109 protein-coding genes, 1 tRNA gene and 4 pseudogenes (1 of these 114 cut by a window edge) are annotated in these 111596 nt (G+C 70.5%); 62 read left to right on the top strand and 52 right to left on the bottom strand.

The window, feature by feature from the left end; genetic code table 11:
• The 3 genes from CGL27_RS29985 to CGL27_RS29975 form a co-directional block, all read left to right on the top strand.
• On the top strand, positions 1-127 hold the final stretch of the coding sequence (locus CGL27_RS29985) for a MarR family transcriptional regulator (protein ID WP_203348515.1). It extends 374 nt beyond the left edge of the window; only the last 127 of its 501 coding nucleotides appear in the window; the start codon falls outside the window, past its left edge; its stop codon occupies positions 125-127.
• 105 nt (positions 128-232) lie between these two features.
• Complete coding sequence (locus CGL27_RS29980) at positions 233-859, top strand: sigma factor-like helix-turn-helix DNA-binding protein (protein ID WP_240450687.1); 627 nt, start codon at positions 233-235, stop codon at positions 857-859.
• The gene (locus CGL27_RS29975; RefSeq protein WP_119991230.1) at positions 856-1110 is read left to right on the top strand and encodes a hypothetical protein; all 255 of its coding nucleotides are present in this window, start codon (positions 856-858) and stop codon (positions 1108-1110) included. The genes CGL27_RS29980 and CGL27_RS29975 overlap by 4 nt, the downstream gene beginning before the upstream one ends.
• A gap of 125 nt (positions 1111-1235) precedes the next feature.
• Here the strand turns inward: CGL27_RS29975 and CGL27_RS29970 are convergent, their stop codons facing one another.
• Positions 1236-2399, bottom strand: a complete 1164-nt coding sequence (locus CGL27_RS29970) for a cystathionine gamma-synthase (protein ID WP_078643219.1) — start codon at positions 2397-2399, stop codon at positions 1236-1238.
• Positions 2400-2536: 137 nt separating this feature from the next.
• On the opposite strand from CGL27_RS29970, the gene CGL27_RS29965 reads away from it, so the two are divergent.
• Positions 2537-3634: a hypothetical protein gene (locus tag CGL27_RS29965; RefSeq protein WP_119991228.1), complete on the top strand. Its 1098-nt coding sequence runs from the start codon at positions 2537-2539 to the stop codon at positions 3632-3634.
• Between the two features lie 101 nt (positions 3635-3735).
• Positions 3736-4443, top strand: coding sequence for a peptide-methionine (S)-S-oxide reductase MsrA (msrA, locus tag CGL27_RS29960; RefSeq protein ID WP_119991226.1), 708 nt, complete (start codon positions 3736-3738; stop codon positions 4441-4443).
• 133 nt (positions 4444-4576) lie between these two features.
• On the opposite strand, the gene CGL27_RS29955 is transcribed toward msrA, so the two are convergent.
• Entirely contained in the window at positions 4577-5113 is a 537-nt protein-coding gene (locus CGL27_RS29955; protein WP_119991224.1) for a DUF2231 domain-containing protein, read from the bottom strand.
• An 841-nt stretch (positions 5114-5954) separates the two neighbouring features.
• Complete coding sequence (locus tag CGL27_RS29945; protein ID WP_119991220.1) at positions 5955-7304, bottom strand: transcriptional regulator; 1350 nt, start codon at positions 7302-7304, stop codon at positions 5955-5957.
• A gap of 237 nt (positions 7305-7541) precedes the next feature.
• On the opposite strand from CGL27_RS29945, the gene CGL27_RS29940 reads away from it, so the two are divergent.
• Positions 7542-7826: a hypothetical protein gene (locus CGL27_RS29940; RefSeq protein ID WP_119991218.1), complete on the top strand. Its 285-nt coding sequence runs from the start codon at positions 7542-7544 to the stop codon at positions 7824-7826.
• Positions 7827-8624: 798 nt separating this feature from the next.
• Here the strand turns inward: CGL27_RS29940 and CGL27_RS29935 are convergent.
• Together CGL27_RS29935 and CGL27_RS29930 are read right to left on the bottom strand one after the other, a co-directional pair.
• Positions 8625-10052: a recombinase family protein gene (locus CGL27_RS29935; protein ID WP_119991217.1), complete on the bottom strand. Its 1428-nt coding sequence runs from the start codon at positions 10050-10052 to the stop codon at positions 8625-8627.
• Positions 10053-10180: 128 nt separating this feature from the next.
• Positions 10181-10744, bottom strand: coding sequence for a flavoprotein (locus CGL27_RS29930; protein ID WP_119991215.1), 564 nt, complete (start codon positions 10742-10744; stop codon positions 10181-10183).
• A gap of 133 nt (positions 10745-10877) precedes the next feature.
• On the opposite strand from CGL27_RS29930, the gene CGL27_RS29925 reads away from it, so the two are divergent.
• The 3 genes and pseudogenes from CGL27_RS29925 to CGL27_RS29910 all read left to right on the top strand — a co-directional run.
• A complete protein-coding gene (locus CGL27_RS29925; protein ID WP_119991213.1) occupies positions 10878-12062 on the top strand; it encodes a helix-turn-helix transcriptional regulator in 1185 nt (394 codons plus the stop codon).
• Positions 12063-12493: 431 nt separating this feature from the next.
• The gene (locus tag CGL27_RS29920) at positions 12494-12826 is read left to right on the top strand and encodes a hypothetical protein (protein WP_119991211.1); all 333 of its coding nucleotides are present in this window, start codon (positions 12494-12496) and stop codon (positions 12824-12826) included.
• 444 nt (positions 12827-13270) lie between these two features.
• Positions 13271-13644, top strand: a pseudogene (locus tag CGL27_RS29910) (IS5/IS1182 family transposase); the annotation flags it as partial.
• 134 nt (positions 13645-13778) lie between these two features.
• On the opposite strand, the gene CGL27_RS29905 reads toward CGL27_RS29910, so the two are convergent.
• On the bottom strand, positions 13779-14162 hold the full coding sequence (locus CGL27_RS29905) for a MerR family transcriptional regulator (protein WP_119991207.1): 384 nt from the start codon (positions 14160-14162) through the stop codon (positions 13779-13781).
• Positions 14163-14308: 146 nt separating this feature from the next.
• Between CGL27_RS29905 and CGL27_RS29900 the strand changes: the two genes are divergently transcribed.
• The 5 genes from CGL27_RS29900 to CGL27_RS29880 all read left to right on the top strand — a co-directional run bounded on the left by CGL27_RS29900 (position 14309) and on the right by CGL27_RS29880 (position 18558).
• On the top strand, positions 14309-14644 hold the full coding sequence (locus tag CGL27_RS29900) for an EthD domain-containing protein (protein ID WP_078643214.1): 336 nt from the start codon (positions 14309-14311) through the stop codon (positions 14642-14644).
• Between the two features lie 11 nt (positions 14645-14655).
• The gene (locus tag CGL27_RS29895; protein ID WP_119991205.1) at positions 14656-14862 is read left to right on the top strand and encodes a hypothetical protein; all 207 of its coding nucleotides are present in this window, start codon (positions 14656-14658) and stop codon (positions 14860-14862) included.
• A 383-nt stretch (positions 14863-15245) separates the two neighbouring features.
• A complete protein-coding gene (locus CGL27_RS29890) occupies positions 15246-16910 on the top strand; it encodes a PP2C family protein-serine/threonine phosphatase (protein ID WP_119991203.1) in 1665 nt (554 codons plus the stop codon).
• Complete coding sequence (locus CGL27_RS29885) at positions 16907-17980, top strand: cobalamin B12-binding domain-containing protein (RefSeq protein ID WP_119991201.1); 1074 nt, start codon at positions 16907-16909, stop codon at positions 17978-17980. The genes CGL27_RS29890 and CGL27_RS29885 overlap by 4 nt, the downstream gene beginning before the upstream one ends.
• A gap of 86 nt (positions 17981-18066) precedes the next feature.
• Positions 18067-18558 carry a GNAT family N-acetyltransferase gene (locus CGL27_RS29880; RefSeq protein WP_119991200.1) on the top strand — a complete coding sequence of 164 codons (492 nt, stop codon included), beginning with the start codon at positions 18067-18069 and terminating at the stop codon, positions 18556-18558.
• A 28-nt stretch (positions 18559-18586) separates the two neighbouring features.
• Here CGL27_RS29880 and CGL27_RS29875 read toward each other — a convergent pair whose 3' ends face one another.
• Entirely contained in the window at positions 18587-19369 is a 783-nt protein-coding gene (locus tag CGL27_RS29875; RefSeq protein WP_119991198.1) for a class I SAM-dependent methyltransferase, read from the bottom strand.
• Positions 19370-19488: 119 nt separating this feature from the next.
• Between CGL27_RS29875 and CGL27_RS29870 the strand changes: the two genes are divergently transcribed.
• Positions 19489-20088, top strand: coding sequence for a TetR/AcrR family transcriptional regulator (locus CGL27_RS29870; RefSeq protein ID WP_119991196.1), 600 nt, complete (start codon positions 19489-19491; stop codon positions 20086-20088).
• Between the two features lie 186 nt (positions 20089-20274).
• Entirely contained in the window at positions 20275-20673 is a 399-nt protein-coding gene (locus CGL27_RS29865; protein ID WP_119991193.1) for a nuclear transport factor 2 family protein, read from the top strand.
• Between the two features lie 47 nt (positions 20674-20720).
• Here CGL27_RS29865 and CGL27_RS29860 read toward each other — a convergent pair whose 3' ends face one another.
• A complete protein-coding gene (locus CGL27_RS29860) occupies positions 20721-21239 on the bottom strand; it encodes an NUDIX hydrolase (protein ID WP_119991191.1) in 519 nt (172 codons plus the stop codon).
• Positions 21236-22540, bottom strand: coding sequence for an XRE family transcriptional regulator (locus tag CGL27_RS29855; protein ID WP_162953101.1), 1305 nt, complete (start codon positions 22538-22540; stop codon positions 21236-21238). The genes CGL27_RS29860 and CGL27_RS29855 overlap by 4 nt, the downstream gene beginning before the upstream one ends.
• 166 nt (positions 22541-22706) lie before the next feature.
• On the opposite strand from CGL27_RS29855, the gene CGL27_RS29850 reads away from it, so the two are divergent.
• The 4 genes from CGL27_RS29850 (at position 22707) to CGL27_RS29840 (ending at position 26134) form a co-directional block, all read left to right on the top strand.
• The gene (locus tag CGL27_RS29850; RefSeq protein WP_119991187.1) at positions 22707-23456 is read left to right on the top strand and encodes a VWA domain-containing protein; all 750 of its coding nucleotides are present in this window, start codon (positions 22707-22709) and stop codon (positions 23454-23456) included.
• A 583-nt stretch (positions 23457-24039) separates the two neighbouring features.
• Complete coding sequence (locus CGL27_RS53615; RefSeq protein WP_346345749.1) at positions 24040-24264, top strand: hypothetical protein; 225 nt, start codon at positions 24040-24042, stop codon at positions 24262-24264.
• A gap of 89 nt (positions 24265-24353) precedes the next feature.
• Positions 24354-24536, top strand: coding sequence for a hypothetical protein (locus CGL27_RS50265; RefSeq protein ID WP_162952801.1), 183 nt, complete (start codon positions 24354-24356; stop codon positions 24534-24536).
• Positions 24537-24664: 128 nt separating this feature from the next.
• A complete protein-coding gene (locus CGL27_RS29840) occupies positions 24665-26134 on the top strand; it encodes a membrane-associated oxidoreductase (protein WP_119991182.1) in 1470 nt (489 codons plus the stop codon).
• Positions 26135-26145: 11 nt separating this feature from the next.
• On the opposite strand, the gene CGL27_RS29835 is transcribed toward CGL27_RS29840, so the two are convergent.
• Together CGL27_RS29835 and CGL27_RS29830 are read right to left on the bottom strand one after the other, a co-directional pair.
• Positions 26146-27153, bottom strand: a complete 1008-nt coding sequence (locus CGL27_RS29835) for a BtrH N-terminal domain-containing protein (RefSeq protein WP_119991181.1) — start codon at positions 27151-27153, stop codon at positions 26146-26148.
• Positions 27150-27956: a MerR family transcriptional regulator gene (locus tag CGL27_RS29830; RefSeq protein WP_119991179.1), complete on the bottom strand. Its 807-nt coding sequence runs from the start codon at positions 27954-27956 to the stop codon at positions 27150-27152. The genes CGL27_RS29835 and CGL27_RS29830 overlap by 4 nt, the downstream gene beginning before the upstream one ends.
• Positions 27957-28184: 228 nt before the next feature.
• Between CGL27_RS29830 and CGL27_RS52355 the strand changes: the two genes are divergently transcribed.
• Both CGL27_RS52355 and CGL27_RS29820 read left to right on the top strand, forming a co-directional pair.
• Positions 28185-28364: a hypothetical protein gene (locus CGL27_RS52355; protein WP_237299168.1), complete on the top strand. Its 180-nt coding sequence runs from the start codon at positions 28185-28187 to the stop codon at positions 28362-28364.
• Positions 28365-28417: 53 nt separating this feature from the next.
• Positions 28418-29349, top strand: a protein-coding gene (locus CGL27_RS29820; RefSeq protein WP_240451007.1) for an IS5 family transposase whose coding sequence is annotated in 2 segments (ribosomal slippage) — positions 28418-28834 and positions 28837-29349 — 930 coding nt in all. Because the reading frame shifts where the segments join, the coding sequence is not laid out codon by codon here.
• Positions 29350-29364: 15 nt separating this feature from the next.
• Here CGL27_RS29820 and CGL27_RS29815 read toward each other — a convergent pair.
• Positions 29365-29673, bottom strand: coding sequence for a WYL domain-containing protein (locus CGL27_RS29815; RefSeq protein ID WP_240450686.1), 309 nt, complete (start codon positions 29671-29673; stop codon positions 29365-29367).
• An 84-nt stretch (positions 29674-29757) separates the two neighbouring features.
• Here CGL27_RS29815 and CGL27_RS29810 point away from each other — a divergent pair, with 84 nt between their 5' ends.
• Positions 29758-30300: a hypothetical protein gene (locus CGL27_RS29810; RefSeq protein ID WP_162953099.1), complete on the top strand. Its 543-nt coding sequence runs from the start codon at positions 29758-29760 to the stop codon at positions 30298-30300.
• Between the two features lie 133 nt (positions 30301-30433).
• On the opposite strand, the gene CGL27_RS29805 is transcribed toward CGL27_RS29810, so the two are convergent.
• From CGL27_RS29805 to CGL27_RS29740, 17 genes and pseudogenes are all read right to left on the bottom strand, one after another.
• Complete coding sequence (locus CGL27_RS29805) at positions 30434-30664, bottom strand: recombinase (RefSeq protein ID WP_119991176.1); 231 nt, start codon at positions 30662-30664, stop codon at positions 30434-30436.
• Between the two features lie 706 nt (positions 30665-31370).
• Complete coding sequence (locus CGL27_RS29800; protein ID WP_119991174.1) at positions 31371-33842, bottom strand: site-specific integrase; 2472 nt, start codon at positions 33840-33842, stop codon at positions 31371-31373.
• Positions 33839-34141 (bottom strand): tyrosine-type recombinase/integrase, encoded by a 303-nt coding sequence (locus CGL27_RS52350; protein ID WP_240451016.1) that lies wholly within the window; start codon positions 34139-34141, stop codon positions 33839-33841. The genes CGL27_RS29800 and CGL27_RS52350 overlap by 4 nt, the downstream gene beginning before the upstream one ends.
• 20 nt (positions 34142-34161) lie before the next feature.
• Complete coding sequence (locus CGL27_RS52345) at positions 34162-35079, bottom strand: site-specific integrase (RefSeq protein ID WP_240450685.1); 918 nt, start codon at positions 35077-35079, stop codon at positions 34162-34164.
• 322 nt (positions 35080-35401) lie between these two features.
• A pseudogene (locus tag CGL27_RS52340) lies at positions 35402-36085 on the bottom strand (site-specific integrase); the annotation flags it as partial.
• Positions 36086-36426: 341 nt separating this feature from the next.
• Positions 36427-37389, bottom strand: coding sequence for a hypothetical protein (locus tag CGL27_RS52335; RefSeq protein ID WP_240450684.1), 963 nt, complete (start codon positions 37387-37389; stop codon positions 36427-36429).
• Complete coding sequence (locus CGL27_RS53610) at positions 37379-37945, bottom strand: site-specific integrase (RefSeq protein ID WP_346345748.1); 567 nt, start codon at positions 37943-37945, stop codon at positions 37379-37381. Before CGL27_RS53610 ends, CGL27_RS52335 begins: the two co-directional genes overlap by 11 nt.
• Complete coding sequence (locus CGL27_RS53605; protein WP_346345747.1) at positions 37942-38598, bottom strand: site-specific integrase; 657 nt, start codon at positions 38596-38598, stop codon at positions 37942-37944. Before CGL27_RS53605 ends, CGL27_RS53610 begins: the two co-directional genes overlap by 4 nt.
• 57 nt (positions 38599-38655) lie before the next feature.
• Positions 38656-39123: an HTH domain-containing protein gene (locus CGL27_RS29780; RefSeq protein WP_240450683.1), complete on the bottom strand. Its 468-nt coding sequence runs from the start codon at positions 39121-39123 to the stop codon at positions 38656-38658.
• Positions 39124-39139: 16 nt separating this feature from the next.
• The gene (locus CGL27_RS29775) at positions 39140-40072 is read right to left on the bottom strand and encodes an alpha/beta hydrolase (protein ID WP_119991172.1); all 933 of its coding nucleotides are present in this window, start codon (positions 40070-40072) and stop codon (positions 39140-39142) included.
• Positions 40073-40154: 82 nt separating this feature from the next.
• Entirely contained in the window at positions 40155-41057 is a 903-nt protein-coding gene (locus CGL27_RS29770; RefSeq protein WP_346345746.1) for a cytochrome P450, read from the bottom strand.
• Between the two features lie 9 nt (positions 41058-41066).
• The gene (locus tag CGL27_RS53600; protein ID WP_346345745.1) at positions 41067-41384 is read right to left on the bottom strand and encodes a hypothetical protein; all 318 of its coding nucleotides are present in this window, start codon (positions 41382-41384) and stop codon (positions 41067-41069) included.
• Between the two features lie 70 nt (positions 41385-41454).
• A complete protein-coding gene (locus tag CGL27_RS53595; RefSeq protein WP_346345744.1) occupies positions 41455-41607 on the bottom strand; it encodes a hypothetical protein in 153 nt (50 codons plus the stop codon).
• A 304-nt stretch (positions 41608-41911) separates the two neighbouring features.
• Positions 41912-42523, bottom strand: a complete 612-nt coding sequence (locus tag CGL27_RS29755) for an ATP/GTP-binding protein (RefSeq protein WP_119991170.1) — start codon at positions 42521-42523, stop codon at positions 41912-41914.
• Positions 42471-42851: a DUF742 domain-containing protein gene (locus CGL27_RS29750; RefSeq protein WP_240451015.1), complete on the bottom strand. Its 381-nt coding sequence runs from the start codon at positions 42849-42851 to the stop codon at positions 42471-42473. The genes CGL27_RS29755 and CGL27_RS29750 overlap by 53 nt, the downstream gene beginning before the upstream one ends.
• A gap of 209 nt (positions 42852-43060) precedes the next feature.
• Complete coding sequence (locus CGL27_RS29745) at positions 43061-43531, bottom strand: roadblock/LC7 domain-containing protein (protein ID WP_078643202.1); 471 nt, start codon at positions 43529-43531, stop codon at positions 43061-43063.
• On the bottom strand, positions 43512-46139 hold the full coding sequence (locus tag CGL27_RS29740; RefSeq protein WP_119991166.1) for an ATP-binding protein: 2628 nt from the start codon (positions 46137-46139) through the stop codon (positions 43512-43514). The genes CGL27_RS29745 and CGL27_RS29740 overlap by 20 nt, the downstream gene beginning before the upstream one ends.
• A gap of 493 nt (positions 46140-46632) precedes the next feature.
• On the opposite strand from CGL27_RS29740, the gene CGL27_RS29735 reads away from it, so the two are divergent.
• A complete protein-coding gene (locus tag CGL27_RS29735) occupies positions 46633-47772 on the top strand; it encodes a substrate-binding domain-containing protein (RefSeq protein ID WP_119991164.1) in 1140 nt (379 codons plus the stop codon).
• A 139-nt stretch (positions 47773-47911) separates the two neighbouring features.
• Here the strand turns inward: CGL27_RS29735 and CGL27_RS29730 are convergent, their stop codons facing one another.
• Together CGL27_RS29730 and CGL27_RS29725 are read right to left on the bottom strand one after the other, a co-directional pair.
• A complete protein-coding gene (locus CGL27_RS29730) occupies positions 47912-48739 on the bottom strand; it encodes a calcium-binding protein (protein ID WP_346345743.1) in 828 nt (275 codons plus the stop codon).
• 268 nt (positions 48740-49007) lie between these two features.
• Entirely contained in the window at positions 49008-49922 is a 915-nt protein-coding gene (locus tag CGL27_RS29725) for a LysR family transcriptional regulator (protein ID WP_119991160.1), read from the bottom strand.
• Between the two features lie 167 nt (positions 49923-50089).
• Between CGL27_RS29725 and CGL27_RS29720 the strand changes: the two genes are divergently transcribed.
• Positions 50090-50842 (top strand): SDR family oxidoreductase, encoded by a 753-nt coding sequence (locus CGL27_RS29720; RefSeq protein WP_119991159.1) that lies wholly within the window; start codon positions 50090-50092, stop codon positions 50840-50842.
• A gap of 80 nt (positions 50843-50922) precedes the next feature.
• On the opposite strand, the gene CGL27_RS29715 is transcribed toward CGL27_RS29720, so the two are convergent.
• Positions 50923-51933, bottom strand: a complete 1011-nt coding sequence (locus tag CGL27_RS29715; RefSeq protein WP_119991157.1) for an MBL fold metallo-hydrolase — start codon at positions 51931-51933, stop codon at positions 50923-50925.
• Between the two features lie 83 nt (positions 51934-52016).
• Positions 52017-52898 (bottom strand): serine hydrolase, encoded by an 882-nt coding sequence (locus tag CGL27_RS29710; protein ID WP_119994612.1) that lies wholly within the window; start codon positions 52896-52898, stop codon positions 52017-52019.
• Between the two features lie 102 nt (positions 52899-53000).
• Here CGL27_RS29710 and CGL27_RS29705 point away from each other — a divergent pair, with 102 nt between their 5' ends.
• Positions 53001-53987 carry a LysR family transcriptional regulator gene (locus CGL27_RS29705; protein WP_119991155.1) on the top strand — a complete coding sequence of 329 codons (987 nt, stop codon included), beginning with the start codon at positions 53001-53003 and terminating at the stop codon, positions 53985-53987.
• A 169-nt stretch (positions 53988-54156) separates the two neighbouring features.
• The gene (locus tag CGL27_RS29700) at positions 54157-54750 is read left to right on the top strand and encodes a hypothetical protein (RefSeq protein ID WP_162953098.1); all 594 of its coding nucleotides are present in this window, start codon (positions 54157-54159) and stop codon (positions 54748-54750) included.
• A 325-nt stretch (positions 54751-55075) separates the two neighbouring features.
• Here CGL27_RS29700 and CGL27_RS29695 read toward each other — a convergent pair whose 3' ends face one another.
• The gene (locus tag CGL27_RS29695; RefSeq protein ID WP_119991151.1) at positions 55076-55834 is read right to left on the bottom strand and encodes a FadR/GntR family transcriptional regulator; all 759 of its coding nucleotides are present in this window, start codon (positions 55832-55834) and stop codon (positions 55076-55078) included.
• A 370-nt stretch (positions 55835-56204) separates the two neighbouring features.
• Here CGL27_RS29695 and CGL27_RS29690 point away from each other — a divergent pair, with 370 nt between their 5' ends.
• The 6 genes from CGL27_RS29690 to CGL27_RS29665 all read left to right on the top strand — a co-directional run bounded on the left by CGL27_RS29690 (position 56205) and on the right by CGL27_RS29665 (position 63914).
• Complete coding sequence (locus CGL27_RS29690) at positions 56205-57872, top strand: ABC transporter substrate-binding protein (protein ID WP_119991149.1); 1668 nt, start codon at positions 56205-56207, stop codon at positions 57870-57872.
• A complete protein-coding gene (locus CGL27_RS29685) occupies positions 57872-58822 on the top strand; it encodes an ABC transporter permease (RefSeq protein ID WP_078643193.1) in 951 nt (316 codons plus the stop codon). The genes CGL27_RS29690 and CGL27_RS29685 overlap by 1 nt, the downstream gene beginning before the upstream one ends.
• 49 nt (positions 58823-58871) lie before the next feature.
• Positions 58872-59765 carry an ABC transporter permease gene (locus CGL27_RS29680; protein WP_119991148.1) on the top strand — a complete coding sequence of 298 codons (894 nt, stop codon included), beginning with the start codon at positions 58872-58874 and terminating at the stop codon, positions 59763-59765.
• A 43-nt stretch (positions 59766-59808) separates the two neighbouring features.
• Positions 59809-60879 (top strand): ABC transporter ATP-binding protein, encoded by a 1071-nt coding sequence (locus CGL27_RS29675; RefSeq protein WP_119991146.1) that lies wholly within the window; start codon positions 59809-59811, stop codon positions 60877-60879.
• Complete coding sequence (locus CGL27_RS29670; RefSeq protein ID WP_119991144.1) at positions 60876-61904, top strand: ABC transporter ATP-binding protein; 1029 nt, start codon at positions 60876-60878, stop codon at positions 61902-61904. Before CGL27_RS29675 ends, CGL27_RS29670 begins: the two co-directional genes overlap by 4 nt.
• Positions 61905-62033: 129 nt before the next feature.
• On the top strand, positions 62034-63914 hold the full coding sequence (locus CGL27_RS29665) for a gamma-glutamyltransferase (protein WP_119991142.1): 1881 nt from the start codon (positions 62034-62036) through the stop codon (positions 63912-63914).
• Between the two features lie 172 nt (positions 63915-64086).
• Here CGL27_RS29665 and CGL27_RS29660 read toward each other — a convergent pair whose 3' ends face one another.
• Positions 64087-64449 carry a DUF1330 domain-containing protein gene (locus CGL27_RS29660; protein ID WP_078643188.1) on the bottom strand — a complete coding sequence of 121 codons (363 nt, stop codon included), beginning with the start codon at positions 64447-64449 and terminating at the stop codon, positions 64087-64089.
• Between the two features lie 195 nt (positions 64450-64644).
• Positions 64645-65157, bottom strand: coding sequence for a hypothetical protein (locus tag CGL27_RS29655; RefSeq protein WP_078643187.1), 513 nt, complete (start codon positions 65155-65157; stop codon positions 64645-64647).
• Between the two features lie 102 nt (positions 65158-65259).
• Between CGL27_RS29655 and CGL27_RS29650 the strand changes: the two genes are divergently transcribed.
• The 3 genes from CGL27_RS29650 (at position 65260) to CGL27_RS29640 (ending at position 67827) form a co-directional block, all read left to right on the top strand.
• On the top strand, positions 65260-66789 hold the full coding sequence (locus tag CGL27_RS29650) for a helix-turn-helix domain-containing protein (protein ID WP_119991139.1): 1530 nt from the start codon (positions 65260-65262) through the stop codon (positions 66787-66789).
• A gap of 355 nt (positions 66790-67144) precedes the next feature.
• The gene (locus tag CGL27_RS29645) at positions 67145-67486 is read left to right on the top strand and encodes a type II toxin-antitoxin system RelE/ParE family toxin (protein ID WP_119994611.1); all 342 of its coding nucleotides are present in this window, start codon (positions 67145-67147) and stop codon (positions 67484-67486) included.
• The gene (locus CGL27_RS29640; protein WP_014054465.1) at positions 67483-67827 is read left to right on the top strand and encodes a helix-turn-helix transcriptional regulator; all 345 of its coding nucleotides are present in this window, start codon (positions 67483-67485) and stop codon (positions 67825-67827) included. The genes CGL27_RS29645 and CGL27_RS29640 overlap by 4 nt, the downstream gene beginning before the upstream one ends.
• Positions 67828-67938: 111 nt before the next feature.
• On the opposite strand, the gene mfd is transcribed toward CGL27_RS29640, so the two are convergent.
• Positions 67939-71493, bottom strand: a complete 3555-nt coding sequence (mfd, locus tag CGL27_RS29635; RefSeq protein WP_119991135.1) for a transcription-repair coupling factor — start codon at positions 71491-71493, stop codon at positions 67939-67941.
• Positions 71494-71775: 282 nt separating this feature from the next.
• Here mfd and CGL27_RS29630 point away from each other — a divergent pair, with 282 nt between their 5' ends.
• From CGL27_RS29630 to CGL27_RS29595, 8 genes are read left to right on the top strand one after another with little or no spacing between them, the layout of a single operon-like run.
• Positions 71776-72087: a gas vesicle protein gene (locus CGL27_RS29630; RefSeq protein ID WP_078647616.1), complete on the top strand. Its 312-nt coding sequence runs from the start codon at positions 71776-71778 to the stop codon at positions 72085-72087.
• Between the two features lie 50 nt (positions 72088-72137).
• A complete protein-coding gene (gene gvpJ / locus CGL27_RS29625) occupies positions 72138-72626 on the top strand; it encodes a gas vesicle protein GvpJ (RefSeq protein ID WP_119991133.1) in 489 nt (162 codons plus the stop codon).
• Positions 72627-72629: 3 nt separating this feature from the next.
• Positions 72630-73358 carry a GvpL/GvpF family gas vesicle protein gene (locus CGL27_RS29620; RefSeq protein WP_119991131.1) on the top strand — a complete coding sequence of 243 codons (729 nt, stop codon included), beginning with the start codon at positions 72630-72632 and terminating at the stop codon, positions 73356-73358.
• 1 nt (position 73359) lies between these two features.
• Complete coding sequence (locus tag CGL27_RS29615; RefSeq protein WP_119991129.1) at positions 73360-73629, top strand: gas vesicle protein GvpG; 270 nt, start codon at positions 73360-73362, stop codon at positions 73627-73629.
• Positions 73622-73996 carry a gas vesicle protein gene (locus CGL27_RS29610; protein WP_078643181.1) on the top strand — a complete coding sequence of 125 codons (375 nt, stop codon included), beginning with the start codon at positions 73622-73624 and terminating at the stop codon, positions 73994-73996. Before CGL27_RS29615 ends, CGL27_RS29610 begins: the two co-directional genes overlap by 8 nt.
• Positions 73993-74832, top strand: coding sequence for a GvpL/GvpF family gas vesicle protein (locus CGL27_RS29605; RefSeq protein ID WP_119991127.1), 840 nt, complete (start codon positions 73993-73995; stop codon positions 74830-74832). Before CGL27_RS29610 ends, CGL27_RS29605 begins: the two co-directional genes overlap by 4 nt.
• A gap of 59 nt (positions 74833-74891) precedes the next feature.
• Complete coding sequence (locus CGL27_RS29600) at positions 74892-75125, top strand: gas vesicle protein (protein WP_078647615.1); 234 nt, start codon at positions 74892-74894, stop codon at positions 75123-75125.
• Entirely contained in the window at positions 75122-75436 is a 315-nt protein-coding gene (locus CGL27_RS29595) for a gas vesicle protein K (protein WP_119991126.1), read from the top strand. Before CGL27_RS29600 ends, CGL27_RS29595 begins: the two co-directional genes overlap by 4 nt.
• A 6-nt stretch (positions 75437-75442) precedes the next feature.
• Here the strand turns inward: CGL27_RS29595 and CGL27_RS29590 are convergent, their stop codons facing one another.
• Complete coding sequence (locus CGL27_RS29590) at positions 75443-75904, bottom strand: MarR family transcriptional regulator (RefSeq protein ID WP_119991124.1); 462 nt, start codon at positions 75902-75904, stop codon at positions 75443-75445.
• Between the two features lie 82 nt (positions 75905-75986).
• On the opposite strand from CGL27_RS29590, the gene CGL27_RS29585 reads away from it, so the two are divergent.
• Both CGL27_RS29585 and CGL27_RS29580 read left to right on the top strand, forming a co-directional pair.
• A complete protein-coding gene (locus CGL27_RS29585; RefSeq protein WP_119991122.1) occupies positions 75987-76358 on the top strand; it encodes a VOC family protein in 372 nt (123 codons plus the stop codon).
• Positions 76359-76360: 2 nt separating this feature from the next.
• Positions 76361-77359: a DNA-3-methyladenine glycosylase gene (locus CGL27_RS29580; protein WP_119991120.1), complete on the top strand. Its 999-nt coding sequence runs from the start codon at positions 76361-76363 to the stop codon at positions 77357-77359.
• A 113-nt stretch (positions 77360-77472) separates the two neighbouring features.
• Here the strand turns inward: CGL27_RS29580 and CGL27_RS29575 are convergent, their stop codons facing one another.
• Positions 77473-77679 carry a hypothetical protein gene (locus tag CGL27_RS29575; protein ID WP_240450682.1) on the bottom strand — a complete coding sequence of 69 codons (207 nt, stop codon included), beginning with the start codon at positions 77677-77679 and terminating at the stop codon, positions 77473-77475.
• A 108-nt stretch (positions 77680-77787) separates the two neighbouring features.
• On the opposite strand from CGL27_RS29575, the gene CGL27_RS29570 reads away from it, so the two are divergent.
• Entirely contained in the window at positions 77788-78960 is a 1173-nt protein-coding gene (locus tag CGL27_RS29570; RefSeq protein WP_162953327.1) for a PP2C family protein-serine/threonine phosphatase, read from the top strand.
• Between the two features lie 69 nt (positions 78961-79029).
• Here the strand turns inward: CGL27_RS29570 and CGL27_RS29565 are convergent, their stop codons facing one another.
• The 3 genes from CGL27_RS29565 to CGL27_RS29555 form a co-directional block, all read right to left on the bottom strand.
• Complete coding sequence (locus tag CGL27_RS29565; RefSeq protein WP_119991116.1) at positions 79030-80016, bottom strand: aldo/keto reductase; 987 nt, start codon at positions 80014-80016, stop codon at positions 79030-79032.
• A gap of 766 nt (positions 80017-80782) precedes the next feature.
• Entirely contained in the window at positions 80783-83353 is a 2571-nt protein-coding gene (locus CGL27_RS29560; protein ID WP_119991114.1) for an FtsX-like permease family protein, read from the bottom strand.
• Entirely contained in the window at positions 83350-84138 is a 789-nt protein-coding gene (locus tag CGL27_RS29555) for an ABC transporter ATP-binding protein (protein ID WP_078643171.1), read from the bottom strand. The genes CGL27_RS29560 and CGL27_RS29555 overlap by 4 nt, the downstream gene beginning before the upstream one ends.
• A gap of 468 nt (positions 84139-84606) precedes the next feature.
• Between CGL27_RS29555 and CGL27_RS29550 the strand changes: the two genes are divergently transcribed.
• Positions 84607-86169, top strand: coding sequence for an MDR family MFS transporter (locus tag CGL27_RS29550; RefSeq protein ID WP_240451013.1), 1563 nt, complete (start codon positions 84607-84609; stop codon positions 86167-86169).
• A gap of 126 nt (positions 86170-86295) precedes the next feature.
• Here CGL27_RS29550 and CGL27_RS50260 read toward each other — a convergent pair whose 3' ends face one another.
• From CGL27_RS50260 to CGL27_RS29530, 3 genes are all read right to left on the bottom strand, one after another.
• Positions 86296-87216, bottom strand: coding sequence for a cellulose-binding protein (locus CGL27_RS50260; protein WP_162953096.1), 921 nt, complete (start codon positions 87214-87216; stop codon positions 86296-86298).
• 211 nt (positions 87217-87427) lie between these two features.
• Complete coding sequence (locus CGL27_RS29535; RefSeq protein ID WP_119991109.1) at positions 87428-90634, bottom strand: SUKH-4 family immunity protein; 3207 nt, start codon at positions 90632-90634, stop codon at positions 87428-87430.
• A 5-nt stretch (positions 90635-90639) separates the two neighbouring features.
• On the bottom strand, positions 90640-91617 hold the full coding sequence (locus CGL27_RS29530; RefSeq protein ID WP_078643167.1) for an HNH endonuclease: 978 nt from the start codon (positions 91615-91617) through the stop codon (positions 90640-90642).
• A 196-nt stretch (positions 91618-91813) separates the two neighbouring features.
• Here CGL27_RS29530 and CGL27_RS29525 point away from each other — a divergent pair, with 196 nt between their 5' ends.
• Both CGL27_RS29525 and CGL27_RS29520 read left to right on the top strand, forming a co-directional pair.
• Positions 91814-92335 carry a YwqJ-related putative deaminase gene (locus tag CGL27_RS29525; protein WP_078643166.1) on the top strand — a complete coding sequence of 174 codons (522 nt, stop codon included), beginning with the start codon at positions 91814-91816 and terminating at the stop codon, positions 92333-92335.
• Positions 92332-92904 carry an SUKH-3 domain-containing protein gene (locus CGL27_RS29520; protein WP_237299163.1) on the top strand — a complete coding sequence of 191 codons (573 nt, stop codon included), beginning with the start codon at positions 92332-92334 and terminating at the stop codon, positions 92902-92904. Before CGL27_RS29525 ends, CGL27_RS29520 begins: the two co-directional genes overlap by 4 nt.
• 36 nt (positions 92905-92940) lie before the next feature.
• Here CGL27_RS29520 and CGL27_RS29515 read toward each other — a convergent pair.
• Positions 92941-94523 (bottom strand): annotated as a pseudogene (locus tag CGL27_RS29515) (histidine kinase).
• A 189-nt stretch (positions 94524-94712) separates the two neighbouring features.
• On the opposite strand from CGL27_RS29515, the pseudogene CGL27_RS29510 reads away from it, so the two are divergent.
• From CGL27_RS29510 to CGL27_RS29480, 7 genes and pseudogenes are all read left to right on the top strand, one after another.
• Positions 94713-95057 (top strand): annotated as a pseudogene (locus tag CGL27_RS29510) (hypothetical protein); the annotation flags it as partial.
• Positions 95058-95195: 138 nt separating this feature from the next.
• Positions 95196-95267 (top strand) — tRNA-Gln (locus CGL27_RS29505).
• Positions 95268-95374: 107 nt separating this feature from the next.
• Positions 95375-96832, top strand: coding sequence for a bifunctional UDP-N-acetylglucosamine diphosphorylase/glucosamine-1-phosphate N-acetyltransferase GlmU (glmU, locus tag CGL27_RS29500; protein ID WP_119991107.1), 1458 nt, complete (start codon positions 95375-95377; stop codon positions 96830-96832).
• 71 nt (positions 96833-96903) lie between these two features.
• Positions 96904-97881, top strand: coding sequence for a ribose-phosphate diphosphokinase (locus CGL27_RS29495; RefSeq protein WP_078643163.1), 978 nt, complete (start codon positions 96904-96906; stop codon positions 97879-97881).
• A gap of 200 nt (positions 97882-98081) precedes the next feature.
• Positions 98082-98681, top strand: coding sequence for a 50S ribosomal protein L25/general stress protein Ctc (locus CGL27_RS29490; protein ID WP_078643162.1), 600 nt, complete (start codon positions 98082-98084; stop codon positions 98679-98681).
• 84 nt (positions 98682-98765) lie between these two features.
• Entirely contained in the window at positions 98766-99356 is a 591-nt protein-coding gene (pth, locus tag CGL27_RS29485) for an aminoacyl-tRNA hydrolase (RefSeq protein WP_119991105.1), read from the top strand.
• Between the two features lie 70 nt (positions 99357-99426).
• Positions 99427-99945 carry a hypothetical protein gene (locus tag CGL27_RS29480; protein ID WP_119991103.1) on the top strand — a complete coding sequence of 173 codons (519 nt, stop codon included), beginning with the start codon at positions 99427-99429 and terminating at the stop codon, positions 99943-99945.
• Positions 99946-100457: 512 nt separating this feature from the next.
• Here the strand turns inward: CGL27_RS29480 and ppc are convergent.
• Positions 100458-103178, bottom strand: a complete 2721-nt coding sequence (gene ppc, locus CGL27_RS29475) for a phosphoenolpyruvate carboxylase (RefSeq protein ID WP_078643161.1) — start codon at positions 103176-103178, stop codon at positions 100458-100460.
• Positions 103179-103423: 245 nt separating this feature from the next.
• Between ppc and CGL27_RS29470 the strand changes: the two genes are divergently transcribed.
• The 3 genes from CGL27_RS29470 (at position 103424) to CGL27_RS29460 (ending at position 105640) form a co-directional block, all read left to right on the top strand.
• Entirely contained in the window at positions 103424-104404 is a 981-nt protein-coding gene (locus CGL27_RS29470; protein WP_078643160.1) for a fatty acid desaturase, read from the top strand.
• The gene (locus CGL27_RS29465) at positions 104401-105111 is read left to right on the top strand and encodes a TetR/AcrR family transcriptional regulator (RefSeq protein ID WP_078643159.1); all 711 of its coding nucleotides are present in this window, start codon (positions 104401-104403) and stop codon (positions 105109-105111) included. Before CGL27_RS29470 ends, CGL27_RS29465 begins: the two co-directional genes overlap by 4 nt.
• A 70-nt stretch (positions 105112-105181) precedes the next feature.
• Complete coding sequence (locus tag CGL27_RS29460) at positions 105182-105640, top strand: hypothetical protein (RefSeq protein WP_240450681.1); 459 nt, start codon at positions 105182-105184, stop codon at positions 105638-105640.
• 4 nt (positions 105641-105644) lie between these two features.
• Here the strand turns inward: CGL27_RS29460 and CGL27_RS29455 are convergent, their stop codons facing one another.
• Entirely contained in the window at positions 105645-106487 is an 843-nt protein-coding gene (locus tag CGL27_RS29455) for a hypothetical protein (protein ID WP_119991101.1), read from the bottom strand.
• 243 nt (positions 106488-106730) lie between these two features.
• On the opposite strand from CGL27_RS29455, the gene CGL27_RS29450 reads away from it, so the two are divergent.
• Positions 106731-107864 (top strand): Gfo/Idh/MocA family oxidoreductase, encoded by a 1134-nt coding sequence (locus tag CGL27_RS29450; protein ID WP_119991099.1) that lies wholly within the window; start codon positions 106731-106733, stop codon positions 107862-107864.
• Here CGL27_RS29450 and CGL27_RS29445 read toward each other — a convergent pair.
• From CGL27_RS29445 to CGL27_RS29435, 3 genes are all read right to left on the bottom strand, one after another.
• Complete coding sequence (locus CGL27_RS29445; protein ID WP_119991097.1) at positions 107854-108498, bottom strand: Uma2 family endonuclease; 645 nt, start codon at positions 108496-108498, stop codon at positions 107854-107856. The two genes, CGL27_RS29450 and CGL27_RS29445, sit on opposite strands and share 11 nt — an antisense overlap.
• Before the next feature lie 124 nt (positions 108499-108622).
• The gene (locus tag CGL27_RS29440; RefSeq protein ID WP_078643155.1) at positions 108623-108985 is read right to left on the bottom strand and encodes a VOC family protein; all 363 of its coding nucleotides are present in this window, start codon (positions 108983-108985) and stop codon (positions 108623-108625) included.
• Complete coding sequence (locus CGL27_RS29435) at positions 108982-109824, bottom strand: trans-aconitate 2-methyltransferase (RefSeq protein WP_119991095.1); 843 nt, start codon at positions 109822-109824, stop codon at positions 108982-108984. The genes CGL27_RS29440 and CGL27_RS29435 overlap by 4 nt, the downstream gene beginning before the upstream one ends.
• Positions 109825-109960: 136 nt before the next feature.
• Between CGL27_RS29435 and CGL27_RS29430 the strand changes: the two genes are divergently transcribed.
• Complete coding sequence (locus tag CGL27_RS29430; protein ID WP_014054422.1) at positions 109961-110458, top strand: MarR family transcriptional regulator; 498 nt, start codon at positions 109961-109963, stop codon at positions 110456-110458.
• Here the strand turns inward: CGL27_RS29430 and CGL27_RS29425 are convergent.
• Entirely contained in the window at positions 110417-111271 is an 855-nt protein-coding gene (locus CGL27_RS29425) for a response regulator transcription factor (RefSeq protein ID WP_078647612.1), read from the bottom strand. The genes CGL27_RS29430 and CGL27_RS29425 overlap by 42 nt on opposite strands.
• Positions 111272-111596: the final 325 nt, after the last annotated feature.

Below are 111596 nucleotides of genomic sequence, written 5' to 3'. Positions count from 1 at the left end.
GATGGCCCGCGTGACCGACGACTGGACAGCGGAGGAGCGCGATCTCTTCTGCGATCTGCTGACCCGGTTCAACGTCGCCCTCTCCGCCGCACACAGCACGGTGCCCCAGGCGACGCCCGCCACCTGACCCCGGCGCGACCTCGCAGACCTCGCGACTTCGCAGAACTCGCAGACCTCTTGACCGGGTGCCCGCGCCTGCCGTGTCCTAAGGGAACGGGAGGCGGAGGACGTGGTGCGAGAGCGGCGGGCAGCACGAGATGGCCGCCGGGCCCGGGAGTTCGAGGTATTCGTCGCGGGCGCGGGTGGCCGCCTGCTGCATGCGGCCGCGCTGCTCACGGGGGAGCCGACGGGGGACACCGAAGCCGCCGAGCGCCTGCTGACCGCCGCGCTCGCGCGCACGTACGCCCGCTGGGACCGGCTGCGCGGCGAAGATCCGTACGACCACACCCGCCGGACGCTGGCCGCCCTCTTCGCCCACCGAGGCCACCGCTACCGCCACCCGCGCGGCGGCCTCCTGGCCCGGCTCACCCCGCAGGAGCGGCTGGTGCTGGTGCTGCGGCTGTACGAGGGGGTCGCGGAGGAGCAGACGGCGGCGGCGCTCGGCCTCCCGGTCGAGCGAGTCCGGGCGATCTGCACCCGTGCGGTCACGGCGATGCGCAGCGCGGCGCCGCGGCGCGGTACGTACGGAACACCCCCGTCCGCCGGAACACCCGCGTCCCCCGGAACGCCCGCGCCCGCCGGACAGCCTCCGTCCACCGGAACGCCCCCGTCCACCGGTCGCCGGACGGCCACCGGCGCGGCCGGAGCCGGGACGGGAGCCGGAGCCGGGGCTGGAACCGGGACCGGGGTGGCGCCATGAGCTTTCCGGACCGCAAGGAGACCGAGGTCCGCCGGATGCTGGAGGGCCCGCATCCGGCGCTACCGCCGGATCTGGCGGGCCGGGCGACCGAACGGGGGCGGCGGATGCTCCGCCGCCACCAGGTCGTACGCACCATCGGCTGGCTGCTGCTGCTCGCCGCGGTCGTGGCCTTCGCCATCTGGGCGGCCATCGTCGAACCGTGGACCGCACCGCAGCCCACCGACACCACCCCACCCCTCGAAGGATGGTGACCGCCGGAGGAGGACAGTGACCGCCGAACGACGGTGACCGCCCTCAAAGATCCGCAGCCAGACGGCCAGACGTCAGGCGCCAGACGGCCAGGCATCAGGCATCAGGCGTCCAGACAACTCAGCCGTCAGCCCAGAGCCTGGCTCAGGTCCATGAGCAGATCGTCGACCGACTCGATGCCCACCGACAGCCGTACGAGATCGGCCGGTACCTCGAGCGCCGAGCCCGCCGCCGAGGCGTGTGTCATCCGCCCCGGGTGCTCGATCAGCGACTCGACGCCGCCGAGCGACTCCCCGAGCGTGAACAGCCGCGCCCGGTCGCACACCTCGACCGCCGCCTCCTCGCCGCCCGCGACCTGGAACGACACCATGCCGCCGAAGGCCCGCATCTGCTTGGCCGCGATCTCGTGCCCCGCGTGCTCCGGCAGCCCCGGGTAGTAGACCCGGGTCACCTTGGGGTGCGCGACGAGCATCTCCGCGATCCGCGTGGCGTTGGCGCTGTGCCGGTCCATGCGGACGGCGAGGGTCTTGATGCCGCGCATCACCAGCCAGGCGTCGAAGGGCCCGGCGATGGCGCCCATCGCGTTCTGGTGGAAGGCGAGTTCGTCCCCGAGGCCGGTGTCGGAGACGACCAGCGCACCGCCGACGACATCCGAGTGCCCGCCCATGTACTTGGTGGTGGAGTGCACCACGACATCCGCGCCGAGCGCGAGCGGCTGCTGGAGGTAGGGGCTGGCGAAGGTGTTGTCCACCACCAGCCGAGCCCCCGCGGTGCGGGCGATGTCGGCGACGGCGGCGATGTCGGTGATGCCGAGCAGCGGGTTGCTCGGGGTCTCGACCCAGATCACCTTCGTACGGGGGCGGAGCGCGGCCTGTACGGCCGCCGGGTCGGAGGTGTCGGCGACCGACCACTCCACCCCCCAGCGCTCCACGACCTTGGCGAACAGGCGGAACGTACCGCCGTAGGCGTCGTCCGGGATGACGACATGGTCGCCCGGCACCAGAAGCGTGCGCAGCAGGCAGTCCTCGGCGGCGAGACCGGACGCGAAGGCGAGGCCGCGGCGGCCACCCTCCAGGGCCGCCAGGTTCTCCTCCAGCGCGCTGCGGGTGGGGTTGGCGGAACGGCTGTACTCATAGCCGCCCCGCAGACCGCCCACCCCGTCCTGCTTGTAGGTGGAGACCTGGTAGATCGGGGGGACGACGGCGCCGGTGAGCGAGTCGGCCTCCTGACCCGCGTGGATGGCGAGCGTCTCGAAACTCTGAGGATGCCCCTGGGGGTGCTGGTGGCTCATGGGCCCGAGCGTAACGCCCGACGCGCCCGTGCTGGATTCAACGACCGCCGAGGCGCATAGGCTGGACCACAAGCCGTTCTGGGCCACCAGCCGTTCTGGACCACCAGCTGTTACGGAACTTCACACGGGGACACCTCATGGAGCTTCTGATCTTCCTCATCGCCATCGTCATGATCGGCGGGCTGATCGTCATGCCGGCCCTGCGGCGGCGGCGCGGGGGCCGCGAGGCCGTGCGGGGGATGATGCGCGCCTCGGATCCGCAGGAGTACGGCTTCGTACCGCGCGAGCGGCTGGACGTACGGCTGCCCGGCCCGGACCGGCAGCTGATCGACGCCCTGGAGGAGGTCCAGGCCCGGCAGGACTGGCAGCCGGCCGCCCGCCTGCTCGCACTCACCGAGGCCACCTCGGAGCTGCGCTGGCAGCGGGTGCAGACGCTGGCCGGAGCGGCGGCCTTCGAGCTCGCCCAGGCCCCCGGCCAGGGCGGGATGTGGCTGCGCACCTGGCGGGTGGCGGCCCCCGAGGACCCGGGCGCGGCGGCGGTGCAGGCGGAGTTCCTGGTCCGCCAGGCGCTGCTCGACCCGTCCTCGGTCGACTTCCGGATGATCCTGGAGGAGGCCCGGGACGTCTGCCACGAGGCGGCCCGGCTGGCCCCAAACGACCCGGTGCCGCACATCATCGAGCTCGGCGTCGCCCGCGGTATGGCCTACCGGCAGGCCGACTTCGAGGAGCTGTGGTCCAAGGTCACCAAGCTCGCCCCGCACCACATGGGCGCCCACCTGGCCGCCCTCCACTACTGGTGCGAGAAATGGCACGGCTCCCAGGACCGCGCCGACGCCTTCACCCACGCGGCCGCCGCCTCGGCCCCCGAGAAGAGCCTCCTCCCCGCGCTGCCCCTCTTCGGCGTCTTCGAGCACCTGCCGGAGGCGAACCTCGTCCGCACGCTGTACCGCAGCGAGGTGATCGTGAAGGCGATCGAGGGCGCGCTCTTCGCCGTCCGTCACGCGCCCGCCGACCACCCGGTGCTGCCGCACGTCCGCCACCTGCTGGTCTTCTTCCTGGTCCGGGCGGAGCGGTACGCGGAGGCCCTGGAGCAGCTACGCCACGTGGACGGCCATGTGGGCGCGGTCCCGTGGTCGTACGGGGCGGATCCGGCGGCCGAGTACACGGTCTACCGGGCGCTCGCGGTCGCGGGCTGGGAGGGCGGGGGCGGCTCTCCGGCGACGCTGCCGCGGTGAGGGGGGCGGAATTCCCCCCGTCCCGTATCCGTTGTAGAGGGAGCGCCGCGCACCCGTATCCGAGCGCCGGAGCCGCCGTACCCGTCACGCGAGGAGCCTTCATGCTGTTCAGCCGCCACAAGAACCACCTCCCCACCCCCGAGGAGGCGCTGAAGGGCCGCCCCGAACCGGGTTTCGCCGTCCCCGACCGCCACACCGTCCTCGGCAACCCGCTGGCCGGCCCGTACCCGGAGGGCCTGGTCGTCGCCGATTTCGGCCTGGGCTGCTTCTGGGGGGCGGAGCGGAAGTTCTGGCAGGCCCCGGGCGTCTGGACCACCCTCGTCGGCTACCAGGGCGGCCACACCGAGAACCCCACCTACGAGGAGGTCTGCAGCGGCCTCACCGGCCACACCGAGGCCGTCCGCGTCGTCTTCGACCCGACGATCACCTCCTACGCAGCCCTCCTGAAGCTCTTCTGGGAGTCCCACGACCCCACCCAGGGCTTCCGCCAGGGCAACGACGTCGGCACCCAGTACCGCTCGGCGATCTACGCCCACTCCCCCGAGCAGCAGTCCGAGGCCGAGTCCTCCCGCGCCGCCTACCAGTCCGTCCTGACGGGCTCCGGCTACGGCGAGATCACCACCGAGATCCTCCCGGCGGGCCCGTTCTACGCCGCCGAGGCATATCACCAGCAGTACTTGGACAAGAACCCGGCCGGCTACTGCGGCATCGGCGGCACGGGCGTCAAGCTGGGTGACCCGTTCGAGACGAACTGGGGATCCTCTTGCCCGACAGGCGTGGCACCCGCCCCGGAAGTCACAGACAAGTAGAACGCCTCAGCTTGGCGACGCGTCGCCCACAGCGAGGGCGACCCGCCGACGTGGGACGCATGCCCTGTAGCGGGTCCGGGTCGCTTCGGCAGCAGCCCCGACCCGTCACCCACCGGCAACCGAGCCGAGGGGGTCAGTCCTTGCCACCACGTTCGCCATGGGCAGTCCTGGAGAAGGCGTCGTGCCAGGCGGCCTTCGCTCCGGAGTCGCCGATCCGGTACACGTCCACGACGGCACCCACGGCCACCCCGACGGAGAGCACCACTGCCACGACGCGGACAACCAGCGCGGACCGGGACGTGGCTGCCCGGGTTCGCTCCCTGGGGGCCGCCTCCGCCGACGTCGACCTGCGGGTCGTCCACCAGACCGCCGTCGCCAGCACGAACAGGCCCGCAGTCCAGGGAAGCAATCCATCGCCGAGTTCGGCGTGCCTGCGCACCAGGGCGTTGCTGTCGACATGCTCCTCCAGCCACTCGCCGGCCCCCGTGGCCACGGGCACGCTCGCCAGCGTCACCAGGGCCAGCAGTGGAAGCACAGCCCCCATCCGCCGGGCGGCACTCGGCCATACCGCGCCGACCACGACCGCCAGGGCACTCAGGGGAACGAACACGACGACGAAGTGCACAACCAGGACGTGTGCGGGCAGGCCGTTGACAACGGTGAGGCTCATCAGGTGTTCCCCCAGAAGTGCCCATGAGAAGGCCGCGCGCACGGGCGCCCCGTGCGGCAAGGCCCGTGAGGCGCGCCAGACTGTCACAGGAAGCTCTGAACTTCCTCTGAACCCGCCCTTCCAGAGGCCCGCGTCGGCCGGCTCGCCCTTCCTTGCCGAACAGCAGCCGCGGCTGCACGTTACTCTGCGCCTAGCCGTGCTCGATGACGACGGAGTGTTGACGTGGCCAAGCTGATCTACTCCGCTATCGCATCCCTCGACGAATGCGTCGAGGACAAACACGGCAATATCGAGTAGGCGGCCCCGACGACGAGGGGCCGCGTTCGTCAACGACCTCGGTCAGCAAAACCAATAGCTGATCTGGACGCGTACTACCCGTCACCGGGTACAGTCGAACGCTGGTGGGGTGTACTGACCGCAGCGTTACTGATTGCAGCATGGTCAACTCCGCTGCGGGACCGGCAATCGTGATCGCGTTGTCCCTTGCGACCGCCATCTGGTGCGCTTTTCAGGCTCCCGTGCCCTGTGGGGCGCCTGTACGCGAACACGACGACGGTTGTCGGAACAACGCATACGGGCTGCTCATGGGCTGCTGGCATCGGCAACACCGGTGGCAAAAGTTGAAGATGGCCATCTTCCGTCGCCAGTTCCGAGAGTTCTGCTCGGGACTCTTCTCAGACGCTGAGCACACCATCATCGCCTTGGCAGGCATCGGGAGTCTGCTGTCGGGGCTCGTCGCCCTCATCCCAGGACTCGCTCTTTGACCGCAGGGGACGCTGCGGAACGCCTCGAAGCCCCTCGGTCAAGATGATCAAGGGGCTTCGAGGATGTTCGACAGTTCTCAGGCGGCAGTCAGCTCGCGTGCCCGCTCGTTGAAGTCGGCAACCAGCCGGTGCCTGCCGAACGGCTTCATGCGCATCTGCAAGTCCTGGACGGCCTCGACAGCACGCGATGACTTGACCTGCCGCGTCAGAGAGATCGTCCGCACTCCTGCCGCATGCGCTGCCTCCAGGTCATTGCGCTGGATGTGCGAGGCGGCCAGTGCCGCATGCGACATGGCGCCACGGCGGGCGCGCTTCTGCTTGCGTGCATGTTCGATGGACCTCCGGGCGTGTTCCCTGGCAGGGCCCGCCTCGCCAAGATCGCGGAAGGTGTTGGCATGCTCCCCGTGCAGATAAGCCGGGTCAATGAACGCAGCCCACTCCTGTTCCTCATCGGGGCGCACGCTCTCGTATGAGGTCTCCGACTTCGCCACCGCCGACACGGCAGCACGCTTGTCGCCGAGCTTCGCGCAAGCTCGGGCCTCCAGCGCCCAGAGATCGGCGAGACAGGCGGGAGACGTCGCCCTGTTGAGCCCAGCGCGGCCTGACTGGGCCAGCCTGCGGCCTTCCTCCGGATGCCCGAGGAGCGTTGCCTGATCCGCCATCCCGGCCAGCACGTGAGCGCCAAGAGCGGGGTTGTGCGATTCCTCGGCGAGTCGGAGCGACTGGATCAGGTAGCGCTGCGCCGCACCGTGCTCCCCGTTGTCGTAAGCCATCCATCCAAGCAGATACGTCTGCTCGGCGGCTGCCTCACACAGGGCACGCCGAACCTGCTCGGTATGGGTACGGCGCAGCAGAGGGAACACATGGGCGTTCATGTAGGCGGCCAGGGTCAGACGGCCCGATCCACCACCCTGGAAGATGTCCATCTGCTGGAACACGCCGAACATGTTCCGAACGGCGCTCACGTCCTCCAGCCTCACCCTGGGGCCCGGCTTGGGCTGCTGGTCGAGCGTGCTAAGCAGCCAGTCGCGACTGGGTCCGATGCCCGCTACGGCGGCGAATGGTGCTGAGGCCAAGAACTTACGACGGTCCACGTCGGCCCTCCCCAGATCGGCAACGGCTTCCACGGTAGCCACGTAGGAAGTGCTGTACACAAGCCCTCTGTCCGCCGTCGTACTGTCGCCGAACCCCAGGTCGTACGTCGTGACGCGGTAGCCCATGGCCGCCGAGAACACATCGGCCAGGATGTCAGGAACAGGGGGTCGAGGGTGTTCTCCGGTCAGCCAGCGTCGAACGCTGGTCGCGTCGGGGGCAATATGCGGCTGGCCCCATTGCTTTGCTTGAACTCTTGTTCGTCGGGCTAACTCGCCTTGGCTCATTCCTGAGCGGTCCAGCCAACTGGAAAGTTTCTCGTTTGGCGTTTTCATGATTCACGGCCTTCGATCACGAGCGACTGCGGAACCAACACCTTTCAACACCCCTCCAGGCGCTACCCGCTGGCGTACCGCCGGAGTTGCCTAGGTGTACCCCCGCGACCGGGCGAACGGTCCGGGGGCGTGGTCAACGCTGACAAGGAGCGCCAACGTGAGAGAGCGTATCGTCCGAGTGGTCGAGCAGTCGCCGTTGTGCGCACATCGCTCCAACCGTGCGGAGGTGGCAGCTCGATGAGCGCACGTCCCCGACTGCTGCCCTGGTCCGACCCGAACGGGAAGCCCTGCTACCTCGTTACGGATCACCAGGGTTACGTCTCGCAGGTAGCGGATGAGATGGAGAACGTACAGCTCCGCACCGGCAACGAACTCCTCTCCATCGGTCGAGAGATGCTGAACAACAACAAGGTGAGCAACAGGGAATTACGGTTCCTCGGCAACCGCCTGTGTGAGGCCCTGCGCGACGCGCTGCGGGTGGCCGAGAGCAGGGGCGAGCGGCTTCCCGAACCGGAGGAGTGAGGCGCGGTGCCCGGGTGGTGCGCTGTGGGCACGCCGTCGGCGTCTGAGGCTTTGGGCGGGAGCTGCCACGGGGCGAGAGAACAGGGGGCCTTACGCTGGCCCGGCGAATCGGGCGGGCTGTTGCCCTGCCCGCGTTTGCGACCGATTGGCCCCCTGTTCTTCGAGGCTCGCCCCGTGGTGGCTGCCTAAAGCCTCGGAGGCCGTCGGCCCAAGCCACGCAAGCCCTGACCTCAGCGAGCGAACAATCGCGGTGGATCAAGGGCAGGACTCGGAGCGGGCGGTGGGCGTCCGGCCGGGACCGGCGGCCACGCCGCAGCCCGGCCGGGGCGGCCTGACCGCCCGGCGCGCCGCAGGCGCGCCCTTGAGCAAGTAAAGAAGAATTAGACGCAGATGCTGAGGGAGCCGGACGAACGGGGCTCAGGCCGGAGCCGACTCCGGACACTCACAGCCCGCCACCTCTGACGGGACTAATCCATAGATCCCGGGGGCCGTATCTGCCAAACTTGACTGCATACACGACGCATTGACCAGCAGGGGCACGCGTCCATCGACATTTCCGAGGAGCTTCAGGTGATCGCCCGCGACCAACGCTGTCGTGCCTCGGAGTCGCCTCATGTTCCGCGCAACAGCTCACGATCAAGGGGCTGCTCTTGGCCCCTGAAGAGCTTCGCAATCGCGTTGCCAAGTCCCGTGCCCGCCAAGGACTTCCACCGGTCATAGAGGATCTGGCGGTAATCGAACGCGCCGTGCGGGTGTTCTCGCTCGTCGAACGGGACACCCGCACAACACACCATCGTTCTAAGCGATCCAGTCGATGACGAAACGGTCCGGGTCCCACCTCTTACGAGGGTTCGCGGGTACGACACGAATGGCCCGGACCGCCGAGGAGACCACTGCACGCCGCTGGGAGTCGTTCATCTTCTTCCAGCGGCTCAGCATGTCCTCATAGCTGCCAACGAACCCCAGCAAGACGGCTTTCCGCGACACCTTTGCAAGCCGGGCCCGGTTGCTCTCCAACCTCTCCTGGATCGGTGCCCGGGCCACCATCCACTCCTTTCGGCTGATCACCTGGTTGCCGTAGTCCTGGGCCAGCCCCTCCAGCTCCTCCTCATCGGCCCGGACCTTCTCGTACAGCTCGTCGCCGTCCTCGTCCGGCTCGCGAAGACGCTTCATGAAGGCTGGCGACTCGAACGCCGCCAACACCATGTCCCGAACATGATCGTCTGTCCGCTCGGCATTCGTCGCCGTCCCACCGCATGCATCCGTGCCTGGCGTATTGGGGCAGACGTAGCGCGGTACACCGGACCGGGGCCGACCGACCATGCCCCATCCGCAAGCCTTGTCGGGCTCATCAGTCGGCTTGCCGCAACGAAGGATGCCGGACAGGAGATAACTCCGGCTGTCGCCACCGTTGCTCGGGCGCCGGTCCGGATCGCTGAGCAGCGCGCGCAGTCGGTCGGAGTCCTCGTGACTGATGATGCCGAGCCACATCGCGTCGCTCACGATCTCCCCTAGGAGGGGACGAGTGCTCTCCCATGAACTTCGTGGGGTGTGCTCCCTGCGCCCGCTAATCCTGGCGGACGCGAGCACGCGGCGGAGTCCGCTCGGCTTCCACGGGATGCCAGCCGCCGTGACAATCTTGCGGCTCTTCCAGTCTCGGCAGATGCTTGCCAGGCTCTCCCCCGCCAGTGCACGACGGGCGCCCTCTCGGATGATCTCGGCCTCGTCCTCACGCACGGTGATCCGGTCGTCCTCGTACCCGAAAGATCGCTTACCGCCTCCGGCGACCTTGCCCGCCTCGGCAGCCTGCCTCCGCTGCCGCTGCTGGCGCTCGGCCTTGTGCTCCGCCTCGTGCCGTGCGGCAGCTCCCAGCATCCGGGCGATCATGCGGCCGGTGGGGGTCGCAAGATCAATCTCACCGCTGACGGTGGCCAGCTCCAGACCATGCCGGTCGGCAAGATCGATCACGTCTTCGAGCTCTCGCGGGGAGCGGGTGAGGCGGTCCACATGCCAGCAGACGACAGCGTTGACCATGCCCTCGTTGATGTCCTCCAGGAGCTCCTGCCACTTCGGCCGGGGCGCTCCGGAGTATGTGCTGACGTCGTTGTCCGGGTAGACATCGACGACGTCCCACCCCCTGCGGGCGCACAGGGCGCGGCAGTCTTCTTCCTGGCGCGCGATGCCCAGACCCGCGCCGCCCCGGTCCTGACTGATCCTGACGTAGATCGCTGCTCGTCCCCATGGGTCACATAGCTACACCCTCGTAGGCACGGGCGTCTCCTGCCCGATCGGCGTGGCACCCGCCGAAGGCTGATCAGGTAGCAGAAGGTCCTGCGTCTGTACGGCGGGACGGCTCATGCCCCACCGGGATCGCGCCCACTGACGGCTGACGCGGCCGCTTCCAGGGCCAGGTGCCACGGATAGTTCTCCGGTCGGCCCTGGCCCGGTTTGTTGGGTACGAAGCCGCCTTCCCCGTACAGCACACGCACCCCCATCGCCCGCAGCGTGGCAACGCTGGCGTCGAACTGCGTGTGCTGGACGTAGGCGGCGTTGACGCACGGCATGGCCACGGTCGGGATGCCCTTGCCGATGGCCTCGGCGACGAATCCGACGATGAACTTCTCGGTGATCCCCAGGGCCCACTGGTTGATCGTGTTGAAGGTGGCGGGTGCCACGACGGCGACATCCGCGGGAGGCCAGACGTCCGGCTCCCAGGGCTGCTTGTACTGGCTGCGCACAGGGTGCCCGGTCAGCTCTTCCAACGCCGGCAGCTCGTCGTCAAGCCAGCGTGCGGCCGTGGGGGTCAACCCGAGGCAGACATCCCAGTCGGCCGCCTGCGCCCGTTCGATCACGCCGGCGATGTTCAGTACCGGCGGGGCGGCACTTCCGAACAGGTAGAGGACACGGTTCGCGGTCATGCGGGCAGTCCACAGTGCGGCACCCGCCATCCGCAAACCATGCCCGCCCAGGGTTCAGATCGCCGTTCACCGTCTTCGGCGGTCGCCGGGCGGGTAGCGTTTCCGTTGAGTCAGTCACGAAAGGGAGGCGTGCATGCCGCTCCCCGACGACGAGCACACGGGCGCTCGGATCGCACACCACCGGAAGCGCGCTGGGCTGACTCAACGAGGGCTGGCTCAGAGAGTGCCCTATTCGTACAGCCTCCTCACCCAAGTTGAGTCCGGGCACAAGCCAGCCAGCCCCGATCTGGTGGCCGCGGTGGCGAAAGCGCTGTGCATCGACGTCACGGCGCTGACCGGCCAGCCCTACGTCACCGAGCTGCAGCAGGACCGGTTGGCCGCACTGGTCCGTCCGATCCGTGAAGCCCTCGACCTCTACGACCTGGGCGCCGATCCGGCGATCACACCGCGTCCCACTTCTCAGCTCATCGCCGCTGCTCAGGCACTGTGCCAGCAGGTCCGGGCCACGAAGCTCCATGACGCTGCTCTTGATCTCCCAGGAACAATGGCGGAGATCACTACAGCCGCGTATCGGACGCCGTCGACCGAGCTGTGGGCTGCCCTGTCGAGTACCTACCGCACTGCGCACGACCTGGCCGTGAAGCTGGGCTACTACGACTTGTCCACGGTGGCGCTGGACCGTATGGACTGGGCTGCCTCGCGAGCATCCGATCCGTTGCTCTCCGCAGTGCGCCAGTACATGCGTGCACTCGTCTACTTCCGAGAGGGCGAGTACACCATCGGTCAGCGGCTCGTAGGGTCCGGGCAGGGGCTGCTGGAGCAGTCTCCGCAGACGCGAGAGCGGCATGCCGTCGCCGGGCAGCTTCACCTCGGGGCAAGCATCATCGCTGCCCGCGCCCAGGACGAAGATGCGGTAAAGAAGCACCTCACGGAGGCCCGGTCGTACGCGGACCGGACAGGCGAAGCAACAGATGTGCACTGGCTGTCCTTCGGCCCCACGAATGTCACTGTTCACGCGGTGTCCGCTCATGTCGAGATGCGGCACTACGGCGAAGCTCTGCAAGAGGCCGCGAAGGTACGGATACCGAAGGACTGGGCTGTCTCCCGCGCGGCCCACTTCTACGTGGACCAAGCACGCGCCGAGATGGAAGCGGGGCGCTCCGAAGCGGCCTTGAAGTCCATCGTGACGGCGCGGAAACTGGCACCGCAGCAGACGCGCTACCACGCAGGCGCGCGCGAAACCATCAGGGGCCTGATCCACTTGTCCCGGCGCACCCCGGACAGCCTGGATCACCTGGCCGCTTGGGTGGGCCTCTGACGCTTTCACCGCAGTAGCCCCCGGCTTTCACTCAACTGTGAAAGTTGGGGGCTTCGCATGTCACCAGCATGAATACTCAGCCGGTTTACACCCGCCACAGGACCCCGGCGACGCGGGCGTGCGCCCCGGGGCGTGGCCAACCTGAGGAAGCAGGTCGACATGCGGCACTGTATCGGCAGGGCCTTCGAACCGTTGATGAGACTGCTACGGCCCGGCCAAGGACGTCATCGCACGGTCACGGTAGATCAGCCGGTGAACTGCGCTGATACCCCGAGGTTGCGACTGCCTCGTGTGCACCAGATGCCACGTAAGCCTGTGCCCCGCGGTGAGGACGTGCAGCTTGTCCGGCCGTATGTGGCGGCGCATGAGCGTCGGAAGAACGTGCCTCGGGTGGAGCTGCTGTGCGCGCCGCACGGGATGGTGGTGGTCAGGTGAGTACGCAACCGCGATTGCTGCCGTGGCCCGGCCCTGCTGGCAAGCCGTGCTACCTGGTAGCGGATGCGGACGGTGAGGGGTACCTGTCGCGGCTGGCTGACGAGATGGAAGCGGTCCAGCTCCAGATGGGCGCTGAACTCATCGGTCACGCCCGTCTGCTTCTCCGCGACCGGAAGTCGGACGTGCGAGAGCTCCGCTACCTCTCGGATCGCCTGATCGAGGCGCTGCGAGACGCGCTCCGGATCGCGGAGAGTCGCGGCGGGCGTCTGCCGGTGTCCGACGAGTGCGAGAGCGACGGACCGACCCAAGCGAACGAGGGGGACGGATGAGTCGGGCGTCAGATGGCCGGCAGGTCGGTCCCGCACCGGGGCGTGGTCTGCGTCCGAGGAAAGACGGCCTGCTTGAGCTGCCGCTTCACGTCCTCCGCCCCGGTCACGCGTCCCTGGCGTCGCTGGTGCTGACGGTGGTGGAAGCGGAGCAGCTCCACGCCGCCTTGTGCTACGCGCTCGGCGACGAGCCTGCACCTGAGGACGCGCCGGAGTGCCGAAAGCCGATCCGTTACCCGGGTGGCCGACAGAAGTACTGACGTCGCTGCTGCGTGTGAGGTGGCGATGCTGGCGCGGGTGACGGCGGCCCGGCTGGGCAGGGCCAGCTGATCGGGGCGGCCGGTGGCGGGCGCACGGTGCCTGAGTGGCACGTTGTGGGCACGCCGCCGGCCGTAGCGGCTTGGGGCGGGAGTTGCCACGGGGCCAGAGAACGGGGGGCTTTGCACCGGTGCCAACCGCCACGACTCCCCGCTGCTCGCCTCGGCCCTGGGCCGCCTGGACGACCTCGGACCGTTGCCCGACAACATCACCGTGCATCTGGACGCCGGCTACGACTCGGACAGGACCCGCGCTCTGCTCAACGCGCACGGCATCCACGGCCGCATCGCGCATAAAGGTGAGAAGGCACCGATCCTGGCCAGCCGGCGTTGGCAACCGCCTGGCAGAACGCCTTCTACCGGCTCGCCCGCTGCTACGAGCGGCGCGCCACCGTCATCGACGCATTTTTCGATCTCGCCGACACGGTCATCACCATGCGTAGCCTGATCCGACAGGCATGGACAACTCACCGCTGGGACGAACGCCCGAACCATCGGCCATGACCGCATGCCTATCCACACGCGACCTCTTACAGACTCCGATCCGGCGGATCGCGGAAAATGCCGACAGGGGAACAATTTTAAGCGCGCGCCGCATGAGGCGGAATACTTCACCGGAGGAAAACCGGGATGCTGATTTAGTCGGTCCGAGGCTGGTCGTCCGTCACGTTCGCCAGAAAGTTTCGATTTACGTCAATCAGGTGATCAAGTGCCGCTCTGGCGGCGACTAGACTGTCTATTGTGGACGAAAGGCGATTTCGCTCCTGATTCATTGCGGTCAAGGCTTGCCGGGCTCTATTCATGTTGGGCTCCGTCATGCAGGGGACCATCAGGGCGATGGTTCTGCTGGACATTCCGGCGGCCAGGAATGCCTGAATCAACGCCACCCGCTGGACATGATCATCGTCGTAGCACCGTTGACCGCTGGGGGACCTCGCGCTGACAAGCAAGCCCTGCTGCTCGTAGTAGCGCAGTGATCGACGGCTTGCTCCTGTCCGGGCGGACAGTTCACCGATCCGCACCTCAACCCCCCCCCTGCGCCGTGGGTCACAGCGACTTGCCCTTGACATCGATGTAAGCGTTTAGGTTAACCCCATGGCTCGCGATCCGCCGCCAGGGCACCTGGTTGCCGACCTCTCGCGTCCGCGAGCACAAAAAGGAGAAGTTCGTGATCAAGTTCGTTTTCATGATCAACCGTATCGATGGAATGACCTTCGAGGAATTCGTTGAGCATCACCGAAACCGCCACGCCCCGTTGTTCACCTCTATTCCAGAAGCACGGCAGTACGTAAAGAAGTACACCGTCTCCCACCCGGTACCCGCCGACGGGTATCCGAGCCCCGCCTACGATGGTCTCACTGAAATCTGGTTTGAAAGCTGGACGGATCACGACGCCTTCTTCGCGTCTAGGAATTACAAGGAGTTGGTGAATCCAGACGAGAGTAATTTCATCGATATGAATTCGGTGGCAGTAATGGTCACTGAAGAAAGGGTTGTGGTCTAACCCTTTGGGCTGTGCGCTTTGCGCCGCGGGCGATGCGGCGGGGCATCAAAGTGCTGGCGACAGGGCTGTCCGCACAGGACGTGGATCGTCTCGAGGGAGGCGGCACCGTGCCGACGCTCCCGCTCCTGCGCACCTTGGCCAAGGCACTGGACGCCACGCTGGACGTGTCGATCGACACTGAAGAAACCCGCGTCTCATTCGTGCCGCACGCCGCATAGGGCGCGGCAGTCCTTCTGGCGCCCAGACCCGCGCCGCGCCGGCCCGGTCCTGGCCGATCCCGACGTAGATCGTTGCTCGTATCCCCGCGGGTCACGTAGCTATACCCTCGTAGGCACGGGCGTCTCCTGCCCGATCGGGGTGGCCCCGGCGGAGGGCTGATGTCCGCTCTCTGGCCGACGTCCGCTCTCGCCGTCAGCCACGGTTGCGGGCCTCGCGGCCCCCGGGGACGCAGCCCGACGTGCCCCGACGTGCCCCGACGTACCCCGAGGTACCTCGGCGCCCCCGACCCACCCATGCGGCAACCACACCGGACAAACAGAATGGAAGGTGGAGCAACTCGGGCATTGGGCGCGGTAGCGCCATGCGCAAGAGGCGGTGGCCGATGACGGACGACAGCGGCGACGGGGGCACATGGGGCTGTGTCCCGGCGCACCTCGGCGAGCTGCTGGATCTTGTCGACGAGGCCGTCGTCATCTGCGATCGGGCCGATGGGCCCGTCCGGGGATTCAACCGCGCCGCCGCCCACCTCTTCCCCCGGCTGCGCCCGGGCGGGCCGGTGAGCATGTCGGCCGCCGCGCCCCTCGCCCGGGCCGCCGCCCGGCGGGAGGAGCGTTTCTCCGCCGCTTACGAGGGCCGCGGGCTCAGCGGTCGCCTGCACACCGCCGGTGGGCTCACGGTGTGGCTGGTCCATCAGGTCGGCAGCGCTCAGGAGGCCGAGGCCGCGCTCGCCCACGAGCGCGAGAAGTCGGCCTTTCTGGAGGAGACCACCCGGCGCCTGGGCGCCTCGCTCCACCACGGCCGTACCGTCCGTGCGCTCGTCGAGATCGTGATCCCGAAGCTGGCGGACGCGTCCGTGGTCGTCCTGCCCGTGAGCGGGCGGCGTACCCACTGGCACCGGGCGGGTCCGGGCGATGCCCGGTGTTCCGGGGAGGTGGCGGTCGAGACGCTGAAACGGGTGCCCAAGGTCGAGGACGCGCTGTACGGGCTCCAACCGCGCCCCACTGTCGTACGCCCCCAGGAGATGGCCGCGCTCGACGAGGTCATGCCCGGTGAGTTCGGTCGGGGCGAGGACGCGCTGGTGGTCCAGCTCGCCGCGGGGGGCGTGCCGGCCGGTGCGCTGATCATGCTGCGCGGCCCGGAGCGTGCCCGCTTCGACGACTCGGACATCGAGCTGGCGCATCGGTTCGCCGTACGGGCCGGACTCGCGCTGGCAACGGCGGCGCTCTACTCGCAGCAGGCGCACACCATCGCCGTCCTGCAGGCCAGCATGGCTCCGGAGCCGCTGCCGTCGGCCGACGGCCTCAGGCTCGGCGCCGCGTACCGACCGGCCGCGGAGGCTCTGCGCATCAGCGGCGACTTCTACCATGTGGCCCCTTCCGCCGCGGGCGGGGTCACGTTCTTCTTCGGCGACGTGTCCGGCAAGGGCGCGGAGGCCGCGGTGGTGGCAGGGCAGGTACGACAGAGCATGCGCACTCTGGCCATGGTCCGGACGGGGCCCGAGCCCCTGCGTGACCTGCGGCTGCTCAACGACCTCGTCATGAGCGCCGGCCACCGCTTCACGACCCTGGTCACGGGTTCCGCCCGCCCCTGCGACGACGGCTCGGTGAAGGTGGAGATCGCCAGCGGCGGCCATCTCTCCCCGCTCGTCCTGCGCGACGATGGAAAGGTGGCGGAAATCGTCTGCGAGGGCATGCTCCTCGGAGCGGTGCCCGATCCCAGTTTCGGCCGTACCGAGTGCCGTCTCGAACCCGGTGAGCTGATGCTTCTCTACAGCGACGGGGTCACCGAGGCACGCGGTGGTGCGAGCGGGCGGGAGATCTACGGCGACGAACGCCTCGTCGACGCGCTGGCAAGCTGCGTCGGCATGCAGGCGCCGTCGGTCGCCGAGCGGCTGGAACTCCTCACGACCGAATGGCTCGCCGGCCGCCCGCACGACGACATCTCCATCCTGACGCTTCAGGCACCTCCCCGCCGGGACGCACCACCGCACCGTCCGCCCGAGAGCAGCGGCGGGTCCGGACCTGCCGGGGAGTCCGAGGCCCCATGAACGGCACCGGGATCACCGACACCGTCCGCGCGGACTTCGATGCCTGCCTGGCGGGTGCGGACGAGGAGGGAGCGCTGGAGCTGGCCACCGGCCTGGTGACGAGCGGCGTGAACGCGGAGGACGTACTGCTCGGACTGGTGGCACCCGCCCAGGTGAGGGTCGGTGAGCGGTGGGAGTCCGGCGAGTGGACGGTGGCGCGGGAGCACGCCGCCACCCATGTCAGCCGACTGACAGTGGACGCGATCGCGTCCGCCGCCCGCACCCGCGAAGCCGCCCCCGGCCCCGCGGGGGGCGGCTCACCCCGCCATGTGCTGGTGGCATGCAGCGACGGCGAATGGCACGTTCTGCCCTCCCACATCCTCACCGAAGTGCTGCGACTGCGCGGCTTCCACGTGCGCTCACTCGGCGGCTCGGTCTCCCCTCACGAACTGCTCTCGGACGTCCATCAGAACGGCCCCGACGTGGTCGCTCTCTCATGCACCCTGTCGTGGAACCTTCCGCTCGCCCACCGGCAGATCGAGACCTGCAGATACGCCGGCGTTCCCGTCATGACGGGCGGGCCGGGGTTCGGCCCCGAGGGCACATGGGCGTACACCCTGGGCGCGGACCTGTACGCGGCCGACGCCCGTGGCGCCGCGGAAGCACTGCTCCACCGCTGGCCCCCGGCGCCGTGCGGGGAGTCGTCGGTCCAGGCCGGTGCCGTAGAGGCGTACGCCGTACTCGTCCGGCAACGCCCCGAGCTGCTCGAGCACATGACCCACGCGCTGCGTGACGTGCTCCCCGGCCTGCGGAGCCGCTCGGGCATGGAACACGAGGAGGCCGCCGATTTCCTCGGCCGGCTGCTGGATTCCCTGGCCGCGGCCGTATTCGTGGACGACGAGCGCGTATTCACCGGCCACCTCGCCTTCGCCGCGACCTACCTCTCCGCCCGCTCGGTGGCCCCCCGCTGCCTCCTCGTCCTGACGGATGCCCTGACCGACCATCTGCGCGGGTCCCCCCGGGTGCTCGCCACACTCTCGGCGGGGCGCCGATGCCTGATCGAGCTGGGGGCTTCCCGCCCGCACGGATGAACGGGGGGCAGCGACGGTCACACCGGACTGATTCGGCACGAGAAATTCGATCGAAAGGGCTGAACTCCGTCGCTAGCGTATGGCGGATGGAAATCCGGGCGTTCGAGGAGCGTGACTGGTCGCAGGTCTGGCCGATCGTCGAGCAGATTGTCCGCAAGGGAGACACCTTCTGCTACGACCCCCACCAGACCGAGGCGCAGGCACACGAGATGTGGGTGGTGCCGCCCCCGGGACATGTCGTGGTGGCCGTGGAGGGCGATCGGGTGGTCGGCACCTCGAATATGTACCCCAATCGGCCCGGCCCCGGCGCCCATATCGCCAGTGGCAACTTCATGGTGGCGTCCGAGGCGCGCGGCCGGGGTGTCGGTCAGGCGCTGGGCGAGTATCTGCTCAACTGGGCCTCGACCAGCGGCTTCGCCGGCGTGCAGTTCAACGCGGTCGCGGCTTCGAACGCGCCTGCTGTCGGACTGTACGAGCGCCTCGGGTTCTCCCTCATCGGCACCGTCCCGGGCGCGTTTCGGCATTCGGAGCTGGGGCCGGTCGGACTGCACGTCATGTATCACGACCTGGGGGCCTGACCCTGTTTCATGCTGGTCTCCCGGTTGGTCACGCGGCAGTTCGCGTCGCGGTGATCACCACCGTCGCGTACGGCATCGTGAAGCTGCCGCCCATCGCGTCGATGGCCGCGCCGACGCCCTCCAGCACTTCCGCCAGCTTGGCCGAGGGGAGCCGGGTGAATGCGCCCTGGGTGGGGATCTGGTCCAGCCACGCGTCCCGGGTGTAGGTCCGCTCCCAGTCGAACCGCCACTGCTCCGGTTCGCCGAACGCGCCCGCCTCTCGCATCCCGTCGGCGGCCTTGGTGAGTATCGGCTGGTTGGCGTCCAGGCCGCCCCGCGTCATCGCCCGGAAGTCGAACGGCACGTCGGGCACGGCCCGTTGGCAGATCGCGGCGACGGCTTCCGCCAGGTCGGGCGGGAGCTGGAAAACGTTCCAGAACGCGGCCAGTCGGGCATGGGGCCGCAGGACCTGAGCGGCCTTGACCGCCCCCGCGACCGGGTCGATCCAGTGCCATGCCTGGCCCGCGATCACGGCGTCGAATTGCCGCCCGGCCGGGTCCCAGGCTTCGAACGTCGCGACGTCGACCTCCGTCCCGAGCCGCCGCGCCACCTCGGCCATCCGCGCGTCCGGCTCGACCCCGAGCACCGTGCGGCCCGCCTCCTGGAACTGCCGGGCCGCGATACCGGTGCCACAGCCGACGTCGAGGATGTCGAGAACGTCGGGGACGTCGAGCCCGGGGCTGCCGGTGGTGATCCGGTCCACCATGGCTTGGGGATAGCGGGGCCGAGCCTGGTCGTAGCGTTCGGCGTCCGAGCCGAACGACTCCGCCATCTGTCGGTGTTGATGAGGCTCGCTCTCGGAAAACGGTAGAGTGGGCATACGCCCACTATGAGTGGGCGAGTGCCCACTCGTCAACGGAGCGGGCCCGATGAGGTGAGGAGGGACGCACGGTGCCGACAGGGGTGGCCATGCGTGACGTACGCGAGCAGCTTTTCCACGCCGCCGAGCGAGTCCTGCTCCGGGACGGGCCGAGCGCGCTGACCAGTCGGGCGGTCACCACGGAGGCGGGTTGCGCCAAGGGCGTCCTGCACCGGCACTTCACCGACTTCGACGCCTTCCTCGCCGAGCTCGTCCTGGATCGCATCACCCGGCTCGACCACCAGTCCGCCGCCCTGCGCGACTCCGCAGGGACCGGCGCCGTCGCCGACCACCTCGCCGACGCGCTGACGACCCTGTTCGAGTCGGTCGCCGTGGCCATCATCAGCCTCGTCACCTCGCGCGACGAGCTACGCACCCGGCTCCGCGAAACCACGCCGATCGGCGTACCGCTCCTGACGGAAGCCACAGCCATGATCGCCTCCTACCTCGCCGCCGAGCGGGACCGGGGCCGCATCGCGGCCGAGGCCGACATCGACGCGCTCGCGCCGACGTTGATCGGCGCAGGGCACCTGCTCTTCGCGGACCGCGAAGCCCCGCCGCCGGATGCCGGGGCCGTCCGCAAGGTGGTGACCACCGTCATCGCCGAGGCGGTGCGGGATGCGCGGCCCTGACACGACGATGCCTGCAGACAGAACCCGGCGGCCGACTCGTCCGCCCCACCACCACTATTGCTGGCGCTTCGGGCCTGTGCGCGTGCCCATGGACAGCGCGGACGCACATCACGGAAGATCTGGATCTACGACCGACCGGGATGTCCTATGCAGCACGCCCGTTCATCCATGGACCGGAGGCCAGACATGACCGCTGCCACCCGTGATCTGTTCGAGCGCTACCACGCATGCTGGGAGTCCCGCGACCCTGACCGGATCGCCGGACTCCACACGGCCGACTCGGTGTTCCATCTGCACTCCGGCCAGGACCCCGTACACGGGCAGGCTGCCATCCGTGAGGCGGCGGCCGGGATGTTCGAGCTGGTCCCCGACCTGGCGTTCGAGCTGGTCTCGCTCCGCGCCGGAGAGGACTTCTGGGTCGTCCAGTGGAAGCTGAGCGGCACGTCCGCGGCCGGAGGCGCGGTCGACATCGACCTCGCGGACTTCGTCCTGGTTGAGAACGGGGCGGTGAAGGAGAAGCATTCCTACGTCGACGGGGTGGCGATGCAGGCGGCGCTGGCGCCCGCCGGGGCTGCCTCTCAGTGATGGGAGCAGACCACCGGGTGATGCGCCGTCAGCGGCAATCGACGCTGCTACGGAACGGAGCGTTCACCATTCTCCAGGTACGCGGGCCGTTGCTCGGCCAGGGCTCGGAGCGCTTGGGCGGCCCGTCGGCGAGTGCGGGGCGGGAGCATGGTCAGGGCGTCGCCCGAGGGGAGGAACTCGCAGGCCGAGAGTTCGTGGTCGCGCGGGTACACGCCACTGATCTGGCCGGGCGAGAGAGTTCCGCCGTCGAAAACGAACGCGAGTTGGTCGTCCCAAGGGCCGTGAGGTGCGACCCAGTCGACGCACAGGAGCCCTCTCAGATCGACGGCGAGTCCCAGTTCTTCGCGGAGTTCGCGGCGCGCCGCGTCCTCGGGTGACTCATTCGCCTCGGCCATCCCACCGGGCAGGTCCCACGCTTCCTTGTACGTCGGCTTGACCACCAGCAGGCGCCCGGCGGCATCGCGCAGGAGAACGTCGGCCGATACACGTTTGCGTGCCTGCTTGGCGTTGCCCTCCGCCAAGTAGGCGTCCCATTCGGCCGTGCCCGGCCGGGGGCGGGTGGTCATATGGCAGCACCTCCGTCGGCGGAGGCCGGGGCCGTGCCGATCCCGGCCAGCAGGAGCGCCCGTTGCCGCCTCGTCGCCGCCAGACAGTCCAGGAAGTCCCGCACGATCGGCTCCGCGCCGTAGCGAGCCAACGCGTCTCCCAAAAGGTCGAGTTGCTGAGTGATGCGCAGCGATCCGAGCGTCACGCACTCGCCGAGGAGCACTCGCCCGACCTCACACGCGGCCTCCGGCTCGCCCTGCCGCGTACGGATCAGTGCCAAGGTGATCTGGCTGAATACCCGGCTCCTCGCGCGGTCGCCGGAGCGGAGTGCGATTGCTTCTTCGGCCGCTTCCACGGCGGCGGGCAAGCTGCCCGCATCCTGCAAGGACAGCGCCGCCTCACTCGCCAATGCGGGCATGTCGAACGAGCTGATCCACGGAGACGGCTCGGCCCCTGGCATCTTGGCGATCTCCTTCTGCGCCACAGCCAGTGCGCGGCGTGCCCTCTCGCCTTCCCCGAGCTGGGCGAGAGCTCGCGCCTCCATGGCATGCAGTCTGGCGATCAGCGTAGGGACACGGGGCCCGCCCATGACGTGATCACGTCCCGCTCTCGCCATCGATACGGACCTTCCCAGGTGTCCCCTCTGTAAGGCGAGATGACTCATGCTGGCCATGATGTTCGCACCCAAGGCCTGATCCTCTCCGGCCTTCGCCAGCGCCAGGGCCTTGGCGAAATGGTCCCCGGCCAGCCGATCATGCCCCGTGTCGTGGGCCATCCACCCAGCCATTTCCGTGAGCGCGGCAGCCGCCTGGAACGTTCGGGCGGAATCACGGCCGGTCTCGCCGCCGAAAACCCGTGGGCCCAGCGTGTGATGGAGGTAGTGGAGGACCGAGGCGTACAGATGGCCACCGCCCAATTGCCGGTCTGCGACGCGAAAGGATTCCACCGCCGCCACATCCGGGTCCGCTTGCGAGCCCGGTACCGGCTGCCCAGGCCTTGCCCGAGTGGCCATGACTCGCCGTGTTTCGCCCGCCTCCCAAGGACGAGGAGCCAGGCGCATCAACCCACCCGGGATACGCAGCCCATCGGCGATCTGCTCCATCTTCTCCACGCTCGTCACGCGCCCTTCGCCGCGTGCGAGCTTGCCGACGCGCTCAGGCTTCATGTCGCAAGCGTCGGCGATCCGCATGTAGCTGATGCCGGACCACTTGCGGGCGAGCGCGAAGAAGGCGCCGAAGTCGTGACGCAGCAACGCCGCGCGTACGTCCTCGCGAGCGAACAGTCGTTCCGGGAGGACGTTGGGTGCGACGGACTTGGCCAAGGAGCCACCCCCGGGGTCGCGATTTCACTGAACGTTGATCATCCCGCACCGAGTGTACCCAGCACGGGATGGTCGGGACCGCCGTTCGTCACCGTCGCGGCAGGACCCTGAGAGGCATTCACCAAAAGCGCGACGTAGTCGATCAGTTGGGAGACAATCACCGGCTATGGCCATCGACTACCGCAAGCGCCCCCAGACGCCCACCCCCGCGATCAGTCTGGAAAAGGTAGCCGCCCAGGCTCCGGGGCTGGTCAGCCTCTACAAGACGGCTGCGGTCTCGCTGGCCAAGCACGGCGCCGACGGGCAGCGTGCCGCGGTGTACCTGGTTCTGGACCGTTCCGGGAGCATGCGCCCGTACTACCGTGACGGCTCCGTACAGAACTTGGCGGAACAGGCGCTGGCCCTCGCGGCGAACCTCGATGACGACGGGATCGTGCCGGTCGTCTTCTTCTCCACGGAGATCGACGGGACGGCTGAGATCAGCCTTGATGCCTACCAGGACCGGATCAACCCCCTGCACGACTCGATGGGGCACATGGGCCGCACCAACTACCACGTCGCCATGCAGGCCGTCATCGACCACTACCAGTCGTCCGGAGCCGACGACCCGGCATTCGTCGTCTTCCAGACCGACGGCTCCCCCACATCCAAGGCGGCGGCAGAGCATGTGCTGTGCACGGCCGCGAAGCTGCCCATCTTCTGGCAGTTCATCGGGTTCGGTGACGACGAGTTCCGCTTCCTGCGCAGACTCGACGACCTGCCGGTGCCGAACCGGCGCATCGTCGACAACGCCGGCTTCTTCGCCGTCGGACCGACACCGAAGGGCCTCTCCGACGCCGCGCTCTACGATCAGTTGCTCCATGAGTACCCGCAGTGGCTCGCCGCCGCCCGCTCCACCGGTGTCCTGAAGGACTGAGGGCTGCTGAGCCTGGCCTTCCAGGACGTCGGCCACGACCGGAATACGTGTGTCGCACGGTCGTGACTGGGCCTACCCATGATGGGGATAGCCACGGACGGGAAGCGACCGCCCTTCCTCCGCAGCACAGTTGGCAGACACAAGAGACCCCCGCGATTGATGCGAACGGCCCGGGGGCGTGGCCAACGCTGTGTAGGAGCGTCAACGTGCAAAACCATATCCCCCGATTCGTGCGGTGGCTGTTGCGACCGCTGCTGCCCGCCGCCGGTCGTCATCGCGCCGGTGGGACAAGCGCTCCGGCGGCATGCGCGGCCGCGCCTACGCTGCGCCTTCCGCGTGTACATCAGGTGCATCGGGCGTCGGATCGGTCAGTGCTGCGCGGTGAGGACGTGCGGCTTGTCCGGCCGTACCCGGTGACGCATGAGCGTCGGAAGGACGTGCCCCGTGTGGAACTGCTGTGCGCTCCGCACGGGATGGTGGTGATCCGGTGAGTACGCAGCCACGATTGCTGCCGTGGCCTGGGCCTTCTGGAAAGCCGTGCTACCTCGTGTCGGATGCGGACAGCGCGGGCTATCTGTCGCGGATGGCTGACGAGATGGAAGCGGTTCAGCTCCGGATGGACGTTGAACTCATCGGCCACGCCGGCCTACTGCTCCGCGACCGGAAAGCGGACACCCGAGAGCTCCGCTACCTCTCCAACCGCCTGGTCGAGGCGCTACAAGACGCGCTTCGAGTTGCGGAGAGTCGTGGCAGGCGTCTCATGTCCGACGACGAAGGACCGGTACGAACAACCGAGGCGGACGCATGAGCCCGGCTCGACGGTTCACGTCGGAATGGCAGCTCGTAGCCACCCCGTCGGGCCTGCGTGTACACCGTGAGGGCGACGACCGTCTCACGGTGACACTTCAGGTAGTCCGCCTCGGGAATCCTGTGGCTCTCGCCCCGCTGGCGCTGACGGTGGACGAATCGGAACAGCTCCACGCGGGGCTGTGCTTCGCGCTCGGCCCGGAGGCCCCGCCGGTGGGGGCACCGGACTGTCGTCAGCCGATCCGCTATCCCGGCGGCCGACAGCGGTACTGAATACCGCTGTTCGCCCGAACACAGCTTGGAACGACGTGGTACGGCGCGGACAGCGGCACTCTTGCTCAGCCACCTCGCCCGGCTTGACCATGGGCGGGCCCCGTTCCCGACCAGCCGGAGGGCTCCGGATGCGCCCAGATGACCTCACCGGCCCGGAACTCCGGCTCTGGGAGGCATTCGCCGCAGGGGGTGAGGTCGATCTGCGTCCGCGCGGCGCGGTCGGCGGACCGGTGGTGGACGGCGGCAGTTGGGGGCCGGAGCGGCAGGTGCGGGCCTCGGTGATCCGTTCGTTGCTGCTGGGCGGTGCCGATGCCATCGGCGGTGAAACTCCGATGGTCCACCTGGTGGGTGCCCGGATATCGGGGAAGCTGCGCCTGGTCTTCGCCGAGGTGAGCTGCGTGCTGTGGCTGGAGGAGTGCTGGTTCGAGGAGGCGCCGCAGTTGTACGGGGCCACACTTCGAGTGACCAGTTTTGGCGGCTCGTGCCTACCGGGACTTGGAATGGGCGCCACGACGGTTGAGGGGAACCTCGACCTGATGGGCTGTCGCGTGCAGGGCAAGGTCAGCGTGCATGACGCCCGTATCAGCGGGAGCCTGCTCCTCCAGGGCGCGTACCTCTCCCATGCCGGCGATGTGGCCCTGGACGGCGCACGCCTGGAGGCGAAGGGCGTCGTCGGGACCGACGGATTCCGCGCCGACGGGGAGCTGCGACTGCTCCAGGCGCGCCTCAGCGACGGTCTGCTCCTGCGCGGGGCCGCGCTGCACCAACCTGGCGGTGAGGCCCTGTCCGCCCCCGGTATCCAGGTCCCCACGAACATCGATTGCGGCGAGGGCTTCCGCGCCGACGGAGCCATCACGCTGACCGGCGCCACCGTCGGCGGGTCGGTCAGCTTCGACGCGGCGTCCCTCACCCCAGCCCAGGGAAACGCCCTCTCCTGCCAACACCTCCAGGCCGGAGAGCTGCTCCTGCGCCCCGCACGGGCCACGGGAGGCATGGACCTGCGCCACGCCGCAATCGGTGTACTCCGGCTCCATGACGACGGTCACGAGCGGCCGCCGCTCCAACTCGACGGGCTGGTCTACCGGTCGCTGGAACCACACCTGGCCGTCAACGACCGCCTTGAGCTGCTGAGCCGCGATCCCGACGGGTACCGGCCCCAGCCGTACCAACAGCTCGCCACCGTCTACCAGTCCATCGGCCAGGACCGCGATGCCCGGACCGTGCTGCTGACCCGCCAGCGTCACCGCCGCACGACCCTCCCCTGGTACGCCCGGGCTTGGGGGTATGTGCAGGATGCCACCGTCGGGTACGGCTACTTGCCGGAACGTGCCGCGGTATGGCTGCTGGCCCTGCTCGCCACCGGAGCCACCGTCTTCGCCCTGCACCGGCCCCATCCGCCGAGTGGTACGCCCCATCCGGTGTTCAACCCCGTGATGTACAGCCTGGACCTGCTCCTTCCCGTGATCGACTTCGGCCAGGAGCGGGCGTTCCAGCCGACGGGGCCGACCCAGGGGATCGCCTGGCTCCTGATCGGCGCGGGCTGGCTGCTGGCCACCGCCCTCGCCGCGGGCATTACCCGGGTCCTCTCCCGCCAATAGTCAGAGGTTGATCAGGCACGGGAGCCACCAAAGGTTGCCAGGCGGCTCAGCGCTCGCATCGCCGCGTGCTCTATGCGGGAAAGATCATGGAGGATGGCGCCGGCCCGGACGAGGCACTGCGTATCGCCTGATGCACCGGCGCGGGTGATGAGTGCGGCGGCCTCCGTCCATAGGGTGGCTGCCTCGGTGTACAGCCCGTGACCGGTGCGCAGGTGGTCGCTGTCGAGCAGTTGGGCGCATTCGGCGAGGAAGTCGCGGTAGAGGTTGCGGAACAGGGCGCCGCCGGTACCGGCCCGCTCCATCAGGAGGGCGGCCTGCGGTAGGTCCCGCTGCGGGTTGTCGGTTCGCTGGAGCCATGTGCGTACCTGCTTGCCGGCCTTTTCGATGCCTCGGTGGCCGAGGTTGGCGATGGGCGGGTTGAGGAAGGCGTCGGCGCAGGCGGTGATGGCGGGAATGATGTGGCCCTGTGGGGAGGGCAGGTTGCTCGGGGCGGTGAGGGTGAAGGACCGGTGCTTGGCGGTCATCGGGCCGCGCGCGGCCCTGGCCCGGGCGAGGCTGGTCAGGCTGGTGGATACCGTTCCGCCTTGCTGGTCGGTGTCCACCAGACAGGCGTCGTGGTCGTCATAGCCGTACATGGCGACGACATGACCGCCGAAGTGCACCTTCGATCCGAAGTAGTCCAGGTGGTAGCTGTCGAGCTGCAGGCCGACGGGGCGGCCGGCCTCGATGTGGGCCGCCACGTTCTCCCATGCCCGGCGGGGGGAGGTGGTCTCCTGGACCAGGAGGTCCAGCCCGAGTGCGGTGGCCAGGTTCCTGGTCAGCTCGAAGGGCTTGACCCGTCCCCCGAGGAAGGGGAAGCCCATGCTCTTGCTGTCCCAGTAGATGAAGGACAGGCCGGAGCCGAGGCCGAAGAGCATGGGCTCGGAGAGATCGAGTCCCTGGTGCCGCAGCAGCACCCCCAGAGCCGAGGTCTCGCAGTGCTGTGTACCGCGGGCCTCAAGGTCAATCACCGTGGTCATGACGTGCTTTCCTGGACGGGGATGATCAGCCGGGTCGTCCATTCCTCCTGCGGTGCCTCGGCCGGCCCGACCAGATAGACCTCACGTACCGGCGCTTGCGGACGCAGCCCGCGTTCGTGGACAGCGGCGAAGAGAGCGTTGTAGGCCAGGGGCAGCTGGGCATAGGGCCCGATGTGCACGGTCGCGGCGACGGGTCCGCCCGGCAGCGTCTGGAACTCCAGGCCGGGCGTCCCCTCCCCCTGCGAGGTCCGCGCTCCGACGGCGATCTCCATCCGCTCTTCCAGATCCAGCGGATACAGCCCCCACAGCGGCGGCTCCCATGCGATTCCCTCCTTGCCGAGCACGGGCAACAGCCCGCCCACGCATGCCCCGAACGTCTCGCCGATCTCCTCGAAGGCGCAGACCGCCCGCACCACCGCCAGCCGTCGCTCCGGCTCTCTGCCCATCGTCACCTCATAGCCGGGCAGGCCGCCCTCCGCCAGCCGCTCCAGCATCTCCAGCCGTGCCTGATCCCTGCTGATCCGCTCGGCCAGCCGGTCCCGTTCGGCGCGCAGGATCTGGGCCCTGGATTCAGGCTCGGCGGCCAGCGCCCGGGCGATCACCGCCAGGGGGAGATCCATTTCGCGGAGCAGGGCAACGGTCAGGGCATCACGTGCCTGTTCAGGCGCGTAATAGCGGTAGCCGGAATTGGCGTCCACGCGGACCGGAGCCAAGAGCCCCGTCTCGTCGTAGTGCCGTAGCTGCTTGATGCTGAGCCGGCACAGGCGGGCGAAGCGCCCGATGGTGAGGAGTCCTTCGTGCATGCCGCCATGGTGGACTCTCCGACGGTGGGAGAGTCCAGGGCTGTCGCGCCCCGTCGGTACGATCAGTGCGGAACGGGAATTCGTCCCACGGAGGTGCGGGTCATGTCCGAGTCGAGCGTGTCCGGGTCCGGGGGTGGGGTCGGCCGGAGTGATTCGCCTGCCGTTGCGTTGGGGCCCACCGCCGTTGTTCTCGGTGTCTTCTCTGTCGGCGTTTGGGTGCCTGCGCTCGTGTTTGTCACTTTTCCGTGGACGACCATCGGCGGAGCGCTCGCCATTGTCCTCGGCGCCATGGGCATCCACCACGCCCGCCGCGGCGTCGGGCGACTGTGGGCCGCCGTCGCCGGGACGGCCCTCGGTGTGGCGGGGTTCGTCGGCACCACTGCTCTCCTCTGGAGCTTTGGCGGCTAGGACTTGTCCGGCCGATCATGTGACTACTCGCCGTCCGGGTCGTTGATGTGGACATGGGGCGGGGTGACTTGAGCGATGCTGAGTGGGAACGGCTGCGGCCGTTCCTGCCGGTCAGCAATAGGCGTTGTGGCCGGTGGAGGGATCACAGGCAGGTGATCGACGGGATTCTGCACCGGGTGCGGACTGGTGTGCAGTGGCGTGACCTGCCGGAACGGTTCGGGCCGTGGAAGACGGTCTATGAACGGCACCGGCTGTGGTCGGCGGACGGGACGTGGGAACGTCTGCTGCAGCAGGTCCAGGCTGCGGCTGACGCGGCGGGTGAGATCGACTGGGACATCTCGGTGGACTCCACCATTGTTCGCGCTCATCAGCACGCGGCCGGCGCCCGGACCGATCCGCCGCCGATCCCGGCATCAAAGGGGGCCGAGCAAGCAGAACACCAGGGCGAAACAGCGTGGCAGAGCCTGCATGCCCGCCTGGTGGAGGTGGTGCAGGAAGTGAGGGCCTGGGCCGCTCGCGGGGCGGGTTCACCAGCAAACTCCACCTGAGCGCCGACGGCCGGTGCCGCCCGCTGTCCCTCATCGTCACACCAGGCCAGCGGGCGGACTGCACCCAGTTCACGAAGGTGCTGGACAAGATCCGCGTTCCTAAGCTCGGCCCGGGCAGGCCCCGCAAGGGGCCTGACAGCCTCGCCGCGGACAAGGCCTATAGCAACGGACCCATCCGCAAGTACCTGCGACGCCGGGGAATCCGGCACACCATCCCGGAGAAGGCTGACACCCAGGCCGCCCGCCTGCGCAAAGGCTCACGCGGCGGACGGCCACCCGGCTTCGATGGAGAGCGGTACAAGAAACGCAACACCATCGAACGAGCCATCAACCGACTCAAGCAGCACCGGGCCGTGGCCACCAGATACGACAAGCGCGGCTACGTCTTCCTCGGCACAGCCACCGCAGCAGCACTCGCCATCTGGCTCAGAACATGATCGACCGGACAAGTCCTAGTGCCGTGGCCGGGCGGGTGTGAGTGGGGCCAGGGCGGTGGGCCGTACCGCGTCGGCGGCGGTTGAGCCGAGGAGTAGTTGGGTCAGGTTGTGGGGGTGTGCCTGCTCGTCGGTGGGAGTCGCCGCTGTGATCCGGTCCAGGCGGAAGCCTCGGCCCGCGCGGCGGGTGCGGCACCAGGCGATGAGGTACCAGCGGCCGTCGGCGGTGAGCAGTCCGGCCGGTTCCACGATGCGGTTGCTTTCGTGTCCTGCCGCGTCGGTGTAGGACTTCTCTGCACCAAAGCGCTCTTCGGGACCCTCCGCCATGTTCGGACCTCTCCTCCGTGCCGCACACCGAGTCGGTGATCGGTGAGATGTGGTGAGGTGCTCTGTGGGGGGTAAGGCCATGCCATGACAGATGCCTCAGCTGTGGTCCCGCTGGTTACCGGGCTGGGCGGCGCCGTGATCGGAGCCGTAGTCGCTGTTTACGTGCCGGCGCGTCAGCGACGGGATCAAGCCCGGCAAGAAGAGCGTTCTCTCCAGGAGAGCTTGCTCCGCGAAGAGATCAGGACGCTGACCCACCTGCGCACCACAGGTTGGGCCTGGCTGCAAGTCCTCCTCCGTGCTCACCAAAGTCTCCAAGGCGGGCTTGACCTTGACCTCACCCGATTCGACGACGAAAACACGAAGGCCAGCTTCAAGTCGGCCTTCGCTGGCTATACCAGAATGTCGCTGCCGACGACTGACCCAGAGTTGGAGCGTCTGTCTGCGGAGATCTTCGACGAGCTACAGGACCTTTCACGCAGGCTCCGCGAGCGGATTGTCGCAGGCTCCCGTACCGAACAAGGCGTTCCTGACTCCTCAGGGCAAATTGATCGGATCAGGGAACTACGAGCGGCACTCAACGTAAAGCTACTCGAGCGGATCGAGCAGATCTCCAGGCAGCTGCTGTGAACCGCCCTGCAGGCCCGCTCCACGCCCGCATGACCCCTAATCGCCATCGCCGATTCAGCCGCCGGGACTGATCTCGGTCAGTTAACCGACCAGGCTCTGCACCGGACCGCCGTCCTGGTGTCCGCGCTGCTGATCACTCTGGTGCGAGGCGGCTATGAGGGATAGCAGGGATGCCCAGGTCCACTGGCGGCAGCTGCTGCGACCGGTTGACCTGGGCCCGCTTGGAGCGCAGGAACGTCAGGGTCAGCTCGATGCCTTCGACCTCGCCCTTCCAGCCCTGGGCGATCGCGTGCTGGCGGCGGGCAACCAGGTCGTCCTCCAGCTCGTCCAGCCGGGGCAGCATCGTCGGGTTGATCGAAAGCATGGGGCATCTGATGCAGGCTTCTCTGAACTAGGCGCTTCTGGCGATCAGGGAGGGGTCGGTCATGGGGCATGATTGGGTCATGGAGTTGACCTCGAAGCGAGCACCCCGTGGGGCTAAGGCCCCGCTTGTTCTGCTGCTGCGCGGGCTGACTTCAGCGATTCGATTCATCCTGGCGCTGCTGACCGCCTGGGTGTCCGGTCGACGGCTTCCGGCCCGGGGACATCATGTCGTCCGCCCTGGTCCCTCCCTGTCGGCTGCTCAGTCCAGTTAGGAGCTCCTTCCCGTGCCCTGGGTGCGGGAAGGGATCACGCGTGCCCGCTGGGAGGGCTGTAGTAGCGCGCCCTTCTCCCACCCCTCGTTCTCGATTCGAGGGGAAGAGTAATGCTCCGTTTTTGGAGGATCGGCCGTAGGCGCCAGGCTCAGGGCCAGGCGAGCGACCGCAGCGCCGAACTGTCTGGCAACGACACAACTGCTCCCGCTGACATTTCCCGCGCTGCCGAAAGCCCGGATCTTCGGAACTCCATCGCCAGGGGGGCCGCTGAGGGCACTGCTCGGGAGTCGGTGAAGGAGCTCTTTAGTAACCTGTTCCGGGACTGATCATGAAGGCCGTGGCGGCGCCGCGTAGGCGATGCGGGGCCGCCCGGCCGACCATCAGACTGTGAGCTTGCTCTCGGCGTCCCCGAGACTGACCTTGAGTCCTTCGATCTCACCGAGCCAGCCCTCCGGTGTCGGTGATGGTGGGGAGGCCGAGATCGACGACGCTGCGGCTTGTGGGGAGACGGTCGATCTGGGCCAGTTTCTCTTCAGCGCCGGCCAGGCTGACCTTGAGTCCTTCGACCTCCCCGAGCCAGCCCTCGCGCTCGGCCTCGTCGATCCGGGCGATCAGGTTGTCGCGGATGTCGGTCAGCCGTGACCGTTGGGCTGGATCAGGCCGGAGGAGCGAGCATCTGACACAAGCGTGCTCATGGATGCAGGGGGATCCGAAGGCGCGTGCGCAGGTGCCGATGGACACCTTCCGCTTCTCGAAGTGGGCGAGGAAGGCGTCCCACTCCTCCTCTGTCGGGATCCGGTACTCCTCGCCGGGGCGGGAGGCCCGTCGGCGGGCGATGAACGCCCGGTGAGCTTCGATCGTCTCGGCAGGGTAGACCGCCTTGTATCCGATCGTGGTGTCGATGTTCTTGTGACCGCAGATGACCTGAGCAATGTGCGGGGGCAGTCCGTTCATGATGGCGTCGGTGACGAAGATCCTTCGAAAGTCGTGGGGAGAGAAGGACAGTGCCTCACCTTCGGCGTTGGTCAGCCCGGTCGCGGCCAGTGCATTGATCAGCAGCTTGCGGATCGCGGTCGGTGTGAAAGCGCGGTGCTCGGAGCCGATGCCGCGCTGGAACAGCAGCGGCATCGGCGGGTTCCAGACCTTCTCGCGGACGTCATAGGCGGCCACCAGCGGAACCATCCCGCCGGGGCCGCGCAGTCGACTGATGATGGCGCTGAGGACGTCGGCGAGTTCCGGGCTAACCAGCAGGAGTCGCTCGGTGTCGGTCTTGGAGCGAGCGATCCGCAGCAGCGGGACGACCTCACCGGTGGACGGGAGCCGGTACTGGGTGATGCTGTGGTGCGTGAGTTCCAGTAGTTCCTCGTTGCGAACGCCGGTCAGACGCAGGACCTCGATCGCGGCGAACGCCCAGAACGCTTCCTCTTCTTCATAGGACAGGTTCCGCCGGCGCCCGCTGGAGGTCTCCTCGGCCCACGTGAGGTGACCTGCGGCCTTCGGAGCGATGGCTCTGCGCAGGGCTCCGCCGGTGCCTGGGATCAGTTCTCCGGGCTCGGTGTCTCCCGCCGCCTGGAGCAGGCCGGCGGCTTCGCGGCGCCGCCGGTCGGTGGTGCTGACCAGGATGGGGAGGACGGGCAGCCGCTCGCGGGTGCGCTGATCCATCCGGGCTTTGCGTCTCTTGCGTTCCTTTGCCTTGTGGATCTCGTCGTCGCTGATCGGACAGGGCACGGCCCATGGCCCCCAGCGTGCCGGTTCCTCGGCCGCCCATTGCGCGATGTCGAGGTAGAACGCCCGGACGCGCATGAGTTCGTCCTTGGCGTTGAGCCGCGGGCTGGTGACCTCGACGCTCTTGCCGTCGGGGCCGACGACGGTGCGCTTCTTGACCTTCAGGTCGTCCTTCCAGGCGCGAGCCACCGCCGGGGGCAGCCGCAGTGAGTCGATTCCCGGTGCCAGAACTTCGATCCGGGCCCAGAACAGGCCCGCGAGCGTGCGCGAGATCGCGTCCAGGCTGGCAAAGTCCAGCGATGGTTGGCGCTCGCGCAGATAGTCCACGATCACGTCGCGTACCGGTTGGGATCGGATCCGGTAGCGGTCCACCAACTCTTCGATGCTCAACTGGCCCAGGGCGAGCCCGAAGGCACGAATCGTGGCTGGGGCATCCTCGGGGAAGATGCCCATGGCCCGCAGCCGCAGGTAGAAGTCGACCTTCTTCTGCCCGCCGCGAGCGTGCACCCGGCGCTGGGTATCGACGAGCTCCACGCAGTCGCCGACGGTGATGTCGCCGATCCGTCCGCCCTTGCAGGCCAGCAGGGTGGCGATCCGCGTCGCGGCGATCTGCGCATCCTTGCGCGAGCTCGCTGGCCCGGCGGCGGCCAGCTGGTGCAGGCGCGCGAATCCGTCCGGGTCTCGGACCTGGGCCATCACAGAGGCCAGATACCGGTGCGTGCGGGTGAGCATCCACGGCAGAGCAGGACGGATGACGTCTCCGCAGATCAGCATGAGCAGCCCGGAGGCCAGGTCTTCCCGGTCATGCGACGGTGAGGGCCCGCGCTCGCTCAGCCACCGCTGTGGGAGCTCCACCCAGGCGGCTCCGCACAAGTCCTCGGCCCCCGTAGCCATCCAGCGCTGCTGCCACGTATCCCCGGGCTGGCTCGACAGCCAGTGCAGCAGCTTGGTCACCCCACGGCGGCGTCCGGCTCGGGTGCCGTTCGCCGCAGGGAGGAACGGTGGCGCCGTCAGGCGTCGCAGCGTCTCCTCAGACGACTGCGCGGTCTGGGACCACCACCGTTCCGCAGTCCGGGCCGGGAACTGCTCCCGCAGCCGGCTGTTCCGCGCCTGGGCCTGCTCCGCGGTCGCGTTCGTGACCTCCAACGTCTTGCGCGTCGCGTGCTTGACAATGGCCGTCATGACGAGCGCCCGAACAGGACGTCCAGCGACGTCGGGTCGTAGCCCGGTGCCGGCGGCGGAGGCGCCGGCTGGATGTTCTCGCGGGCCTTGCGTGCGTGGTGCGCCAGCACGCCGGCCACGACCTCGTCCTTGTGCGGCGTCAGATATACCTCCGTGGCGGACAGGTGAGCGTGTCCGAGCACCCACTGCACGTCGGACAGCGTCAGCTTCGGGTCGCGCACCATGCGGGCGGCCGCGCTGTGCCGCAGGTCATGAAGGGTCCAGTCGGCGCCGAGCGAGGCGTTGACGCGCTCGAACATCCGGTGGGCACCGTGGTAGGTCAGGGGTCGGATCGGGTCCGCCGTGTCCACCACACCGGCTGGGTGCGACCTCGCGCAATCTGGCCTTGCACCTCCTGCTGGTAGAGGCGCAGCCATACGAATGCGTCCGCCGATGCCGGCACCTGCTGGACCGCCCGCGAGCCCTTGCGCACCACGCTGATCAACTGCTGGCCGGGGTCGACATCGCGCTGACGCATGCCGATCAGTTCCGAAGCCCGCACCCCGGTGGAGATCCAGAAGGCGACCAAGGCCCGGTCGCGGTTGGAGGGCAGTACCTCGAACAGCTTGTTGAACCATGCTTCCGGAATCGAGCGCGGGATCCGCCGCGGCAGGCTCGGCCGGTAGCGGCCCACCCGCTCGGGCCTCCAGCCGTCCATCGGATTGTGGTGCGCGTGAGCCCGCCCAGAGCGGCGGGACAGATCCAGCGGGAACGGGTTGAGCAGCGGGCCGGTCCCCGCATCGCGGTGCACATCGTAGAACCGGCGCAGGACCGTCTCGCTGTGCACGACGGTGGCTGGAGCGTATCCGGATCCGGTCGACGGCTTCCCGGTCACCGGGTTCGCGGCACCGGCTCCCCGTACCACTCGCGGGCCCTGGGCCTTGACCTTCCTGGGTTTGACGGTCTCTTGGATCCAGCAGCTGAAGTCCCGGGCCTCCCGACGGGTCGCCCGGTCCCAGGGAACGTCCACGGCCTGCAGGAACCGCCACCACCGCAACAGATCCATCCCGTAGGAGCGAACCGTTGACGGCGCTTTTCCGGCCGCCAGCAACTCCTGGAAGTAGACGGCGACCGCCTCGACGGCCGCTCCGTCGGGATCGATCAGCCGGTAGGGCTCGTACCGGTCGCCGGTCTCCAGCAGCCGACCCCACCGGGGAACCACCAGGGCCACCAAATCTCGTCGGGGAGCATCGTTCATCACGACCGGTGAACGTAGTGCCCGATGACTCCATCCGCCCACTGAACTGGGCAATCTCCAGGATTCGTTCAGTCAACGGGGCGTGCTCATGCGCGCACGGCGTTCCGTATGGACGTCCGCAGGAGCCCAGCTCAACCTTCCGCTTGTCGAAGTGCTCCTGGAACTCCGACCACTCCTCCGAAGTGGGGTCCCGGTATTCCTCCTCCGGCCGCAGCTGACGGCGCTGGTCGAGGAACTGCTGGTAGTGCCGCACGATGTCGTCGTCGAAGACCGCGACGTAGCCGCGAGTGGTCTGGATGTTCAGGTGGCCGAGCAGGGCGGCACCGATGTGGATGGGCAGCCCGGAGTTGACCAGGTCGGTGGCGAAGATCCTGCGGAAGTCGTGGGCGGAGAACGCCGTCCCGACGAACTCGGGGTGGGTCTTGGCCAGCTCGGTGCAGCACTTGCGCAGGCGGCGCCAGATGGTGGTGTTGCTCATCGCCTGGCGTTCCAGGCCGGTCTGGGTCTGGAACAGGTAGGGCAGGGACGGGCACCACACCTTCTCGTGGACGTCGTACCGGGTCGCGATCGGCACCGTTCCGTAGGTGCCGCGGTGCCGGCGGATGACCTGAGCGATGACGTGGAACAGCTCGGCGGACATCGGGATCACCCGCTCGCGGTCCGTCTTGGAGGGAGTGACGACCAGGAGCGCGACGACCTCGCCGTTGGGACGCTGGTAGTTGCGGACGCTCAGGTGGGTCAGCTCGGTCAGCTCCTCGATCCGCAGGCCAGCGTGCCGGAGCACCTCGACGACGGCCCAGTCCCAGAAGGCCGCGGTCTCGTCCCGGGAGACGGCGACCAGCTCGCCGGTGTCCCGGTTGACCGCCCGGACGGGGAAGGACTTCTCCGTCTTGGCCCGCTTCAGGTCGTACTCGCTGGCGCTGCGCTGCCACTGTGCGCCGGCGGCGGTGAACCGCTCACCGGGTTCGACGGCCTGGGCGGCGGCGAGGATCTCGCGCAGCCGCATCCACCGGTTGGTGACGTGGTCGACCAGCAGCGGCAGCAGGGGCTGGCGGCCGCGGGTGCGTTCGGCCATCCGTGCGTGGATCTCGCGACGGCGGACGTTGAACCAGCGCAGTTCGGCGTCCCGGACGGGGCAGGGCACCGACCACGCCGCCCAGCGCTCGGGTTCGGCGACCGCCCAGCTCTGCAAGTCCAGGTAGAAGGTGCGGACCTTGAGCAGCACGCCGTCCATGTCAAGGCGGGGCCGCCCGCCGGGCAGGACGGAGATGGTCTCCTTCCACTGCTGGTAGGTCTCCTCGCTCAGCCGCAGGTCGGCCTGGTCGGGGTTGACCTTCTCGACGTTGCTCAGAACGTGCCGGGCAGGACCCGGGCCAGCTGCCGCAGCGAGGAGTGGTCCAGGTCGGCGGCGCGGCGGCGAAGGTAGTCCACCAGCAGGTTGCGCACGTTGGTGTTGCGCAGCTGCTGCCGGTCGACGAGTTCTTCGACGCTCTTCTGCCCGCCGACGAGGGCGGCCCGCAGCACGTGCGGCGCCGACGGCGGGAAGTGGCCCGACTCGTAGAGGATGTGCCAGGCCGCGATCGCCGCGTAGTTGTACTCCTGGCCGCGCTTGGTGGCCCCGCGGGTGAGCTGCTTGCGCCGCGACTCCAGCGAGTAGTGCAGCAGCACCTCCGGCGTCAGGTCGGCCAGGGAGATCCCGAACACGGTCAGGGCGCAGGCGACGTCGAACAGCGCGGTGCGCCGGGCCGCCGGGGTCGCATCGGAGGCTTCGACCGCGGTGTGGAACTTGTCCAGCAGCGGGTCCTTGGCCACCAGGCGGAAGTCGAGCGCGTAGTTCGGATAGGTGTGACCGCGGAAGGCGTCCAGGCTCGGACGGATCACCCGCAGGCAGAACAATTGCCGGGTGCCCGAGATGAACAGCTTCCGCAGCTTCTTGTCCTCGCCGCCCAGGTCGCCGGGATTCGTGCCGTACTCGTCCAGCCCGGCCGCCACCCATCGCTGCTGCCAGGTCGTGCCGGGGAACCGCTGGAGGTGTTCGAGGATCGTCACCGTGCTGAGGCGGCGCAGCCGGCGCCGCTCAAGGCCCTCGTCGTCCCAGGCCGTCACTACAGCGTCGGCCACCTTGGTCAGCGAGGCCCGGGAGAGGTCACCGGCCGGCCGGGGCGGGTTCTCCGGCGCGGGCGGCGGCGCGGGCTGGATGACCTTGGTGTTCACCCGGTCCGCCGGCGCCTCCCGCAGGGGGTTGCGCTGGATGCGTCCGGTCGTCGGGCCCATCGCCCGTGCGTTGTAGCCAGCGGTACTACCGGGCACCGAACACCGCCTCGACGTCGGCCGGATCGTAGGTCTGCGACCAGCGGATTTCCTGGCGGGGACGCTGGTAGTGCTCGGCGAGCTTGTCCATCAGGTCCTCCAGGCCGACCGCGGTGTAGCGGGCGGTGGTGCTGAGATGCGCGTGCCGCAGGATCGTCTGCACCTCCACCAGCGTCAGCGAGGGATCGCGCGCCATCCGTGTGGCCGCCGTGTGCCGGGTGTCGTGCAGCGTGTAGTTCGTGCCGAGCACGGCGTTCGCCCGCTGGAGCACGCGGCGCATCGCCCAGTAGGTCAGCTGTCGGGGATCACCCCGGCGGGTCCGCCAGAGCGGCCCGCCCGGCTCGGGCAGCCCGGCCTGGTCCAGGTAGGCAGCCGTGTAGGCGAACGCCTGCGGGGACGCGGGCACCGGGTCCCGCTGGCCGGTGCCCTTGGTGATCACCCACAAGCGGCCGGCCGACCAGTCCACGTCCTCCAAGCGCACCCCGAGAAGTTCGCTGGCGCGGGCGCCGGAGCTGACGTAGCAGGCCAGCAGGGCACGGTCCCGATCGCATTTCATCTGCGCGAACAGCTCGTCCCACAGCCGATCGGGAATCGCCGGGGCTGGCGCTCCCGCACCTTCGGCCGCAGCCGGGCCCGCCTGGTAGGGGCCGGCGTCTCCAGCGGGGAGCGGTGAGCCAGCCGGGCCCGGCGGTCCCGGCTCTCTGGCACCGGGTTGACCACCGGCCCCCGGCCGTAGTGCTGGTGGAAGGCGTAGAAGCCGTGCACCACGGTCAACGCGTGCGCGATCGTCCGCGGCGCGTACCCATCCAGCAGCGTGGCCTTGCCCGTCTTCGGATTGACCACGCCCGCGGGCATCGAGTCCGGCCGCGAGCGGCGCCGCTGCGGATTCGGTGCCGTCCGCAGCCAGCCAACCATCGCGGTCGTCTCCGCCTCGGTCGCCTGTTCCCAGCCGACGTCCACCGCCCACAGCACCCGGAACCAGCGCAGCAGGTCGTACCCGTAGCTGCGGCACGTCAGCGCGCTCGCGTCACCGAGCGCCAGATCCCGCAGGTAACGGCTCACCGGCTCGATCTCCCGGCCGGCCGCATCGACCACGAACCACGGCAGCGAAGGTCTCTCCCCCTTCACCACCACACCGACCGACGGCAACCGGCCGCAGCCATCCATCAGATCCCGATGTACGGAGGACATTCCATGAAACGAGGACATGCCGAGATCCTCGGCACCCATCAGCCGGAACACCAGCGGATCACCAGCTTGGTGCAGTTAACAGACCAGTCGCAGCGCCAGGTTGTTGGTGAGGGCCTGTTCCACCGCGGTGCGGACCTCGGAGTCGGATCGCGTCGGCAGCGTGACGATGCGTGCGGCGAGCGTCCGGGCCGCCGTCGAGGCGGGGCCGGTCATCGAGGCCGCGATCTTCTGGGCCGCGGTGCGGGCCGCGCTGGCGTAGGGGGTGGCGGCGTCGGCCGTGGCGAGCGCGGCGGTCAGTGCCGAGGCTTCATCGGTGGTGAAGTGGATCGGGGGCAGGGTCATCTCCGGGGCGATCGACCAGCCCCCGCCCCGTCCGGGTGCGGTGCGCACCGGGACACCCGTCTGCATCAGAGCCTGAAGGTCGCGCTGCACCGTGCGGGTGCTGATCTCGAATCGCGCGGCGAGCGCCGCGACCGTCAGCGGTCGCGGCGCGGCCGCGCGCAACTCCTCCACCAGCGCGTAGAGCCGGGCCGTGCGGTTCATGAGGCCGACGCTACCGTCACGCGGTGGCCAGGAAGTCCCGCTCGCGCCGCTGTTCCCGCTCGGTGACGGTCAGCGGGAAGAGGGTGAAGCCGTGCATCGCGCCGGCGACGACGCCGAGTTGCACGGGCGCGCCTGCCGCCTGCCAGCGCCCGGCCAGGAACAGGGAGTCGTCCAGCAGCGGATCCTCGGTGCCGACGACGATGCGGGCGGGCGGCAAACCGGCCAGGTTCGCGAACAGGGGTGAGAGCTCGGGGTCGCGGCGCTGCTCCGCGTCCATCCCCGGAGTGAAGAGCTCGTAGATGCCGCGAAGTGAATCGGTGTTGATCAGCAGCGGTCTGGGGCCGAATGACCGCTGGCTCGGTGTCATCGACAGGTCGTAAAGGCCGAAGAGCAGGTGGGCCGCCCGGAACGCGCCGGTGATGCCGTGCCGGTCGCGTAGGCGTAGCAGCGTCATGACACTCAGGTGGGCACCGGCCGATTCGCCACCGATCAGCAGCCGTTCGGTGCCGAACTCGGTCGCGGCGTGTTCCACCAGCCACCGGGCGGCCGCTTCGCAGTCGTCGGGCCCGGCGGGGAACGGGTGTTCCGGCGCCAGGCGGTACTCCACGCTCACCACGGCTAGCCGTGCCTGCACGGCAAGCCGCCAGAGCCGTTCATCCTGTCCGTCCGACGAGCCGAATGCCCAGCCGCCTCCGTGGATGTGCAGGTACACGCCATCGACGCGGTCCGGTACGAACGTCCGGAGCTTCACCCCGCCCTCGACGACGCGGTCTTGGGCGTGCGGCAGTCTCACCGGCGGGGTGTCGCCGCCGAGCCGGTTGCGCCGCAGGAGCGCCAGCGTGGCCGCGCTCGGGGCCGGTCCACGGGCCGGACGGTTCGCCGCGGCAGCCTCGAACTGCTCGTTGAAGGCAAGGGTCTCGGCGAGGCAGTCCTCATCTGTGATCGTCATGCGCAGACAGTCGCAGCCGCCCGCGACATCCCCCTGTCACCCTTTCTTTGTGAGCTGCGTCACGACCCTGGCGCGCTGCTCGCTACCACACCACGGGGACCTGCTCGAAGCTGTCCGTGAGGACTCCCTCGCGGCGCGCCAGTTCGGATGACGGGACCGCCAGATCGAGACCGGGCAGGCGCTCCAGCAGGGTTTCCAGGGCGACTTGGAGTTCGGTACGGGCCAGGGCCTGGCCGATGCAGGAGTGGGCGCCGGCGCCGAAGGCGAGGTGGCGGTTGGGGGAACGGGTCAGGTCCAGTTGGTCCGGGTCGGCGAACATCCGCTCGTCGCGGTTGGCGGAGGCGACGACCGACAGGGTAGTACTGCCCTTCGGGATCACCTCGCCGCCCAGTTCCAGGTCCTCGGTGAGGTAACGCGGCATGCCCGGGCCCCGGTTGACGTCGAAGCGCAGCAGTTCCTCGACGGCCGAGCGGATCAGCGAGCGGTCGTCCAGCAGGCGCTGCCAGCGGGAACGGTCGTCGAGCAGGACCGGGAACAGCTTCCCGAGCACGCTGGACGTCGTCTCGTGCCCGGCGTGCATCAGCCCCTGCATGATCTGAACGAAGACCGCCTCGGGCAGCCGGCGGTCGGCGGCGTCGGTGATCTCGATCAGCTTGCTGAGCAGGTCGTCACCCGGTTCGCGCCGCTTCCGGGCGATGTGCTCGCGTAGATACGTCAGGAGTTCCTCGCGGGCGGTGCGGGTCTCCCGCTCGCCGTAACGGTCCCGGCCGAACAGGGCGCCGGACCAGTACGCGAAGCGGTCCCAGTCCTGCTCCGGGACGCCCAGCAGGGCGCCGACGACCCGCGCCGGAAACGGATAGGCGAAACCCGCCCAGAGGTCCGCGGGCTTCGGCCCGGCCGCCATGGTGTCCACCAGGGCATGCGCGATGGCGACGATCCGGGGGCGGAGCGCGGTGACCCGCTTGGCGGTGAGCGTCTGCCCCACCAACCGCCGCTAGCGCTGGTGCCGTTCGCCTGTACCGGTTCCGTCCGGGCCCGCCTCGCTCACATCCCGTGGGAAGCGCGGATCGGAGAGCATCGTGTGCACATCCGCGTACCGCGTCAGCACTCGCACCGGCTCCCCGCTCGACCGCAGCGTCAGCTCCGGCACCGGGCAGCCCTCCGCCCGCAGCGCCGCCCACTCCTTCGGGGGCTCCAGGGGGTGCTCCGATACGAACGGGAAGTCGCCCAGGGGGCAGCGTGCTTCCGCTCCGCCTTCCGCTGTCGGGCCGCCCTCCGCTTTCGTCTCGCCTGCCACTTCCGCTTCGGCCATGGAGCGCCTCCAGAGACGTACGACGTGCGGCGAACAGTTACTCACCCCTCATGGGAGAAGTCAAAGCGGGTCACGGGCGGCGCGCCGCCCATAGCGTGCGCTCGGCGCGGACGGTGAGGTCCGCGCGCCGTACGACGCCGTCGGGGCCGTCGCTGTCGACGAGGTGGTCGAGCGTGGCCAGGTCGTCGGAGCTGAGCTTTCCGGCGATGCGGGAGCGCCGCATTCGAAGGGAAGCCTGGGCGTAGCGGGCGGTGGGCTCCGGCAAAATCCGCGGTCGGGGTCGGTCAGGTGGTGGAGGGACGCCGACGCCCACACCAGGTTCACGGCGCCGAAGTCCGGCCATGCGGCGTCCAGATCCGCCGGGACGGTGCGCACCCGGTCCTCCACTCCGCGGGGCACACGAAGGACCGGCGGAGATCCTGGGCATCCTGGACCAGGATGGGCGTCGCACCCATCTGCGACCACGGCCGAACGGGGGCGAGGAGAGGTCGGCCGAGGACGCTGAGGGCTGAACGGTCCGGCTGCCCTCAGGCCGGGTTGGCGGCTTGGGCGCGGGAGAGGGCCACGTCGAGGACGACCAGGAGGGCGTCGCGGACCGAGCGCGTCTCGCGGGCGTCGAAGACGATCAGGGGGACGTGCTCGGAGATGTCCAGGGCCCAGCGGACCTCGTCCATATCGTGCTGGACCTCGCCGTCGAAGGCGTTGATGGCGACGGCGAACGGGACGTCCTTGTGCTCGAAGTAGTCCACCGCCGCGTAACAGTCGTCCAGGCGGCGGGTGTCCACGATCACCAGACCGCCGAGGGCGCCCTCGACCACGTCGTCCCACATGAAACCGAAACGTTCCTGGCCCGGCGTGCCGAACAGGTAGAGCTTCAGCTTCGGGTCGATGGTGATGACGCCGAAGTCCAGGGCGACCGTGGTGGTGGTCTTGCCGGGGGTGTGCGTGAGGTCGTCCACGCCCGCCGCGACCTCCGTGATCAGCGCCTCCGTGGTCAGCGGCCGGATCTCGGAGATCGCCCCCACGGCCGTGGTCTTGCCGACCCCGAAGCCACCGGCGATGACCAGCTTGACCGGCAGTGGCGGTTCAACTGCTGTCGCGGAGTGAGCCCCGTGAGTCGGGGACGGCACGGAGACCATCGATAACCCTTCGCAGTACGGAGATGTCGTGGACGGTCCCGGCATTCGGGACGTGGACCGCCAGATGTCCTGCGGCGCGCAGGTCCTCCGCGAGGACCCGGACCACGTTGAGATGCAGATGCAGCCGGGCGGCCAGCTCCGCCACCGACTGGGGCCGCCGGCAGGCGGCGACGATGTCGCGGCGTTCGAAGGTGAGCGACCGCAGGGCGGACAGCCCGTCCGGCGTCGCCACGATCTGGGTCTCGACGGGGAGCGGCGGCCCGGTGCCGCTCCCGGCCACCCGACCGGCGGTCAGCAGGAACGGCCGGATCGCGGAGGCTCGGCCAATGGGCTCGGCCGGGCCTACGGACTCGGTCGGCTCGACGGGTTCCGTCGGTTCGACAGGTTCCGTCGGCTCCTCGGACTCCGTCGGCTCCGGGGCGTCCCGTGCGCTGTCCTCCGCCTCGTGGGCTGCCGCCTCATGCGCGGCCGCGTCGTGCGGTACCGGTTCACCGGCGACCATCTCGCCCCCTCCTCCTCCGTGCGCCGCGCGATCCGTCAGCCGACGGACCCGGCGCTCTTCTTCAGCTCCATGACGAGCTGCGGGGTGAGCGCGGCCCCGGCCCGGTTGGCGAAGAGGGTCATCTCGTACGCGATGTTCCCCAGCTTCGCCTCCTTCGTGGTCACCACGCCCAGCACGGCACCGCAGCCGATGGACGACACCAGCACATGGCCGCCCTCCAGATCGATGATGACCTTGTTGAGGTCGCCGAGGCCGTAGTTGCCGGAGGCACCGGCGGCGAGGCTGGTGACACCGGAGACGATCGCGGCGAGCCGCTCGGAGTCGGCCTGTTCCCGCAGTTGGGATACGGCGATCAGCAGGCCGTCGGAGGACACCGCGATGGCGTCGACGACACCGGCGGTCTCGGTTGCGAACCGGTCGAGCAGCCAGGTGAAGTCGGCCGCGGCGGCTCGCAGATCGGTGGTCTCCCGCTCAGCGGAACCGCTCTTATCTGTCGGCGTGGTCACTTCCCGACTCCTTCCGGGGGCGCTGATGTGTCGATGGTGTGGCTTCGGCCTGGGAGCCGGCGGCGGCGCTGTCCTGCTCCGCCCTGCGTACGGCGGCCTCGAACTCGTCGAGTTCGGAACGGACCGCGTCGGCGTCGGCGGGCCGGCGCGCGGCCGGGATCGCCCGGTCGGCCGGTGGGGTGGTCTTGTCGAGCGTCGCGCCCCGGACGCGGCGGCGCAGCGGGCGGGACGCGGGGGCGGGGGCGGAAGCGGAGGCGGAGGCGGCCGGAGTGGCGTTCGGCTCGTCCGCGGCGGACCGCTCCTTCCCGGTGGACGGCTCCTTCCCGGTGGACGGCTCGTTCGCGGCATTCGGCTCGTTCGGCTCGTTCACCGCCTTCGTTGTCTCCTGCGCGGGGCGAGCCGACTCCGCGTTCGTACGGGACGCCGCCGGGACGCGCCGTGGCAGACCGGACTCCGTCGCGGGCGCCGCCGGGCGCCGCTCGGGCGCAGGCGTGGCGGAGGCCCGTACGGCCGGAGGCGTGGCGGCCGGCGCGGCTTCGGGCTCCCGCCCGGCCCCCGCCGACCCCGACCCCGGCCCAGGTGCCGACCCCGTAACCAACTCCGGCCCCCGCGCCACCAGCAGCGCGGACGGAACCCAGACGCTGCCGGTGACCCCGCCGCCCGGCGTACGGCTCAGGGTGACCCGGATGCCCCAGCGGCGGGCCAGGCTGCCGACCACGAAGAGGCCGAGCACCTTGGTCGGTACGAGGTCGAGCCGCTCGCGGCGCACCAGGCGGGCGTTCTCCTCGTCGAGGCGGTCCGCGGCCATGCCGAGGCCGTGGTCGATGACCTCGATCAGCGCCCCGCCGTCCGCGCTGACGTCGGTGCCGGGCCGGACGACGACCTCGACGGAGGTGTCGGACGGGGAGAACGCGACCGCGTTCTCCAGCAGTTCGGCGAGCATCAGCGTGAGGTCGCCGCTGATGTCGGGTGCGACGGTGACCTCGGTCTCGGACCGCAGGGACACCCGCTGGTACCCCTCGATCTGGCCGAGCGCCGCCCGGATGACATCGGCCAGGGTGGTCGGCCGGGCGTCGAGTTCGGTCTCCCGGATTCCGGCGAGCAGCATCAGGCTGTCGGCGTTGCGCTGGAGGCGTACGGCGATGTGGTCGATGCGGTAGAGCCGCTCCAGGATGTCGGGGGCGGTCTCCTGGCGTTCGACGGCGTCGATCAGGCTGAGCTGGCGGGTGGTGAGGTTGCTGACCCGGCGGCCGACGTTGCCGAACATCTCGCCGACGTTGCGGCGGCTGAGCACCTGCCGCTCCAGCAGCGCCGCGGCGGTGACCTGCACCTGGTTGAACGCCTCGGCCAGGTCGCCGATCTCGTCGCGCACCGGGACGGGGATCGGGCGGGGCCGCAGCGGGGTGCTGTCGGTCGCGTCGTCGTCCTCGTCCTCGACCTTGGCGAGTTCCTCGCCCGCCACCTCGACCACCTGGTGGGCGGCGCCGGTGAGGGCCGCGAGGGGGCGTACGACGGAGCGCCGGACCAGGAAGGAGAAGGTCAGCCAGGCGGCGAAGCCGAGGAGGGCGAGGGCGAGCAGCGCCAGCGCCTTGTACAGGGCGTCCCGGGAGAGGCCGGCGGCGCGGTCGGCGATCTGACCGATCAGCGAGCGGGCGATCTCGAGGCGGGCCTCGGCCTGCCGCGTGCCCGCGGCCATCTCGGTGCGCAACTGCCGCGGCGACTGGCCCTGCAGGGAGCTGGGGTCGATCTGGAGCTCCGCGAACCGGTCCTCGATGCCGTTCGCCTCGGAGTTCCGCTCGATGCCGTCGAGGCGCAGGACCTGGTCGGGGTCGGCGATTCTGGAGAAACGTTCCGACTGCTCCTCGTAGACCCGGTGGGCGCCGACCGCGCGGGTGTACTCGGTGAGGCCGTTGGCGTCCCGGGTCTGGGCGGAGAACACCCCGCCCTCGAAGGCCGCGTGGGCGGCGTCGGCCCGCAGCACGGCGTCGACCAGCTCGATGACGGAGGAAGAGGAGCTGTCGGAGAAGTGGTCGAGTCCGGTGCCGTCGATGAGATAGCCGACGGCGGCGGCGTACGCGGGGTCGATACCGGCGGCGGGCACCGAGCCCCGTTCGACCTTGTCCCGCAGCACGCTCAGGCGCTCCACGTGGTCGAGGGCCTGCGCCTCGTCCTTCGGCAGGTCCGCTCCGAACGCGGACCGCACGGTGGCGGCCTGCTCATCGGTGGCCCGCTGCGCCCGGCGGTAGGCGGCGGTCGAGGGGAGAGTGTCGCCGGAGTGGAGCGACTCCTGTTCGACGGAGAGCAGGAGCGCCTCGCGGTGCTCGGCCTGTATCTCGTTGATCAGCCGGGCGACCTGGCCGGTGTCGCGCACCCGCTCGGCGATCCGGTCGGCGTCGCGGGCCTGCTGCACCTCGCCGTTCACGGCGAGGCCGAGGAGCACGCCGACGACCGCCAGGGGCACGATCACCAGGACGTTGAGCTTCCGCCGGAACGGCCAGCGGTCCAGGAGCGCACCGGGGGCTTCCGTCCTGCGACGGGACCGCGGACGCTGTGGCGCGTGCCCGGACGGCTCCTGTTCGAGTGGCGGGTCCGCCGTGTCCACAGACACCCAGGTCCTCCTTCGATGTGCTCCTGAGCGGTGACCGAGGTGTTGTGGCCGCCATGGCCGACACCGGGGAGCGGGACGTCGGCGACGGCGTTTCCGGCCGGAATGCGATCGACGGGATTGCGCCACATTCCTGACCGGGCGTGAACACTACCGCCTGCGTGCACACGCGCAAGGCATGCCCTCTCAAGGACTACGTAAATTCCACGGATTGCTGAGTTCAGGTCATCTCCGCATCGCCCCGCACCCCGCCGGACGCCCCACCGGAGTCCGGAAGGTGTCCGCGCGGTGCCCATAGAGTGGCGGCCGAGGGCGCCGCACGACCTGGCTTGTTCACGACTGTGCTCGAGGGTGGCCACAGGTGCCGAAGGGGGCTGCCCCGCGCGGCGCCGCCACCCGTAACCTGTCTCCTCCCAGTCCTCGGCCCACCCCCGGCCAACCCCCGGCCAACCCCCGGCCGTACTCTCCGTACCCTCCGTGCCCTGCGAGGAGACCCGTGCACCCCACCCGCAAGGCGGCCCTGACGGCCATCGCGCTGCTGGCCGTGGCCACCGCCGGCTGCGAGCCCGGCGCCGCCTCCACCTCGTCCCACCGGAGCTCCGCCGAGCCCGGCTGCCCGACCGCCCTCACCAGAGCCAAACAAGCCGTCAAGAAGGCGGAGGCCGCCGACGCCCCATGGAAGGGCCCCACCACCGGGCCCGAGGCGGCCGGTCACGGCAAGAGCGTCGTCTTCATCGCCCATGACCTCTCCAACCCCGGTGCCGCCGGAGTCGCCCAGGGCGTCCAGGAAGCCGCCACCCTCCTGCGGTGGAGCGCCCGCACCCTCAACGGGCAGGGCACGCCCGCCGGTTACCGCTCCGCCTTCAAGAAGGCTCTGGCGCTGAAGCCGGACGGCATCGCCATCGCCGGTTTCGACACCGGCAGCGTCGCCGACGAGATCAAGCAGGCCAAGGCGGCGGGCATTCCGGTGGTCGGCTGGCACGCCGCCCCGACCCCCGGCCCCGACGGGGACCCCGAGCTGTTCAGCAACGTGACCACCCGGGTCGAGGACGTCGCGAAGATCAGCGCCGACTGGATCATCGCCCGCTCGGGCGGCCGTGCGGGGGTGGTGCTCTTCACCGACGCCACGGTCCCCTTCGCCAAGCACAAGTCGGACCTGATCAAGAAGGAGCTGGCCACCTGCTCCGACGTCAAGCTGCTGAGCTACCAGAACATGCCGATACCCGAGGTCAACAAGCGCGCCATCGGGGAAGTCCGCTCCCTGCTCTCCCGCTACGGGGACAAGTGGACCTACTCGGCCGCCATCAACGACCTGTACTTCCGCCACACCGCCGCCGCCCTGCGCGCCGCGGGCAAGGACGGGGCGGGCGCCCCGTTCAACATCGGCGCGGGGGACGGCGATCCGTCGGCCTTCCAGCGCGTCAACGGCGAGCGGTTCCAGGCCGCCACGGTGCCCGAGCCCCTCACCGAACAGGGCTGGCAGATCGTCGACGAGTTCAACCGGGCCTTCGCGGACAAGCCCGCCAGCGGATACGTCCCCCCGGTGCACATCACCACCGCCGCCAACAGCGGCGGGGCGCTGTCCTGGGACTCCGAGGGCTATCGGCAGGCCTACCGCAAGATCTGGGGCAAGTAGGCGGCGCGGCCGGGCGGCAAACGCGACGGCAGGGCCTCCGGTGGCTCGGTGCGGGTGTGCGCGGTAGCCCGCGGTGCGGGTGCGCGGCCCCGAGCCGCTCGGGAGGCCCTGCCGTCAGATGGACCTGGTCCTGGTGGACCTAGTCCTGGTGAACCTCGTTGCTGCCCGGGCCACCGGAGAGGGTGTCGTTGCCCTTGCCGCCCCACAGCACGTCGTTGCCGCTGTTGCCGTAGATCGTGTCGTCGCCGTCCTCGCCGTACAGCGTGTCGTCGTCCTGGTCGCCGTAGATGGCGTCGGCGCCCTTGCCGCCACGCAGGATGTCCTTGCCGGTGCCGCCGCGCAGGACGTTGTCCTCGGAGCCGCCGGTGATGGTGTCGTTGCCGGCGTCACCGTGGCATTCCTGCACGCAGTTGGTGATGGTGTCGTCGCCGTCGCCGCCGTAGGCGCCGAAGCCCATGACACCGCCGCCGCCGTCGATCTGGTCGTCGCCGGCGTCGCCGTAGAACATCGGCGACGCGTTGCCCTTGAGGACGTCGTTGCCGGCACCACCGTGAATTCCGGCGTAGGCCGAGCTGTCGGCGTCGAGCTTGATGGTGTCGTCGCCGTCACCGAGGTCGACGTCGTAGTCATCCGAGTCGTCGGAGTTCTGCGGGATTTCGACCGCGCACTGGGCGACGGTGTGGTCGCTCGCGGTCGGGTAGGTGCACTCGTCCCAGTCCGCCGCTTCCGCGCCGATGGTGATGTCACCGTTGTCGCGGAAGGTGAGGACGTAATAGTCCTCGAATTCCCCACGGCTGACGATCTGCTCGGAGACCGACAGGTTGTTCCGCTGTCCCGCGGCGGCCTTGTACCAGAGCTCACCGTCCTCGTGGACGAGGGAGCCCGAGGTCGTCGCGGCCGCCTGGGCGGCGGGCGCCGCGAGAGCGGCTCCCCCCAGGGCGAGAGCGAGGGTGGCCGTAGCGGCCATGGTCCGGTACCTGCGCATAGGGGTGTGGCCCTTCATGCAATCAGTGCCGATCAAACCGGCGGAGAAAGTGCCGATGCGGTCACCGGGCGCCGGTGATCGGCGATTTGGGGTTTCCGATCGCCCTGGTAGACCGAGATTGACGGCAAGCGGTTGCACCGGGAATCCCCTAGTTTCCCGCAATCGCAGGTCATCCCCTTTTTCAAGGGTAGTTGCGCTATGAATAGTTCCATTGCGGCAACCGCCTATTTCGAGTTGATTAACTCCCTGTTCACCGAGTGGCCGTTGAGCCGGCCGAGGGCGGACCGGTGAGGTGGACCCGGGCGCACTTACGGAAGGCCGCCACGAGGCGGCTGTTGTCGTCGGCGCGGGTGGCCAGCACTACATGACTCGGCTCGACCCCGTACAGCGGGACGGTGACGAGATCGGGGCGGAGGCCCTGGCTATAAGCGCCGGGTGCGATGGTCACGGCCTGCCCGGAGGCGATGAGTTCGAGTTTGTCCTCCACACCCTCGGCGAGGGGGCCGTCGGGTGCGCGGCTGCCGTCGGGGCGGGGGTCGATCCGCCAGAAGGCGTTCCAGACCGGATCCGTCGCCCGGATCAGGGGTTCGTCGGCGATGTCTGCGACGGTGACCGACTCCTTCCCGGCCAAGGGGTGGTCGACGGGCACCACCAGCACCCGGGGTTCGTCGTAGAGGACCGTCACCCGCAGATCACCGGTCGGGAACGGCAGCCGGGTCACCGCCGCGTCCACCCGGTGGTCGAGCAGGGCGGTCCGTGCGTCGTTCCAGGTCAGGTGCAGGGTCTGGACGTCGGCGTCCGGGTTCCGGTGGCGCAGCTCGCGCACCGCCGGGGTGACGATGGTGTTCATGATGTAGCCGATGGTGATCCGGCTCGGCTCGGCGGCGGCCCGGGTGTGGGCCGCGGCCTGGGCGGCGGATCGCAGCAGCGCCTTGGCGCGGGACAGGAAGACCTCCCCGGCCTCGGTGAGCTTGCTGCCCTGCGGGGTGCGGTCGATCAGCCTGGCCCCCAGCTGTCGTTCGAGCTGGCGGATCTGCCGGCTCAGGGACGGCTGGGTGATGTGGAGGGCCTCGGCGGCGCGGCGGAAGTGCCGGTACTCGGCGACGACGGTGAAATACCGCACCAGCCGAAGATCGAGATCCACCGGAGGCGGCGTGTCTGCCATGCCCTCACGCTAGCCGCGCCGACTCGTCGGCCGCCACTGGGTAGCCACCTTGAGCTGTGGTGATGCCTGACTCGTATCTCCACATGCGCAACAGGCCTTGGACGCGGGTCCAGGGCCGTTCCTAGCGTGGCGCCGCCCCCTTTTTCTGTACCAGCGAGGAGAGACGCATGTCCGCACCCGTAGCCCTGATCACCGGTGGCACCAGTGGAATCGGCAAGGCCACCGCCGAATTGCTCCATCGTCGCGGATACCAGGTGATCGTCACCGGGCAGAACCCCGACACCATCGCCGCGGCCGAGAAGGAATTCCCCGAAGGCGTGGTCGTGGTGCGCGCCGACGCCCGCTCACTGGCCGAGACCGACCGCGTCGTCGAGGAAATCCGTGAGCGCTTCGGCGGACTCGATGTCGTATTTCTCAACGCCGCCATCGTCCGCAGTCTACCGATCGAAGCCGACGCATTCGACGAGGCCGCCTACGACGACCTTTTCAACGTCAATGTCAAAGGCCAGTTCTTCACCCTCCAAAAGGCCCTCCCCCTGCTCCATGACGGAGGTTCCATCATCTTCAATGTCGGGATCGGCGCCACCAGGGGAATTCCGGGCGGGGCCGCCGTAGCCGCCGCCACGAAGGGAGCCCTGCTTTCCATGGTGCCGTCCCTCGTCCTCGAACTGGCTCCCCGGCGCATTCGCGTCAACGCCGTCAGCCCCGGCCCGATCGACACCGGAATCTGGGCCAAACAAGGGATGCCGGCCGAAGTGCTGGAAGAGGTCGCCAAGGCCACGGTCGCCCAGGTCCCCCTCGGGAGGTTCGGGACGAGCGAAGAGGTCGCCGAAGTCGTGGCGTTCCTGGCCTCGGACGCGGCCGGCTTCATCACCGGGGAGAACCTCGTCGTGGGTGGGGGCGTCGGGATCAGGTCGTAGGGACGCGCCGCACAGGCCCGGTCGGGCGCGGCCGAGCGGGTCGTTCAGGGGGCCGAGCAGGTCGTTCAGGGCCGAGCGAGTCAGAAGCGGTAGGGCGTCGCGTACTCCGGCAGCAGGATGCGGGAGCCGGGGCCGGCCTCGCGGATCCGGGCGACGAAACCGTCCAGGTCGATCGTGGGATCGCGGTGGGCGCCCTCGTCCAGGGGGAGTTCGAAGTTGTCCCAGTGCACGGGGACCACGGTGGCGGGGTAGTCGAGCGCCTTCAGCAGGCGGGGGACGTAGCGGTGGGTGGCGGGGGTGCTGGGGGTGGCGATCATGGCCACGTCGGGGCGCAGACCGGCGGCGTCCCGTTCGCTGAAGTCGCTCGCTCCCATGAGGAAGGCCGAGAGCCCGTCGGGCAGCGTCACGTGGAAGGCGAGGGTGTCACCTTCCGGCAGGTCGGAGATGGTCTGGGGGCGGGGCGGGGGGCCGGTGAGGGTGCCGGGGGCGAAGTAGCTGTAGGTGTCGTTACGGCTGTGGCGGCTGGAGACCGCCTCGACCACCAGGCCGTCGAAGTCCAGCACCTCACCGCCCCTGACCACGGCGATCCGGGCCTTGTCGACGCCGAGGGCCCGGAGCAGGTGGTACGTGGTCTCGGTGCCGACGATCCGCGCGTCCGGGGCCGCCGCGGCGATGTAGGGGACGTCGTTGAGGTGGTCCCAGTGGCTGTGGCTGACCAGGATCAGCTCGGGGCGGCCCATATGGCGGTCGATCGTCGCGCCGTCCGTGGTCAGCGGCGTCTTCGGATTGAAGCTCTTCTTGAAAAGCCCGGTTTCGAAGCGGCTCAGATAGGGATCGAAGAGGATCGTCCGGCCGCCGCCGGTGTCGATGCGCCAGCCGCTCGTACCGAGCCATTGGAAGGTCGCGTCCGAGGTCTTCGCGTTGGAGGTCTTCGCATTCGAAGTCTTCGCGTCGGACGACTTGGAGGCGCTCGGTGCCGTCCCGGTGGCCGCCTGGGCGGCCGTCGGGAGGACGGCGGGTACGGCCGCGCCGGCCGCCGCTCCCCGGATCAGCAGACGGCGGTTGAAGCGCGATGCTCTGTTGGCGGTCATGGGCACAGCAGAGCAGCTCCCCCGACCCACCGTCCAAGATCGGCGCGGCACTCCAGCCATATCCGGTTCCGTATCAGGCCAGGTCAGCGGCGTCTGAGCGCGTCCACCGCCAGCCGCGCCGCCCGCCCGATCGCCGCGTCCACCGCCGTACGTACCGCCGCGGCCGAGGCCGTACGGGCGAACACCGCGACCGCGTACCGGCCACCGTCCGGGTAGCGGACGACGCCCGCCTCGATGTGCAGGCTCGGCAGCGTGCCCGTCTTCGCCGCGACCAGGACGTCACCGGGGAAGCCGGAGGCCAGCCGCTGACGGAAGACCTGCCGGGACATCAACTCCCGTACCAGCGCGCACGCCGCCGGGGAACCGGCCCGGTCCCGCCAGATCAGGCCCAGCAGGGTGGTGATGTCGCGGGGTGTGCTGGAGGTGGTGTGCCCAGGGTCCAGGACGCGGAAGCGGCGCAGCCGCTCGAAGGTCAGCGTCGGATAGACGGCGGCGAACTCCCCCTCGTCCGTCGCGCCCGCGTCCTCGAACATCGACTCCAGCAGCTCCCGGGGCCCGCCGACGATCCGCGTGCGGTCCAGGCCCAGTTCGGCCGCCAGCAGCCGCACGGTGTCGAGGCCGATCCGGCGCATCAGCGCGTCCGCGGCGGAGTTGTCGCTCACCGACAGGGCGAAGTACGCCAGGTCGCGCAGGGACATCTCGACATCGTCGGCGCAGCCCGCGGTGCCCCAGCCGCCGAGGCGGTCGGGGGCGGTGATGACCACCCGTTCGCGCGGGTCGAGCTGTCCGGCGTCGGCCTGCCGGGCGAACTCCAGCACCAGCAGGATCTTGAACACGGACGCGATGACGACCTGGTCGTCCACGCCGAGGCCGAGCTCGCGCCCGGGCGCGTCGATGTCCACCGCGTGCAGCCGGGCCTCGGCGTCCGCCTCCGCGAACACCTCCGCGATCCGCTTCTCGATCAGCGCCGTGTCCACCGGCGCCGGCGCCCCTGATTCCCCCACGTCCAACGCTCCCCCTCATCCCTCCGCCGCCCTCGTCCCTCCGGCGTCGCATAGGGTCGGCCGGTGGATCTCATACGCCACCTGCGCCTGTTCATTGTCGTCGCGGAGGAGCTGCACTTCAGCCGCGCCGCCGATCTCCTCGGCATGGCACAGCCGCCGCTGAGCCAGTCCATCCGGCGGCTGGAGCGGGAGTTGGGTCTTGAGCTGTTCGACCGCTCGGCCCGCCAGGTGCGGCTCACCGCCGCCGGTGCGCTGCTGCTGGAGGAGGCGCGCGAACTGCTCGCCCGCGAGGAGCGGTTGCGTACGGTCATGGCGCGGGTCCGCGACGGGGAGCTGGGCACGCTGCGGGCGGGCGTACCGCCGCAGACGCCCGCCCGGACGCTGCACGCCCTGCTGTCGGCGTGCGCGGAGGAGTTCCCGGGGTTGCGGATCGACCTTCAGGAGGTGGACACGGCCGAGCAGGTGCGGCTGCTCGCCGCCGCCCGGCTCGACGTGGGTCTGGTGCACCATCCGGTGGCGGACGCCGACGATCTCGTGCTGGGGCCGTCCGCCGGGGTCGAGTTGGGGGTCGTCCTGCCCCGGTCCTCCCCGCTGGCGCGCCTTTCCGAGGTGGCGCTGGCCGACCTTACGGGCCATGAGCTGTTTCTCTTTCCCCGGGCCGCGGCGCCGGGGTGGTACGACCGCGTTCTCGATATCTGCCGGGAGGGCGGTTTCACCCCGCCCGCGGTCCGTCATGCCCGTAATCCGGAATTCCTGCTGGGGCTGGTGGCGTCGGGACGCGGGGTGGCGTTCGACGACGGGCGGGTGGCGGGCAAGGAGCCGCGGGCCGCCTGGCGCCCGCTGGCCGGCCGTCCGCTGATGCTGTGGATGTCCGCCGTATGGCAAGTGCATTCGGCCCATCCGGCGGCGCCTGCGTTCGCCCGGATCGCCGCGGAGGTCATCGCGCGCGAGGACCCGCCCAAGCGGCTGCTCACGCCTCCGGAGGAGACCAGTCGGCCCCGTCCGTGGTCGGTGGTCTTCGAGCCCGGCGCCGGTCCGGCGACACCATGAGAAAGTCTCCGCAGGAAAGCGTCGCGAGAAAGCGCCGCAGGAAACTGATCCTGATTCCAGTTCACATTTCCTGGAGAACATCTCCGGAACCCATGGAGTTTTGCCGGACCCGCCTGTCAAGATCTTCCCTCATACCTTCCCCGTTCACTCAGGAATATCAGGGATTCTCGTGCGGAAAATGAATGCGGCCGCCACCGTGGCCGTCGCGGTGCTGGCTCTGGCGCTGACCGGTTGCGGCAAGGACGACGACAAGGACGCCCAGTCGTCCGGCACTTCCGACAAGGCCGCGGCCGCTCATAAGGGCGACGGCTCGGAACGCGGCACCGCGTCCGCCACCCCCACCGATGCGAGCCCCAGCCCGAGCCGTACGAAGCCCGCCGCGAAGAGCCCCGGCGCGAGCCCGAGCAGCCCCCGGGCCACCCGCACCGCCGACAGCGTCACCCCGGCGCCCCGCCGCACGGCCCCGAAGGCGCAGGCCCCCGCGCCCACCCGCGCGGGCGCCCCGGCGAGCGTGCAGGGCACGTGGTACTCCACGGTGCGCGATCCGAACGGCAACGCGCTCGTCATGACCGTGACCGGCGGATCCCTGACCGTGGGGTACCAGGGCAAGTCCTGCCCCGGGACCATCAGCGCCGGCATGGCCGTGACCATGACCTGTCAGGGCGAGACGATCTCCGGCGGCCGGGCCGTGGTCAGCGGCGACGGCCAGAGCCTCACCGTCAACTGGCCGCAGGGCAAGCCCGACCAGTACGTCCGCCCCTAGGGGGTGTCCGACGGGCCGTGATGCCCGCGGCGGGCTGCTCCCCTCCCCGCCCCTTCCCGACACCTGACGATATGCGGCTCCGCCGCGTGCGGGGCTCCGCCCCAGACCCCGGGGTCCAGGGGCGGAACCCCTGCCACGCGGCGGAGCCGCATATCGATGCAACCCAGCCCCTCCGGCGCTTGAGGAGCGGGGCCCAGGGGCGGAGCCCCAGCGGGGCCCGGGGCCGGGCCCCGGTTTCGGGAAGTGGCGGGGAGGGGGAAGCATCGATATGCGGCTCCGCCGCGTGGTCCGCCGGACACCCGTAGGGCCATCCGGGCAGGGGACCCTATCTCCCGCCCGCCTCAACACCCCCGTCGCCCGCCTCAACTCCCCCACCCCGCGCCTCCGTACGCCGCCGCTGCTCCTCGATCCGGTGCAGCACCGAGTCCAGATGCGTCTCGGAGGCCGCTCGGGCCGCCTCCGGGTCGCGGGCCTCGATCGCCCGCAGGATGGCCTGGTGCTCCTCGATCGTGGCGCGCCGGCGGGCGACGGACAGCGAGGTCTCGCGACGCCCCGGCTCACCGATCTCGTAGACCCGGTCCAGCAGCCGCAGCAGCAGGGGGTTGCGGGTGTACTGGGCGATGGCGCGGTGGAAGGTGCGGTCCAGGTCGGTGAACTCCCGCCGCGTGGGCTCCCGTCGCATCGCGTCCAGCAGGGCGTGCAGCTGGACGATGTCGGCGGGGGTGGCACGCCGGGCGGCTCGCGCGGTCACCGAGGGCTCGATACACGCGCGCACCTCCATGACCTGCAAGAGCTCCGCCGTGGCATCGAGCCCCGAGGCGAGGATGTCGCCGCGCGGAGTGGCTCCCGGGTCGAGTACGACGGTGCCGGAGCCGGGGCGCCGGGCGACCAGTCCGCGGGAGGCGAGGGCGCGCAGCGCCTCGCGGACCGAGCCGCGGGAGACACCGAGGCTCTCCGCGAGCTCCCGCTCCGGGGGGACGCGGGAACCGGGCGGCAGCTCTCCGCTCAGGATCAGCCGCTCCAGGCCGACGGCCAGGGCGTCCGGCCTCGACAGGGTGGAGTGCCGCAGTTGCCGCCAGTCCATCTCCTGGCTTTCCTCCGCCTTCTTCAGCTTTCCCGAGCTTCCCGAACTTCGCGAGCTTCTCGAACGTCCCGGATCCTTCTGGGCCTTTCCGAGCCTTTCCGGGCTATCCCCAGCTTTCCTGTGGCCTTTTCCGGTCCGGCCGGTGGTCCAGAGTCTCATATCCGGCGGGCGTCTCCCCGGCGTCCTCCCGGCCGCCGACGCGGCGGGATTTAACCAGGTGGTGACAGGCGGGCAACCGGAGTCGCCGGGCCCGGCCGCTACCGTCCATTGAAGCAACTTGGTCCTACCAATGGACCAATCGCCTGTCCTTGCGCCATCCTGACCGCACCGCAGCGCGCGCTCTCCGTCCCCAGCAGTGAGGCATCCCGCCATGCGCCCAAGAACGAGCGGACCCAGCGACCGGCCCCCACCCACCCGCCACCGCCGGCGCGCCGCCGCCCTCGCCGCCCGGGTGCTGTGCGTGCTGGTCGTCGCCGCCACCGCCGGCTGCGCCTCCCTGGCCTCCCCCACGGCCGAGGTGGGCGCCGACCGGATGACCGACCCCCGGCCCGTCCGCGACGGCGGAACGCTGGCCATCGCCCTCAAATCGGACCCCGACAAGCTGGACCCCTCACTGGCCAGCACCGCCGTGGGCCGCACGGTGTTCGCCGCGATGTGCGAGAAGCTCTACGACGTCGACGCCCAGGACCGGTTCGTGCCGCAGCTCGCCGCCGCCCCGCCCACGACCAGCGACGGGGGCCGCACCGTCACCATCAAGCTGCGGCGCGGCGTCCGGTTCGCCGACGGCACCCGGATGGACGCGAAGGCGGTCAAGACCTCCCTCGACCGGCATCGCACGCTGCCCGGATCCGTCCGCGCGAGCGAGCTGAAGCTCGTCACCTCGGTTCGGGCGGTCGGCGACGACACCGTACGGCTGCGGCTGAAGAAGCCGTACGTCCCGCTGCTCGCGCTGCTCGCCGACCGCTCGGGCATGGTGATGTCGCCGACGGCGCTGAAGCGCTACGGCGACGGCTTCGCGAGCCACCCCATCTGCGTCGGACCGTTCCGCTACGCCGAGCGGGTGGTGGGTGACCGCATCGTGCTGGACAAGGACCCGAACTACTACGACGCCGACTCCGTCCATCTGCGGCGGGTGATCTACCGCACCATCACCGACGGCAACGTCCGGCTGGCGAATCTGCAGTCCGGTGACATCCAGGTCGGCGACCAGATGGATCCGGTCCAGGTGGGCAGGGCGCTCACCGAACCCGGGCTGCAGCTCTTCAACTCCCCCTCGCTGGGCTACTACGGACTGACCCTCAACATCGGCAACACCAAGGGCGCCGGGGCGCCGCCGGGCCGGATCGACACCCCGATCGCGCGGGATGTGCGGGTGCGCGAGGCGTTCGACCTCTCCCTGGACCGCGCCCTCATCAACACCATCGTCTTCCAGGACCGCTACCGCCCCACCTGCGGCCCGCTCCCCTCCGGCACCCCGTACGCCACCGGGGCCCGCTGCCCGGCCCGCGACCTGGCCAAGGCCAAACGGCTGCTCAAGGCGGCCAAGGTGGCCACCCCGGTCCGGGTGCGGCTGCAGATCAGCACCGCCCCGGAGGACAACCGGCTGGGCCAGGTCGTCCAGGCCATGGCCAAGGAGGCGGGCTTCGCCGTGAGTCTGGCGCCGACCGAGTTCGCCACCGGCCTGGAGCACTCCCGCGCGGGCGACTTCCAGGCGGCGACGACCAACTGGTCCGGACGGCTGGACCCGGCGGGCAACATCGACGTGTTCGCCGGCACCGGCGGCGCCCAGAACTACGGCGGCCTCTCCGACCCCGCCATCGACCGGCTGATCGCCGAGGGCGGCTCCACCGCGGGCAAGGCCGCCCGCCAGAAGATCTACGCCCGGCTCGTCGAGCGCGTCCGCGCCCAGCACACCGTGCTCTATCTGATCCAGCCCACGAACTACGTGTCGGTGACGAAGAAGGTCGCCGGGCTGAAGGTCTTCGGCGACGGGCTGATCCGCGTGAAGGACGCCGGATACGCGAAGGGAGGGAACTGATGTCCTATCCGATCCGCCGCGTCGGCGAATCGCTGATCACCCTCTTCCTGGTCAGCGTCGTGGTCTTCGCCGGCGTACGGGCGCTGCCCGGCGACACCGCGACCGCGCTGGCCGGGGAGGAACCCACGCCCGAGGCGATCGCCCAGATCCGCGCGAGCTACGGCCTGGACGACAACATCGTGGTGCAGTACGTGCGCTATGTGCGGCACGCCGCCACCGGCGACCTCGGCGTCTCCTCCCGCACCGGGCTGCCGGTCCTGGACTCGGTCCTGGAGGCGCTGCCCGTCACCCTCGAACTGTCCGCCCTGGCCCTGCTGCTCGCGGTCGTCGTCGGCGTGGGCGCCGGGGTGGTGGCGGCGGTCCGGCGCGGCCGGCCCGAGGAGTGGCTGGTCAACGCGGTGGCGCTGCTGGGGCTTTCGGTGCCCGCCTTCTGGCTCGGCATCGTGCTCGTCCTCGCGTTCGCCATCGCCGTCCCGGTCTTCGCCGCCTCCGGTTTCGTGCCGTTCGGCGTGGACCCGATGGAGAACCTGCGCCATATGGTGCTGCCGGTGATCGTCCTCGGCTCCGGTCTGGCGGCGGTCGTGATGCGGCAGACGCGCGCGGCCATGCTGGGCTCGCTGTCCGCCGACTACGTCCGCACGGCGCGCGCCAAGGGGCTCTCCAGCCGTCAGGTGATCATGGGGCACGCCCTGCGCAACAGCCTGGTCACGGTGGTGACCGTGCTCGGGCTGCAGCTCGGGCACCTCATCTCGGGCGCGGTCGTCACCGAGCAGATCTTCGTCCTGCCGGGCTTCGGCAAGCTCACCATCGACGCGGTCTTCTCCCGCGACTACGCGATGGTGCAGGGCGTGGTGCTGTTCACCTCGGCCGCCTACATCCTCGTCAACCTCCTGGTCGACCTGACCTATTCGGTGATCGACCCCCGTATCCGGCTCGGAGGTGCCCAGTGAGTATCCGGCCCGTAGGTACCGAGTTGAGCATCCGCGTCGGAGGTGCCCAATGAGCGCGGCCGCCACCGCCGTACCCGCCGCCGAGGAGCGGGAACGGGCCCCGCTCGCGCCGCTGTCCCGGCTCCGGCTGCTGACCCGCAACAAGCTGGCCCTCACCGGGGCCGTGGCCGCCGCGATCCTGGTGCTGATCGCGGTGTTCGCACCGCTCATCGCGCCGTACGACCCGGCCCGGCCCGACTTCTCGGCCGCCCTCCACCAGCCGGGCTGGGCCCACTGGCTGGGCACCGACGACCTGGGTCGCGATCAGCTCTCCCGGGTCGTGTACGGGGTGCGGGCCTCGCTGCAGATCGGTCTGCTCGCGGTGGCGCTGGCCTTCGCGGCCGGGGTGCCGCTCGGGCTGATCGCGGGCTATTACGGGCGGTTCGCCGACTCGGTGGTCTCCCGCCTCACCGACACCCTGCTCGCCTTCCCCTTCCTGGTTCTGGCGGTGGGCCTGGCCACCATCCTCGGGCCGTCCCTGCTCAACGCCACGATCGCGGTCGGCGTCTCCCAGATCCCGGCCGTCATCCGGATCACCCGGGCGGAGACGCTGCGGCTCAAGCACCTCGACTATGTGGCGGCGGCCGTGGCCAACGGCGGCGGGGACGGCACCGTGCTCTTCCGCCACATCCTCCCCGGCGCCCTGTCCGCGCTGACCGTCCAGGCCACCGTGGGCATCCCCACCGCGATCATCGGCGAGGCGCTGCTGAGCTTCCTGGGCCTCGGCATCCAGCCGCCGTCCGCCTCGCTCGGGGTGATGCTCTCCAGCGCCCAGGCGTACATCGCCGCCGCGCCCTGGATGGCGGTCTTCCCGGGACTCGCGATCATCGCCGCGACGCTCGCGTTCAATCTGCTCGGGGACGGGCTGCGCGACATCCTCGACCCCCAGGGAGACAGCCGATGACCACGTCGGGAGAACCGCCGATGACCCCGTCGGGAGAGAGTCGATGACCCCATCCGCGCCCCCTGCCCTGAGCGTGCGGGACCTGTCCGTGGTCTTCCGCACCCCGACCCGCGTGGTCCACGCGGTGGACGGGCTGTCGTACGACATCGCCGCGGGTGAAGTGCTGGCCGTGGTCGGCGAATCCGGCTGCGGCAAGTCCGTGACCTCCACCGCCGTGATGGGGCTGCTGCCGCCCACCGCGCACGTCGGCGGCTCCATCCGGCTGGGCGGACGGGAGCTGGTGGGGGCGGACGAGAAGGAGCTGCGGGACGTCCGCGGCCGGGAGATCGCGATGATCTTCCAGGAGCCGATGACCTCGCTGAACCCCGTCCTCACCATCGGCCGCCAGGTCGGCGAGGTCCTCCGGCGCCATCAGGGGCTCGACCGCCGCGCGGCGCGCGAACGGGCCGTGGACCTGCTCGACCTCGTCGGCATCCCCGCCCCCGCCCAGCGAGCCCGCGACTATCCCCACCAGCTCAGCGGCGGTATGCGGCAGCGGGTGATGATCGCCATCGCGATCGCCTGCGACCCCGCCGTGCTCATCGCCGACGAGCCCACCACCGCGTTGGACGTCACCGTCCAGGCGGGCATCCTGGAGGTGCTGCAGTCCCTGCGGGAGCGGCTCGGCACCGCCATCGTGCTGATCACCCACGATCTGGGCGTGGTCGCCGACATCGCGGACCGGGTGCTGGTGATGTACGCGGGGCGGGGCGTCGAACAGGCCCCGGTGGACGAGCTGTTCACCGCGCCCCGCCATCCGTACACCCGCGGGCTGCTCGGCGCCGTGCCGGTCCCCGGACGGCGGCGGGCGGCGGGCGGACGGGGGCGGCTCCAGGAGATCCCCGGGCTGGTGCCGAGCCTCACCGAACAGCCCGACCGCTGCACCTTCCAGCCCCGCTGCTCCGCTGCCGATGAACGGTGCGGGGCGCAGCGGCCCGCGCTGCGGGCGCTGCGCGAGCGGCACGAGGCCGCGTGCTGGTATCCGGTGCCGGTCGATTCCGGGCAGCCGGACCGTCCCGAGCAGACCGAAGGCACCGAGCCGACAGAACGCCCCGATCAGGAGGCCGCCTCATGACCGCCGCCGTCGCGTCCGTGGAGGCGTCACGGGATGACGCCGTGCTCGACATCAGTGGCCTCGTCCGCCACTTCACCGGCCCGGCCGGCACTGTCAAGGCGGTCGACGGGGTCAGCCTCAGCATCGGCCGGGGCGAGATCGTCGGCCTGGTCGGGGAGTCCGGCAGCGGCAAATCCACGGTGGGGCGGTGCGCCGTACGGCTGGACCGGCCGACCGCGGGCAGCGTGACGATCAACGGCCGCGAGGTGACCCGGCTGTCGAGGCGGGCACTGCGTCCGCTGCGCAAGGACTTCCACCTGGTCTTCCAGGACCCGTCCTCCTCGCTCGACCCCCGGATGACCGTGGGCGCCATCGTCGTCCAGCCGCTGCGGCTGCACCGCCTGGCGTCCGGCGACGCGCTGCGCGACCGGGTCGCCGCGCTGCTGGCCCAGGTGGGGCTGCGGCCCGAACTGGCGCGGCGGCGGCCCCATGAGCTCTCCGGCGGGCAGCGGCAGCGGGTCTCGATCGCCCGCGCGCTGTCGGTCGATCCACAGCTACTGGTGGCCGACGAGCCGACGTCGGCGCTGGACGTCTCCGTCCAGGCGTCCGTGCTCAACCTGCTGGCGGATCTGCAGCGGGAGCGACGCTTCGGCTGTCTCTTCATCACCCATGACCTGGCCGCCGTCGAATACCTCGCCGACCGGATCGCCGTGATGTATCTGGGGCAGCTCGTGGAACAGGCCCCGGCCGCCGAGCTGTTCGCCGACCCCAAGCATCCGTACACCCAGGCACTGCTGTCCGCGGCCCCGGTGCCGGACCCGGCCGCGCAGCGCTCGCGCGCCCGGATCGTGCTCAGCGGAGAGCTGCCCAGCCCGCTGGATCCGCCTCCGGGCTGCCGCTTCCACACCCGCTGTCCGCTCGCCGTCGACCGCTGCCGCACCGAGCCGCCCACGCTGCGCGGGCTTGCGGGCGGCGGCGGTCGGCAGGTCTCCTGCCATCTGGTGGCGGACGACGGAACGGCGCCGGACGCCTCGGCAGCACCATGACCCATAAGAACGCCTCCACCCGACGAGAACGCCTCGGCCACATGAGAACGCCTCCACCCCCTGAAGACCCCTCGGCCCCCTGAGCCCCGCCCGCACACCCGCACCCGTACGAGATCAGGAGCCCGCCGCATGTTCACCACCCGGCCCACCCTGCAGGGCACCCATGGCATGGTGTCCTCCACCCACTGGCTGGCCTCGCAGTCCGCCATGGCCGTCCTGGAGGACGGCGGCAACGCCTTCGACGCGGCCGTGGCCGCCGGGTTCGTCCTGCACGTGGTCGAGCCGCATCTGAACGGGCCCGCCGGTGAGGTGCCGATCATCCTCGCCCCGGCGGGCGGCGAACCCACCGTGCTGTGCGGCCAGGGCCCGGCCCCCGCCGGGGCCACCATCGACCACTACACCGCGCTCGGCCTCGACCTCGTCCCCGGCACCGGCCCGCTCGCGGCGGCGGTGCCCGGCGCGTTCGACGCCTGGATGGTGCTGCTGCGCGACCACGGGACCAAGCGGCTCGCCGAGGTGCTGCGGTACGCGATCGGCTACGCCGAGCACGGCCATCCCGCGGTCGAGCGGATCGGGGAGACGGTCGAGGCGGTACGGGAGCTGTTCGAGACCGAGTGGACGACCTCGGCCGAGCTGTATCTGCCGGACGGGGAGTCCCCCGCCGCCGGGCGGCTGCTCACCAACCCCGCGCTCGCCGCCACCTGGCGGCGGCTGATCGCCGAGGCGGAGGCGGCCGGGCCGGGGCGCGAGACACAGATCGAGGCGGCCCGCCGGGTCTGGCGCGCGGGCTTCATCGCGAAGGAGCTGGCGGACGCGGCGGCCCGGCCCGCGATGGACTCGTCCGGGCAGCGCCACGCCGGGACGCTCACCGGGCACGATCTGGCCGCCTTCGAGGCCACGTACGAGGCGCCGGTCAGCCACTCCTGGAACGGCTGGACCGTGTGCAAGGCCGGGCCCTGGAGCCAGGGGCCGGTGCTGCTGCAGCAACTCGCCCTGCTGCCGGACGGGCTGACCGCGGACGACCTGGGCACGCCCGACTTCCTGCACACCCTGATCGAGGGCGGCAAGCTGGCCATGGCCGACCGCGAGGCGTGGTACGGGGACGCCGCCGACGTGCCGCTGACGGAGCTGCTCTCCCGTCCGTACAACGACGAGCGGCGGCGGCTGATCGGCGAGGGGGCCTCGTACGAGCTGCGCCCCGGGCACCCCGGAGGCCGTACGCCGCGGCTGAGCAAGCAGGCGCTGGCCGCCGTGGCCCGCGCGGCCTCCGGGGCGGCCGGACCGGTCGCCGGGCCGGGCGGCGGTGAACCGGCGGTCGGCGGACCGGACCTGGGGCCGGCCCTCGGCGGACCGGCTGTCGGCGGACCGGCTCCGGGCGAACCGGTCGTCGACCCCAACGGGGTGACGCGGGGCGACACCTGCCATCTCGACGTCGTGGACCGCTGGGGCAACATGGTCGCGGCCACGCCCAGCGGCGGCTGGCTGCAGTCCAACCCCGTCATCCCCGCACTGGGCTTCCCGCTCGGCACCCGGCTCCAGATGACCTGGCTGGACCCCGGGCTGCCCAACTCCCTCACCCCCGGCCGCCGCCCCCGCACCACGCTCACCCCCTCGCTCGCGCTGCGCGGCGACACCCCCGTCATGGCCTTCGGCACCCCGGGCGGCGATCAGCAGGACCAGTGGAGCACGCACTTCTTCCTCGGCGTCGCGCTGCGGGCTCCGGTGCGCTCCGGGCTGGATCTGCAGGGCGCCATCGACGCCCCCAACTGGCACCAGGAATCCTTCCCCGGCTCCTTCCACCCGCGGGCGATGACGGCGGGACGGGTGGTCGTGGAGTCGCGGGTCGGCGAGGCCGCCGTCGCGGAGCTGCGCCGCCGCGGCCACGATGTCGTGGTCGGCGGGCCCTGGTCGGAGGGGCGGCTGTGCGCGGTCGCCCGCGACCCCGAGACGGGCGTGCTGCTGGCCGCCGCCAATCCGCGGGGCGCACAGGGGTACGCGGTGGGGAGGTGACCGCGCTGGGGCGGCGTGCGCGTGCGCGCCAGGTGGTGTCCGACGGATCGTGACGCCTGCGGCGGGCTGTTCCCCTCCCCGCCCCTTCCCACAACTGGGGCGGAGCCCCAGTTGTGGGAAGGGGCGGGGAGGGGAAAGTATCGATACGCGGCTCCGCCGGGCGGCGTGCGCGCTAGCGGGCGTAGCCGCCGGGGTCGGCGGTCCGCAGCTTCTCGGCGCGCGCCAGCGGGTCGTATCCGGGGCCGACGCCCTCGACGAGGACCGCAGTGCCCTCGATGTGGTCGGTGCGCAGCGGCAGGATGTCCTGATAGGCGGGCGACGCGTACCAGGCACGGGCGTCCGCCGTCCCGCCCGGGAACTCGATCAGCACCACGCTGCCCGGCCACTCCCCCTCGACCACCTCCAGCTCGCCGCCGTGGATGAGGAAGCGGCCGTGGAAGGGGTCGAGGGTGGCCTGGATCCGCTCCAGGTACTCGATGATGTCGGGGTGCGGACTGCGGCCGTGCAGATGCGCGAGCGCGTAGGCGGCGGGCATGGCTCCTCCAAGTGCTCCGGCAAGTACTCCGGGCCGATCGGCGGTTGGGTCCGGTCCGGCGTCTGCGGCGGACACGGATCAGCCTGCCGCGCCGCGCCCGGGGCGTCGATTACCCGTGAGGTCATGGCGGGGGCGCCGGATGTGGTGGCCGACCGGGCCCCCGGACCCCGGACCCCGGACCTCAGACCTCAGACCTCAGTCGAGAATGCCCAGGTCCTCCCGCATGATCCGGCGCATCGTCGCCAGCCGAGGCTCGGCCTCCTTCAGCTCCAGCAGCGCTCCCGCCGCCGTCTCGCCGTCGCGCTGCAGGCCCCGGTCGATCCGTTTGGCCTGCGCGTCGATCCCGGCGAGCACCGTGTTGAGCGCGCGGGACGCTTCCAGGACCCGCTCGGGGACGATCATCTGCGCCTCGGCGTAACGGTCCCGGTAGTCGCGGCGGGCCTCCTCCAGCCCGACGCGGTCCTCGTCCGTGTACACGTCGTCTCGGATCCGGTGCAGCGCGTCCTTGAGGAGCGTGTGGAACTGCCGGGAGGCGCGGTTCATCGCGGTGTAGGCGGTCCGGCGCTCCTCGATGCGGCGCCGCCGGTCCTCCGTACGCGCGTCCTCCTCCCGTTGCCGTACCGTCATGCGCTGCTGGAGGACGGGCGCGAAGAGGGTGCCGAGGATGCCGACGACAGCGGTGATCATGGCGGCTATGACGGTGGACACCGGCCGAGCCTAGCCGCGCCCCTTACGGTGGTCGCCGCCGATTCCGAAGACCGGTCCGAGACCTTTCGGGAAACCAGGCGATCGGAACTAATGTGCTGTTTCATGCCCGCCTCGCCCTCCGACGTGCGCGCCGACCGCGCCGACAACGTTCTCGCCCTCGCCCGGCTGGCCTCCAGGCGCGGGGCGGTACGGGACATGCTCGGCTGGCTGACCCGGCGCACCGGGGGCCCGGCCGTGCTGGTCGGGGACACGGGCCGGGTGCTGGCCGGGCCGGGTGGCGAGCACGACCCGGCGGTGGCGCGACCGGCCGCCGACGCCGCCGCCGACGCGGCCGTCGAACTGCACCGGCGCGGGGCACCGTCCGCCGTGCTGGGCGGGGGCGAGGGGCCCCCGGTACATGTGATCGCGCTCGACACCGACCCGAGCACGTACCTGGCCGTCATCGGGCCGGACGATCCGCACTGCGGAATGCTGCTCGCCGACGCCGCCCGCACCCTCGCCCTGTGCTGGCGGCTGGAGCAGGCCGAACGGGCGCGGCGGCGGATCGAATCGGCCGAGGAGCACAGCCGGGAGGCGGTGCTGCATCTGCTGATGGTGGGCAGCGTGCCCGCCGCGCAGCGGATCGCGGGGGCGCTACGGCCGGCGCTGCCCGCGGTGGTCCGGATGTATGTGATCGAGTGTCCGCACCCCCGGCGGCGCGAGATCGCCCGGCGGATCGACCGCGAGGCAGGCGGCGCGGCGTGGATCGTGCCGTGCCCGGTACGCCCGAACCACGTCCTGGCGCTCGTACCACCGGAGACGACAGGCCCGGCCACCGCGGTGAGCGACGACCCTCACCCCCCACTCCCCGAATCACTGGACCTGCTGATCGTCCGGCTGGTGCCGGAGTGCCGGGTCGGGGTGAGCGCGGCGGTCGCGCTGCGGGACACGCCGACCGCCTACGAGCAGGCCATCCACGCGCTGGCGGTGGCCCGTAACGCGCCCGAGCGCCGCGCCGGCTTCGGCGGCGACGTGGACGTGACCGTACTGGCGGGCCCGGAGGGGTATCTGTGGGCGAGCGAACTCCTGGCGCCCTGCCTGGGCTACGCCCCGGCCCGCCGCGCCGACCCCGGCCCGCAGGAGCTGCTGGGCACACTCGGGTCGTGGCTCAGCTTCGGTGGAGCGGCCAGCCGCCATCTGAAGATCCACCGCAATACGCTCGCCGCGCGGCTGCGCCATCTCGATGAGCTGCTGGGCATGGAGGTCAGCCGCAGCCTGGCCGCGCAGTCGGCCGCCTGGCTCGCCCTGCGGCTGCACACCGCGCCCCAGGCCGCGGCGGCCCGCGCCCATGCCCCGCCGGGACCCACCGCCACGCTGGACACGGTGCTGGGCACACCCGCCGCCGGAACCTGGGCCCGGTTCCAGCTACGTCCCCTGGAAGAGGCCAGGCCGACGGCCTCTCTGGAGACCGTACGCACCTGGCTGCGCGCCGACGCCCGCCTGCCCGCGGCAGCCGCCGCCCTCGGCATCTCGCTACCGGGCGCGCGCAAGCGCCTGACCAGGGCGGAGGACGTGCTGGGCCGATCCCTGCTGACCGCGCCGAGCGCGAAGTACGAACTGTGGCTGGCAATGCGAGCACTGGGCTCACTCTGAGACCGGCCCGCGCCCCGGGCCGTTCGCGTCAGCACACTCGCCGTTCGCCCCCGTTCTCACTGTTCACCAAAGCACTCACCGTTCGAACGGGAACCGCCCGGTGCCCTCACTGTGCACATCGTTCCTCGCCGCCGGTGCCGCGCCCGCCTAATGTCCTGAACTGGCCCAGCCCGCCGGGCCTCACAAACCGGGGCGGCCGCCGCGCGACGACGGGGGTGTTGCGCGCGGCCCGCCCCTGTCCCCGCCCGGCGCCGGCCCACCCATACGAGTGAATGACCCGGCAATAAAAGCATGCGCTTCTACAAGCGACTGCTTATACTGGCCCGTGACGTGGTCAATCAACATCCATGACGAGGTGGCCGGCTGGTTCCTCGCCCTATGCGCTCACGATCCGCATTCGGCCGACTCGGTGGAGCAGGCCATCGAGCTGCTGGCCGAGATAGGACCGAGCCTCGGTCGTCCTATGGCCGATGTGATTCACGGCAGTTCGATGAAGAACCTCAAGGAGTTACGCCCGGGCTCGGGGGGCCGGACCGAAATCCGCATCCTCTTCGTCTTCGATCCCGACCGGGAGTGCATCCTCCTCGTGGCGGGCGACAAGGCGGGCAGTTGGCGACGCTGGTACGACACCGCCGTTCCACTCGCCGAGGAGCGCTACCGGCAGTACCTCGACCACAAGGAGAAGGCGGCGGAATGAACGGTTTCACCTCGTGGGACGAGGTCAAGAGGAGCGCCGAGCGGATCCGTCGCGAGGCCCACCCCGAAGTGGGCGAGGCCGAGTGGGCGGCACGCAAAGAGGCGGCACGTCTGCAGCAGGAGGCCCACCTCCTCGGCCATCACCTGCAGCGGCTGCGGAGGGAGCGGGGACTCACCCAGCAGCAGGCCGCCGTCCAGCTCGGCATCACCCAGGCCCGCGTCTCCCAACTGGAGCAGGGCAAGGCGGTGGACCTCACGGCGATGCGCGCCTATGCGCAGGCCCTGGGCGCCCGGCTGACGCTGGTGCTCGAAGTCGACGATCAACAGATCCGCATCGCCTGAGCGCGATCGCGCCCCGGGGCCGCGCGGCCCGCCCCTGTCCCCGCCCGGCGCCGGGCCATGAGCACCGGCACCAGGCGGGCCGCGGTCGCTGTCACGACCCCAAAATCGTTGTCACGACCCCAGGATCGTGGTCAGGAACTCCCCCGTCCATGCCAGCAGTTCCCGCCCCACCAGCGGCTTTCCGCCGATTCGGGCGGTCGAGGGGCGGGGGACCAGGACCTGCTTGGTCGCCGGCTTGATCACCGAGCGCTGGTAGAGGCGCTTGAGGCGCAGTTCCTGGGATTCGCGGAGCTCCACCGGGGAGAAGCGGATATTGGAGCCCTGGAGGGTGATGTCGGTGACGCCGCAGGCGCGGGCCAGCAGGCGCAGGCCGGCGACCAGGAGGAGGTTCTCCACCGGTTCGGGGAGCTTGCCGTAGCGGTCGGTGAGCTCCTCGCGGACGGCGCGGATGTCGTCCTCGCTGGAGGCGGAGGCGATGGCGCGGTACGCCTGGAGGCGCAGGCGCTCGCCGGGGGCGTAGTCGTGCGGGACGTGCGCGTCGACCGGCAGCTCGATCTTGACCTCCAGCGGCGCTTCCTCCTCCTCACCGCCCTCGATCGAGGCCCGGTAGTCGGCGACGGCCTCGCCCACCATCCGGACGTAGAGGTCGAAGCCGACGCCCGCGATATGGCCGGACTGCTCGCCGCCGAGCAGATTGCCCGCGCCGCGGATCTCCAGGTCCTTCATCGCCACATACATGCCCGCGCCCATCTCGGTGTGCTGGGCGATGGTGGCCAGCCGCTCATGGGCGGTCTCGGTGAGCGGCTTCTCGGGCGGGTAGAGGAAGTACGCATAACCGCGGTCGCGGCCGCGGCCGACCCGGCCGCGGAGCTGGTGGAGCTGGGAGAGGCCGAAGTTGTCGCCGCGCTCGACGATCAAGGTGTTGGCGTTGGAGATGTCGATACCGGACTCGACGATCGTCGTGGAGACCAGCACATCGAACTTCTTCTCCCAGAAGTCGACCACGACCTGCTCCAGGGCGGTCTCCGACATCTGGCCGTGAGCGGTGGCGATCCGCGCCTCGGGGACGATCTCGCGCAGCTTCGCCGTGGCCCGGTCGATGGACTCCACCCGGTTGTGGATGTAGAAGACCTGGCCCTCGCGGAGCAGCTCACGCCGGATCGCCGCGCCGATCTGCTTCTGCTCGTACGGCCCGACGAAGGTCAGCACCGGGTGGCGCTCCTCCGGCGGGGTGGTGATCGTGGACATCTCGCGGATGCCGGTGACCGCCATCTCCAGGGTGCGCGGAATGGGGGTGGCGGACATGGTCAGCACGTCCACATTGGCGCGGAGCTTCTTCAGCTGCTCCTTGTGCTCGACGCCGAAGCGCTGCTCCTCGTCCACGATGACCAGGCCCAGGTCCTTGAACTTGGTCTCGGAGGAGAAGAGCCGGTGGGTGCCGATGACGATGTCGACCGCGCCGTCCTTCAGCCCCTCCAGCACCGCCTTGGCCTCGGTGTCGGTCTGGAAGCGGGAGAGCGCCCTGACGTTGACGGGGAACTGGCCGTACCGCTCGCCGAAGGTGCCGAAGTGCTGCTGCACCAGCAGGGTCGTGGGCACCAGCACCGCGACCTGCTTGCCGTCCTGGACCGCCTTGAAGGCCGCGCGGACCGCGATCTCGGTCTTGCCGTAGCCGACGTCGCCGCAGATCAGCCGGTCCATCGGAACCGACTTCTCCATGTCCTCCTTGACCTCGGCGATGGTGGTGAGCTGATCGGGAGTCTCCGCGTACGGGAAGGCGTCCTCCAGCTCGCGCTGCCAGGGTGTGTCCGCGCCGAAGGCATGGCCGGGCGCCGCCATCCGGGCGGAGTAGAGCTTGATCAGGTCGGCGGCGATCTCCTTGACGGCCTTCTTGGCGCGCGCCTTGGTCTTGGTCCAGTCGGCCCCGCCGAGCCGGTGCAGGGTCGGCGCCTCACCGCCCACGTACTTGGTGACCTGCTCGAGCTGGTCGGTGGGGACGAAGAGCCGGTCGCCGGGCTGGCCGCGCTTGGCCGGGGCGTACTCCACCACCAGATACTCGCGGGTGGCGCCCTGGACGGTGCGCTGCACCATCTCGATGTAGCGGCCCACGCCGTGCTGCTCATGGACGATGAAGTCGCCCGCTTCGAGGGTGAGCGGATCGATGGTCTTACGGCGGCGCGCGGGCATCCGCGCCCCGTCCTTGCCCGCGGCCTTCTGCCCGGACAGATCCGTCTCGGTCAGCACGGCCAGCTTCAGGACCGGGTCGACGAAGCCGTAGTCGATCGAACCGCAGGACACATGCACCACGGACGGCTTGATCTCGGTGAGGTCGCCGTCCAGCCGGGCCGCGATCCCCTCGCCGCCGAGCACCTCGACGGTGCGGGAGGCGGGGCCGTGGCCCTCGGTCACATAGACGGTGCGCCAGCCGTCGGCGAGCCAGCCCTTGGTGTCGGCCAGCGCCCGGGCGGTGTCGCCGCGGTAGCTCTCCGTGGCGTGCATGCCCAGCTTGACGGTGTCGCCCGCCGCGTCAGCGGCAAGTGTCTGCGTCAGCTCCTCATCCGCCGCGAACGGGCTCACCGACCACCACATCATGCCCAGCTCACGGGCCCGGTCGCGGACGTCCGCGATGCCCCACAGGGAAGCCGCGCCGACGTCGATCGGGGCCTCGCCGCCCCCGGCCGTGGCCGCCCAGGACGCCTGCAGGAACTCCTGGCTGGTGGCCACCAGATCCGCCGCCCGGGTGCGCACCCGCTCCGGATCGCAGACGACCGTCATGCTGCCCTTCGGGAGGACGTCCAGCAGCAGCTCCATGTCGTCCACCAGGACGGGGGCCAGCGACTCCATGCCCTCGACCGCGATCCCCTCGGCGATCTTGCCGAGCAGCTCGCCCAGCTCGGGATGGGCCTCGGCGAGGGCCGCGGCCCGCTCCCGCACCTGGTCGGTCAGCAGCAGCTCCCGGCAGGGCGGGGCCCACAGGCCGTGCTCGGCGACTTCCAGGGAGCGCTGGTCGGCCACCTTGAAGTAGCGGATCTCCTCGATGTCGTCGCCCCAGAACTCGATCCGGAGCGGATGCTCCTCGGTCGGCGGGAAGACGTCCAGGATGCCGCCGCGCACGGCGAACTCGCCGCGCTTCTCGACCAGCTCCACCCGGGAGTACGCGGCGGCGGCGAGCCCGTCCACGATCTCCTCCAGATCGGCGGTCCCGCCGGCCCGCAGGCTCACCGGCTCCAGGTCCCCCAGCCCCTTGACCTGCGGCTGCAGCACGGACCGCACGGGCGCGACGACGACCGAGACCGGACCGGCCGCCGGATCGTCCTGGCGCGGATGGGCCAGCCTGCGCAGCACCGCGAGGCGCCGCCCGACGGTGTCCGAGCGCGGGGAGAGCCGCTCATGCGGCAGCGTCTCCCAGGACGGGTACTCCACCACCCCATCCGGCGGGAGGAGCGAGCGCAGCGCGGCCGCCAGGTCCTCCGCCTCCCGGCCGGTGGCGGTCACCGCGAGCACGGGGCGGCCCGCGGAGCGCGCCAGCGCGGCGATGGCGAACGGGCGGGCGGCCGGCGGGCCGACCAGATCGACGTGGGGACGATGCCCGTCGGCGGCGCCGTGCACCGCCTCGGCGAGCGCGGGGTCCTTGACGACGACGTCGAGCAGACCGGTGAGGCTCATAAAGGGGTATTCCATCCCGGAGGCGGACAACGCGAACGACCCGACACGTGTCACGGGCCGGGGGTCTTCCAGAGTACGACCACCCGCCGACAATCTCCGCCGGTCCGTCGTCCACCCCCGCCGACAATCTCCGCCGGTCCGTCGTCCACCCGAGCACCTGGGGATCACGCCCCGATCAGCCCGATGCCGTGCTCGAGCACCCGGCCCGGCCCATGACGGCAGGCGGCCGTCTGGCCCATCACGGCAGGCGGCCGGGCACGCCTTGTGATCACACTGATGCACATGGCAGAGCGAGAGACGCGCCCATCGCCCACCAGGACGAGCCCCCGGTCCCGGCCGCCCAGACCGGCCGAGGCCGCCCGGCACGCGTGCGACCAGCTCGCCTCACTGATCGTCCATGAGCCCGAGGGCGTCAGCGGGGTGACCCGCCACGAGGACGGCTGGGTCGTCAGCGTGGACGTCCTCGAGGTCGCCCGGATCCCCGACACCACCAGCCTGCTGGCCACCTACGAGGTGCGCGTCGACCAGCGGGGCGAACTCCAGGAATACCGGAGGGTCCGCCGCTACCGGCGCGGTGCGGCCGACGACTGCTGAGACGACTGCCGAGACGACTGCCGAGACGACTGCCGAAAGGACGCCCCGAGATGCCCACTGGCACATACACGGAAGAGGTCGTCTGCGTCCAGCGGACCGGCACTCTCTACGACGTCCTGGAACTCATCCTCGACCGGGGCATGGTGATCGATGTCTTCATCCGGGTCTCCCTCGTCGGCATCGAGATCCTGAAGATCGACGCCCGCATCGTGGTCGCCAGCGTGGACACCTACCTCCGCTTCGCCGAAGCCTGCAACCGCTTGGACCTCGAATTCGACCGCAGCAGCACGACCGTTCCCGAACTGCTGGGCGGGGTCGCGGGCGGCGGCGGGAGTCCGGCCGGGCGGATGGCCACCGGCCTCGGCAAGAAGAAGGCCAAGAAGGCGGTGAAAGGCGTGGGAGAGAAGGTCAAGCACGCCGTCGGGGTCGGCGACGACGAGGACGAAGAGGAGTGGGAGGAGCAGGAGAGCCGCCCCCGGCGGCGCACCACCGCCGGGGGCGGCGCCCGCCGCCGTTCCGCTTCTTCCGAGGAGGACTGATCCATGACCGCGCCCCGGAGCGTGTACGTCTACGGCGTCGTCCGCGCCACCCACGCGGTGCCGCCCGGCCGCACCGGAGTGGGCGAGCGGCCCGCCCCGGTCCGCACCCTCCGGGCCGGCGCGCTGGCCGCGGTGCTCAGCGACGCTCCGGCCCGGCTGCGCGCCAAGCGGCGCGACCTCCTCGCCCACCAGGACCTCGCCATGGCGCTGGCGGTGGACGGGCCGGTGCTGCCGATGCGCTTCGGGATGATCGCCCCCGACGAGGAGTCGGTGCGGCAGCAGTTGCTGTCGTCCCAGAACGACTGCCTGGCCGCGCTCGAACGCGTCGACGGGCGGGTCGAGATGAACCTCAAGGCGCTGCCCACCGAGGCCGACCTGGGCACGCTGGTACGGGAGGACCCCGAGGTGAGCCGGTTGCGCACCGCCGCCCGCAGGGCCCCGGGGTACGAGGCCAGCGTGCGGCTCGGCGAGGCCGTGGCGCGCGGACTGGGGCGCAGAGCGGCCGCCGCCGCGGCCGCGGTGCTCGCGGAGCTCTCCGCCGTGGCGGACGCCAAGGTGCACGGCCCGCAGGTCGAGGGATGCGTGCTCAACGTCTCGTTCCTGCTGGACCGGCGCGAGGAGCGGCGGTTCCACGGTGTGGTGGAGCGCTTCGCCGCCGGCCACCGCGACCGGGTCGAGCTGCGGCTCACCGGACCGCTGCCCTGCTACAGCTTCGCGGAAGGCCGGGCCTGACATGGGGCTGCTGAGCCAGGTCGTCCTCTTCCCGCTGGCGCCGGTGCGGGGGGTGGTGTGGGTCGCGGAGCGCGTGCGGGACGTCGCGGAGGAAGAGCTGTGCCATCCATCGGTGCTGCGCGCCCGGCTCGCGGCGTTGAACGAGGCCCTGGAGTCGGGGGCGATCGGCTCCGAGGAGTTCGACCGGGAGGAGGACCGGCTGCTGGACCTGCTGGAGCGGTCAGGCGGCCGAAGCCCAGGAGAAAGGGCAAGGGTGAGCCGCCATGACTGACCGCGACCTGGTGTACCCCCCTTCCGTGACCAGCGACCGGCACCCCTCCGACCTCGCCGAGATCCTGGAACGTGTCCTGGACAAGGGCATCGTGATCGCCGGAGACATCAAGATCGACCTGCTGGACATCGAACTGCTCACCATCCGGCTGCGGTTGTTCATCTCCTCCGTGGACACCGCTCGCAAGGCCGGAATCGACTGGTGGGAAACCGACCCCGCCCTCTCCTCGCGCGCCGCGAAGGACGCCCTCGCCCAGGAGAACGCGGAACTGCGCGAACGGCTCCACGCCCTGGAATCACGCATGGATTCCGATGAGCAACTGAGCGCGGTCGGCGCCACCGCCGCAGAGGAAGGCGCGGACACATGACCCCGCCCGAGGCCCCCACCCTCACCTACGCCTTCGCGGTCTGCCGCGGCGGCGCCCTCACGGCGTTGGCCGCGCTCCCCGGGCTCGGCACCGGCGCCCCCGTCCGTACGCTCGCGGCGGGCCCGCTCACCGCGGTGGTCCAGGACGTGCCCGCCGCCGGGTTCGGCGAGGAGGCGATGCGGCGGCGGCTGTCCGACCGCGATGAGCTGGAGCGCTGCGCCCGCGCCCACCACACGGTGATCACGGCGGCGTCGGCGCTCGCCCCCACCGTTCCGCTGCCGCTGGCCACCCTCTATCTCGACGACGGCCGGGCCCGCGAGGCCCTGGGCGAGCGGGAGACATCCCTCCTGACCGCACTGGACCGGATCACGGGCCGGGCCGAATGGGGCGTCAAGGTCTACGCCCCGACGGGACCGCCGCCCGCACCGGAAACCGCCCCGGAAGCCGCCCCGGCGGACGGCCCGGCGCCCGGCCCCGCCAGCGGCCGGGCCTATCTGGACCGCGTCCGCACCCGGCAGCGGAGCCGCGAACAGCACCACACCCTGACGCTGCGGGCCGCCGAGCGGGTGGACACCGCCGTCCGGAGCCTCGCCGTGGCCGCGCGCCGGCTGCGCCCGCACGGCGTCGAGGTGACCGGGAAGCACCGTACCCATGTGCTGAACGCGGCCTACCTCCTCGACCTGGGCCGGGAGCGCGAACTGCGCGCCGCCCTCGCGTCGTTGCGCCGCGACGAGACGGACGTCCAGATCGAGCTCTCCGGGCCATGGGCGCCCTACTCCTTCGCCGACGGAGGAATCGCCGACGAAAGACCCACCAGCGGAAGGATGTCCCCATGACCAGGGCCGCCTGGGACGCCGCCCCGGCCAAAGCGGCATGGGAAGCGGCCCCCGCCGACATCGCCCGCAAAGAGGCCCCCGCATGGGGAGCCACCCCCGCCGAGGCCCTCGGACCGCTCGGCGTCCCCCTCGTGGACCTCCTCGACCGGGTGCTCGCCACCGGCGTCGTCGTCACCGGCGACCTGGTCATCGCGATCGCCGAGGTCCCCCTCGTCCGCCTCTCCCTGCACGCCCTCCTCTCCTCGGTCAACGAGCGGGTCCCGGCCCCGTGGACCGACAGCGGCCCGCTATGAGCCCCCCGACGCCCCCGACTCCCTCGGCCTCCCCGGCCCCCACCCACCTCGACATCGACCGCGACTCGGTCGGCCGCGACCTGGTGGCCCTCGTGCTGACGGTCGTCGAACTCCTCCGCCAGCTCATGGAGCGCCAGGCCATCCGCCGCATCGACACGGGCGGCCTCACCGACGGCCAGATCGAGCGCATCGGCACCACACTGATGCTGCTCGACCAGCGCATGGCGGAGCTGTGCGACCAGCACGGACTGACGCCGGAGGACCTCAACCTGGACCTCGGCCCCCTGGGCACCCTGCTCCCCCGCGACTGAGGCCGGTCAGCCGCCGAGGGCTTCCGCCATCCGGTCGAGGTCGGCGAGGAGGGCGGCCAGGCGCCGTTGCGGAAAGGCGTCGACCATCGTCCGCTCGATGGCGTAGACGGCGGACCGGGCGGCGTCGAGCCGTTCGCGACCGCGCTCGGTGAGGTGGGCCGGGAGGGCGCGGCCGTGGTCGGTGGTGGCGGGCCGGGTGATCAGATCCGCGTCCTGGAGGCCGCGCAGGACGACGTTCATGGACTGCCGGGTGACGAACGTGCCCCGGGCGAGTTCGGCGTTGGACAGGCCGGGCCGCTGGTCGAGGAGTTCCAGGCAGGCGTACTGCGGCACCGTCAGACCGCGTTCGCGCAGCGCCTTGTCCATGGCGCCGCGCAGCGCCGCGGCGGCGCGCTTGAGGCGGTAGCCCACATGTTCGGTGACGTCGTGAGCGGGGTGCGGCGGGGCCACGGGAGTCCGGTCTTCCATGTCAGGATTTTGACATGGGGAGGGGGTGTGCGTACAGTCCGGGAATGTCAAAGTCCTGACATCAAACAACTGGGGAGGACCCATGACCGCCACCGTTGACGGCCCCGACTTCATCGCCCTGCAGGTACGCGATGTCGAGGCGGCGGCCGCCTTCTGCGAGAAGCACCTCGGACTGCGGCGGGCACCGGCCTCGCCTCCCGGTGCCGTGGTGTTCACCACCCAGCCGATCCCGTTCGCCGTCCGCGAGCCGCTGCCGGGCGTGGAGCTCGACGACGTCGCGCGGCCCGGTCTCGGCGTGGCCCTGTGGTTCCGCACCACGGACGCCCAGGCGCTGCACGACCAGCTCGCCGACGCCGGGGTGCCGATCGTCGCCCCGCCGCAGGACAGCCCCTTCGGCCGCACGTTCACCTTCATCGGCCCCGAGGGCTACACCATCACCGCACACGGAGGCTGATCGTGACCGCCGCCTCCCTCACCCCGGCCGGTCCCTTCTCGCTGGCGGCGAGCGTCCGCTTCCTGGAGGACTTCACCCCCGCGAGCTATTCCGGCACGGCGGACGAGGTGCTGCGCCTGGCCTTTCCCGCCGACGACGGCCACTCGACGGTGGCCGCCGCGGTGCGGCAGGAGGAGACGGCGGACGGTGAAGCGGGCACGGTACGGGCCGAGTTCACCGTGTATCCCGGCGTACCGGACGGCGACCTGGACGGCTCCCCGGCGGACCCCGCGTCCGCCGGGCCCGGGCCCGTATCCGTCGAGTCCGAGTACTGGCCCGACGAGGCCGTACGGGCCCAGCTCGCCCGCATCCTTTCCCTCGACGTCGACGGAAGCGGCTTCCCCGACCTCGCCGCCGCCGACCCCGTGGTGGCGGGGCTCATGGCGGAATTTCCGGGCCTCCGGCCGGTGTGCTTCCACTCCCCCTACGAAGCCGCCGTGTGGGCGGTCATCGGCCACCGCATCCGCAGGACCCAGGCCGCCGCCATCAAGGCCCGCCTCGCCGAGCGGCACGGACGGCGGGTCCAGGCCGCGGGCCGGACCCTGCACGCCTTCCCCGCCCCGCCGGTGCTGCGCGCGATCACCCGGGTCCCCGGTCTGACCGAGGTGAAGATCGAGCGGCTGCACGCGCTGGCGGAGGCCGCCGACGCCGGTGCGCTCGACGCCGCACGGCTGCGCGCGATGCCGGTGGACGACGCCCTCGCGGCGCTGCGCACCCTTCCCGGCATCGGCCCGTTCTCCGCCGAGCTCATCCTCATCCGCGGCGCCGGGCACCCCGACGTCTTCCCGCACCACGAACGGCGACTGCACGCGGCCATCGCCACCGCGTACGGCCTCGACGAGACCGCCTCCGGCGACATCAGCCGACTGGCCGGGATCGCCGACCGCTGGCGGCCCTACCGCAGCTGGATCGCGCTCCTGCTGCGCGTCCGCGCCGAGCGCATCGGCCGCCACGTGTCGTAGCCGCGCGGAAGAGCCGGTCCGCTCCCGTCGCGGACCGGCTCCTCCACCGGCTCTTCCACCGGCTCTTCCACCGACTCACCACTGGCTCATCACCGGCTCTCGGCCGGGTGCGGTCAGCCGTTCTCGACGACCATCAGCGCGTTGCCGTCCCCGTCCCGGAAGCTGAACATCGGCGGCACCGGGGCGCCCCAGCGCTGGACCTCCGGATCGGTGCCGACGCCGCGCGAGCGCAGCGTCGCGTGGTCGGCGTCGATGTCCTCCGAGGTGAGGATGATGCCGGTCCGAGGCCCGGCTTGGCGCCCATGGAGGGCGACCCCCACATTGAGAGGTTTAGGCTGGTGAGAGGGGTGGTGCACGAAGGGAGCCGGCTTGTGAGTTGGCACAGTGAACTCCCCCGCCTGCTGACAGCGGCGGAGACGGCGGCACCGGTGGAGTCCGTCGATGTGGTCGCCGAGGACCTGCGGCGGCGCTTCGGCGCCACGCAGGTCTCTTTCCTCATCCTGGATCTGACCGGGAAGGCGGTGGCACGCCTGTCCATCGCCTCCACCGAGGAAGTCGGGCGGGCCGCGGAGCGGATCGAACTGTTCGGCAGCGTCTACGAGCCGGTGATCCGTACCCAGCGCCTGTATCAGGACGCGACCGGCCAGGGACACCGAGTGATCGCCCCGGTCACCAATCGTGGGGACGCGATCGGTCTGCTCGAGGTGCTGCTGCCGACCGAGCCCGGCAAGGGCATCCTCGCCGCGGTCGGCGAAGCCGCGCACGTCCTGGCCTATATCGTGATCGCCAACCAACGCTTCACCGATCTCTACACCTGGGGCAAACGCTCCAGGCCCCCCACCCTGCCGGCCGAGATCCAATACCAGCTCCTGCCGTCGTCGCTGTCGTGTGAGGCCGCCCAGTTCGCCCTGAGCGGGAGTCTGGAACCCTCGGAAACGATCAGCGGTGACACCTTTGACTACACCCTGGACCGGGACACCCTGCACCTTTCGGTGACCGACCCCATGGGCCACGACATCAACTCCGCGCTGACGGCCACCGTCCTCATGGGCGCCCTGCGCGGCGCCCGCCGCGCCGGAGCCGACCTGACCGACCAGGCCCGGCAGGCCGACCGGGCCTTGGCCGACAATGGCCGCGGCCACGCCACCGGGCAGCTGCTGCGCGTCTACCTCCACACCGGGCGGACAGAACTCGTCAACGCCGGCCACCCGTTGCCGCTGCGCATACGCGAGGGAGCCGTGGAGGAGATCCCCTGCGAGGCGGATCCCCCCTTCGGGGTGCCCGTGCCCGCGGCCCACTCCTACCACGTTCAGGACATCGGTCTACGCCCCGGCGATCGTTTGATCATGCTCACCGACGGCATGCTCGAACGCGACGCGCAGAAGGTGGATCTGGCCGCCCTGCTGAAGAGCACCCGGCACCTGCATCCGCGGGAGACCGTGCTGATACTGACCAGCGCGGTCCTGGACGCCGCGGGCGGCAAGCTGGAAGACGACGCCACCGTGTTGTGCCTGGACTGGCACGGCCCTCAGGAGACCCACCGGCACGTCAGCTCCGGCGCGGACGTCGGCCAAGCCTCCCCCGCCCACGGGAAGCGGTAGTCGGCACAGCCCGCCGGCCGCCGGACGGGGAGCAGGAGGCGCCGGGCACGGTGATCACCGCCGCGCGGATCAGCGGTTGACGAAGGTGAGGTTCCGCTCGTCGTAGCGGGTGCCGGCGACCTGGTCGGCCGGGGCGGCGGCGTCGATCGCGGCCAGCTCTTCGGGAGACAGCTCCAGGGTGGCGGCGGTCAGGTTCTCCTCGAGGTACCTCTGGCGCCGGGTGCCCGGGATGGGAACCACGTCGTCGCCGCGGTGCTGCACCCAGGCGAGGGCGAGCCGGCCCGCGGTGACGCCCTTCTCGGCGGCCAGTTCGTTCAGCTTCCCGACGATGGCCAGGTTCTTTTCGAGGTTGCCGTCGGCGAACCGGGGCTGGGTGCGGCGCATATCGCCTTCCGGCAGGCCCTCGGTCGAGGTGTAGCGGCCGGTGAGGAAGCCGCGGCCGAGCGGGGAGAAGGGGACGAGGCCGATGCCGAGCTCACGGCAGACCGGGGCGATCTCGTGCTCCAGGTCCCGCGTCCACAGCGACCATTCGCTCTGCAGGGCCGCGATGGGGTGCACCGCGTGGGCGCGGCGGATGGTGTCCGCGCCCGCCTCGGACAGGCCGAGATGGCGCACCTTGCCCGCCTGGACCAGCTCGGCCATCGCGCCGACGGTCTCCTCGATGGGGACCTCGGGGTCCACTCGGTGCTGGTAGTAGAGGTCGATGTGGTCGACGCCGAGCCGCCGCAGCGACGCGTCGCACGCCTGGCGGACGTACGCGGCGTCGCCCCGGATCGCGGTCGGCTCCCCCAGCCGGTTGGCGAAGCCGAACTTGGTGGCCAGGACCGCCTGCTCCCGGCGTCCGGCCAGGGCCCGGCCGAGCAGCTCCTCGTTGTGCCCGGCACCGTAGAAGTCGGAGGTGTCCAGCAGCGTGACGCCGAGGTCGAGGGCGCGATGGAGGGTGGCGATCGACTGGGCGTCGTCCGAGGCGCCGTAGCCGTGGCTCATTCCCATGCAGCCCAGGCCCTGGGCCGCGACGGTCAGCGCACCCAGGCGGCGGGTGGGCAGTTCGGACATCGGGTACCTCCCTCGTGGTCGTGACGATCACGCTAGGAGTTGGAGCGCACTCCAAGTCAGACCACCGGACCAGTTCGGCCATCGGCGACGAATACATTGACATGGCGCCGGAATTCTGCGGGCGCACCTGGGCGGCGGTTCTGCTGTGCCCGGAATACGCCGGTGCGCCTCCGCATCCGAACCGTGCGGTCACAGCTCTAGTGAATTCTTCGAGCCGGTCCGGCTAGCTTTCTCATTGCGGTGGAAGGTCCACCGGATCGGAGTGTACTGATATGCAGTCTCGTCGCCTTGCGTTAGCCGCGGCAACCACCTTCGGAGCCCTCGCCCTCACGCTGGGAATCGGAGGAACGGCCCAGGCCGCTCCCCGCCCCCCGCTCACCCAGGCCGAATGCCGGGCCTCCGGAGGCATGGTCCTCCCGATCAATGTCACCGGGTCCATCTGTCTGTGGCACAACGCCGACGGCACCACCGATTCCGCGCAGATCACCGACCCGATGGGCCGCAGCTGACCTGAGCGCCTCGCTCCGCGAAGTCGGCCTCGATTCTCGCAGTTGATGTCCCCATGCACATTCCCGCTCACGCGATCGGGCCCCGACATCCGCTGAGAGCTCATCGCGTATTTCCGCATGACGACTGGTGATCAAATTTCCCCCGGTGCACAGAAAAAACCGGCCCGGTGCGCTCCCCCGTCGCACACCGGGCCGGTCGCCCTTCTGCCCCTCCCCCCATGGAGAGGCAGCGGGCCTCATTTCCCCCGTTGGCTTTGCTATTCCGTGGCGATCGCGTTCAGCACATTCATCTGCGCCGCCCGGAAGGCCGGGACCAGCGCCGCGATCAGACCCACCACGGCCGAGCCGATGAAGACCGTGATAATCGTCGGCCACGGGATCTCCAGGGTCTTCAGACCCTCCAGCGCCAGCAGCTTCTGGGCCGTGGTTCCCCAGCCCATGCCAAGACCCAGCCCCAGCAGCGCGCCGAAGAGCGCGATGACCACGGACTCCAGCCGGATCATGCGGCGCATCTGGCGGCGGGAGAGGCCGATGGCGCGCATCAGGCCGATCTCACGGGTCCGCTCGACCACCGACAGGGCCAGGGTGTTCACCACACCGAGGACGGCGACGATGATCGCCAGCGCCAGCAGACCGTAGACCAGGTTGAGCAGCTGACCGACCTGGTCCTTGACCTCCTGCTTGTAGTCGGTCTGGTCGCGCACCTTCACCGACGGGTAGTGGTGGAGCTGGGCCTTGAGGGATGCGTACGCCGCGTCCTCCTGGCCGTCCTTGGCCTGCGCCAGCATCATGACGTCCGCCGGGATCAGCTTGGCGGGGACATAGCTCTCGACGGTGGCGATGTTGAGGTACATCGCGCCCTTGTCGAGGCTGACGTCGTCCGAGGTGATCGCGGCGACGGTCAGCTTGGCGGTCCGGCCCTCCTTGAAGGCGACGGTCAGGGTGTCGCCCTTCTTCACCTTGTGGTCCTTGGCGAAGCCCTCCGGCACCGACATGGCGTTCTTGCCGTACGCGGCGGCCAGATCACCCTCGACCACCGGGGTGCGCAGGTCCTCCGCGTACGTCGGGTTGGCGGCCGAAAGGTCCTTGGTGACCGTCTTGCCGTCCGGCAGGGTGAGCTTGGCGCCGTCGATGTTCTTGGCCTCGCTGATGTGCTTCAGGCCCTTGGCCTGGCGCACCGACTTCTCGATCCCCTCGGTGATCGGCTGGCCCATGTCGGACTGGATGATGAAGTCCGCGCCCACCGACTTGTCCAGCTCATCGGTGGCCGAGGCGACCATCGAGGAGCCCACCACCGACAGACAGGCGACCAGCGCCAGGCCGATCATCAGGGCCGCGCCGGTGGCGCCGGTGCGCCGCGGGTTGCGCAGCGCGTTGCGCTCCGCCAGCCGGCCGACCGGGCCGAAGATCCGCAGGACGACGGTGGCCAGCGCGCGGACCACCAGACCGGCCAGCAGCGGGCCGATGACGATGAAGCCGATGAGCGTCAGCACCACGCCGACGCCCAGGAACATCGAGCCGTCGACCGCCTTGTCCGCGTTCCCCGCGACCACCAGGGACGCCGCGCCACCCGCGGTGAGCAGGGTGCCGATCACGCCGCGGATCCATCCGGCCCTGCTGTCCGCCGGGGTGCCCGCGTCGCGCAGGGCCGCCATCGGGGAGATCTTCCCGGCCCGGCGGGCGGGGATGTACGCCGCGATGACGGTGACGATGACGCCGATACCGATGCCGATGATGGGCGTGGTGGGCTTCACCGTCAGCTGGTCGGTGCTCAGATGCAGCCCCGCGCTGCCCATGATCTTCATCAGGCCGACCGCGAGGCCGACCCCGCCGAGGACACCGAGGATCGAGCCCACGATGCCCAGCAGCAGCGCCTCGATCAGCACCGACCGGTTGATCTGCTTCCGGCTGGAGCCGATGGCCCGCATCAGGCCGATCTCACGGGTGCGCTGGGCGACCAGCATCGAGAAGGTGTTGACGATCAGGAAGATGCCGACCAGGACGGCGATCCCGGCGAAGCCGAGCATCGCGTACTTCATGACATCCAGGAACGAGCCGATGTCGTCCTCGGCCTCCTTGCTGGACTCGGCCTTCGTCTGCACCTTCACCGCGGTGCCGAGGTCGGCCACCACGTTCTTCTTGAGCTGGTCGTGGCTGACGCCCGGCTGGGCGGTGAGCAGGTAGCTGGAGTACACCCCGGGAGCGCCGAGCAGCTTGCGCTGCGCGGTGTCGGTGTCCATGAAGACCAGCGTGGCGCCCGGGTTGGTCACCTGGAACGTGGCAATGCCGACGATCTTCGCGCGGAACTCGCCGGGGATGGCGATGATCCGCATCTCGTCGCCCAGCTTCAGCTTCTTGTTCTTCGCGGTGTCGGCGTCGACCATCACCTCGGTCGGGCCGCGCGGCGCGTGGCCCGAGGTGATCTGGACCGAGCGCGTCTCGGTCGGGTCCCAGTTGGTGCCGATGGTCGGGGCGCCGGAGTCCGAGCCGATGCTGTTGTCGTTCCGGTCGGCGGCGGTGATCGACTGGCTGGTGGCGTCGCCGATCACCGACTTGACGCCGTCCACCTGCTTCAGCCGCGCCAGCTCCGAACCGGGCAGCGAACGGATCCGGCCCTGCCGGGTGTCGCTGTCGCCGGCGCCCTTCGGACTGACCGTGACATCGGAGGCGGTGCTCGCGAAGAGCTTGTCGAACGTGGCGTTGGTGGTGTCGGTGAAGACGAGCGTGCCGCAGACGAACGCCACCGACAGCAGCACGGCGATCGCGGACAGCGCCATCCGCCCCTTGTGGGCGACGAAGTTGCGCAGTGAGGTCTTGAAGACGGTCATGACACCCGTCCCCGCGCGTCGAAGTGCTTCATCCGCTCCAGGACCAGATCGGCCGTCGGGTTGTACATCTCGTCGACGATCCGGCCGTCGGCCAGGTACAGCACACGGTTGGCGTAGGAGGCGGCGACCGGGTCATGGGTGACCATCACGATGGTCTGGCCCAGCTCGTCCACCGACCGCTTGAGGAAGCCCAGCACCTCGGCACCGGCCCGCGAGTCCAGGTTTCCGGTCGGCTCGTCACCGAAGATGATCTCGGGACGGGCGGCGAGGGCGCGGGCCACGGCGACGCGCTGCTGCTGACCGCCGGAGAGCTGGTTCGGACGGTGCTTGAGCCGGCCGGCCAGGCCCACGGTCTCCACCACCCGGTCCAGCCAGGCCCGGTCGGGCTTACGGCCCGCGATGTCCATCGGCAGCGTGATGTTCTCGATCGCGCTGAGCGTCGGCAGCAGGTTGAACGCCTGGAAGATGAAGCCGATCCGGTCCCGGCGCAGCTTGGTGAGCTTCTTGTCCTTCAGCCCGGTGATCTCGGTCTCGTCGATGAAGATCTGCCCGGAGCTGACGGTGTCCAGACCGGCCAGGCAGTGCATCAGGGTCGACTTGCCGGAGCCGGACGGGCCCATGATCGCGGTGTACTGCCCGCGGGCGATGTCCACGTCCACATGGTCCAGCGCGACCACCCGGGTCTCCCCCGAGCCATACGCCTTGAGCACCTGACGCGCACGGGCGGCGACGGCCGTATGTCCTCCGCTGCCCCCGGTCCTGGGAATCGATACAGCCGTTGTCACGCTGGTTCTCCTTGAGTATTTGATCGGCGATGTCGCTCCCCGATCACGGCATCCAGATTGCCGTGATCCGGGATCCTCCGCGATGGGGAAGGACTCCCTCTCAGCGGTAGGGCTAGCCCCACCCCCTCGGTCGCGCAGCCCGTAGCAACCTTATGAAGCCGGGACGACAGGCTCCTCATCCGCCCGGACGAACCGGGGGTAGGAGTACAGGGTGGGCATCCCCTAGGGGAGTGAGTCCTGAGGCTGACCCGGACTCGGGGTAAATTCTGCACCCTTCCGCCACGTCAGGCTCAAGCCGGGCCTTCTGGACAGCCCGGATGCGTTCTTCCCCCAGCCTGTCCCGCCATGGAATCGTGGGTCGTACAAGAATCGTGCGTACGGGAGTCCCTCGCACGAACATCAGGGACACGTGCCGGCACGTACCGGCGAAGGGAGCGCGCCACCGTGGGCGGCACCGCACGACGGCCGATGGACGCTGACCCCAAACCCCCCGCACCCCAGGCGCACCCCGGCACCCCCACCCCCCGCAGCCGCCGCCCCGTCGCCGCCGCCCTCATGCTCGGCATGGCGCTGGCCGCGCTCGACTCGACCATCATCTCCACCGCCGTACCGCAGATCGTCGGCGACCTCGGCGGCTTCTCCGTCTTCTCCTGGCTCTTCTCCGGCTATCTGCTCGCCGTCACCGTCTCCCTGCCGCTGTACGGAAAGCTCTCCGACACCTTCGGCCGCAAACCCATCCTGCTCGCGGGCATCGTCGTCTTCCTCATCGGCTCACTGCTGTGCGCCGCCGCCTGGAACATGGCCTCCCTCATCGCCTTCCGGATCGTCCAGGGACTGGGCGGCGGGGCGCTCCAGGGCACCATCCAGGTCGTCGCCGCCGACCTCTACCCGCTCAAGGAACGCCCGAAGATACAGGCCAGGCTCTCCTCCGTCTGGGCACTCTCCTCCGTGGCGGGCCCCGCGATCGGCGGAGTGCTCGCCGGATACGCCGACTGGCGCTGGATCTTCCTCATCAACCTGCCGGTCGGCGCCCTGGCGTTCCTCCTCATCACCCGCCATCTGCACGAACCGCGACGGCACCGGGAGGGCCGCCCCAGGATCGACTGGGCCGGGGCGCTCGGCGTCTTCCTCACCGGCGGACTGCTGCTCACCGCCCTCGTGCAGGGCGGAGTGGCCTGGGACTGGCTGTCCGCCCCGTCACTCACCATGCTCGGCGGCGCCGCCATATGCGCCGCGGCCACCGTATGGATCGAACGGCGCGCCGCCGAACCGATCATCCCCGGCTGGGTCTGGCGCCGCCGCACCATCTCGGCCGTCAACCTCGCCTTCGCCGCGCTCGGCCTGCTGATGATCGCCCCGACCGTCTTTCTGCCCACCTACGCCCAGTCGGTGCTGGGACTCGGACCCATACCGGCCGGTTTCGTGCTCTCCACGATGACGCTGAGCTGGCCGATCGCGGCCGCGCTCAGCAGCCGCGTCTACAACCGCGTCGGCTTCCGGCGCTGCGCCATCACCGGCATGGCCGCCGCCACGCTGATCCTGGCCGCCTTCCCCCTCCTCCCCTACCCGGGCGCCGCCTGGCAGCCCGCGCTGATCATGCTGCTGCTCGGGGGCGCCCTCGGACTCTTCCAACTGCCGCTGATCATCGGAGTGCAGTCGTCCGTGGGATGGGCCGAGCGCGGCACCGCCACCGCCTCGATCCTCTTCTGCCGCCAGGTCGGCCAGAGCCTCGGGGCGGCGCTCTTCGGGGCCGTCGCCAACGCGACCCTGGCCTCCCGGCTCACCGAAGCCCCCGACGCCATCCGGCCGGGGCTGCCCGACAGCCTGGACTCGGTCTCCCGCGCCCTGGAACACCCCGGCACCCTCACCGACCAGGCGGCCGACTATCTGCGGCGGGCCGTGGACACCGCCGTCGACCACGTCTACCTGGGCTCGGCGACCGCCGCGCTGCTGGCGCTGCTGGTTCTGGTCTTCCTCGCCCCGCGCCGCTTCCCGGTCCGTACCGAAGCCGAGGCCGAGACGGAATCCTGACGGGGCCGACGGCACTGCGACCGGTACTCCGACCGGCACTGACCGATGCTCCGACCGGCACTCCGGCCGGACGGCACCCGGATCAGGCAGTGCCCCGGGCCGCACCCCCGAGGCCGGGCGGTGCGCTCAGGACTCGGGGCGCGGCGCCGCCGCGTCCTCCGCCGCCACCGGCTTACCGGTCAGCGCCGCCAGACTGCCGCGCACATGCTCCAGATGCGCCTTGAGGTCCTCACGCCGCTCCACATGCTCGCGCAGCGTCCGCTCCGTCTCCCGCACCAGGCGCTCCTCGCGGGCCCGCGCCTGGGCGATGATCTCCGCCGCCTGCGCCTGCGCGTCCTCCTGCCGCAGCCGCGCGGCCTGCTCGGCCATCCCGTACTCCCGCTTGGCGTCGGCGAGCGTCGCCTGGGCGTACTCCTCCACCTGGGCCAGCCGGGCCATCATCGCGCTGTCCCGCTCGGCCAGTTCACGGCCCGCCGCCTCCCACCGCTCGGCGTGCTCCCGCTCCTGCTCGGCCAGGATCGCGGCGGCACGCTGCCGCATCTCCTTCAGCTCCGCCAGCGCCTGGGCCCGCCACTCCTTGGCGTCCTGACGCGAGACGGCCCGCAGCTCGTCCACATCCACCTGGGCCGACTCCAAGGTGGCGCGCGCCGCCACCTCGGCGGCCTCGCGGACCCGCTCGGCCTCGTCACGGGCGGCGTCCCGCACCGTACGGGCCACGACCTGCGCCGCCTCCCACTCCTCCTGCGCCGACGCCTCGGCCGCCGCCCGCAGACAGACGACCTCCTCCTCGGCCGCCATGAGGATCAGCTGGGCCCGGTCGCCGAGCGACTCATAGGTCTGGGGGGCCAGTTGGGCGATCACCTCACGCAGCCGCTCCGCCTCGGCGGTCAGCTCATTGGCCAGCACGGTGAGGCGCGCGGCGCGCTCCCACGCCGCGTCCCGCGCTTCGGACAGCTCCACCACATAGTGGTCGACCTGCGCGGGCCGGTAGCCACGGCCCCGCCCGCCGACGATGGTGAAGCCCTGACGTGACACCGATGCGCCCATCCTTGGAACCCCTTTTGTCCGGTATGCAACGCGCTTCGGCGCACATCTTTATAGATGGCCTCTCATCCCCCATAACGCGACACTCCGCCCATATCTCCGATCGGGACCGCCGCCGGTGACAACAACGACGAGGCGCCCGCCCCCGTCACGGGGGTCGGGCGCCTCGATCGCCGTTCATACGGTGCGCGCGGTCAGAGCCGCGCGGACGGACCTACAACAGACCGTCCCACATCTGCTCCAGCAGCACCGCCCACCAGTTGTCCGGAGCCGACAACGCCGCCGGGTCCAGACCCGCGAGCTGCGCCTGGAAGTCCACCGTCCAACGACCCGCCTGGTCCGGCGTCAGCCCATACCGCAGCCGCCACATCCGGCCCAGCAGCGCCATACAGCGCACAAACTCCGGCAGCCCGGTGTTCACGAACTGCGGCGGCGTCGGCTGGGGCGTCGCCTCCAGCGGCACCGCCACGATGTTCGCCGTGCCGTACTGCACACACAGCTGACGGCCGAAGTCATTGCCCATGACCAGGTACGACCCCGCGTCCGACGCGGACTGCACCCCACGCTCCGCCGCCAGCTCCGCCAGCGTCGGCACCGGACGGCCCGCCTGCGCCTGCGCCCAGAAGAACGGGCCGAAGTCCAGCGGCAGCCCCGCCCACACCAGCGTCTGCGCCACCACCTCCGGAACACCCATCCGCGACACCGCACGCTGGTCGAAGCGGACGATGCCCTGCGGCCCGAACGCCTGGCCCAGCTCATGCGCCAGCCCCTCCGGCGGCACCGGCGGAATCGGCTGCACCTGGCCGGGATGCGGCAACGGCACCCGGTTCGGCGCCGGACGAGCCGGGCCGTCCGCCACCTGGTGCAGTTCGCCCTGGTGCTCCAGCAGATGACGCACACCCTGCTGCCGGGTCGCGTGATCACGGCCGTACGGAGCGGTGTGGCTGATCCGCACCTGCGGCCAGCTCTCCCGGATCATCCGGGCGCAGTAACCACCGGGCAGATCACAGGACTCCAACTCGGTGTGCAGCTCCAGCACCTGCTGCGGCGGCACGTTCATCGCCCGCAGCTCATGCAGGATCTGCCACTCCGGATGCGGGGTCCCGGGCGCCGAACGGCGGATCAGCTGCTGCTCCGAACCGTCCTGCGCGCGGTAGCGCAGCACCGCCATATAGCCCGGACCCACGGTCGGCTGACCGGGGGGCGGCGGCGGATACGCATAGCCGGGCTGCGACCCCATACCCGGCACGGGCGTGCCGGGAGCGGGCGTACCCGGGGCGGGCATCCCTGGGGCGGGTGTGCCGGGCGCGGGCATACCTGGAGCAGGCGTGCCCGGCGCGGGTGTGCCGGGCGGCGGGGCCAGGCCCTGAACCGGAGCGCCGGCAGGCGGCGGCATGCCGGGGGCACCCGGCGCGCCCGGTCCACCCGGATACGGCGGCCCGGCCGCGCCCGGCGGCGTATGCGGACCACCCGCACCGGGGACACCGGGTGGGCCGGGCGGCTGCGGGCCGGATGGGGCACCCTGGCCCGGAGCGCCGGGCATGCCGGGCGGCTGCGGGGCACCCGGGGGCGGCGTCTGGCCACCGCTCGCGAGCATCGTCGCGGCGGCATGCACCCCGCCGCCGGGCGTACCGGGCGCACCCGGCGGAGGCGGCGTCTGCCCACCACCCTGCGCACCAGGAGGCGGCGTCTGACCGGCACCAGGCACCCCGGGAGGACCAGGGGGGCCGGGCGGACCGGGCGGACCAGGCGGCTGCGGGGCACCCGGGGGCGGCGTCTGGCCGCCGGGCACACCCGGACCACCCGCGAGCATCGTCGCGGCAGCGTGCACCCCGCCGCCGGGCGTACCGGGCGCACCCGGCGGAGGCGGCGTCTGCCCACCACCCTGCGCACCGGGAGCACCGGGAGTGCCAGGCGGACCAGGAGGGCCGGGCGGCTGCGGGCCGCCACCGGGGCCGTCGGGGCCGAGCTGCGAGACCAGTTGCGTCGGTACGTACCCCCCGGCCGGTGCGCCGGGGGCACCGGGCCCGGACGGCGGCGGAGGCGTGGAGTCCGCACCCGGCCGGGCGCCGGGCGCCCCCGGCGCACCGGGCGGCGGAGGCATCGCACCGCCGCCCGCCTTGCGGGTGGCGGCGTCAGCGATGTCACCCGGGTTGGCACCGGCACCCGGAGCGGCACCGGGGCCGCCCTGCTGCGCCGGGAAGTCGAGGGACGGGGCGACGGCCGTGGGCGGCAGCGAGCTGCCGCCGGACATCAACTCGGTCTTGGCGTCGGGCCGTACCCCCGGCGGCGGAGTGTCCTCGTCGTCGGAGCCCGCGAGCGGCGGCGCGAAGACCGTGGCGGGCGGGGCGACCGAGCGGTCGTCGTCGCCCCTGATGTCCGTACCGGCCCACGGCGTACTGTCGCCGGGCGTGGCCGCGTTGCCTGCCTGGCCCCCCGAGGAGGGCGTACCGGCGTCCGGCGCGGGCGGGGCCCACGGGCTCGCCCCGCCGGGGCCCGCCCCACCGGGCGGAGGCGGCGCGCCCTGCCAGCCCTCACCGCCGGACGCGGCACCGGGACCGGGCCGGGCGTCCTGCTGCGAGCCGGCCGCGAGCGGGCGCGCGACACCGTCGGACGGCCAGTCGTCCACGGCCCCGCCCCGCCCCTGCGGCGCACCCGGAACAGGCGCACCCGGAGCAGACCCAGGCGGAACGGGCCCAGGCGCAGCAGGCGCACCCGGAACAGGCGGCGCACCCGGCGCGCTGTGCGGCGCGTCCGGCGCGGCGCTCCGCGACCCGCCGTCCGACGGCCAGTCGTCCTCGCCCGAGATCCTGGGTGCCGACACCCCGGGCCCGGCCCCGGGCCCACCGGCCGACGGCCAGTCGTCCTCCGGAGGCAAAGCAGCCGAAGCGGCGGAAGGAGCAGGAGAAGCGGAAGGAGTGGAAGGGGCAGAAGGAGCGGAAGATACGGAAGGCACCGGCGCGGAGGCATCGGGCGCGCTGCCGCCCGGCTCCGCCCCCGGCCGCTGCCCGGGAAGGTCCGCCGACCCCTCGGACCGGCCGCTCATCGCGTCCGCCGCCTCCTGCAGCCACTCCGGCGGAGTGAGCAGGAAGGACGTCGCGTTCAAGTCGATGCGCTCTTGTCGGCCAGTGGTGGACTCGTCACGAGAGCCGTCGGTCGTGCCGTACCGCTCCTCGTAACGGCGGATCACCTCACCCACCGGAAGCCCCGGCCACAGCGTGGTCTCGCCGCTGTCGCGGGCGATCACCATCCGCGTGCCCTCGGCCCCCCGGCCCGAGACCGGCCCGTCCGCCCGGTCCTCGGCCCAGACCACAAAGCCCAGATCGAACTCCCGGACCCGCGCCTCGCGCTGCTGATAGGCCGGCACATCGCCGTTGATCCAGAGTTCCGCGCGCTCCTGCGCCTGTGCGAAGGTCACCATCGCGCTCACCCCTCCACCGGGACGGCGTACGCGAATCCACCGTCCACCATCAGGTTCGCCACGGTCTCCAGCTCCGGCGGATTGCCCGCCAGGCGGACCAGGAAGGCGTCGAAGTCGTCGCCGCACGGCAGCAACAGCCGCCCCACCCGCTCCTGGACCGTCCAGCCGTCACGGTCCCGCGCGTCGTCGTACGCACAGAACCACACCGAACCGATCGCGTCACCCTTCACCTTGACCGCGATCACACCGCCCTGGACGAAGCCCACGCCCAGATAGTCCTTGGTGAAGTGATCCCGCAGACACTTGTTGATATAGACGAGGTCATTGACCGCCGCCTCATCGCGCACCGTGAAGAACGGCTGGTCGATCAGCAGCCCCAGCTCTGGGTCCAGCGCCGCGCCGACCGGCGCGCAGCCGCCCGCCGCCTTGAGGAAGGCGCGATACGACTCGGGCAGCCGATAGCCCAGATCCTCCTCGACGCCGAGCACCTGCTCCTCGGTGACCGAAATGCCCCTCAGCGGCAGGCCCACATGGATCGGCCGGGTCTCCTGCAACGGGCGGGTGCCCCGCTTCTCCTGGTCCACCTGCGCCGTCGCAAGCCCGCCGTGATGCCGCAGCAGCGCCTTGACCTCGACCGGAACCAGCTCCATGCGGCGGGTGCCGACCACGTGGTGCCAGGTCCAGCCGTGCGGGGTGGCCACCGCCGACGCCCCGTTCCACAGCTCATGGCCGGTGGCGTGCAGCGCCGCGTTCGCCGAGACATAGTCCGTCAGCCGAAGCTCGTCGACGCCGAACCCCTCCGGCGGCTCGGCGATTTCGGCGGCCGCACGCGCATACGGCGAGAAGTCCGGAAAGCCTTGTTCGTCCACTCGGACGCCCTTGGGGTGGCGCGCGGCCCGGACGGGATCCGGGAAGTGCACGACCTGCCCGGCGTAGGCCGTGTTCGGTGGCGCGGCATGCTGCCCGAGCCGACCTGTCGTCATGGCGGTTGCCCCCTGCTGATGCTGGCTACTGGGCACAGCCTATGCGGTGACGCAACCGGCCGAACCGGGCGGCCATCCCCCCTCATGACGGCCTCCGCTCCCACCAGGTCGTTCAGGCCCGGACTACCGCAGCGCCCACGGAATTTGGCAATCTGATCATTGCAACCGGGGGATTGCACAGGGAGGGATCCACCACATGCACATCACGCAGAGCAACGGAGGCGGCGACGGCGCCGCCCTCGCGGCCGGCGACCCCCGGCTGAGATGGAGCAGCGTCGACCCCGACGCCGGCCCGCCACCGCTCAACCGCCGCCGCGACGGCATCCTGCCCGCCGTCGCGGCCGCGCTGTCCGTCCGCGGCGAGACGCTGACCTGCACCGGAGGCAAGGCCGAACAGCCGCCGACGCTCCACCCACTGGTCCAGGAATTCCTCGACGCACTCGCCAGCGGCCAGCGCGAACGCTTCACCGGCCGCTGCCCCGAGGCGATCCTGCTCTCCCGCCACCTTGCCAACGTCGAAGCAGGCCGCTCCAAGCGCGCCTCCCGCAAACCGCTCACCCAGGGTGAGGCCCGCCGCTCCCTCAAACAGGCCAAGCTCACCACCCGCAGGATCCGGGAGGCGGGCGACCCCCAGCACGGCAGCTACGCCCCGCCCTGCCTGTCCTGCACCGCGCTGCTGGCCCACTTCGGCGTACGGATGGTGGGTGAGACCACATGAACCAGGCACATCAGGCACCACAAGCACCACAGGCCCCGGGGGCAGCGCAGACACCGCCGACACGCCCGGCCCGCCAACCCATCGACCGCCTGGACGTCACCCGCTTCTCCGTCGCCGTCGACGCCGCCCTCCGCGACGCCGGCTGGCAGCCCGGCCGCTGGGACATGCACCGCGCCGAAGTCTGGGCCGACACCCTGCGCGCCCACACCTCCCCCGCAGGCCACCGGCACGCCGTCTTCCCGGCCGCCGTCGAGGCATGGGCGGAATTCGGCGGCCTCCACATCCAGCCACCCGGCGCGGGCCGCGAAATCGCCCCCACCCCCTTCCGCATCGACCCCCTGCACGGCCTCCACCTCGCCCGCACCCTCGGCGACCTGGGCCACGCCCTCGAAACCGAGATCTGCCCACTGGGTGAAGAATCCGACGGCCAGGCACTGCTGACCATCGACGCGGAAGGCCGGGTCTACAGCCTCGACCACACCGGAGACTGGTACCTCGGCCCCACCCTGGACGCCGCCCTCAGCACCCTCGTCACCGGCGCGCTCCCGGCCAGGCTGACCCGCGCATAACCCGCGCACCGCGCGCGATCCGACCGGCCGCGGGCACTAGGCGCTCTGCGCCCGCTCCACACCCCCGCCGCGGCCCCCGGCCGCGGTGCCATCCACCGGACGCCCCTCCGGCCGATCCCCACGGCCCATGTGATCCTTCTCATCCATGCCGTCGGTGTGATCCGTGTCATCATCCGTGCCGTCCGGGATGACCGCCGACACACGGAAGCCACCCGCCTCCGTGGCCCCCGACACAAAACCCCCACCGAGCGTCGACACCCGCTCCCGCATCCCGACCAGACCATTCCCCCACTCGGCAGCCCGGCATCCGCCGCGCCCCGCTCCGACGGCCCGTTCTCCACCTGAACCGCGATCTCGGCCGAACGATGCGCCACCCGAACCCGGGCACTCGCACCCGGAGCATGCTTATGGACGTTGGTCAGCGCCTCCTGCACCACTCGGTACGCCGTCTGCTCCACCGGAGCCGCATACCGCCGCTCCTCACCCTCCACCGACAGCTCCACCGCCATCCCCGCCGCCCGGGACTGCCCGACCAGCGCCTCCAGCTCCGCCAGCCGCGGCCCCCCGAACGCCCCCACATCCCTCCCGGCCGACCCCGCGGCCTGCGCCGCCGCCGAAGCCGCGGCCGCCACCGACGCCAGCGGCCGCTCCTCGGCAGAAGACCTGGCGGCATCCGTGGACGACCCGGCGGCATCGGCAGAAGACGCGGCCGCATCGGCTACGGGAGCCCCGGCGGCGGACGCCGACCCCGAAGCGACGGCGGCCGAAGCCGCACCCGGAGCCCGCAGACCATCCTCCGACCGCAGTACCCCCAGCATCTGCCGCAACTCCGTCAGCGCCTGCCGCCCCATATCGCCCACCAGCGCCGCGTTCTTCGACGCCTTCTCCGGATCCTTGAGCGCCACCGCCTGCAACGCCGCCGCATGCACCACCATCAGGCTCACCCGGTGCGCCACCACGTCATGCATCTCCCGCGCGATCCGGGTCCGCTCCTCATTACGCGCCCACTCGGCCCGCTCCTCCGCCCGCTCCGCGAGCAGCGACAGCTCCCGCTCCAGACCGTCCGCCCGCTCCCGCAGGCTCTCCACCAGCCGCCGCCGGGCCCGGACATACAGCCCCAGCAGCACCGGCGGAGCGGTCAGCCCCAAGGTGAGCACCATGGCGAACATCGGGGCCTCCCACACGGAGGTCCCCAGACCACTCTGCGGATTGTCCAGCCGAAGGCCGATCACCGTGACGAGGAAGCTCCCCACCGCCGCCATCCCGGCCAGCAGCGCCGTGATCCGGCGCGGCGCCTCGGACGAGGCCAGCGTGTACAGCCCCACGACGCCGAGCAGCACACCCATTTCGGCGGGCGTGACCGCGATCGATATCAGCACCACGGCGATCGCCCAGCGCCGCCGCAACACCAGCGCGGCCCCGACGACCATCCCGATCAGCACCCCGGCGACAACCGGAATCCGGGCATCATGGGCGAAACCGACACCCTCTACGGCACACTCGATCGCCGACGCCACGGCGAGCAGGACATCGAGCCCCATACTCCGCCGCCGCGACCACCACCACGGCCCCGCGGGCACGCCCCGCGCGCCCGCCACCTCTTCCCCCGTCGAACTCATGCCGACCAGCCTACGGCCGGGCGCCAGCGCTTTCCCCGGGGACACGGCGGCGCACAAGAGACTCGAACATCAGGTAAAAACGCCCATTTAACTCGAACGAATGAATCGCCTACGTTTTCGACCCAACGCGTCCGGATGTCGAACGACCCTGTGGCCATGAACGAACCACGGCGCCGCGACGGCGACAGCATGGGCGGCCTCCTCGACGGGTCGACCACGTTCGAAGAACTGAGAGAACGGGCGATCGCGTTACGAAAGGAGGGGATGAGCCGCCGACAGATCCGCGACCGGCTGAAGGTGAGCAACAACGACATCCTGAACCGCCTCCTGGAGGGCGAACCGCCACCCGAGTGGACAAAGCGCCCCAACGCCAAGGACGACCTCCGGGCCAGGGCGCGCGAGATGCGACTGCAGGGGATGACATACGACAGGATCCAGCTCGAGCTCGGCTGCTCCAAGAGCTCCATCTCGCTCCGGGTCCGCGACCTGCCGAAACCGGACCGGCCGCCCCGCACCCGGGAGGAGGCGTCGGCGACGACTATCGGGGCCGCCTCGTAGTCCGCGTGATCAACAGCGCTGACCTATACCGTCGCATTGAAGGCTGGTGGTACGGCATAGTGGTGGGGGCCCAGTCGACAGACTAACGGGATGTCCGATTTGGGTCATTTACCCTCCCCTGTGGTGTAATGGGCAGCACAGTGGCTTTTGGTGCCATTAGTCCGGGTTCGAGTCCTGGCGGGGGAGCTTCAAGTTCGGGTCCTGACCGTCCGGCTCGGGACCCTCCTTCCTTTCCGCCCGGAAACCTCTCGGTATCCTGCGGGTGTCCACCCCCGAAGCCGAAGGGCACACCCGTGAGCGCCAACCGCCCGGCAGCCGTCGTCGTCCTCGCAGCGGGTGAGGGCACCCGCATGAAATCGGCGACCCCGAAGGTTCTGCACGCCCTCTGCGGCCGCTCCCTCGTCGGGCACGTCGTCGCCGCCTCCCGTGAGCTCTCGCCCGAGCATCTCGTCGTCGTGGTCGGCCACGCCCGGGAGCAGGTCTCCGCGCATCTGGCCGAGATCGACGCCGAGGCGCGCACCGCCGTCCAGCATGAGCAGAACGGCACCGGGCACGCCGTCCGGATGGGTCTGGAGGAGCTGTCCGACAGCGGGGTCGCCCTCGACGGCACCGTGATCGTCGTCTGCGGTGACACGCCGCTGCTGACCGGCGGGACGCTCCAGCGGCTCGCCGCGGCGCATTCCGGCGACGGGAACGCCGTGACCGTGCTGACCGCCGAGGTCCCCGACGCCACCGGTTACGGCCGGATCGTGCGGGACGACGCGAGCGGCGCCGTCACCGCGATCGTGGAGCACAAGGACGCGACCGACACGCAGCGCGCGATCCGCGAGATCAATTCCGGGGTCTTCGCCTTCGACGCGCAGCTGCTCACCGACGCCCTCGGCAAGGTGCGCACCGACAACAGCCAGGGTGAGGAGTACCTCACCGATGTGCTCGGCATTCTGCGCGAGGCCGGGCACCGGGTGGGCGCGTGCGTGGCGGCGGATCACCGGGAGATCGTCGGGATCAACAACCGTGTGCAGTTGGCGGAGGCGCGCAGGCTGCTGAACGACCGGCTGCTGGAGCGCGCGATGCTGAGCGGGGTGACCGTCGTCGATCCGGCCACCACCTGGATCGATGTGATGACCACGTTCGAGCCGGATGCGCTGGTGCACCCCGGTACCCAGTTGCTGGGGGCCACTCATCTGGCCGCGAATGCCGAGGTGGGGCCGAATTCCCGGCTCACCGACACCACGGTCGGCGCGGGCGCGGTCGTGGCGTTCACCGTCGCGGACGGCGCGGTGGTCGGCGCGGGGGCGAGTGTGGGGCCGTACGCGTATCTGCGTCCCGGGACCCGGCTGGGTGCGAGGGCCAAGGCGGGTACGTACGTGGAGATGAAGAACGCCACGATCGGCGAGGGCACCAAGGTGCCGCATCTGTCCTATGTGGGCGATGCGACGATCGGTGAGCAGACCAACATCGGTGCCGCGAGCGTCTTCGTGAACTACGACGGTGTGAACAAGCACCACACCACCATCGGCAGCCACTGCCGGACCGGAGCCGACAACATGCTTGTGGCTCCCGTCACGATCGGGGACGGCGCTTACACCGCCGCCGGATCGGTCATCACCAAGGATGTGCCCCCGGGCTCGCTCGCCGTCGCACGCGGACAGCAGCGGAACATCGAGGGCTGGGTCGCCCGCAAGCGCCCCGGAAGTGCCGCGGCACGGGCCGCCGAGGCCGCTCGTCAGGAGGACGAGGGCCAGCAGTGACATCTGCACAGGTACGTCGTACGGGGCGTACGGTGAGAAGTGCACCAAAGTGACATCCAAGGAGACCTGTTGTGACCGGGATCAAGACGACCGGCGAGAAGAAGCTGATGTTCTTCTCCGGCCGCGCCCACCCCGAGCTGGCCGAGGAGGTCGCCCATGAGCTGGGCGTCAGCTTGGTCCCGACCAAGGCATTCGACTTCGCCAACGGCGAGATCTACGTACGCTTCCAGGAGTCCGCGCGCGGTGCCGACTGCTTTTTGATCCAGAGCCACACGACTCCGATCAATAAGTGGATCATGGAGCAGCTCATCATGGTCGATGCGCTGAAGCGGGCCTCCGCGCGCTCGATCACGGTGATCGTTCCGTTCTACGGCTATGCCCGTCAGGACAAGAAGCACCGTGGCCGTGAGCCCATCTCGGCGCGGCTGGTCGCGGACATGCTGAAGACGGCGGGTGCCGACCGGATTCTCACGGTCGATCTGCACACGGACCAGATCCAGGGCTTCTTCGACGGTCCGGTGGACCATCTCTTCGCGCTGCCGGTGCTCGCGGACTATGTGGGTGCCAAGGTCGACCGGTCCAAGCTCACCGTGGTGTCGCCGGACGCCGGCCGGGTGCGGGTCGCGGACCGCTGGTGCGACCGGCTGGGCGCGCCGCTGGCGATCGTGCACAAGCGGCGGGATCCGGATGTGGCCAATCAGGTCACGGTGCACGAGGTGGTCGGCGATGTGCGGGGCCGGGTGTGTGTGCTGGTCGACGACATGATCGACACGGGTGGCACCATCTGTGCGGCGGCGGACGCGCTGTTCGCGAACGGCGCGGAGGATGTGATCGTGACGGCCACGCATGGTGTGCTGTCGGGTCCGGCGGCGGACCGGCTGAAGAACTCCAAGGTCAGTGAGTTCGTCTTCACCAATACCCTGCCGACTCCGAACGAGGTGGAGCTGGACAAGGTGACGGTGCTGTCGATGGCGCCGACGATCGCTCGCGCGGTGCAGGAGGTCTTCGAGGACGGCTCGGTGACCAGCCTGTTCGAGGAGCAGGCGTGAGCGGCTTAACCTTCCCGAACCGGTTCTTGAGGCCACTCCCGTACGGGGGTGGCCTCAGCCGTTGGTAGAGTTGTGGGGTTGCTCGGCGAGGGAGGCCGCGTCTTATCGCGGCTGTCCGTTATCGACGCGCTCTTCGTAGCAAGGTCTGTCGTGGGCCGGGTGACGCCCACACACCGTAAACGATCTACGAGGAGTGCCCCATGGCCGAGGTCAAGATCTCCGCTAAGCCCCGCACCGAGTTCGGCAAGGGCGCGGCCCGGCGTACCCGTGCGGCCGACCGCGTTCCCGGCGTGGTCTACGGCCACGGCGTCGACCCGCTGCATGTCACGCTTCCGGCGCACGACCTGCTGATGGCGCTGAAGACGCCGAACGTTCTGCTCCGTCTGAAGGTCGAGGGCGGCAAGGACGAGCTGGTCATCCCGAAGGCCGTGCAGCGTCACCCGATCAAGATCGGCGTTCTGGAGCATGTCGACCTGCTGCTGGTGAAGAAGGGCGAGAAGGTCACCGTGGAGGTGCCGATCCTCACCGAGGGCGACCTCGCCCCGGGTGGCAACCTGCTCGAGCACCTGCTGAACGCCCTGCCGGTCGAGACCGAGGCGACCCACATCCCGGAGTCGGTCACCGTCTCCATCGCGGGCCTGGACGCGGGTGCCACCATCCACGCCAAGGACATCACCCTCCCGGCGGGCACCACGCTGGCCGTCGAGGAGGACGCGGCCGTGCTGCAGGTGGTCGCCGCCCAGGCCGAGGCTCCGGCCGAGGAGGGCGCCGAGGGCGAGGCCGAGGGCGCCGAGGCGTAGTCTTCGGCTGCTCCCTTTCGCTTTTCCGGCCGCCGTCCCGCCTCTGTGGTGGGGCGGCGGCCGTCCTCAAGGAGAGACATCCAGATGACGGACGACGCGAGCCCTTGGCTTGTGGTGGGCCTCGGCAATCCCGGGGGCGAGTACGCGGGCAACCGCCACAATGTGGGCTTCATGGTGGCCGATCTGCTGGCCGAGCGGATGGGTGCCCGGCTCAAGGCGCATAAGTCGCGGGCGCAGGTCGTCGAGGGCCGGGTGGGTCCGCCGGGGCCGTTGAGCCGCCGGGTCGTGGTCGCCAAGCCGATGTCCTTCATGAACCTCTCGGGCGGTCCGGTGACGGCGCTGCGCGACTTCTACAAGGTGCCGGTCGGTCATGTCGTGGCGGTCCATGACGAATTGGACATCGATTACGGCGCGCTGCGGTTGAAGGTCGGCGGGGGTGACAATGGCCACAATGGGCTGAAGTCGATCACCAAGTCGCTGGGGGCGGATTACTGCCGGGTGCGCTTCGGGATCGGCCGTCCGCCGGGTCGGATGGATGTCGCGGCGTTTGTGCTGAAGGACTTTTCCGCTGCGGAGCGCAAGGAGTTGGACTACTTCGTGGACCGTGCGGCGGATGCGGTGGAGACACTGATCGCGGACGGGCTGGAGCGCGCGCAGGGGACGTACAACTCCTGAAAAGACGCCGTTCGCCCGTTTGTTCGTCGGAAGGTTGACCGAGCGCCCGGGGATGGCAAGGATCGCCGCCATGTCTTCCACCGGTGTGACCAAGCGCAGCCGTACGCGGCGGGCGGGCGAGAGCGCGTACGGGCTTCTGTTGCTGGCGAAGAACGTGGCGATGGGGCTTGTCGCGTTGCTGATCCTGATCGCCGGGGTGTGGTCGTCCTGGGATGACGCCAAGCCGACGATGCTCACCAAGGGGCTTGAGCGCGGCACCGTGACGGTCTCCGACTGCGGCGACGACTGGTGCACCGGCTCGTTCGCCCCGGCCCGCGCGGGTGGCGAGGCCCATGGCCGGGTGCGGGTCGACAAGGCGGTCACGGACGGGACGGGCGACCGGGTTCCGGTGGCCCTCAAGCCGGGCACGGACCGCGCCGTCCGCACGGGTGCCGCGGGCGTTCTCCACGCCTGGGTCCCCTTCGGCGGCTCGCTCCTCCTCACCTCCCTGATCGTCGCGGGCGGCCTCGGCCTGCGCCGCACGGGCTGGACGATGGGCCTGTTCGGCGCGGCCCTGCTGGGCGCGTCCTTCGCCACGCTTACGCTGTAACGTTTTTCCCGGCGCCCCCGCGTCTGGGCTCGCCTCTCGTCAGGCGCCACGCCACCGTGGTGTGACCGGTCGCGTGGCACGGCCAGTTCGGCACCGCCGGACTCCACCGTGGAAGTACTCGCCGTCGCGGCCGGAAAGAGAAGCCGCCGGGACCCGGCCAACCACCGGAGCGCGCCGACGTCGTAGCAATCACCCGGCGCCCCCGCAGCCACCGGCTCCCGCTTCGTCTCGGGACGACCCCGCCGTCGGGTGACCGGTCGCGTGGCACGGCCAGTTCGGCACCGCCGGACTCCACCGTGGAAGTACTCGGCGTCGCGGCGGGAAAGAGGTGGCGGCCGGCCGTCGTGGGGCACGATGTGCGCCCAGCCGTGGGGCAGGGCAGCGGCGGAGCCTGCTGGCCTCCCGGGGGAGCCGGGGGCGGAGCCCCCGGGAACATCAACCCCCCACACGACGTTGGGCGGGCCCGCTCCCCGTGGGGAGCGGGCCCGCCCAACGTCGGGCATACGCCCTGGTCAGCCCGTGTTGCGGAGGCCCGCCGCGACGCCGTTGACCGTGAGGAGGAGCGCGCGGCCGAGCAGCGGGTCGGGCTCTTCGCCTCGTTCGCGCGCGGTGCGCTGGCGGTGGAGCAGGGTCACCTGCAGATACGAGATCGGGTCGAGGTAGGCGTCCCGGACGTGGAAGGTCTGCTTCAGCACCGGGTTGGAGTCGAGGAGTTCGCGCTCACCGGTGATGCGCAGCACCTCTCGTACCGTCAGTTCGTGCTCTTCCTGGATGACGTCGAAGACGTGCTTGAGGTCCTCGGGGACCAGCGTGTCGACGTAGTGGCGGGCGATCCGCAGATCGGTCTTGGCCAGGGTCATTTCGACGTTGGACAGGAAGTTGCGGAAGAAGTGCCAGTGCTGGTGCATTTCGTCGAGGACGCCGTCGAGTCCGGCTTCGCGGGCGGCCTTGAGGCCGGAGCCGACGCCGAACCAGCCGGGGACGATCTGCCGGGACTGGGTCCAGCCGAACACCCAGGGGATGGCCCGGAGTCCGTCGAGGCCGGCGCCGGAGTCGGGGCGGCGGGAGGGCCGGGAGCCGAGGTGGAGGTCGGCGAGCTGGTCGACCGGGGTGGAGGCGAAGAAGTAGGCGGGCAGGTCGGGGTCGTCGACGAGGGTGCGGTAGGCGCCGTGGGCGGCCTCGGAGACGGTTTCCATGGCCGCGTCCCAGCGGGCGAGCGCCTCGTCGGACTGGCGGGGCGCGGTGTGCAGGGCGGATGCCTGCAGCGTGGCGGCGACGGTGAGTTCCAGGTTCTCGCGGGCGAGCGAGGGCACGAGGTACTTGTCGGAGATGACCTCGCCCTGTTCGGTGACCTTGATCTCGCCTTCGAGGGTGCCCCACGGCTGGGCGAGGATCGCGTCGTGGGTGGGGCCGCCGCCGCGGCCGACGGTGCCGCCGCGGCCGTGGAAGAGCCGCAGCCGTACGCCGTGCCGGTGGGCGACGTCGCGCAGCAGCCGCTGGGCGCGGTGGATCTCCCACTGGGAGGTGGTGATGCCGCCGAACTTGGACGAGTCGGAGTAGCCGAGCATGACCTCCTGGACGTCGCCGCGGAGGGCGACGAGCCGCCGGTAGGAGGGGTCGGCGAGCATTTCGTCGAGGAGCTGGTCGGCGATCTTGAGTTCTTCGGTGGTCTCCAGCAGCGGGACGATGCCGATCTTGGCCCAGCCGGCGTGGAGGTCGATCAGTCCGGCCTCGCGGGCGAGGACGGCGGCGGCGAAGACGTCGTCGGAGCCCTGGCACATGGAGATGATGTAGGACTCGACGATTTCGGGGCCGAAGCGCTCGAAGGATTCGCGGATGGTGCGGAAGACGCCGAGGGTCTTGGCGCCGGCGGCGTCGAGGGGCGCCGGGGTGGGGGCGAGGGGGCGCCGGGAGCGCAGTTCCTTGGCGAGCAGCTTGCGGCGGTAGTCGCGGGGCATATCGGCGTAGCGCCAGGATTCCTCGCCGAGCCGGTCGAAGAGCTGGCCGAGGGCGTGGTGGTGGGCGTCGGCGTGTTCGCGAACGTCCATGGTGGCGAGCTGGAGGCCGAAGGCGGCGAGGGTGCGGATGGCGCGTTCGAGCCGGCCGCCGGCGATGAGGTGGCCGCGGTGGGCGCGCAGGGAGTCCTGGATGAGGTGGAGGTCGGCGAGGAGTTCGCCGGAGCCGAGGTAGTCGCGGCCGGGCTGGTGGGGGGTGTCGCCGGCGAGCCGTTCGCGGGTGTTGACGATCTTCTGCCGCATGCAGGTGGCCTTGAGCCGGTAGGGCTCTTCGGCGTTGAGCCGCTTGTAGCGCGGGCTGATCTCGGGCAGCAGTTCGAGGTCGCGCTGGAGGGAGGCGAGGAGTTCCTCGGAGGCGCCGGTGTTGCGGATGGAGCTGGAGAGGGCGGCGCGCAGGTCGTCGATGATCTCCAGGGCGTCGGTGATGCCGTGTTCGTGCTGGAGGATCAGGACGTCGCGGGTCACCTCGGGGGTGACGTTGGGGTTGCCGTCGCGGTCGCCGCCGATCCAGGTGCCGAAGGTGAGGGGGCGGGTGGTGGCGGGCAGCTCGACGCCGACGCGTTCGAGTTCGGCGGTGAGGTCCTCGAGGACGTCGCCGACGGCGCCGGCGTGCAGTTCGTCGAGGTAGTAGATGGCGTTGCGGGCCTCGTCGGCGGGTTCGGGGCGGGCGACGCGCAGCTCGTCGGTCTGCCAGAGCAGGTCGATGTTCTCGGCGAGCCGCAGGTCGGCGCGGCGGGCGTCGCCGCCGACGGCGAGGGTGTCGAGCAGTTCGGCGATGCGGCGGAGCTTGGTGAGGACGGTGCGGCGGGCGGCCTCGGTGGGGTGGGCGGTGAAGACGGGGCGGACGCCGAGGTGGGCGACGGTCTGCCGGAGGTGCTCGGGGTCGGCGTCCTTGAGCTGGTCGGCGGTGCGGGCGAGGATGCCGCCCTCGGCGGCGCGGCGGGTGCGCAGCTCGCGGCCGCGGTGTACCTGTTCGGTGACGTTGGCCAGGTGGAAGTAGGTGGAGAAGGCGCGGACCAGCTTGGCGGCGGTCTGCAGGTCGGTGGAGCCGAGCAGGTCGGCGGCGGCCTCGCCGTCACTGCGGGTGAGGGCGCGGACGCGCTCGACGAGCTCGAGGAGGTCGGGGCCCTCCTGGCGGACGAGCGTCTCGCCGAGCAGGTCCCCCAGACGGCGGATGTCGGCACGCAGAGCGGCGTTGGTGTGGTCGGCACTGCTCACAGGTGCGGGCTCCTTGCAGTGAACGGGGTTCGAAGCGCGGCATCAGGGCTTGCGCGGCGGGCGCCGCGGGCTGCTGACCCGGTGCTTTCGGCCATGTGCGGACCGCGCTGTCCGACGTTCCCAGGATAGGTGGCACGACCCTGGGTGAGACCAGAGCCCTATTGCCCCGCTTCCCGGCCCTGCCATACTTACGACGCCGTAGGTTACGGATCCGTAGCCATGCCCCGAGCCCCACGAGGGATCCCATGACTGCAAGCCCCGACGTGGTAAACGACACGCCGAAGGCCCAGGAGGCCCCGCTTTCCTCCGCCACGCTCGGCGGGGACAGCAAGCGCTCCATCGAACAGATCACCCTTCTCCTGTTCATCACCGTCCCCTTCGTCGCGCTGGTCGCGGCGGTTCCCCTGGCCTGGGGCTGGGGTGTCAGCTGGCTGGATCTGGCGCTGATGGTGTCGATGTACTACATCGGTTGCCACGGCATCACGATCGGCTTCCACCGTTACTTCACTCATGGCTCGTTCAAGGCGAAGCGGCCGTTGCGGATCGCGCTGGCGATCGCGGGGTCGCTGGCCGTGGAGGGGCCGCTGGTCCGTTGGGTGGCCGATCACCGTAAGCACCACAAGTTCTCCGACGCGGACGGCGACCCGCACTCCCCGTGGCGGTACGGCGAGACGGTTCCGGCCCTGATGAAGGGGTTGTGGTGGGCGCATATCGCCTGGATGTTCGATGAGGAGCAGACGTCCCAGCAGAAGTACGCACCGGATCTGATCAGGGACGGCGCCGTCCGGGCGGTCTCCCGGCAGTTCGTGGTGTGGACGCTGGTCTCCCTGATGCTGCCCCCGCTGATCGGCGGGCTGGCGACCTGGTCCTGGCAGGGCGCGGTGACCGCCTTCTTCTGGGGGTCCCTCGTCCGGGTGGCCCTGCTGCACCATGTGACCTGGTCGATCAACTCGATCTGCCATGCGGTGGGCAAGCGCCCGTTCAAGTCGCGGGACCGCTCCGGCAATGTGTGGTGGCTGGCGGTGCTCTCGTGCGGCGAGTCCTGGCACAACCTGCACCACGCGGATCCGACCTGCGCCCGGCACGGCGTGATGAAGGGGCAGCTGGACTCCAGCGCCCGGATCATCCGCTGGTTCGAGAAGGCGGGCTGGGCGTATGACGTCCGGTGGCCGAGCCAGGCCCGTATGGACGCCCGCCGTCAGGAGGAGTCCGTCGGAGCGGCATGATGGAGGGTGTGGCGACCGACAGTAATACCAGCGGTGAAAAGGACCGGCGGGGCCGGACAGGCCGGCCCTCCGGATCCGGGACCCGGCGGCCCCGCCGGGTCCGGATGACCGGCAAGGAGCGCCGGGAGCAGCTGCTGGACATCGGTCGCACGCTCTTCGCCGAGCGTGGCTTCGAGGGCACGTCGGTGGAGGAGATCGCGGCGAAGGCGGGGGTCTCCAAGCCGGTGGTGTACGAGCACTTCGGCGGCAAGGAGGGACTGTACGCGGTCGTGGTGGACCGTGAGATGCGGCGGATGCTGGACATGGTGACCACATCGCTGACCGCGGGCCATCCCCGGGAGCTGTGCGAGCAGGCCACCTTCGCCCTTCTGGACTACATCGAGGAGTACACGGACGGGTTCCGGATCCTGGTCCGTGACTCCCCCGTCGCCCAGTCGACGGGCACCTTCGCCTCGCTGATCAGCGATATCGCCACCCAGGTGGAGGACATCCTGGGCCTGGAGTTCAAGGCCCGCGGCTTCGACGCCAAGCTGGCCCCGCTGTACGCACAGGCGCTGGTGGGCATGGTGGCGCTGACGGGCCAGTGGTGGCTGGACGTCCGCAAGCCGAAGAAGGCCGAGGTGGCGGCGCATCTGGTGAATCTGGCCTGGCACGGTCTGGACGGGCTGGAGCCGAAGCCGCGGCTGATAGGCCACCGCAAGGCGTGACCTCCCGGTACTGGTCCGCGCGTCCCCCCTGCGGGGATGATGAGGGCTCAGAGGGAGGGGGATCCAGGGCATGAGCACGGGGGAGCGGTCCGAGGCGCGTCACAAGACGGTGGCCGTGGGGCCAGGCGTCTGTCATGCGCTTGGTCTGATGATGCTGGTCATCACGGAGTGGGTGCGCGCGGACCTGAAGGACGCGACGTCGATGGCGTCGCACGGCTATCTGAAGGGCATGGTCGAGTTCGCGGGCTCGCTGGCCGACACGGACTGGTACAAGCCCGCCGTGGACCTGTACGACAATGTCTCCTTCGGTGAGCCGCGGGCCGCCCTGTGGGCGGCGGTGTTCATGGCTCTCGTCGTGCGGCTCAACCGCTACGGGCCGGAGGAGGCCCAGCAGCTGCTGTCCTGGGTGGCCGCCGGGTACTGCCTGTTGGCCACGCTGGCCCTCCTGCCGTATCTGGCCGCCCCGGGGGCGGGCGTCATTCTGGTGCTGGCGCTGAGCGGGGGCGCGGTGAACGTGGCGACCCGCTGAGCGGTCAGCCCTGGTACACCATGGTGCACAGCAGTGTCCGGCCGTCGTTCACCAGCCACGACCAGTAGTACGTACGGTCGCCCTGGACCCGGGCGCAGTTCGCCGCGGAGGCGTTCGCCGGGGCCTTGTAGACGCCGGTGATGTGCAGAATCCGGTTGTACCGGACCGGGACCCGCTTCGCGTCGCAGTCCACCACGGTCATCAGCCCGGCGTTCATCCGCGCCTGCTGCCCGCTGCCCGTCTGCTGGGCCAGCAGGCAGTACCCCACCGTGAACTTGCGGGTCAGACACAGGGCGGTGGTCCGCCCGCGCGAGGTGTACGACATGTAGTCCTGGCCCGCCCCCTGCGGGCAGGCCCCGCCGCTGCTCCGCACCGCGCTCACCCACATGAACGCCTTTCCGGCACCGCAGGCGACCGGGGTGGGCATCCTGCTGTTGTACTGCCCGTCCCCGGCGTCGTACACGGCGAGGCAGTCCCCGGGGCTCACTGCCCGGTACGCCTCCGCGGTGGGATCCGGCGCCACGGTGGGCGTGGCGGGCGCCTGGGTCTCGGCAGGCCGTTCCCCTCCCCCGCTGCCTCCGGAGCCGTACCCGGGCAGCGAGGCGCTGGGGAGGCCCGTGGGGCCTTTGCTGGGGAGCCCGCCGGGGCTCGTCGGCAGGCGTGGGGCTCCGCTGGTCGGGAGCGCGCTGCCCGCGAAGGAGGTCTTGTCGTCCCCCTCGACCACCTGCGGCAGCACGAGCACGGCGAACGTGAGGGCGGCGGCCACCAGTATCCAGATGCCGCGCTGCCTCTGCTCCTCGCTGCCCCCGCCCATGCCCGGATCCGCCCCGCCCGACGCGCTGCTCATGGCTCTCCCCCGAGAACGTGGCCACGGTTTTCCTGTTCGGCGCGTCCACGGTCTCATGTCGGATCGCTTCTGGGGAGCGCTGCGGCAAAGCGTGCCTGGTATGTGACCGCGACGGAATTGAGGGGGTTTGGTTCGTCGTTCCAGCCGAGGATGAGCCATCAGGTGTTCGACGCATGACGAACACTCGGCTAAGTTGGGTGTCCTTCCCGCGCGTTCCGCGTGTTTCTCCGAAGGAGTTCCGTCATGTCCTCATCGGCTTCCGGTCCCCGTACCCCCGTCCGCGTCGGCATCGTCGGCCTGAGTGCGAGCGGCGGGTGGGCCGCCCGCGCCCATGTTCCCGCGCTGGCCGCCCTGGACGGCTATGAGCTGCGGGCGCTCAGCGCGAGCAGCGAGGAGTCGGCCCGCGCGGCCGGGGAGAAGTTCGGCGTTCCGCTGACCTTCGCCGGCGCCGGGGAGCTGGCCCGGTCCGAGGAGGTCGACCTGGTGGTGGTGACGGTGAAGGTGCCGCACCACCGTGAGCTGATTCTGCCCGCCCTGGAGGCCGGGAAGGCAGTCTTCAGCGAGTGGCCGCTGGGCGCCGACCTGGCCCAGGCCGAGGAACTGGCAGCGCTCGCCGAGGCCAAGGGCGTGCGCACGGCGGTGGGTCTGCAGGCCCGCTCCGCCCCGCCGCTGCGCTATCTGCGCGATCTGGTGGCCGAGGGGTATGTGGGCCGGGTGCTGTCCACCACCGTGGTGGGCTCGGGTCGGGCCTGGGGCCCGACGTTCGGCGACGGCGGCGAATATCTGCTGGACCGGGCCAATGGCGCGACGCTGCTGTCCATCCCGTTCGGCCACACCGTCGACGCGCTGGCCATGGTGCTCGGAGAGTTCACCGACGTCTCCGCCACGACGGCGACCCTCCGGCCCCAGGTGACACACGAGCCGAGCGGGCGGACCGCGACCATGACGGCCGAGGACCAGATCGCGGTCACCGGGACGCTGGAGTCGGGCGCGGTCGCCGCCGTCCACTTCCGGGGCGGCACCTCCCGCGCGACCGACTTCCACTGGGAGATCAACGGCACCGAGGGCGATCTGGTGGTCAAGGCCGACCCCGCCGCCCTGTGGATGGACCGGATCACCCTCCACGGCGCCCACGGATCCGACACCGAACTGACCGAGCTGCCCGTCCCCGCCTCGTACGAGCGGCTGCCGCGGTTCGCCGGACGCTCGACCGAGACCGCGTACAACGTGGCGTACGCCTACGCCCAGTTGCTCGACGACCTCACCACGGGCACCCGCCTCACCCCGGACTTCGCCCACGCGGCCGCCCGCCACCGACTCCTCGACCGCGTCCAGGAGTCGGCCCGCACCGGCACGCGCCTGACCGTCACAGGCTGACGATCGCGTCCCCGATGACGAAGCCCTTCGCGGGGCCGTCGGGAATGGCGGCGTCGGTGCCGTACGGGACGCGATGCTCGTCGGCGTAGTCGGCCTTCTTGGGGTTCGGGTTGGTCAGCACGACGACCGTCCCGTCACCGTCGAAGTCGTCGATCAGGACGTAGAGCGGGATGCCCGCACGGGCATACGCCCGACGCTTGCGCTCCCTGTCGCGCGACTGGGCTTCCCGACCCGGTGAGACCACCTCGAAGACGGCCTGAACGCCGCTCGCGTCCACGCCGAGGTCTTCCTCGTCGGGGATCTCGTCGAGGTCTTCGGGGGCGATGAAGAGGTCGGGGATCCAGACCTTGCGGCGGTGGATGAGATTGCCGTCCTGGTAGGCGGCATGGTCGCCATCCGCGAGATGAGCCTCCAGGGCCCGGCGGAGGCGGTTGATAATCACGGTATGGCGGCGACGGCCGGTGGGCGACACCTCGATGTACTCCTCGATGATCTCGGCCCGGTAGCCCTCGGGGAGTTCCATGGCCTTCCACGCCTGCCACAGCACCTCGTCCAGGGACATGGCCTCCTGCCCGGCGGCCGGGGGCGACCCGTCGTCCACGGCGGAGCACGGCTCATGCGCGAGAGCGGTCATCGTGAAGCACCTCCTCCATCAGTCTGGGCGCCGACGCCACTGCGGCACAAGCGACACCGTGACGCTATGCGTCCATGAAGCGTCATTACGGCAAACCCCGGGCCGATCATCCGATCGAGTGGTATCACCCGATCGGCTCCAGGAACTCCAGCCGGTTGCCGACCGGGTCCTCGGAATAGAAGCGGCGGTGCCCTGGCAATTTCTCGTCCCAAACGACCTCGGCGCCCTGCCCGGCGAGGCGGGCGGCGAAGGCTTCGATGCCGACGACCCGCAGGCCCGGGTGGGCCTTGCGGGAGGGACGGAAGCCCTGCTCGATGCCCAGGTGCAGCTGGACCGGGCCGCAGCCGAACCACAGGCCGCCGCCCGCCGCAAGGGCGGCCGGTTTGGGGGTCTCGGTCATGCCGAGCACCTCGCCGTAGTAGGCGCGCAGCGCGGGCTCGCTGCCGGGCGGGGCGGCGAGCTGGACGTGGTCGAGGGCCGTGATCATCGCTGGGCCGTGCGGGCCACGACGAAGACGCGGCGGAACGGGAAGGCCGTGCCGTGGGGGCCGGAGGGGTAGGCGTCGCGGAGGAGGGCGGCGTAGGCGGCGAGGAAGCGGTCGCGGGCGGGCGGGTCGTCGGCGAGGGCGGTCAGGACCGGGCGCAGGGCGGTGCCCTTGACCCAGTCGAGGACGGGGTCGGGGCCGGTCAGGACCTGCACATAGGTGGTCTCCCAGGCGTCGACCTCGCAGCCGAGGGCGGCCAGGCGCTCCAGGTACTCGGTCGGCTCCAGGACGGAGGCGGGGTCGCGGAGGCGGTCGGCGAGGCGGTCGCGCCACTCGGGGGCGTCGCACAGGTCGCGCAGCAGGGTGTGGCTGGGGGCGGTGAAGTTGCCGGGGACCTGGAAGGCGAGGGTGCCGCCGGGGCGCAGTCCGGCCAGCCAGGTGCCGAAGGCGTCGGGGTGGCCGGGGACCCACTGGAGGGCGGCGTTGGAGACGATCAGGTCGTAGGGCTCGTCCGGCGCCCAGTCCCGCACATCGGTACGGCGCAGGTCGAGGCGGCCACCGCCGGTGGTGGGGCCCGCGAGGGGCTGGGCCTCGGCGAGCATCTCGGCGGAGTTGTCCAGGCCGGTGACATGGGCGTCGGGCCAGCGGTCGAAGAGCAGGACGGTGACGTTGCCGGGGCCGCAGCCCAGATCGGCGATGCGGGGCGGGCGGCCGGAGCCGGAGCCGGGACCGGGGCCGGTGGGCAGTTCGGGGACGCGGGCCAGCAGGTCCAGGAAGGGGCGGGTGCGGTGACCGGCGTGGCGCAGATACTGCCGGGGATCCCAGTTGGGCGCGGTGGTCATGGTCGGTCCCCCTGTGGGTACGGTCGGTACGGGGCGCGTCGCCGTGACCGCTGCGCGTCCCGGTGTATTACCGTTGCCCACGATATCTCTTGATGTCAAGAGACTTCATGTCGACAGACCCACTACACTGATCGCCATGGAGGACGAGGTCGATCGGCTGGTCGCGGCGTGGCGGCGGGAACGCCCCGACCTCGATGTGGAACCACTGGAAGTGCTCAGCCGGGTCAGCCGGCTCGCCCGCCATCTGGACCGGGCACGGCGCATCGCCTTCGCCGAGCACAATCTGGAGCCCTGGGAGTTCGACGTCCTGACCTCGCTGCGCCGGGCCGGACCCCCGTATCAGCTCTCCCCCGGGCAGCTCCTGACCCAGACCCTGGTCACCTCGGGCACCATGACCAACCGCATCGACCGGCTCGCCAAGAAGGGGCTGGTCGAGCGGGGGCCCGACCCGAGTGACCGGCGCGGTGTGCTGGTCCGGCTGACCGCCGAGGGGCGTGACCGCGCCGATCAGGCACTGGCCGGGCTGCTGGACCACGAGCACGCCATTCTGGCCGAGCTATCCCAGGCCCAGCGCGCCGAACTGGCCGCGCTGCTACGCCAGTTGACCGCCCCGTTCGACAATCTCCCCGGCTAGGTCGACCGGGCCCACACCGGCGCGCCGGGCCAGCGCCACGGCCGCCAGCGTGGAGTGCACGCCCAGCTTGCCCAGCACATTCTGCATATGGGTGCGGACGGTGTGCGGGGAGAGGAAGAGCCGCTCGGCGACGGCCTTACGGCCGAGCCCGGCCACCATGCAGCGCAGCACCTCCCGCTCACGCGGCGTCAGCGACTCGACCAGCCGCTCGCTTTCGGTGCGGTGCTTACGGGCGGCCGTCAACTCCCGCAGGACGCCGGTGAGCAGCGCGGGAGGCAGATGGGTCTCCTCCCGGAGCACCCCCCGGATGACCGCGAGCAGCCGGACCAGTGAGCAGTCCTTGGCGACCCAGCCGGACGCCCCGGCCTGCAGCGCCACCGCCGCGCGGCGCGGATCGTCGCGCTCGGCCAGCACTACGGTGCGCACGCCCGGCTGCGTGGAGCGGACCGTGCCGACGAGCCATATGCCGTCGGCCACCCGGCCGTTCACCGCCCGGGCGGGGCCGCCGTGCGGCCCGCTGTGCGGTCCGCCGTGGATGCCGTTGTGCGGCGTGCCGTTCGCTCCGCCGTAGGCCACCTCGGCCGGCACCGGGAGCGGTGGCCCCGCGCCGTCGGCGGCCGTGCCCAGATCGGCGTCGACCAGCAGAATGTCGAAGCGTCGCCCCTCCGCCGCGGCGCGCTCCAGACAGCGCAGCGCCGCCGGGCCGCTACCGGCCGCCGCTACGTCCACGTCCTGTTCCGCCGCGAGGGCGGCGGCCAGAGACTCGGCGAAAATACGATGGTCGTCAACCACGAGAACCCGAATACGTGCCACGGACAACCCCCCAGTCGCCGGATGATGATTCCGGATACACCGAGAAACAGTGCGGGTACGGCGCCCGGCGCACGGTCACCGCAACCCGCACGGCCGCCGCCGTGCTGTGATTGCTACCCCACCCCGGGCGTCGTACCTGACTGTCTCGCCCCCTGAACAAGCGTCGGCCCCCACCGACACTGTACTCAGAGTAAGGCCGTGGTCTCATATAGGAAGCGGATTAGCGAAACTGACTGTTCTCGGCTGTTCACTATGTGTTTCTTGTTCGCTCTTGGGGACCGAGTGATCCACGAGCCGCGAAGATTTACCGAGAACGATCCGAGAA

It is taken from the genome of Streptomyces sp. 11-1-2 (genome assembly GCF_003595545.1).
Classification (GTDB): Bacteria; Actinomycetota; Actinomycetes; order Streptomycetales; family Streptomycetaceae; genus Streptomyces; species Streptomyces hygroscopicus_B.
This window is presented reverse-complemented; position numbering and strand designations above follow the sequence as displayed.

What these genes read in the sequence shown, in the direction of transcription:
- CGL27_RS29730 (WP_346345743.1), bottom strand. Translation starts at nt 48,739, where the DNA reads ATGGCCGCTACGGCCACCCTCGCTCTCGCCCTGGGGGGAGCCGCTCTC.
- CGL27_RS29650 (WP_119991139.1), top strand. Translation starts at nt 65,260, where the DNA reads ATGCCCGCCTCGCCCTCCGACGTGCGCGCCGACCGCGCCGACAACGTT.
- CGL27_RS29830 (WP_119991179.1), bottom strand. Translation starts at nt 27,956, where the DNA reads ATGCACGAAGGACTCCTCACCATCGGGCGCTTCGCCCGCCTGTGCCGG.
- CGL27_RS53595 (WP_346345744.1), bottom strand. Translation starts at nt 41,607, where the DNA reads ATGCGGCGCTCCCGCATCGCCGGAAAGCTCAGCTCCGACGACCTGGCC.
- CGL27_RS29640 (WP_014054465.1), top strand. Translation starts at nt 67,483, where the DNA reads ATGAACGGTTTCACCTCGTGGGACGAGGTCAAGAGGAGCGCCGAGCGG.
- CGL27_RS29520 (WP_237299163.1), top strand. Translation starts at nt 92,332, where the DNA reads ATGAACCAGGCACATCAGGCACCACAAGCACCACAGGCCCCGGGGGCA.
- CGL27_RS29865 (WP_119991193.1), top strand. Translation starts at nt 20,275, where the DNA reads ATGACCGCTGCCACCCGTGATCTGTTCGAGCGCTACCACGCATGCTGG.
- CGL27_RS29490 (WP_078643162.1), top strand. Translation starts at nt 98,082, where the DNA reads ATGGCCGAGGTCAAGATCTCCGCTAAGCCCCGCACCGAGTTCGGCAAG.
- CGL27_RS29860 (WP_119991191.1), bottom strand. Translation starts at nt 21,239, where the DNA reads ATGACCACCCGCCCCCGGCCGGGCACGGCCGAATGGGACGCCTACTTG.
- CGL27_RS29775 (WP_119991172.1), bottom strand. Translation starts at nt 40,072, where the DNA reads ATGACGATCACAGATGAGGACTGCCTCGCCGAGACCCTTGCCTTCAAC.
- CGL27_RS29720 (WP_119991159.1), top strand. Translation starts at nt 50,090, where the DNA reads ATGTCCGCACCCGTAGCCCTGATCACCGGTGGCACCAGTGGAATCGGC.
- CGL27_RS53605 (WP_346345747.1), bottom strand. Translation starts at nt 38,598, where the DNA reads ATGTCCTCGTTTCATGGAATGTCCTCCGTACATCGGGATCTGATGGAT.
- CGL27_RS29550 (WP_240451013.1), top strand. Translation starts at nt 84,607, where the DNA reads ATGGACGCTGACCCCAAACCCCCCGCACCCCAGGCGCACCCCGGCACC.
- CGL27_RS29755 (WP_119991170.1), bottom strand. Translation starts at nt 42,523, where the DNA reads ATGGTCTCCGTGCCGTCCCCGACTCACGGGGCTCACTCCGCGACAGCA.
- CGL27_RS29890 (WP_119991203.1), top strand. Translation starts at nt 15,246, where the DNA reads ATGACGGACGACAGCGGCGACGGGGGCACATGGGGCTGTGTCCCGGCG.
- CGL27_RS29925 (WP_119991213.1), top strand. Translation starts at nt 10,878, where the DNA reads ATGCCGCTCCCCGACGACGAGCACACGGGCGCTCGGATCGCACACCAC.
- mfd (WP_119991135.1), bottom strand. Translation starts at nt 71,493, where the DNA reads ATGAGCCTCACCGGTCTGCTCGACGTCGTCGTCAAGGACCCCGCGCTC.
- CGL27_RS29565 (WP_119991116.1), bottom strand. Translation starts at nt 80,016, where the DNA reads ATGTCCGAACTGCCCACCCGCCGCCTGGGTGCGCTGACCGTCGCGGCC.
- CGL27_RS29440 (WP_078643155.1), bottom strand. Translation starts at nt 108,985, where the DNA reads ATGATCACGGCCCTCGACCACGTCCAGCTCGCCGCCCCGCCCGGCAGC.
- CGL27_RS29480 (WP_119991103.1), top strand. Translation starts at nt 99,427, where the DNA reads ATGTCTTCCACCGGTGTGACCAAGCGCAGCCGTACGCGGCGGGCGGGC.
- CGL27_RS29850 (WP_119991187.1), top strand. Translation starts at nt 22,707, where the DNA reads ATGGCCATCGACTACCGCAAGCGCCCCCAGACGCCCACCCCCGCGATC.
- CGL27_RS29975 (WP_119991230.1), top strand. Translation starts at nt 856, where the DNA reads ATGAGCTTTCCGGACCGCAAGGAGACCGAGGTCCGCCGGATGCTGGAG.
- CGL27_RS29630 (WP_078647616.1), top strand. Translation starts at nt 71,776, where the DNA reads ATGGCAGAGCGAGAGACGCGCCCATCGCCCACCAGGACGAGCCCCCGG.
- CGL27_RS29670 (WP_119991144.1), top strand. Translation starts at nt 60,876, where the DNA reads ATGACCGCCGCCGTCGCGTCCGTGGAGGCGTCACGGGATGACGCCGTG.
- CGL27_RS50260 (WP_162953096.1), bottom strand. Translation starts at nt 87,216, where the DNA reads ATGGGCGCATCGGTGTCACGTCAGGGCTTCACCATCGTCGGCGGGCGG.
- CGL27_RS29530 (WP_078643167.1), bottom strand. Translation starts at nt 91,617, where the DNA reads ATGACGACAGGTCGGCTCGGGCAGCATGCCGCGCCACCGAACACGGCC.
- CGL27_RS29815 (WP_240450686.1), bottom strand. Translation starts at nt 29,673, where the DNA reads ATGGCGGAGGGTCCCGAAGAGCGCTTTGGTGCAGAGAAGTCCTACACC.
- CGL27_RS52350 (WP_240451016.1), bottom strand. Translation starts at nt 34,141, where the DNA reads ATGTTCGAGCGCGTCAACGCCTCGCTCGGCGCCGACTGGACCCTTCAT.
- CGL27_RS29940 (WP_119991218.1), top strand. Translation starts at nt 7,542, where the DNA reads ATGAGCGCACGTCCCCGACTGCTGCCCTGGTCCGACCCGAACGGGAAG.
- CGL27_RS29605 (WP_119991127.1), top strand. Translation starts at nt 73,993, where the DNA reads ATGACCCCGCCCGAGGCCCCCACCCTCACCTACGCCTTCGCGGTCTGC.
- CGL27_RS53600 (WP_346345745.1), bottom strand. Translation starts at nt 41,384, where the DNA reads ATGGCCGAAGCGGAAGTGGCAGGCGAGACGAAAGCGGAGGGCGGCCCG.
- CGL27_RS29800 (WP_119991174.1), bottom strand. Translation starts at nt 33,842, where the DNA reads ATGACGGCCATTGTCAAGCACGCGACGCGCAAGACGTTGGAGGTCACG.
- gvpJ (WP_119991133.1), top strand. Translation starts at nt 72,138, where the DNA reads ATGCCCACTGGCACATACACGGAAGAGGTCGTCTGCGTCCAGCGGACC.
- CGL27_RS29585 (WP_119991122.1), top strand. Translation starts at nt 75,987, where the DNA reads ATGACCGCCACCGTTGACGGCCCCGACTTCATCGCCCTGCAGGTACGC.
- CGL27_RS29725 (WP_119991160.1), bottom strand. Translation starts at nt 49,922, where the DNA reads ATGGCAGACACGCCGCCTCCGGTGGATCTCGATCTTCGGCTGGTGCGG.
- CGL27_RS29665 (WP_119991142.1), top strand. Translation starts at nt 62,034, where the DNA reads ATGTTCACCACCCGGCCCACCCTGCAGGGCACCCATGGCATGGTGTCC.
- CGL27_RS29780 (WP_240450683.1), bottom strand. Translation starts at nt 39,123, where the DNA reads ATGAACCGCACGGCCCGGCTCTACGCGCTGGTGGAGGAGTTGCGCGCG.
- CGL27_RS29675 (WP_119991146.1), top strand. Translation starts at nt 59,809, where the DNA reads ATGACCCCATCCGCGCCCCCTGCCCTGAGCGTGCGGGACCTGTCCGTG.
- CGL27_RS29810 (WP_162953099.1), top strand. Translation starts at nt 29,758, where the DNA reads ATGACAGATGCCTCAGCTGTGGTCCCGCTGGTTACCGGGCTGGGCGGC.
- CGL27_RS29535 (WP_119991109.1), bottom strand. Translation starts at nt 90,634, where the DNA reads ATGGTGACCTTCGCACAGGCGCAGGAGCGCGCGGAACTCTGGATCAAC.
- CGL27_RS29465 (WP_078643159.1), top strand. Translation starts at nt 104,401, where the DNA reads ATGATGGAGGGTGTGGCGACCGACAGTAATACCAGCGGTGAAAAGGAC.
- CGL27_RS29560 (WP_119991114.1), bottom strand. Translation starts at nt 83,353, where the DNA reads ATGACCGTCTTCAAGACCTCACTGCGCAACTTCGTCGCCCACAAGGGG.
- CGL27_RS29690 (WP_119991149.1), top strand. Translation starts at nt 56,205, where the DNA reads ATGCGCCCAAGAACGAGCGGACCCAGCGACCGGCCCCCACCCACCCGC.
- CGL27_RS29610 (WP_078643181.1), top strand. Translation starts at nt 73,622, where the DNA reads ATGACTGACCGCGACCTGGTGTACCCCCCTTCCGTGACCAGCGACCGG.
- CGL27_RS29590 (WP_119991124.1), bottom strand. Translation starts at nt 75,904, where the DNA reads ATGGAAGACCGGACTCCCGTGGCCCCGCCGCACCCCGCTCACGACGTC.
- CGL27_RS29660 (WP_078643188.1), bottom strand. Translation starts at nt 64,449, where the DNA reads ATGCCCGCCGCCTACGCGCTCGCGCATCTGCACGGCCGCAGTCCGCAC.
- CGL27_RS29930 (WP_119991215.1), bottom strand. Translation starts at nt 10,744, where the DNA reads ATGACCGCGAACCGTGTCCTCTACCTGTTCGGAAGTGCCGCCCCGCCG.
- CGL27_RS29840 (WP_119991182.1), top strand. Translation starts at nt 24,665, where the DNA reads ATGCGCCCAGATGACCTCACCGGCCCGGAACTCCGGCTCTGGGAGGCA.
- pth (WP_119991105.1), top strand. Translation starts at nt 98,766, where the DNA reads ATGACGGACGACGCGAGCCCTTGGCTTGTGGTGGGCCTCGGCAATCCC.
- CGL27_RS29620 (WP_119991131.1), top strand. Translation starts at nt 72,630, where the DNA reads ATGACCGCGCCCCGGAGCGTGTACGTCTACGGCGTCGTCCGCGCCACC.
- CGL27_RS29430 (WP_014054422.1), top strand. Translation starts at nt 109,961, where the DNA reads ATGGAGGACGAGGTCGATCGGCTGGTCGCGGCGTGGCGGCGGGAACGC.
- CGL27_RS29525 (WP_078643166.1), top strand. Translation starts at nt 91,814, where the DNA reads ATGCACATCACGCAGAGCAACGGAGGCGGCGACGGCGCCGCCCTCGCG.
- CGL27_RS29805 (WP_119991176.1), bottom strand. Translation starts at nt 30,664, where the DNA reads ATGCTTTCGATCAACCCGACGATGCTGCCCCGGCTGGACGAGCTGGAG.
- CGL27_RS29615 (WP_119991129.1), top strand. Translation starts at nt 73,360, where the DNA reads ATGGGGCTGCTGAGCCAGGTCGTCCTCTTCCCGCTGGCGCCGGTGCGG.
- CGL27_RS29835 (WP_119991181.1), bottom strand. Translation starts at nt 27,153, where the DNA reads ATGACCACGGTGATTGACCTTGAGGCCCGCGGTACACAGCACTGCGAG.
- CGL27_RS29685 (WP_078643193.1), top strand. Translation starts at nt 57,872, where the DNA reads ATGTCCTATCCGATCCGCCGCGTCGGCGAATCGCTGATCACCCTCTTC.
- msrA (WP_119991226.1), top strand. Translation starts at nt 3,736, where the DNA reads ATGCTGTTCAGCCGCCACAAGAACCACCTCCCCACCCCCGAGGAGGCG.
- CGL27_RS29450 (WP_119991099.1), top strand. Translation starts at nt 106,731, where the DNA reads ATGTCCTCATCGGCTTCCGGTCCCCGTACCCCCGTCCGCGTCGGCATC.
- CGL27_RS29470 (WP_078643160.1), top strand. Translation starts at nt 103,424, where the DNA reads ATGACTGCAAGCCCCGACGTGGTAAACGACACGCCGAAGGCCCAGGAG.
- CGL27_RS29715 (WP_119991157.1), bottom strand. Translation starts at nt 51,933, where the DNA reads ATGACCGCCAACAGAGCATCGCGCTTCAACCGCCGTCTGCTGATCCGG.
- CGL27_RS29885 (WP_119991201.1), top strand. Translation starts at nt 16,907, where the DNA reads ATGAACGGCACCGGGATCACCGACACCGTCCGCGCGGACTTCGATGCC.
- CGL27_RS29455 (WP_119991101.1), bottom strand. Translation starts at nt 106,487, where the DNA reads ATGAGCAGCGCGTCGGGCGGGGCGGATCCGGGCATGGGCGGGGGCAGC.
- CGL27_RS29695 (WP_119991151.1), bottom strand. Translation starts at nt 55,834, where the DNA reads ATGGACTGGCGGCAACTGCGGCACTCCACCCTGTCGAGGCCGGACGCC.
- CGL27_RS29460 (WP_240450681.1), top strand. Translation starts at nt 105,182, where the DNA reads ATGAGCACGGGGGAGCGGTCCGAGGCGCGTCACAAGACGGTGGCCGTG.
- CGL27_RS53615 (WP_346345749.1), top strand. Translation starts at nt 24,040, where the DNA reads ATGGCTGACGAGATGGAAGCGGTTCAGCTCCGGATGGACGTTGAACTC.
- CGL27_RS29955 (WP_119991224.1), bottom strand. Translation starts at nt 5,113, where the DNA reads ATGAGCCTCACCGTTGTCAACGGCCTGCCCGCACACGTCCTGGTTGTG.
- CGL27_RS29945 (WP_119991220.1), bottom strand. Translation starts at nt 7,304, where the DNA reads ATGAAAACGCCAAACGAGAAACTTTCCAGTTGGCTGGACCGCTCAGGA.
- CGL27_RS29965 (WP_119991228.1), top strand. Translation starts at nt 2,537, where the DNA reads ATGGAGCTTCTGATCTTCCTCATCGCCATCGTCATGATCGGCGGGCTG.
- CGL27_RS29435 (WP_119991095.1), bottom strand. Translation starts at nt 109,824, where the DNA reads ATGACCACCGCGCCCAACTGGGATCCCCGGCAGTATCTGCGCCACGCC.
- CGL27_RS52345 (WP_240450685.1), bottom strand. Translation starts at nt 35,079, where the DNA reads ATGAACGATGCTCCCCGACGAGATTTGGTGGCCCTGGTGGTTCCCCGG.
- CGL27_RS29970 (WP_078643219.1), bottom strand. Translation starts at nt 2,399, where the DNA reads ATGAGCCACCAGCACCCCCAGGGGCATCCTCAGAGTTTCGAGACGCTC.
- CGL27_RS29875 (WP_119991198.1), bottom strand. Translation starts at nt 19,369, where the DNA reads ATGGCGGAGTCGTTCGGCTCGGACGCCGAACGCTACGACCAGGCTCGG.
- CGL27_RS29445 (WP_119991097.1), bottom strand. Translation starts at nt 108,498, where the DNA reads ATGACCGCTCTCGCGCATGAGCCGTGCTCCGCCGTGGACGACGGGTCG.
- CGL27_RS29595 (WP_119991126.1), top strand. Translation starts at nt 75,122, where the DNA reads ATGAGCCCCCCGACGCCCCCGACTCCCTCGGCCTCCCCGGCCCCCACC.
- CGL27_RS53610 (WP_346345748.1), bottom strand. Translation starts at nt 37,945, where the DNA reads ATGAAATGCGATCGGGACCGTGCCCTGCTGGCCTGCTACGTCAGCTCC.
- CGL27_RS29880 (WP_119991200.1), top strand. Translation starts at nt 18,067, where the DNA reads ATGGAAATCCGGGCGTTCGAGGAGCGTGACTGGTCGCAGGTCTGGCCG.
- CGL27_RS29680 (WP_119991148.1), top strand. Translation starts at nt 58,872, where the DNA reads ATGAGCGCGGCCGCCACCGCCGTACCCGCCGCCGAGGAGCGGGAACGG.